The sequence below is a fragment of the Acinetobacter sp. DSM 11652 genome, assembly GCF_900109815.1.
Classification (GTDB): Bacteria; Pseudomonadota; Gammaproteobacteria; order Pseudomonadales; family Moraxellaceae; genus Acinetobacter.
Map to the genome: position 1 here is coordinate 288,358 of NZ_FOBK01000001.1, position 115,343 is coordinate 403,700.

General features: G+C 38.3%; 108 protein-coding genes, 3 tRNA genes and 2 pseudogenes (2 of these 113 only partly in view). 60 read left to right on the forward strand and 53 right to left on the reverse strand.

Annotated features, from left to right (window positions below; genetic code table 11):
• From clpB to BMW42_RS01415, 5 genes are all read left to right on the forward strand, one after another.
• On the forward strand, positions 1–2,141 hold the 3' portion of the coding sequence (clpB, locus tag BMW42_RS01395; RefSeq protein WP_092766121.1) for an ATP-dependent chaperone ClpB. 436 nt of this gene lie to the left of the window's left edge; 2,141 of the gene's 2,577 nt are visible here — the last part of the coding sequence; its start codon lies beyond the left edge, outside the window; the stop codon is at positions 2,139–2,141.
• Positions 2,142–2,345: 204 nt separating this feature from the next.
• Positions 2,346–3,188: a hypothetical protein gene (locus BMW42_RS01400; RefSeq protein ID WP_092766122.1), complete on the forward strand. Its 843-nt coding sequence runs from the start codon at positions 2,346–2,348 to the stop codon at positions 3,186–3,188.
• Positions 3,188–4,711: a GH3 family domain-containing protein gene (locus tag BMW42_RS01405; protein WP_092766123.1), complete on the forward strand. Its 1,524-nt coding sequence runs from the start codon at positions 3,188–3,190 to the stop codon at positions 4,709–4,711. The genes BMW42_RS01400 and BMW42_RS01405 overlap by 1 nt, the downstream gene beginning before the upstream one ends.
• Positions 4,712–4,721: 10 nt before the next feature.
• Complete coding sequence (locus BMW42_RS01410; RefSeq protein WP_092766124.1) at positions 4,722–5,864, forward strand: hypothetical protein; 1,143 nt, start codon at positions 4,722–4,724, stop codon at positions 5,862–5,864.
• A 153-nt stretch (positions 5,865–6,017) separates the two neighbouring features.
• The gene (locus tag BMW42_RS01415; RefSeq protein WP_092766125.1) at positions 6,018–6,398 is read left to right on the forward strand and encodes a hypothetical protein; all 381 of its coding nucleotides are present in this window, start codon (positions 6,018–6,020) and stop codon (positions 6,396–6,398) included.
• Between the two features lie 50 nt (positions 6,399–6,448).
• Here BMW42_RS01415 and rlmKL read toward each other — a convergent pair whose 3' ends face one another.
• A complete protein-coding gene (rlmKL, locus tag BMW42_RS01420) occupies positions 6,449–8,653 on the reverse strand; it encodes a bifunctional 23S rRNA (guanine(2069)-N(7))-methyltransferase RlmK/23S rRNA (guanine(2445)-N(2))-methyltransferase RlmL (protein ID WP_092766126.1) in 2,205 nt (734 codons plus the stop codon).
• Between the two features lie 171 nt (positions 8,654–8,824).
• Between rlmKL and BMW42_RS01425 the strand changes: the two genes are divergently transcribed.
• The 6 genes from BMW42_RS01425 (at position 8,825) to BMW42_RS01450 (ending at position 15,120) form a co-directional block, all read left to right on the forward strand.
• Positions 8,825–9,442: a LysE family translocator gene (locus BMW42_RS01425; RefSeq protein WP_092766127.1), complete on the forward strand. Its 618-nt coding sequence runs from the start codon at positions 8,825–8,827 to the stop codon at positions 9,440–9,442.
• A 307-nt stretch (positions 9,443–9,749) separates the two neighbouring features.
• Positions 9,750–10,766, forward strand: a complete 1,017-nt coding sequence (locus BMW42_RS01430; protein WP_092766128.1) for an aspartate carbamoyltransferase catalytic subunit — start codon at positions 9,750–9,752, stop codon at positions 10,764–10,766.
• 10 nt (positions 10,767–10,776) lie between these two features.
• Positions 10,777–12,012 carry a dihydroorotase gene (locus BMW42_RS01435; protein WP_092766129.1) on the forward strand — a complete coding sequence of 412 codons (1,236 nt, stop codon included), beginning with the start codon at positions 10,777–10,779 and terminating at the stop codon, positions 12,010–12,012.
• A 192-nt stretch (positions 12,013–12,204) separates the two neighbouring features.
• A complete protein-coding gene (locus BMW42_RS01440; RefSeq protein ID WP_143047386.1) occupies positions 12,205–13,104 on the forward strand; it encodes a lysozyme inhibitor LprI family protein in 900 nt (299 codons plus the stop codon).
• A 128-nt stretch (positions 13,105–13,232) separates the two neighbouring features.
• Positions 13,233–14,258 (forward strand): DUF1311 domain-containing protein, encoded by a 1,026-nt coding sequence (locus BMW42_RS01445; protein WP_092766131.1) that lies wholly within the window; start codon positions 13,233–13,235, stop codon positions 14,256–14,258.
• Positions 14,259–14,343: 85 nt separating this feature from the next.
• Entirely contained in the window at positions 14,344–15,120 is a 777-nt protein-coding gene (locus BMW42_RS01450; protein ID WP_092766132.1) for a Rossmann-like and DUF2520 domain-containing protein, read from the forward strand.
• A 29-nt stretch (positions 15,121–15,149) separates the two neighbouring features.
• On the opposite strand, the gene trmB is transcribed toward BMW42_RS01450, so the two are convergent.
• Entirely contained in the window at positions 15,150–15,866 is a 717-nt protein-coding gene (gene trmB / locus BMW42_RS01455) for a tRNA (guanosine(46)-N7)-methyltransferase TrmB (protein WP_035265903.1), read from the reverse strand.
• 210 nt (positions 15,867–16,076) lie between these two features.
• On the opposite strand from trmB, the gene BMW42_RS01460 reads away from it, so the two are divergent.
• Positions 16,077–18,539 (forward strand): ExeM/NucH family extracellular endonuclease, encoded by a 2,463-nt coding sequence (locus BMW42_RS01460; RefSeq protein ID WP_092766133.1) that lies wholly within the window; start codon positions 16,077–16,079, stop codon positions 18,537–18,539.
• Positions 18,540–18,579: 40 nt separating this feature from the next.
• Here BMW42_RS01460 and BMW42_RS01465 read toward each other — a convergent pair whose 3' ends face one another.
• Entirely contained in the window at positions 18,580–20,025 is a 1,446-nt protein-coding gene (locus tag BMW42_RS01465; protein ID WP_092766134.1) for a SulP family inorganic anion transporter, read from the reverse strand.
• Positions 20,026–20,234: 209 nt separating this feature from the next.
• On the opposite strand from BMW42_RS01465, the gene BMW42_RS01470 reads away from it, so the two are divergent.
• Both BMW42_RS01470 and BMW42_RS01475 read left to right on the forward strand, forming a co-directional pair.
• A complete protein-coding gene (locus BMW42_RS01470) occupies positions 20,235–20,846 on the forward strand; it encodes a glutathione binding-like protein (RefSeq protein WP_092766135.1) in 612 nt (203 codons plus the stop codon).
• Between the two features lie 264 nt (positions 20,847–21,110).
• Positions 21,111–21,770 (forward strand): glutathione S-transferase family protein, encoded by a 660-nt coding sequence (locus BMW42_RS01475; RefSeq protein ID WP_092766136.1) that lies wholly within the window; start codon positions 21,111–21,113, stop codon positions 21,768–21,770.
• Between the two features lie 31 nt (positions 21,771–21,801).
• On the opposite strand, the gene BMW42_RS01480 is transcribed toward BMW42_RS01475, so the two are convergent.
• The 5 genes from BMW42_RS01480 to BMW42_RS01500 form a co-directional block, all read right to left on the reverse strand.
• Positions 21,802–22,587 carry a thiazole synthase gene (locus tag BMW42_RS01480; protein WP_092766137.1) on the reverse strand — a complete coding sequence of 262 codons (786 nt, stop codon included), beginning with the start codon at positions 22,585–22,587 and terminating at the stop codon, positions 21,802–21,804.
• Between the two features lie 12 nt (positions 22,588–22,599).
• A complete protein-coding gene (gene thiS / locus BMW42_RS01485; RefSeq protein WP_092766138.1) occupies positions 22,600–22,797 on the reverse strand; it encodes a sulfur carrier protein ThiS in 198 nt (65 codons plus the stop codon).
• A gap of 15 nt (positions 22,798–22,812) precedes the next feature.
• Positions 22,813–23,178 carry a DUF423 domain-containing protein gene (locus tag BMW42_RS01490; RefSeq protein WP_035265913.1) on the reverse strand — a complete coding sequence of 122 codons (366 nt, stop codon included), beginning with the start codon at positions 23,176–23,178 and terminating at the stop codon, positions 22,813–22,815.
• 117 nt (positions 23,179–23,295) lie between these two features.
• Positions 23,296–24,165, reverse strand: coding sequence for an RNA polymerase sigma factor RpoH (gene rpoH, locus BMW42_RS01495; protein WP_035265916.1), 870 nt, complete (start codon positions 24,163–24,165; stop codon positions 23,296–23,298).
• A gap of 141 nt (positions 24,166–24,306) precedes the next feature.
• A complete protein-coding gene (locus BMW42_RS01500; protein WP_035265917.1) occupies positions 24,307–24,528 on the reverse strand; it encodes a sulfurtransferase TusA family protein in 222 nt (73 codons plus the stop codon).
• Between the two features lie 387 nt (positions 24,529–24,915).
• On the opposite strand from BMW42_RS01500, the gene BMW42_RS01505 reads away from it, so the two are divergent.
• Complete coding sequence (locus tag BMW42_RS01505; protein ID WP_004824348.1) at positions 24,916–25,128, forward strand: cold-shock protein; 213 nt, start codon at positions 24,916–24,918, stop codon at positions 25,126–25,128.
• A gap of 106 nt (positions 25,129–25,234) precedes the next feature.
• The gene (rhlB, locus tag BMW42_RS01510) at positions 25,235–26,386 is read left to right on the forward strand and encodes an ATP-dependent RNA helicase RhlB (protein ID WP_092766139.1); all 1,152 of its coding nucleotides are present in this window, start codon (positions 25,235–25,237) and stop codon (positions 26,384–26,386) included.
• A 49-nt stretch (positions 26,387–26,435) separates the two neighbouring features.
• On the opposite strand, the gene BMW42_RS01515 is transcribed toward rhlB, so the two are convergent.
• Positions 26,436–26,819, reverse strand: coding sequence for a hypothetical protein (locus BMW42_RS01515; RefSeq protein ID WP_092766140.1), 384 nt, complete (start codon positions 26,817–26,819; stop codon positions 26,436–26,438).
• A gap of 230 nt (positions 26,820–27,049) precedes the next feature.
• Here BMW42_RS01515 and BMW42_RS01520 point away from each other — a divergent pair, with 230 nt between their 5' ends.
• From BMW42_RS01520 to BMW42_RS01585, 14 genes are all read left to right on the forward strand, one after another.
• On the forward strand, positions 27,050–27,625 hold the full coding sequence (locus BMW42_RS01520; RefSeq protein ID WP_035268783.1) for a nitroreductase family protein: 576 nt from the start codon (positions 27,050–27,052) through the stop codon (positions 27,623–27,625).
• A gap of 53 nt (positions 27,626–27,678) precedes the next feature.
• On the forward strand, positions 27,679–28,752 hold the full coding sequence (locus BMW42_RS01525) for an NAD(P)H-dependent glycerol-3-phosphate dehydrogenase (RefSeq protein ID WP_092766141.1): 1,074 nt from the start codon (positions 27,679–27,681) through the stop codon (positions 28,750–28,752).
• Positions 28,753–28,825: 73 nt separating this feature from the next.
• Positions 28,826–29,281 (forward strand): SixA phosphatase family protein, encoded by a 456-nt coding sequence (locus tag BMW42_RS01530; protein WP_092766142.1) that lies wholly within the window; start codon positions 28,826–28,828, stop codon positions 29,279–29,281.
• A 42-nt stretch (positions 29,282–29,323) separates the two neighbouring features.
• Positions 29,324–30,466: a type II secretion system protein GspL gene (gene gspL / locus BMW42_RS01535; RefSeq protein WP_092766143.1), complete on the forward strand. Its 1,143-nt coding sequence runs from the start codon at positions 29,324–29,326 to the stop codon at positions 30,464–30,466.
• A complete protein-coding gene (gene gspM, locus BMW42_RS01540; RefSeq protein ID WP_092766144.1) occupies positions 30,466–30,945 on the forward strand; it encodes a type II secretion system protein GspM in 480 nt (159 codons plus the stop codon). Before gspL ends, gspM begins: the two co-directional genes overlap by 1 nt.
• 88 nt (positions 30,946–31,033) lie before the next feature.
• Complete coding sequence (locus tag BMW42_RS01545; RefSeq protein WP_092766145.1) at positions 31,034–32,038, forward strand: quinone-dependent dihydroorotate dehydrogenase; 1,005 nt, start codon at positions 31,034–31,036, stop codon at positions 32,036–32,038.
• A 3-nt stretch (positions 32,039–32,041) separates the two neighbouring features.
• Positions 32,042–32,626: a CvpA family protein gene (locus tag BMW42_RS01550; RefSeq protein WP_092766146.1), complete on the forward strand. Its 585-nt coding sequence runs from the start codon at positions 32,042–32,044 to the stop codon at positions 32,624–32,626.
• Positions 32,627–32,650: 24 nt separating this feature from the next.
• Positions 32,651–34,189: an amidophosphoribosyltransferase gene (purF, locus tag BMW42_RS01555; RefSeq protein ID WP_092766147.1), complete on the forward strand. Its 1,539-nt coding sequence runs from the start codon at positions 32,651–32,653 to the stop codon at positions 34,187–34,189.
• An 84-nt stretch (positions 34,190–34,273) separates the two neighbouring features.
• Complete coding sequence (locus BMW42_RS01560; RefSeq protein ID WP_092766148.1) at positions 34,274–36,163, forward strand: M48 family metalloprotease; 1,890 nt, start codon at positions 34,274–34,276, stop codon at positions 36,161–36,163.
• 157 nt (positions 36,164–36,320) lie between these two features.
• Positions 36,321–36,998, forward strand: a complete 678-nt coding sequence (locus BMW42_RS01565) for a hypothetical protein (RefSeq protein ID WP_092766149.1) — start codon at positions 36,321–36,323, stop codon at positions 36,996–36,998.
• Between the two features lie 29 nt (positions 36,999–37,027).
• On the forward strand, positions 37,028–37,987 hold the full coding sequence (locus BMW42_RS01570) for a 2-hydroxyacid dehydrogenase (RefSeq protein ID WP_092766150.1): 960 nt from the start codon (positions 37,028–37,030) through the stop codon (positions 37,985–37,987).
• A gap of 96 nt (positions 37,988–38,083) precedes the next feature.
• Positions 38,084–39,523 (forward strand): M48 family metalloprotease, encoded by a 1,440-nt coding sequence (locus BMW42_RS01575; RefSeq protein ID WP_228143067.1) that lies wholly within the window; start codon positions 38,084–38,086, stop codon positions 39,521–39,523.
• A gap of 9 nt (positions 39,524–39,532) precedes the next feature.
• A complete protein-coding gene (locus tag BMW42_RS01580; protein WP_092766152.1) occupies positions 39,533–39,904 on the forward strand; it encodes a GFA family protein in 372 nt (123 codons plus the stop codon).
• 63 nt (positions 39,905–39,967) lie between these two features.
• Positions 39,968–40,330 (forward strand): hypothetical protein, encoded by a 363-nt coding sequence (locus BMW42_RS01585; RefSeq protein ID WP_228143068.1) that lies wholly within the window; start codon positions 39,968–39,970, stop codon positions 40,328–40,330.
• Between the two features lie 113 nt (positions 40,331–40,443).
• Here the strand turns inward: BMW42_RS01585 and BMW42_RS01590 are convergent, their stop codons facing one another.
• Together BMW42_RS01590 and rpsU are read right to left on the reverse strand one after the other, a co-directional pair.
• On the reverse strand, positions 40,444–40,890 hold the full coding sequence (locus BMW42_RS01590; RefSeq protein ID WP_035268744.1) for a GatB/YqeY domain-containing protein: 447 nt from the start codon (positions 40,888–40,890) through the stop codon (positions 40,444–40,446).
• 33 nt (positions 40,891–40,923) lie between these two features.
• Entirely contained in the window at positions 40,924–41,139 is a 216-nt protein-coding gene (rpsU, locus tag BMW42_RS01595; RefSeq protein WP_001136722.1) for a 30S ribosomal protein S21, read from the reverse strand.
• 144 nt (positions 41,140–41,283) lie between these two features.
• Here rpsU and tsaD point away from each other — a divergent pair, with 144 nt between their 5' ends.
• Positions 41,284–42,300 (forward strand): tRNA (adenosine(37)-N6)-threonylcarbamoyltransferase complex transferase subunit TsaD, encoded by a 1,017-nt coding sequence (gene tsaD, locus BMW42_RS01600; protein ID WP_035268741.1) that lies wholly within the window; start codon positions 41,284–41,286, stop codon positions 42,298–42,300.
• Between the two features lie 48 nt (positions 42,301–42,348).
• On the opposite strand, the gene BMW42_RS01605 is transcribed toward tsaD, so the two are convergent.
• The 3 genes and pseudogenes from BMW42_RS01605 to BMW42_RS01615 form a co-directional block, all read right to left on the reverse strand.
• Positions 42,349–43,296: an aldo/keto reductase gene (locus BMW42_RS01605; RefSeq protein WP_092766153.1), complete on the reverse strand. Its 948-nt coding sequence runs from the start codon at positions 43,294–43,296 to the stop codon at positions 42,349–42,351.
• A gap of 151 nt (positions 43,297–43,447) precedes the next feature.
• Positions 43,448–43,975: an Ail/Lom family outer membrane beta-barrel protein gene (locus tag BMW42_RS01610; protein ID WP_092766154.1), complete on the reverse strand. Its 528-nt coding sequence runs from the start codon at positions 43,973–43,975 to the stop codon at positions 43,448–43,450.
• A gap of 152 nt (positions 43,976–44,127) precedes the next feature.
• Positions 44,128–44,681, reverse strand: a pseudogene (locus tag BMW42_RS01615) (DUF4385 domain-containing protein).
• A gap of 328 nt (positions 44,682–45,009) precedes the next feature.
• Here BMW42_RS01615 and BMW42_RS01620 point away from each other — a divergent pair.
• Positions 45,010–45,888 (forward strand): LysO family transporter, encoded by an 879-nt coding sequence (locus tag BMW42_RS01620; protein WP_092766155.1) that lies wholly within the window; start codon positions 45,010–45,012, stop codon positions 45,886–45,888.
• On the opposite strand, the gene BMW42_RS01625 is transcribed toward BMW42_RS01620, so the two are convergent.
• A complete protein-coding gene (locus BMW42_RS01625) occupies positions 45,817–46,581 on the reverse strand; it encodes a hypothetical protein (RefSeq protein ID WP_092766156.1) in 765 nt (254 codons plus the stop codon). The two genes, BMW42_RS01620 and BMW42_RS01625, sit on opposite strands and share 72 nt — an antisense overlap.
• A gap of 388 nt (positions 46,582–46,969) precedes the next feature.
• Positions 46,970–47,842 (reverse strand): ATP-binding protein, encoded by an 873-nt coding sequence (locus tag BMW42_RS01630; protein ID WP_092766157.1) that lies wholly within the window; start codon positions 47,840–47,842, stop codon positions 46,970–46,972.
• 205 nt (positions 47,843–48,047) lie between these two features.
• Here BMW42_RS01630 and BMW42_RS01635 point away from each other — a divergent pair, with 205 nt between their 5' ends.
• The 5 genes from BMW42_RS01635 to BMW42_RS01655 all read left to right on the forward strand — a co-directional run bounded on the left by BMW42_RS01635 (position 48,048) and on the right by BMW42_RS01655 (position 50,813).
• Complete coding sequence (locus BMW42_RS01635; RefSeq protein WP_092766158.1) at positions 48,048–49,592, forward strand: DUF3336 domain-containing protein; 1,545 nt, start codon at positions 48,048–48,050, stop codon at positions 49,590–49,592.
• On the forward strand, positions 49,537–50,385 hold the full coding sequence (locus tag BMW42_RS01640) for a protein kinase domain-containing protein (protein ID WP_171260662.1): 849 nt from the start codon (positions 49,537–49,539) through the stop codon (positions 50,383–50,385). Before BMW42_RS01635 ends, BMW42_RS01640 begins: the two co-directional genes overlap by 56 nt.
• A gap of 108 nt (positions 50,386–50,493) precedes the next feature.
• Positions 50,494–50,578, forward strand: a tRNA-Leu gene (locus BMW42_RS01645).
• 38 nt (positions 50,579–50,616) lie between these two features.
• Positions 50,617–50,690: transfer RNA gene (locus BMW42_RS01650), tRNA-Trp, on the forward strand.
• Positions 50,691–50,728: 38 nt separating this feature from the next.
• Positions 50,729–50,813 (forward strand) — tRNA-Leu (locus BMW42_RS01655).
• Between the two features lie 155 nt (positions 50,814–50,968).
• On the opposite strand, the gene BMW42_RS01660 is transcribed toward BMW42_RS01655, so the two are convergent.
• The gene (locus tag BMW42_RS01660) at positions 50,969–51,172 is read right to left on the reverse strand and encodes a hypothetical protein (protein ID WP_035267651.1); all 204 of its coding nucleotides are present in this window, start codon (positions 51,170–51,172) and stop codon (positions 50,969–50,971) included.
• Between the two features lie 252 nt (positions 51,173–51,424).
• Positions 51,425–52,156 (reverse strand): hydroxyacylglutathione hydrolase, encoded by a 732-nt coding sequence (gene gloB, locus BMW42_RS01665; protein WP_035267649.1) that lies wholly within the window; start codon positions 52,154–52,156, stop codon positions 51,425–51,427.
• A 225-nt stretch (positions 52,157–52,381) separates the two neighbouring features.
• Here gloB and BMW42_RS01670 point away from each other — a divergent pair, with 225 nt between their 5' ends.
• Positions 52,382–52,768, forward strand: coding sequence for a DUF4951 domain-containing protein (locus BMW42_RS01670; RefSeq protein ID WP_143047387.1), 387 nt, complete (start codon positions 52,382–52,384; stop codon positions 52,766–52,768).
• A gap of 40 nt (positions 52,769–52,808) precedes the next feature.
• On the opposite strand, the gene BMW42_RS01675 is transcribed toward BMW42_RS01670, so the two are convergent.
• The 4 genes from BMW42_RS01675 to BMW42_RS01690 all read right to left on the reverse strand — a co-directional run bounded on the left by BMW42_RS01675 (position 52,809) and on the right by BMW42_RS01690 (position 56,913).
• A complete protein-coding gene (locus BMW42_RS01675; RefSeq protein ID WP_035267644.1) occupies positions 52,809–53,504 on the reverse strand; it encodes a methionine ABC transporter permease in 696 nt (231 codons plus the stop codon).
• A complete protein-coding gene (locus BMW42_RS01680) occupies positions 53,501–54,526 on the reverse strand; it encodes a methionine ABC transporter ATP-binding protein (RefSeq protein ID WP_092766161.1) in 1,026 nt (341 codons plus the stop codon). The genes BMW42_RS01675 and BMW42_RS01680 overlap by 4 nt, the downstream gene beginning before the upstream one ends.
• A 71-nt stretch (positions 54,527–54,597) precedes the next feature.
• A complete protein-coding gene (locus BMW42_RS01685) occupies positions 54,598–55,467 on the reverse strand; it encodes a MetQ/NlpA family ABC transporter substrate-binding protein (protein WP_035267639.1) in 870 nt (289 codons plus the stop codon).
• A gap of 363 nt (positions 55,468–55,830) precedes the next feature.
• Entirely contained in the window at positions 55,831–56,913 is a 1,083-nt protein-coding gene (locus BMW42_RS01690) for an AraC family transcriptional regulator (protein ID WP_213032598.1), read from the reverse strand.
• Positions 56,914–57,153: 240 nt separating this feature from the next.
• Here BMW42_RS01690 and BMW42_RS01695 point away from each other — a divergent pair, with 240 nt between their 5' ends.
• The gene (locus BMW42_RS01695; RefSeq protein WP_092766265.1) at positions 57,154–58,548 is read left to right on the forward strand and encodes a cytochrome P450; all 1,395 of its coding nucleotides are present in this window, start codon (positions 57,154–57,156) and stop codon (positions 58,546–58,548) included.
• A 169-nt stretch (positions 58,549–58,717) separates the two neighbouring features.
• Positions 58,718–59,152, forward strand: coding sequence for a PH domain-containing protein (locus tag BMW42_RS01700; RefSeq protein ID WP_092766163.1), 435 nt, complete (start codon positions 58,718–58,720; stop codon positions 59,150–59,152).
• A 53-nt stretch (positions 59,153–59,205) separates the two neighbouring features.
• On the opposite strand, the gene purD is transcribed toward BMW42_RS01700, so the two are convergent.
• The 7 genes from purD to BMW42_RS01735 all read right to left on the reverse strand — a co-directional run bounded on the left by purD (position 59,206) and on the right by BMW42_RS01735 (position 66,219).
• Positions 59,206–60,489, reverse strand: a complete 1,284-nt coding sequence (purD, locus tag BMW42_RS01705) for a phosphoribosylamine--glycine ligase (RefSeq protein WP_092766266.1) — start codon at positions 60,487–60,489, stop codon at positions 59,206–59,208.
• Positions 60,490–60,625: 136 nt separating this feature from the next.
• Positions 60,626–62,200, reverse strand: a complete 1,575-nt coding sequence (gene purH, locus BMW42_RS01710; protein ID WP_092766164.1) for a bifunctional phosphoribosylaminoimidazolecarboxamide formyltransferase/IMP cyclohydrolase — start codon at positions 62,198–62,200, stop codon at positions 60,626–60,628.
• An 88-nt stretch (positions 62,201–62,288) separates the two neighbouring features.
• On the reverse strand, positions 62,289–62,558 hold the full coding sequence (gene fis / locus BMW42_RS01715; protein ID WP_001086304.1) for a DNA-binding transcriptional regulator Fis: 270 nt from the start codon (positions 62,556–62,558) through the stop codon (positions 62,289–62,291).
• Positions 62,559–62,931: 373 nt separating this feature from the next.
• Positions 62,932–63,774, reverse strand: a complete 843-nt coding sequence (locus tag BMW42_RS01720; protein WP_092766165.1) for a DUF3426 domain-containing protein — start codon at positions 63,772–63,774, stop codon at positions 62,932–62,934.
• A 19-nt stretch (positions 63,775–63,793) separates the two neighbouring features.
• Positions 63,794–64,693, reverse strand: a complete 900-nt coding sequence (gene prmA / locus BMW42_RS01725) for a 50S ribosomal protein L11 methyltransferase (protein ID WP_092766267.1) — start codon at positions 64,691–64,693, stop codon at positions 63,794–63,796.
• 135 nt (positions 64,694–64,828) lie between these two features.
• Complete coding sequence (locus BMW42_RS01730) at positions 64,829–65,728, reverse strand: bile acid:sodium symporter family protein (protein ID WP_092766166.1); 900 nt, start codon at positions 65,726–65,728, stop codon at positions 64,829–64,831.
• 134 nt (positions 65,729–65,862) lie between these two features.
• Positions 65,863–66,219, reverse strand: a complete 357-nt coding sequence (locus BMW42_RS01735) for a hypothetical protein (protein WP_035267631.1) — start codon at positions 66,217–66,219, stop codon at positions 65,863–65,865.
• A 258-nt stretch (positions 66,220–66,477) separates the two neighbouring features.
• On the opposite strand from BMW42_RS01735, the gene mnmG reads away from it, so the two are divergent.
• Positions 66,478–68,358, forward strand: a complete 1,881-nt coding sequence (mnmG, locus tag BMW42_RS01740) for a tRNA uridine-5-carboxymethylaminomethyl(34) synthesis enzyme MnmG (protein WP_092766167.1) — start codon at positions 66,478–66,480, stop codon at positions 68,356–68,358.
• Between the two features lie 392 nt (positions 68,359–68,750).
• On the opposite strand, the gene BMW42_RS01745 is transcribed toward mnmG, so the two are convergent.
• The gene (locus BMW42_RS01745) at positions 68,751–69,749 is read right to left on the reverse strand and encodes a helix-turn-helix transcriptional regulator (protein ID WP_092766168.1); all 999 of its coding nucleotides are present in this window, start codon (positions 69,747–69,749) and stop codon (positions 68,751–68,753) included.
• A 226-nt stretch (positions 69,750–69,975) separates the two neighbouring features.
• On the opposite strand from BMW42_RS01745, the gene BMW42_RS01750 reads away from it, so the two are divergent.
• The 5 genes from BMW42_RS01750 (at position 69,976) to BMW42_RS01770 (ending at position 74,208) form a co-directional block, all read left to right on the forward strand.
• Complete coding sequence (locus BMW42_RS01750; RefSeq protein ID WP_092766169.1) at positions 69,976–71,526, forward strand: circularly permuted type 2 ATP-grasp protein; 1,551 nt, start codon at positions 69,976–69,978, stop codon at positions 71,524–71,526.
• Between the two features lie 21 nt (positions 71,527–71,547).
• Positions 71,548–72,150 carry an alpha-E domain-containing protein gene (locus BMW42_RS01755; RefSeq protein ID WP_092766170.1) on the forward strand — a complete coding sequence of 201 codons (603 nt, stop codon included), beginning with the start codon at positions 71,548–71,550 and terminating at the stop codon, positions 72,148–72,150.
• The gene (locus BMW42_RS01760; protein WP_092766171.1) at positions 72,147–72,926 is read left to right on the forward strand and encodes a transglutaminase family protein; all 780 of its coding nucleotides are present in this window, start codon (positions 72,147–72,149) and stop codon (positions 72,924–72,926) included. Before BMW42_RS01755 ends, BMW42_RS01760 begins: the two co-directional genes overlap by 4 nt.
• Before the next feature lie 25 nt (positions 72,927–72,951).
• Entirely contained in the window at positions 72,952–73,686 is a 735-nt protein-coding gene (locus tag BMW42_RS01765; RefSeq protein ID WP_035267625.1) for a peptidase, read from the forward strand.
• 78 nt (positions 73,687–73,764) lie between these two features.
• Positions 73,765–74,208, forward strand: coding sequence for a BLUF domain-containing protein (locus tag BMW42_RS01770; protein WP_092766172.1), 444 nt, complete (start codon positions 73,765–73,767; stop codon positions 74,206–74,208).
• 24 nt (positions 74,209–74,232) lie between these two features.
• Here the strand turns inward: BMW42_RS01770 and alr are convergent, their stop codons facing one another.
• From alr to rpsF, 5 genes are all read right to left on the reverse strand, one after another.
• Entirely contained in the window at positions 74,233–75,303 is a 1,071-nt protein-coding gene (gene alr / locus BMW42_RS01775) for an alanine racemase (protein ID WP_092766173.1), read from the reverse strand.
• A gap of 110 nt (positions 75,304–75,413) precedes the next feature.
• The gene (gene dnaB / locus BMW42_RS01780; RefSeq protein ID WP_092766174.1) at positions 75,414–76,859 is read right to left on the reverse strand and encodes a replicative DNA helicase; all 1,446 of its coding nucleotides are present in this window, start codon (positions 76,857–76,859) and stop codon (positions 75,414–75,416) included.
• Positions 76,860–77,062: 203 nt separating this feature from the next.
• The gene (rplI, locus tag BMW42_RS01785) at positions 77,063–77,509 is read right to left on the reverse strand and encodes a 50S ribosomal protein L9 (RefSeq protein ID WP_035267617.1); all 447 of its coding nucleotides are present in this window, start codon (positions 77,507–77,509) and stop codon (positions 77,063–77,065) included.
• 9 nt (positions 77,510–77,518) lie between these two features.
• A complete protein-coding gene (gene rpsR, locus BMW42_RS01790) occupies positions 77,519–77,746 on the reverse strand; it encodes a 30S ribosomal protein S18 (RefSeq protein WP_004719336.1) in 228 nt (75 codons plus the stop codon).
• Between the two features lie 11 nt (positions 77,747–77,757).
• Complete coding sequence (gene rpsF / locus BMW42_RS01795) at positions 77,758–78,144, reverse strand: 30S ribosomal protein S6 (RefSeq protein ID WP_035267614.1); 387 nt, start codon at positions 78,142–78,144, stop codon at positions 77,758–77,760.
• Between the two features lie 253 nt (positions 78,145–78,397).
• Between rpsF and BMW42_RS01800 the strand changes: the two genes are divergently transcribed.
• Positions 78,398–80,416, forward strand: coding sequence for a prolyl oligopeptidase family serine peptidase (locus BMW42_RS01800; protein ID WP_092766175.1), 2,019 nt, complete (start codon positions 78,398–78,400; stop codon positions 80,414–80,416).
• A gap of 138 nt (positions 80,417–80,554) precedes the next feature.
• Here the strand turns inward: BMW42_RS01800 and cyoE are convergent, their stop codons facing one another.
• The 7 genes from cyoE to ppsA form a co-directional block, all read right to left on the reverse strand.
• Positions 80,555–81,433, reverse strand: a complete 879-nt coding sequence (gene cyoE, locus BMW42_RS01805) for a heme o synthase (RefSeq protein ID WP_092766176.1) — start codon at positions 81,431–81,433, stop codon at positions 80,555–80,557.
• 10 nt (positions 81,434–81,443) lie between these two features.
• Complete coding sequence (gene cyoD, locus BMW42_RS01810) at positions 81,444–81,776, reverse strand: cytochrome o ubiquinol oxidase subunit IV (RefSeq protein WP_171076771.1); 333 nt, start codon at positions 81,774–81,776, stop codon at positions 81,444–81,446.
• Positions 81,773–82,390 (reverse strand): cytochrome o ubiquinol oxidase subunit III, encoded by a 618-nt coding sequence (gene cyoC, locus BMW42_RS01815; RefSeq protein WP_035267060.1) that lies wholly within the window; start codon positions 82,388–82,390, stop codon positions 81,773–81,775. Before cyoC ends, cyoD begins: the two co-directional genes overlap by 4 nt.
• 4 nt (positions 82,391–82,394) lie before the next feature.
• Entirely contained in the window at positions 82,395–84,383 is a 1,989-nt protein-coding gene (gene cyoB / locus BMW42_RS01820) for a cytochrome o ubiquinol oxidase subunit I (RefSeq protein WP_035267062.1), read from the reverse strand.
• Between the two features lie 3 nt (positions 84,384–84,386).
• Positions 84,387–85,451 (reverse strand): ubiquinol oxidase subunit II, encoded by a 1,065-nt coding sequence (gene cyoA / locus BMW42_RS01825; protein ID WP_092766177.1) that lies wholly within the window; start codon positions 85,449–85,451, stop codon positions 84,387–84,389.
• A 289-nt stretch (positions 85,452–85,740) separates the two neighbouring features.
• Positions 85,741–86,502, reverse strand: a complete 762-nt coding sequence (locus tag BMW42_RS01830; protein ID WP_092766178.1) for an RDD family protein — start codon at positions 86,500–86,502, stop codon at positions 85,741–85,743.
• Positions 86,503–86,582: 80 nt separating this feature from the next.
• Complete coding sequence (gene ppsA, locus BMW42_RS01835; RefSeq protein WP_035267067.1) at positions 86,583–88,961, reverse strand: phosphoenolpyruvate synthase; 2,379 nt, start codon at positions 88,959–88,961, stop codon at positions 86,583–86,585.
• 155 nt (positions 88,962–89,116) lie between these two features.
• On the opposite strand from ppsA, the gene BMW42_RS01840 reads away from it, so the two are divergent.
• The gene (locus BMW42_RS01840; RefSeq protein WP_035267069.1) at positions 89,117–89,953 is read left to right on the forward strand and encodes a posphoenolpyruvate synthetase regulatory kinase/phosphorylase PpsR; all 837 of its coding nucleotides are present in this window, start codon (positions 89,117–89,119) and stop codon (positions 89,951–89,953) included.
• 167 nt (positions 89,954–90,120) lie between these two features.
• Here the strand turns inward: BMW42_RS01840 and BMW42_RS01845 are convergent, their stop codons facing one another.
• The 5 genes from BMW42_RS01845 to BMW42_RS01865 form a co-directional block, all read right to left on the reverse strand.
• Positions 90,121–90,678, reverse strand: a complete 558-nt coding sequence (locus tag BMW42_RS01845) for a flavoprotein (RefSeq protein ID WP_092766179.1) — start codon at positions 90,676–90,678, stop codon at positions 90,121–90,123.
• A gap of 20 nt (positions 90,679–90,698) precedes the next feature.
• Positions 90,699–91,628: a reductase gene (locus BMW42_RS01850; RefSeq protein ID WP_092766180.1), complete on the reverse strand. Its 930-nt coding sequence runs from the start codon at positions 91,626–91,628 to the stop codon at positions 90,699–90,701.
• A gap of 289 nt (positions 91,629–91,917) precedes the next feature.
• On the reverse strand, positions 91,918–92,922 hold the full coding sequence (locus BMW42_RS01855; protein WP_092766181.1) for an LLM class flavin-dependent oxidoreductase: 1,005 nt from the start codon (positions 92,920–92,922) through the stop codon (positions 91,918–91,920).
• Between the two features lie 131 nt (positions 92,923–93,053).
• A complete protein-coding gene (locus BMW42_RS01860; protein WP_092766182.1) occupies positions 93,054–93,560 on the reverse strand; it encodes a hypothetical protein in 507 nt (168 codons plus the stop codon).
• Between the two features lie 201 nt (positions 93,561–93,761).
• Positions 93,762–94,190 (reverse strand): glycine zipper 2TM domain-containing protein, encoded by a 429-nt coding sequence (locus tag BMW42_RS01865; RefSeq protein ID WP_092766183.1) that lies wholly within the window; start codon positions 94,188–94,190, stop codon positions 93,762–93,764.
• 401 nt (positions 94,191–94,591) lie between these two features.
• Here BMW42_RS01865 and prfA point away from each other — a divergent pair, with 401 nt between their 5' ends.
• Positions 94,592–95,680, forward strand: a complete 1,089-nt coding sequence (prfA, locus tag BMW42_RS01870; RefSeq protein ID WP_035267080.1) for a peptide chain release factor 1 — start codon at positions 94,592–94,594, stop codon at positions 95,678–95,680.
• A complete protein-coding gene (gene prmC, locus BMW42_RS01875; RefSeq protein WP_092766184.1) occupies positions 95,680–96,498 on the forward strand; it encodes a peptide chain release factor N(5)-glutamine methyltransferase in 819 nt (272 codons plus the stop codon). Before prfA ends, prmC begins: the two co-directional genes overlap by 1 nt.
• A 37-nt stretch (positions 96,499–96,535) precedes the next feature.
• Here prmC and BMW42_RS01880 read toward each other — a convergent pair.
• The 3 genes and pseudogenes from BMW42_RS01880 to BMW42_RS01890 all read right to left on the reverse strand — a co-directional run.
• Positions 96,536–97,237: pseudogene (locus BMW42_RS01880) on the reverse strand (ABC transporter permease); the annotation flags it as partial.
• Between the two features lie 116 nt (positions 97,238–97,353).
• On the reverse strand, positions 97,354–98,304 hold the full coding sequence (locus tag BMW42_RS01885; protein WP_228143072.1) for an aliphatic sulfonate ABC transporter substrate-binding protein: 951 nt from the start codon (positions 98,302–98,304) through the stop codon (positions 97,354–97,356).
• 314 nt (positions 98,305–98,618) lie between these two features.
• Positions 98,619–98,972 carry a hypothetical protein gene (locus BMW42_RS01890; protein WP_092766187.1) on the reverse strand — a complete coding sequence of 118 codons (354 nt, stop codon included), beginning with the start codon at positions 98,970–98,972 and terminating at the stop codon, positions 98,619–98,621.
• Positions 98,973–99,252: 280 nt separating this feature from the next.
• On the opposite strand from BMW42_RS01890, the gene BMW42_RS01895 reads away from it, so the two are divergent.
• Positions 99,253–100,017 (forward strand): 3-hydroxyacyl-CoA dehydrogenase, encoded by a 765-nt coding sequence (locus BMW42_RS01895; protein WP_092766188.1) that lies wholly within the window; start codon positions 99,253–99,255, stop codon positions 100,015–100,017.
• Positions 100,018–100,075: 58 nt separating this feature from the next.
• Here the strand turns inward: BMW42_RS01895 and BMW42_RS01900 are convergent, their stop codons facing one another.
• Entirely contained in the window at positions 100,076–101,002 is a 927-nt protein-coding gene (locus BMW42_RS01900; protein WP_171260663.1) for an N-acetylmuramoyl-L-alanine amidase, read from the reverse strand.
• A gap of 239 nt (positions 101,003–101,241) precedes the next feature.
• On the opposite strand from BMW42_RS01900, the gene BMW42_RS01905 reads away from it, so the two are divergent.
• The 5 genes from BMW42_RS01905 to BMW42_RS01925 all read left to right on the forward strand — a co-directional run bounded on the left by BMW42_RS01905 (position 101,242) and on the right by BMW42_RS01925 (position 104,966).
• Positions 101,242–102,021, forward strand: a complete 780-nt coding sequence (locus BMW42_RS01905; RefSeq protein ID WP_092766190.1) for a HesA/MoeB/ThiF family protein — start codon at positions 101,242–101,244, stop codon at positions 102,019–102,021.
• A 39-nt stretch (positions 102,022–102,060) separates the two neighbouring features.
• Positions 102,061–103,359 (forward strand): ABC1 kinase family protein, encoded by a 1,299-nt coding sequence (locus BMW42_RS01910; protein WP_092766191.1) that lies wholly within the window; start codon positions 102,061–102,063, stop codon positions 103,357–103,359.
• 119 nt (positions 103,360–103,478) lie between these two features.
• Positions 103,479–103,859, forward strand: coding sequence for a dihydroneopterin aldolase (gene folB / locus BMW42_RS01915; RefSeq protein ID WP_092766192.1), 381 nt, complete (start codon positions 103,479–103,481; stop codon positions 103,857–103,859).
• Positions 103,816–104,271, forward strand: a complete 456-nt coding sequence (locus tag BMW42_RS01920) for a 2-amino-4-hydroxy-6-hydroxymethyldihydropteridine diphosphokinase (RefSeq protein ID WP_373683270.1) — start codon at positions 103,816–103,818, stop codon at positions 104,269–104,271. The genes folB and BMW42_RS01920 overlap by 44 nt, the downstream gene beginning before the upstream one ends.
• A gap of 146 nt (positions 104,272–104,417) precedes the next feature.
• On the forward strand, positions 104,418–104,966 hold the full coding sequence (locus BMW42_RS01925) for a DUF2799 domain-containing protein (RefSeq protein WP_092766193.1): 549 nt from the start codon (positions 104,418–104,420) through the stop codon (positions 104,964–104,966).
• A 28-nt stretch (positions 104,967–104,994) separates the two neighbouring features.
• On the opposite strand, the gene coq7 is transcribed toward BMW42_RS01925, so the two are convergent.
• Positions 104,995–105,630, reverse strand: coding sequence for a 2-polyprenyl-3-methyl-6-methoxy-1,4-benzoquinone monooxygenase (gene coq7, locus BMW42_RS01930; protein ID WP_035267094.1), 636 nt, complete (start codon positions 105,628–105,630; stop codon positions 104,995–104,997).
• 4 nt (positions 105,631–105,634) lie between these two features.
• On the reverse strand, positions 105,635–106,954 hold the full coding sequence (locus tag BMW42_RS01935) for an MFS transporter (protein ID WP_092766194.1): 1,320 nt from the start codon (positions 106,952–106,954) through the stop codon (positions 105,635–105,637).
• A gap of 176 nt (positions 106,955–107,130) precedes the next feature.
• Between BMW42_RS01935 and BMW42_RS01940 the strand changes: the two genes are divergently transcribed.
• The 4 genes from BMW42_RS01940 to BMW42_RS01955 all read left to right on the forward strand — a co-directional run.
• A complete protein-coding gene (locus BMW42_RS01940; RefSeq protein WP_092766195.1) occupies positions 107,131–109,887 on the forward strand; it encodes an autotransporter assembly complex protein TamA in 2,757 nt (918 codons plus the stop codon).
• Between the two features lie 43 nt (positions 109,888–109,930).
• Positions 109,931–114,454 carry a translocation/assembly module TamB domain-containing protein gene (locus tag BMW42_RS01945; protein ID WP_092766196.1) on the forward strand — a complete coding sequence of 1,508 codons (4,524 nt, stop codon included), beginning with the start codon at positions 109,931–109,933 and terminating at the stop codon, positions 114,452–114,454.
• A gap of 118 nt (positions 114,455–114,572) precedes the next feature.
• On the forward strand, positions 114,573–115,007 hold the full coding sequence (locus tag BMW42_RS01950) for an I78 family peptidase inhibitor (protein ID WP_092766197.1): 435 nt from the start codon (positions 114,573–114,575) through the stop codon (positions 115,005–115,007).
• Between the two features lie 73 nt (positions 115,008–115,080).
• Positions 115,081–115,343: the 5' portion of a hypothetical protein gene (locus tag BMW42_RS01955; RefSeq protein ID WP_035267099.1), read on the forward strand. It continues 115 nt past the right edge of the window; the window shows 263 of its 378 coding nt (coding positions 1–263); it begins with the start codon at positions 115,081–115,083; its stop codon lies off the right edge, out of view.

A 115,343-nucleotide genomic window follows, 5' to 3' on the forward strand; every position in this document is an offset into this window, starting at 1 on the left:
TCATGAGTAACAATCATGAAGATCAACGTGATTCATTAAACAAATACACCATTGATCTCACTGAGCGAGCACTTTCTGGCAAGCTTGATCCAGTGATTGGGCGAGATGATGAAATTCGTCGAACAGTCCAAGTTTTATCACGCCGTACAAAAAATAATCCTGTTTTGATTGGTGAACCGGGTGTTGGTAAAACTGCCATTGTTGAGGGTTTAGCACAGCGTATCGTCAATGGAGAAGTGCCTGAAAGTTTAAAAAATAAACGTGTCTTATCACTTGATCTTGGATCGCTTTTAGCTGGTGCAAAATATCGTGGTGAATTTGAAGAGCGCTTAAAAGCAGTATTAAAAGATCTTGCTAAACATGATGGTGAAATTATTCTGTTTATCGATGAGTTGCACACTCTAGTCGGTGCAGGTAAAGGCGACGGTGCAATGGATGCAGGTAACATGTTGAAGCCTGCTTTAGCACGTGGAGAATTACGTTGTGTAGGTGCTACAACATTAGATGAATATCGACAATTCATTGAAAAAGATGCAGCACTTGAACGTCGTTTCCAAAAAGTATTGGTTGATGAGCCTAGTGTTGAAGACACGATTGCGATTTTACGTGGATTAAAAGAGCGCTATGAAGTACATCATGGTGTTAAAATCTTAGATTCTGCCATCATTGCTGCAGCTAAAATGTCACATCGATACATTACAGATCGTCAACTACCAGATAAAGCGATTGATCTAATTGATGAGGCAGCATCTCGAATTAAGATGGAGCTTGATTCAAAACCTGAGTCTCTAGATAAATTAGAGCGTCGTCTTATTCAATTAAAATTACAGCTTGAGGCTGTAAAAAAAGATGAAGATCCAGGAAGTAAAGCTGAAGTTTCACACTTAGAAAAACAAATTGCTGAAGTGGAGAAGGAATACAGCGATCTTGAAGAAGTGTGGATTTCTGAAAAGCGTTTAGTGCAAGGCGATCAACAAACTCAGGCTGAGCTTGATCAAGCACGTATTGCGATGCAAAAGGCACAACGTGAAAATGATCTAGCTGAAATGGCACGACTTCAATATGGAGTAATTCCTGATTTGGAGAAACGACTCAGTGAAGAAGCATCTGAAGAGAAAGTTGAACCTAAATTATTGCGTAATAAAGTGACGGACAATGAAATTGCCGAAGTTGTAAGTGCAGCAACAGGAATTCCTGTAGCAAAAATGCTACAGGGTGAGCGTGAAAAATTACTCAGTATGGAAACATTTTTACATAACCGCGTCGTAGGCCAAGATGAAGCGGTAGTTGCAGTTTCTAATGCTGTACGACGCTCACGTGCTGGACTTTCAGATCCAAATCGCCCAAGTGGTTCATTCTTATTTTTAGGTCCAACAGGTGTCGGTAAAACTGAGTTAACTAAAGCTTTAGCAAACTTCTTATTTGACAGTGACGATGCCATGATCCGTATCGATATGTCTGAATTTATGGAGAAACATTCTGTTAGTCGTTTGGTGGGAGCACCTCCTGGTTATGTTGGTTATGAAGAGGGTGGTGTGCTAACTGAAGCAGTACGCCGTAAGCCTTATAGCGTGGTGTTATTTGATGAAGTAGAGAAGGCTCATCCAGATGTATTTAACATTCTGCTTCAGGTACTTGACGATGGTCGCTTGACTGATTCGCAAGGGCGTGTGGTGGATTTTAAAAATACAGTGATCGTCATGACTTCAAACTTAGGTTCAAATGAAGTGCGCGAATTAGGTGACATGGCGACGGAACAAGATGTACGCAGTGTTGTGATGGCTGCTGTTTCTGAGCATTTTAGACCAGAGTTTATTAACCGAATTGATGAACTTGTAATCTTCCATGCACTGAAAAAATCGCAGATTCGAGGTATCGCGGATATTCAGTTAGATCGCTTACGTGCTCGTTTGGCTGATCGTGATTTAAGTTTGACTGTAGATGACACTGCTTTCGATGAATTAATTGAGGCAGGATATGACCCAATCTATGGGGCTCGACCACTCAAACGTGCTATTCAACAAAAGGTTGAAAATACATTGGCTCAAAAAATCTTGGCGGGAGAATTTTTGCCAGGAGATACAATTGTTATACAAAGCACTGATGGAAATTTGAGTTTTAGTAAACTTAAATTAAATTAGAATTTAATAAACAAACTTAGAAAACCTGAATTCGTTCAGGTTTTTTTTCATTTAAGTGATTTAAAAATAATAAATTTATTTTTTAATAAAATTGCTACTCAAATCTATTAAGTATAAGATTGCACTCAATATTTTTGTGAATAAATGTTTAATTTGTTTATTGATTCACAAAAGGAATTCATTGTTTAGCTTAATGGGATCAATATGCTAGAATTAAAACGACTCCGAAAATTAAAAAAAGAACCTTATAGTGAGTTTGTTAAGGTAAAAGATTTAAAACCCCGTGATATTGAAAAGATGTTCAATATTTACAGTAACTATTATTCAAATACAGTCTTTGAAATTTTTGAAAGAGACCTTCTGGAAAAGACTGGTGTGTTTATCATTCGAGAACCCAAAAAAGATTTTTTAGTGGGCTTCTCAACTGTAATGGAGCGAAATTTTACCGTGAATGGTAAAACTGCCCATGCTTTTTTTAGTGGTGATACCATTATTGAGGAGGCGTATTGGGGTAGTCGAGCATTACAACGTGCGATGTTTCGTTATGTAATGACCTTCAAATTACGTCATACGGGTGTACCGATCTATTGGATGCTGATCTCAAAGGGCTTTAAGACCTACTTACTTCTTGCAAATAATTATTATCACTATTATCCAAATCCAGAAAATAAAGATGAATATTTAAAAGATTATGTTGAAGCGTATTGTCGTGAGTATTTTGCAGAATACTATGATGATGAATCAAAGCTGATTGATTTTGGAGAAAACTATCAGTGTCTGAAACCTGATGTGGCCCCAATAACAGAAGAAATGCGCCAGAAAAATCGTAAAATTGAGTTTTTTGAGGAATGCAATCCATCTTGGGTTCAAGGTACTGAATTACCGTGTATTGGTGAGCTGCGTTGGGTTGATATTTTGCAAACAGCGGTAAGGTTTGTGAAAAAATCATCGCTCAAAAAAAATAAGTCGAATCTGAATAAAGATAAATTATCTAAATCGGCTCTAACCAAAGATCAAGATCAAGATCAAGATTCTAAGGTGGCCTAATGTCTGTGATATTTGCAGCTCATCAAGTTTTAAATTTGGCCTGTAAAAAATCATTTAAAGACTTTTATCAATACGCTGATCAATTGGAAAAAGTTCAGCGTGATAAATTAAAAGTTATATGTGATGATCCAAAGATGGAATATGAGTCGTTTGCTCAACATTTTCCAGTAACACGTTATGCTGATTGGAAGCAGAAAGTTGAAGCATCACGTAATCAAGGCGTAAATTTACTTAATAAAAGTAAAATTATCCGATTCCAGCCCACAAGTGGTTCAAGTGAAGCACTCAAATTTATTCCATATACCCAACAATTTTTAGGTGAAATAGATCAGGCGATTGGTTTATGGCTCACGAGTTTATATCGTCGTTATCCTGAACTAAAATGTACAACACACTATTGGTCTGTATCTTGGTTGCCTGAAAGCCAGCGTCAACTGACGACCACTCATAATTTAAATGATGATAGTGCCTTACTTTCTTTTTCAAAACGAATTTTAACTCAAATTACGCAGGCCGTGCCTGCTGACATTGCTTTGGCAGAAACTGCTGAAGATGCGATGTTCGCTACGGCTGTATATTTAGTCAGAGATGAAAATCTCGGCATGATTTCAGTGTGGAGCCCAACTTTTGCACTGCAACTGATCGAAATTATCCAAGAAAATAAGAGTGAAATCGTTGAGGTTTTATCGACTGGTCAGTGGAGTCGTCAAAGTTTAGATTTTTTAAAAATCAAAAAATCAGTAAAACGTAGCCAGATTCTAGAACGATTAGATTTGGAAGATCCGACTTGTTGGAAAAAATTGTGGCCAAAGCTATTTTTAATTTCATCTTGGGATACCGCAAGCGCACAGCACTGGGCACAAATTTTAAAAACCGAAATTAAGGGTGTAAGTTTTGAAGGTAAAGGGCTTTGGGCCACTGAAGGCGTAGTGACTATACCTTTAGATGATCATTATCCCTTGATGTATCAAGCTCATTTTTATGAGTTTCAAGATTTAGATACTCAGCAAATTTACCCTGCTTGGCAGCTTAAACCAGGTCAAATCGTGAGTCCGATTATTACGACAGGTTCTGGCCTAAAACGCTACATTATTGATGATGAATTATTGGTTGATTCTTTTTATCAGGGCATTCCGTGCTTTAAATTTCTTGGTCGAAAGATGACAGTTGATTTGGTCGGAGAAAAGATTGATCAATCTGTTGCTTTGAGTGTGATCGATACATTTAAACAAAACGGTTTTTTACCCATTAGTTTACTCGGAATAGAACAGACTGAATCGAAACCTTATTATGTTTTGCTTTCTGAGGGTAGTGTGAGTGGGCAGCCGTCCGATCAACAGTTAGATCAATTGCTAAAACAAAATTTTCACTATGAGTTGGCACGTAATTTAGGGCAATTAGATGAAGCACGCGTGATGCATGTGGAAGATGCATGGCATGAATATAAGACAATCGCAATGCGCAATGGCATGATTGAGGGGAATATCAAGCCAGAACCGTTGAAGAAAATGAAATTTATTTAAGAATTTAAAAATGACAGAGCAAAATTTACTATATCGATCAAAAACCTCGCCTGAATTTTATCTACGTTATGCTGCGGAGCAAGATGATCCTCAATTGATTGAGCTGATTTCTGAAAGTATGCCGAGTAACGGTATGGTGATTTCATTTGAGCGGAAACCGAGTTATTTTCGTGCTACACATGCACAATATAATAAGCCTGAAATTTTGGTTGTCGTACATCAAGATCAGCCTGATCAAATTATTGCCATGATGAACATCGGTTGGAAATCGTATTGGATCAATGGAGTCACTGAACAATTACGCTATGTATCAGATTTACGAATCAAACTTACAGCTCGGGGTAAAAAAGCGTTTAATGTATTTATGGAATACATTTTTGAATGTTTCCCTCGTGAAATTATCTTTCAAAGTGTGATTTTAGAAGATAATAAAGTAGCTCGTAATATGATGCATCGTGAAAGAGAAGGATATGCTTTACCTTATATCTTTGATTCGATGACCACTTTTACCATTTCTAAGGTGCCTAAGTTTAAGCAGTCTGCTGAACTTCGCCTTGAAACAATGACCATAGATAAGATTGATGCGGTCAATGGTTTTATACAAGAAATGGCTTCCCATTATAATTTTTTACCTGATTATAACTTTAGACAGTTATTGGAAGCTAATCATCCTTTTTGGTATGGGCTGAGATTAGAAGACTTTCATTTAGTGCTCAATTCAGATCATAAAATCGTAGGTTTATTTGGTTTGTGGGATCAAAAAGATTTCAAACAAACTAAAGTGGCGAGTTATTCTACAATGTTAAAACTGTTAAAACCTGTCTATAACACTTATGCTCGAATTACTGGACAGTTAACGCTTCCCGAAGAAGGGCAATCCTTTGATTATCTCATGACGCATAGTTTCCTCTGTGATCCAAGTGCGTTAGACGTACTAAAGTTTATGCTGACCAAAGTAAATACATTGGTGAAAGCTCAGGGTAAAACATCATTTTGTGTGACTGTGGTTGAGAATGACCCACGTAAGCAAGTTCTAGAGCAGTGTTCATCACATAAAATGAAAGCAGTTCACACGCTTCATAGTTATGAAAGTAAACCCTATGACGTGATTGATCGTTCTAAATACTCTTACTTTGAAGTGAGTCGTATTTAAGAATATGGTGCGTTCATCGGAATGCGAGTGAACGCACTTGATTAGCTGTAATTAATAAATATATAAATAAAATTACAATAATAATTCTCGAGATAAAAAATGGAATTCATAAGTGTTACTTTTCGACGGTCAATTTTAATTTCTTGCATGCTGATGTGTGGTTTTCAATGGGCAACTGCACAGCAATTAGATGAATCTGAACTTATCGAACAGCAAGTGATTGATCAGAATTTGAATGAAAATTTAGTGCAAGAATTAAAAAAAGAAGTATCACAGAGCGTTGAGGTACAAATACAAAATCAACAATATTTGGCTCAGACTCAAGCAGAAGAATTTAATCAGAAGCAATTGGTTTCAAATGCGGTTTCTGATTTTGAATTGAGCAAAAAGGCAGATCCTGATCAAATTAGCAAAACCATTAAACCACTGACGTATTATCCTTATGATACGCTACCACGTACTGTCTATGTTTCAACAGATCCAACCCTTATTGTGACAAAGGAATATTCATCTTCAAAAAATTTAAGAAAATAAAAAAGGGCAAACGAATTGCCCTGTTTTTTATTAGTCAAGCTCTCAAATCATTAGGTTTGAAGATGTGTAATTTTCCATGAACGGTGAATTTTAGTATTACGTTTAAAGTCTAGACCAATTGTTTCATGGGTGAGTTCTTCAATGTCATAAAATGCTTTGATTTCGTCGTCTAATTCAAAACCACGATAGTTATTTGAGAAATACAGTGTACCACCAGTGGTTAAACGATTCATTGCACGCTTAATCAGGGATAAGTGATCACGTTGAACGTCAAACGTACCATGGAATTTTTTAGAGTTCGAGAACGTTGGCGGATCGATAAAGATTAAGTCATATTGTTCATGACCTTCTTTTAACCATTCAAAACAATCACTGGCAAAGAACTGGTGTTGTTGGTCAGCATGATCAACCGTTAAACCATTTAAGACAAAGTTTTCTTTAGACCAGTTCAAATAAGTATTTGAAAGGTCGACACTGGTCGTGCTCGCAGCACCACCTAACGCAGCATGTAAACTCGCAGTTGAGGTATAACTGTATAGATTAAGGAAATGTTTACCTTTTGCTTCAGCAGCGATGCGTAAGCGAATTTGGCGATGGTCGAGGAAAAGACCAGTATCTAAATAATCTGTGAGGTTAACCAAAATTTTCGCTTTGCCTTCTTGAACGATAAAGCGTTTAGAGGCAGTACTTTGTTTAGTGTATTGGTTTTTACCTTCCTGACGAGCACGAGTCTTGATAAAAATGGCATCGCGACCTAAACCTGTGACAGCACGGATTGCTTGTAAAGCAAGATTAAAACGTTTTTTCGCTTTTTCAGGATCGATTGATTTTGGTGGGGCATATTCTTGAACATGCAATCGGTCACCATATAGATCTACGGCGACATTGAAGTCTGGTAGATCAGCATCATAAATTCGCAAACAATAGATATTTTCTTTTACTGCCCATTTTTTCAAATTCTGCATATTCTTTTGCAGGCGATTTGTAAAATCTTCAGCACCTTCAATTTTATCGAATTGAAGTGGTTGCCAATTGGCTAAGAAAGGTTGTGTCACAACAGGTGGCTTAATCTTACCTGAGCGAATATAAATAGGTAGCTTACCATTCATTAAGCGAAGTGTTTGAGTTTCGCTAAATGCTAACACGTCTGCTTGTTCAATTTGAGCTGCAATAACTGCGGCAGTTTGGTTGGCAAAGTTCTTTTGAAGTAAGCCAGATAGACCAAGATAGAACGAACGGCTAGAGCCTTTATCACCAAGACGCTCACCATAAGGTGGGTTAGTGACAACGACCACAGATTTACCTTCTGCCTTAAAATCTGGCCAATCAGAAAGGGTGCGCTCTTCAATTTGAATTTGATCGAGCAATGCCTCAAATCCTGCAGCGCGGATATTATTTTTGGTTGCTTTTACTGCTTCCCAATCTGCGTCAAAGGCATAGAATTTTGGAAGCGGTTTTTCTAAGGCAACTTTGTGACGTTCCGCAGCTTCACCTTTAATTTGCATCCAAAGATCATGATCATGACCATTCCAGCCATTAAAGCCGAAACGACGAACTAAACCAGGCGCGCGGTCAGTTAACATCATTAAAGCTTCAATAATGAATGTTCCTGAACCACACATTGGATCAAGAACAATATCTGGATTCTTTTCAATTAATTTTGCATGTTGAAGAATGGCTGCTGCCAAGTTTTCTTTGATCGGTGCATCAGTCATATAGTGGCGATAGCCACGTTTATGCAATGAATCGCCAGACAAATCTAAACAGAAAGTATGTTCTTTTTTACCAGCCAAAGCATAAATGGTTATTTCTGGTTGTTTGATATCGATGCTTGGACGCTTACCGACAGCCTCCATGAAGGAATCTACGATACCGTCTTTTACACGTAATGTGGCGAATTGGCTATTGACCTTGATCTCACGTTCAACATGTAAACGCACAGCAAATGTACTTTGAGGTGCAAAAATAAGCGACCAGTCAAAACTATTTGCACCTTCGTAGAGTTCTTCAGCTACATCGCGTGCATCGTGAGTAAATTCAACTTCAAACGTATGGATAGGCGTCAAAACACGTGATGCAAGACGAGACCACATACAAATCCGGTAGGCATCAGCCAATTGACCTTTGAAAACCAATCGCCCAGGGAAACGTTCAACGTTTTGTACTCCTAAACCTTCAATTTCTTCTTGAAGTAAGGTTTCAAGCCCATCTGCACAGGTAACCCAATATGTAGAAAGACGAGGTTTAGAATTCATGAACATTCCCAAAGACTAATAAAGCAATCGTATATTTTAACTTATTTTTGATTTTAAAACTGCTTTAATGCGTTGATCCAACCATTTTAAAAATAATTTAAATTTAAAAGATTGATTGAAACTGGTTGATATAGCACCATAAAACTAAAAAACACTAAAAGATAAAAAAATATGCTGGCTTTAATTTTCTCTATGTTTACCTTTTCATTAGCGATGTCTATCTCTCCTGGACCTGTTAATTTAACTATTCTCAGTAGCAGTATGAACTTTGGTGTTCGAAAAACTTTTGCTTTTATTTCAGGTGCTACCATTGGATTTACTGCTTTACTTGCAGCAGTTTGCTTTGGTCTATATCAGATTATTTTATTGTATCCGGTTCTTTTGGATGCTATTGCGCTGTTAGGAACGGCTCTATTGGTTTGGATTGGCTGGAATATTTTAAGTGCTAAAGGCGAGAAAATTCAAACGGATCAACAAGATCTAGAGAAAATTCCAAATTTTACGCAAGGTGCTTTAATGCAGTGGCTGAATCCAAAAGCTTGGATTGCCGCTGTTTCAGGTACAGCTCTATTTTCAGCTTCAGAGAATAGTGTTTATTTAGCGCTTTTTGTTTTGATTTATTTTATGGTCTGCTATGTCTCTTTATGGCTTTGGGGATATGCAGGGGAAAAATTGGCTCAGTTTCTTAATGTAGGAAATCGAGCAAGAATTTTGAATAGGGTGATGGGAAGTCTTTTAATCGTGATTGTTATACAGATGTGTCTCACTCATTTTTTAACATATCCATAAAACTATGAGTGGATCATTTATTAAAAATTTCTATTTTTATAATCTAACTCACTATTTCAGGGAAATTTGATTGAACAGATGTATCAAAATAAAGATAAACAAGATTTTATGTAGGAGTTAGGAGCCTAATTTTGTGGTAATTAGAAGATTTCAATGGGATGCTTTTGGTTAAATTAAGTTTTTGAAAAATTTTATTAAACCTCATAAGTCGTGATTAAGTTAGATATTGATCAGCTGCAGTGTGGGTCACTGCCAAATCATTTTAGAATCTGTATAATACGTTGACTTAACGTATAAGGAATCTCTCATGCACTTCGCTGCATTGCATACACCGAGCCAGATTCAACTCAACCAAGATGGGAATCTCAAACACTTCCTCACCATCGAAGGCCTTTCAAAAGAAACTCTTACAAAAATATTGGACACTGCACAGTCCTTTTTTAATGACCAAAATCAGCTCATTACCAATAATATGCTTGAAGGCAAAACGGTAATGAACCTGTTTTTCGAAAATTCGACACGTACACGAACGACATTTGAAGCAGCGGCAAAACGTCTTTCTGCCAACGTGCTCAATATTGATATTGCTCGCTCAAGTACTTCTAAAGGCGAAACACTGAGAGATACACTGTGGAATTTAGAAGCAATGGCGGCTGATATCTTTGTGGTTCGACATTCTTCATCGGGTGCTGCACATTTTATTGCGAAGGATGTTTGTCCAACTGTTGCGATTATCAACGCGGGTGATGGACGTCATGCGCATCCAACACAAGCAATGTTGGATATGCTTACGATTCGCCGTGAAACCAATAAAAAATTTGAAGATATTTCCATTGCGATCATTGGGGATATTAAACATTCACGAGTTGCACGTTCTGATGTGGCTGCATTGCAAACATTAGGTTGTAAAGATATTCGTGTGATTGCGCCGAATACGTTACTTCCTTATGGCTTCGATGAATATGGTGAAGGTGTTCGCCTATTTAACAATATGGAAGCTGGGATTAAGGATTGTGATGTCATCATTACTTTACGTATTCAAAATGAACGTATCGATTCACCTGCATTATCTTCACAAGCTGAATTTTACAAAATGTATGGTTTGAACAAAGAGCGTTTGGCTTTGGCCAAACCTGATTGTATCGTGATGCATCCAGGGCCGATGAATCGTGGTGTTGAGATTGATTCAAGTATTGCAGATGGTCCTCAATCAGTGATTTTGAATCAGGTGACCAATGGTATTGCGGTGCGTATGGCAGTTCTCGCGCTGGCGATGCAGGGTCAGTTACAAGAACAAGGTTTAATTGAAGCAGTTGCGGTATAAGGAATCAGTCATGTCTATTGTTAAAGTCGAAAATGTACGCGTCCTAGATCCAATTGCTCAAACTGATCAAATAGAAACTATTTTTATTCAAGATGGAAAACGCATCGAAGCGACTTCAGATGTGCATGAAAGCATCGATGGGAAAGGCAAATGGTTGATGCCAACGATGGTTGATTTGTGTGCACGTTTACGAGAGCCAGGTCAACAACAACATGGAACGTTGAAATCTGAAGGTAAAGCAGCACGTGAAAATGGCATTTTACATGTATTTACCCCACCAGATTCAAAACCTATCGTTCAGGACAATGGCGCTTTAATTCATGGTCTTGTTGAAAAGGCCATGTTAGATGGCGGGATTTACCTTGAGGTGATAGGTGCACAAACACAAGGGCTTCAAGGAAATCAACCAGCCAACATGGCGGGTTTAAAAAAGGGTGGTTGTACTGCTGTATCAAATGCAAATGCACCTTTTGCGAATGACGATGTGGTGCTTCGTACGCTTGAATATGCTGCAGGTTTGAATTTAACTGTCGTATTCTATGCTGAAGAGCCTCAAATTGCGAAAGATGGCTGTGTGCATGAAGGCTTTATTGCTTCACGCCAAGGTTTACCAATGATTCCTGCTTTGGCAGAAACGGTCGCGATCGCAAAATATCTATTAATGATAGAGGCGACAAAAGTCCGCGCACACTTCGGATTACTGTCTTGTGGTGCTTCGGTTGAGTTAATACGTATCGCGAAGGAAAAAGGATTGCCAGTCACGTGTGATGTTGCAATGCATCAGTTACATCTTACGGAATCTTTAATTGATGGATTCAATTCCTTGGCACATGTACGTCCACCTTTGCGTTCAGAATCTGATAAAGAGTTACTTCGTCAGGGGGTAAAATCCGGAGTGATTGACGCGATTTGTACGCATCATGAACCACTCAGTAGTTCTGCAAAAATGGCACCTTTTGCAGAGACTTTGCCAGGTTTTACTGCGTTTGACTCGTATGTTCCTTTTGGAATCAAATTGATTGAAGAAGGTTTATTTAGTCCATTAGAGTGGGTTGAAAAAGTAACGAGTGCGCCAGCTGCTGTCGCACAAATGACTGAGACATGGAAAGCACAGGCTGGATGGGTGCTGGTTGATCCAGATTTGGAATGGACACTTGATAAATCTTCTATTATTTCTCAAGGTAAAAATACACCGTTGATTAATCAAAAAGTCAAAGGTAAGGTAATTCGTACTTTCATAAAATAATGTGAATTCAATCATTTAAAGGTCGATTAATATCGGCCTTTTTTATTTTGGATGATTGAATAATTCATGATTCAATATATTTTATGAAGATCTTTATTTTTTTAATAAAATTTAACTGAGAGCTTTAATAAGAATCAAAACAAAACCAATGAGGTTTGGTATCAAGAGCTTGAGTTTGATTGGGGGAGTAGCATGAAACTTCGGATGAAAACATTGACCACATTGTGCATGGTTGGTGCATTGTCAGGATGCCAACAAGTGTATTCAATCATGTATGCTTTTAATCGTTGTGATCAACCTGAAGTGCAATTAAAACTCGAACAAGTCATCCATAAAGACATCGCGAATATCTCAGCGACTCAACTCAAAAGTATTATAGAAAATGATCAAGTTATTATAGATGGTCAACTCTTACAGCGTAGTTTGAAACCAGTTCAATTTAAAATTGAAAACATTGATAAAATAAAGAAAATGAGATCCTCTGATCAGACGATGTGTACAGCAAGAGTCACTGCTGAACTACCATCAAATTATCTGACGGATGCTGATGTATCGCGCGCATTAAATCGAGAGTCAAATGTTTTAGAATCAGCTGCACTTTCTCAATTAAACTTTGAGAACAATCAGATTTCTACTGAGTTAAATTATAGTGTACGAATTTCAGAGCATGAAGTAACTGTACAATTGGTGAATGCACTACATTTCACCAGTTTTATGCAAAAAGTTCTAATAGATGCCCACTTAAAACCATCACGTTTGACGGCTTTAGTGTTAGATCGTCAAAAGAAACAAGCACTTTTAAATCAGCAAAATAAAACATCAGATGATTATCAATCCATTCTTATTGCTGAAGCACAACTTAAATCAGATCAAGCCAATGAAGATCTAAATTCTGTATGGAGTAGAGCTTCACTTCAAGCACGCCAAAAAATACAATACGAGCAAGAACTGTGGGCAAAAAAGCGTAATTTAGAATGTAAATTAAATAGTGAAGGCGCCGATAATCCTGAAGTTTTTCGATTGAATTGCGAAACAAATATGGCGATTAGTCGAACATCTGAATTACAGCAAAAAATTTTCACTCTAAGTTAGGCATTGATTAAACGGGGTTGTTGAGCGTTAGCTTTTACGCATCAAATTTTAAAAAAATAAAAATGTGATGGAGTTGTTGTTTTTTATTTGATTAAATATGTCAAAATTATAAATATGCGGTATAAAAAATGACGTATAAGATTAAATTGGCTTTGATTATCTCTACCATCTTCGTTGCAGGTTGTGATCTGAATAAGAAAAGCAAAGACACCTCACAGAATGTAGAAATTGCTGATTGGAGTTGTACTTCTCCTACGAATGTCAAAGAAATTGAACGCTTTGCGCAACAGGAATATAACAACATTTTAGATCGTCGTTTAAAAGCAACACATCAGTATGAGTCAGATTTAAAATTACTTTCCCAAATCAACTCATCGCTTAGATTTGAACTCAAGTCGATTACAACAACGAATGATCCTTCAAATGCAACAAACAAACTGACGTGTTCAAGCCAGTTAGTTATCCACCTGACGAAGGGGCTTCAACGTCGTGCTGAAAATGCATACCTTGAAAAACCTTGCGAATATGAATGTGAACATGACGAAGGTAGTTATACGCTCCAACATTGGATTAATGATGTTCATGGCAATATCAGTTATGGGCAAGATAAGCTCATAGGCACTTTAAATTATGAGATTACCAAGACAGATAAAGAAGGTTTAATGCTAAGTGTGCAACCTGATAATGCATTGTTAGATATTGCTGCAAGTATGACGAGATATGCTGTTCAATTTGAAGCATTTCGTAAAGCAAATCAGAATGAATCAAAAGCTTACGAAGAATATGAGGCAGTACAACAAAAACAAAAGGCCTTGGCACTCAAAGCCATGCAATTGAGAAAATCTGATTTAGATAAAGAGCAAGCACGAGCTGTCGAGCGACTTAATTTAACTTGGGATAATTTGAGCGGCGAACAAAAAGAACAGCTAAAGAGCGATCAAACTGAATGGTTCGAACGTCGTGACGTGGATTGTAAAGTGGTCTCTCAAAAGTCAATTGAAAGTATCCCAGAAAAAGAACGCGAAACTTATCAGCAACATTATCAATATTGGGACAATGAAATGAATCAAATGAATGTTGAGATGCAATATTCTAAATGTTTCATTCAAAAGACCAATGAGAGAATTGTGTACCTAAACAATGTGTTTAATTAATTCATTACAATATAGCAAAAGGGCGAATTGATTCGTCCTTTTTTTATCGGCATGCTTAGGTATACAGAATATATGTGGAAGCGATATGCGTATTAGTGTGATTGGAGCAGGGCGCGTAGCTCATCATTTGGCTCAGGTATTGAGTCAGCATCATGAGATTGTCCAAGTGTTTAGTCGAGAGCAATCTAAAGCCAATTTGTTGGCGGCTTTAGTAAGAGCTAGACCATGCAATGCAATTGAAGATCTCGAAGACACTGTTGATATTGCATTATTGGTGGTGAGTGATAAGGCAATTGAAGAAGTTGCTGAAAAAGTTGCAAAACAGCTTCCTCAGGCTTTAATTGTACATACGTCTGGCAGTACCCATATCTCTAAAATCACGCAATATCATGAGCGTGCAGGTGTGTTCTATCCACTACAAACCTTTAGCTTTGAAAGTCAAATTGATTGGTTGAGTACGCCAATATTTGTTGAAGCGATGAGCGACCAGGATTTAGCATCCTTGACTCAAATGGCAAAAGAGTTGAGTCAAAAGGTTTATCAATATGACTCAACACAGCGCTTGAGTTTGCATTTAGCAGCTGTCTTCGCGTGTAACTTTACCAACTACTGCTATGACGTCGCTAAGCAGCTCGTAGATGCACAAAAAGTCGATTTTAATTTATTGTACCCATTGATTTTGGAAACTGCGAAAAAAGCGACTTTAAATCCCCCAAAACAGGTGCAAACTGGTCCAGCGATGCGTGGTGATCAAAACATTATCCATATGCATCAAGAGATGCTGGCGCAGGCTGGACGTACGGATTTAAGCCAAGTGTATAGTGTGGTGAGTGATCAAATTTATAAAAGACAATCAGAATAAAAAAACAGGACTTAAGTCCTGTTTTTTTATTATTGAATCTTTTTAAATAAGAAGTCGTTAATTTTATGGCCTTCTTCAATTCCACGACGTTCAAACTTAGTTTGAGGACGCCAGTCAGGACGAGGATAACTGTTACCTTTACCCGCCATATTTTCTAAACGAGGGCGGTTATCTAATACATCTAACATCCATTCTGCATAGGGTTCCCAATCGGTCGCAGCATGGAATGTTCCACCCATTTCAAGTTTTTCTTCAACTAAAGGCATACGATCGTGTGAGACGAAGCGACGTTTATGGTGACGTTTTTTCTGCCAAGGATCGGGGAAATAAAGTTGAATTGCATTGATACTGTTATCTGGCATTTCACGCAAAACTTGAATTGCATCCGCATCAAGTAAACGTAAGTTTGTCAAACCAGCCATACCCGCTTCATATACACATTGTGCAATGCCGGGAACATGTACTTCAATGCCGACATAATTGCGTTCAGGATTGGCTTTTGCCATAAGTACAAGAGAGCGCCCCATACCGAAACCGATTTCAACCGTCAATGGACGTTCAGGATGCTCAAATTGCTGACGTAAATCACCAACAGGATATTCCAAAATTAAGTGACCATATTGTTCAAGCGCAGTTCGTTGAGAAGTATTCAACGGAGATGAACGGCGCATAAATGTGACAATTTCGCGATGCTCGTTCAAGTTGTCTAATTCTACAACTTGCGGGTCTAATTGATCGTTCGACATAACTTTGGCAAATGAGAAAAAATTCGAATGCGGTATTTTAAGACCTGAGACTCCTAAGTCAAACCTTTTTCTACCTGAAAGCGCTACGTAGCTATCAATGATTTGTCGATCTATTCATGAACTTTTTCAAAATGTCATGAATTGTTCATCAACTTGTCATGCCTGTACACTAGGCTTGGAAAATAATATGAACAATGAATAAGACTTAAAATGAATAAAATAACGCTAAACAAATGGGTGTTCAATAAACTCACATTATCTTTATGTTTGATCGGATTTAGTTCAACGTCGTATGCTGAACTCATGATCAGCCAGTATGTGGATGGTAATAACAACAAGAAAGGTATTGAACTATACAATCCAGATGGAGGTGTTGTTGATTTATCCGCGTATCAATTAAAAATATTTCCGAATGGTCAAACCACTGCGAATTTGACGGTCAAGCTGCAAGGAACTTTAACAGCTCAGCAGCACTTTTTAATTGGACATTCAAATTTAAAAACTGAATTGGGTGAAGCTGTTCAGCAAACTGCTAACCTTTCATTTAATGGCGATGATGCAATTGTTCTCTATAAAAACAATGTGGCTGTCGACCGTTTTGGTGCGATTGGAACACAGCAAAACTGGGCAACCGGTTTAAGCTTTGAACGTACAAAGAAAACACATGATGTCGTTTCGATAGATCCATCTGCACCCTTTGAAATTCAAAAAGAGTGGGCTAAATGGTCGGATCGCAATGCTTTTAACCAGTATTTAGCGATTAGTACAAATGAACCAATAGAGCCATCTCCGACGACTCTAAGTTGTAACTCTGCGAATACACCTATCGCTGAACTCTCACAAGCAGCTAAGAATCAAAACTATACTGTGAAGGGGGTGATTACTGCGGATTATCGTTATGCGAATGGATTCTCAGGTTTCTATATCCAAACCCCTGATGCCAAAGCAAAACCCGATCTAACTAACGCGATTTTTGTATATGCTCCTGCTTCAAGTCCTATAAAAGGAGGAAAAGTCGGAGAAGAAGTCGTTCTTAAAGGTCGATTAACTGAATATCAAAATCAGTTACAGATTGATAATTTATCCGAAAATATTTTAACTTGTAATCAAGCGGCAAGTGCTTGGATAACGCCATTATCAATCGAGTTACCATTTGAGAGTTTAACTAACGCTTCAGGGCATGCGCCAAAGCGTTATCAAGGTATGTTGGTTAAAATACCTCAAACATTAACGGTAAGTGAAAATTACAATTATGGTCGCTACGGACAACTGTCATTAAGTCTAGGACGTTTGTTTATGCCGACCAATATTTATCCAGCTAAATCAGCAGAAGCAACGGCATTGGCGCAAAAAAATCTTTTGTCCAAAATTGAACTTGATGATGGATATAATGCACAAAATTTAACGCCTACACTGCCAAGTCAGTTTAGTGCTTTAAATACCCTACGTGCAGGTGATCAGTTAAATGCTGTTGAGGGTATTCTAGAATATCGATTTAATTCTTGGCGTATTCAACCTGTACAAGGTCGTACTCAAATCCAAATTAAAGCGAACAACCCGCGGCCACCGATGATTCAGAAAAATTCAAACCAAACCCGTGTCGTGGCTTTCAATGTTTTGAACTATGACAATGGCTTAAATGGTTTTCCAACTGAGCGAGGTGCTAGCAGCAAAGCTGAGTTTGAGAAGCAACATGCCAAAATAGTCAGTGCAATGAAAGAAATCGATGCTGATGTATTTGGTTTAATGGAAATTGCGAATAATGGTTATGGTGAAAATAGTGCCATTGCATATTTAACACGAGCACTTGGATCGGAGTGGAAATATATCACTCCGCCAAATTCAAATCGATTAGGTGATGATGCGATTGCTGTTGCGATTATTTACAACAGTAAGCGTGTAAAACCTGTTAACGCTGCTGCAGTGTTTGATGACCAGTCACAAAGAAATCGAGTGACCCTTGCTCAAAGTTTTCAACCAGTGAGTGGCGGTAAAATCTTTACGGTTATTCCGAATCATTTGAAGTCTAAAGGAAGTTGTCCTTCAAATGATCAATCTGCTGATGCGGATCAAGGTGATGGTCAGGGGTGTTGGAATGCGACACGAGTTAAAGCGGTACAACAACTTATGCAGTGGATTGCAAAGAATCCAACGCAAATTATAGGTCATACGAATACGCTCTTGATTGGTGATTTAAATAGTTATGCAAAAGAAGATCCAATTTTGGCTTTAGAGCGTGCTAATTATACGAATGTACTGGCGGACAAAGTTGTAGGGCTCGGCGAACAGGCGTATACCTATGTATTTGGTGTCGACAGTAACAAAGCTGGATTTGGTGGAGCAGGTAATTTGGATCATGCTTTAGCTGATGCTTCGCTCTTTCCTGCGGTTAAGCGTGCATTTGTATGGCACATTAACGCTGATGAGCCAACGAACCTAGACTATAACGAAGAATTTAAGACTACAGAGCAGAAGTCGCTCTTTTATGTAAATCATGCATTTAGATCTTCTGATCATGATCCAGTGATTGTCGACTTAGAGCTTAACAGCTCAACAAATGCTGAGCAGCCACAGCGTGACACTAAGTCAGGTGGTGGTTCGTTGAACTGGCTATCCATTTTAGGATTAAGCCTGTTAGCCTTGGTTGGTTGGAGACGCAGAAATCATTCCTAAAACTTAGCAGTAAAAAAAAGAGCCATTTGGCTCTTTTTTTTTAAGTATTTGAGATACGTTCTATCAATGTTATGCTCGCTTGGTTTAAACCAATCACACGTACCTGAGTCCCTTCCGCTTCAAATTTAGCCACGACATTCGCTAACATATTGACAGAAGTGATGTCCCAAATATGAGCATAGCTGAGATCTATTTCTACTTGCTTGATATCTTCTTTGAAATCAAAAAATGCATAAAAAATTTCTGCGCTACTGAAAAATATTTGACCTTTCACCGTATAGTAGCGTACGTGATTTTCTAATTCAGATTGAACTTTTACTTCACTCTCGAGTTTATTAATGAGAAATAAGGCTGACAGAACTACACCAATCAATACGCCTAGAGCAAGGTTATGTGTTGCAAGAACAATCACCACGACAGTAAGCATGACAATATTACTTTGCACGGGATGTTTGCGGAAATTTTTTACTGAATCCCAATTAAATGTCGTGAACGCGACCATGATCATAATGGCGACTAAAGCAGCCATAGGAATATAAGCCAACCAATCTTTAAAGAAGACCACGAGACATAGCAAAAAAACACCAGCCACTAATGTCGATAATCTTGTTCTTGCACCTGAGCTGACATTGATGATGGATTGCCCGATCATTGCACATCCAGCCATCCCCCCCATAAAGCCACTTACCATGTTCGCGATCCCTTGACCGCGACATTCTTGATGACGATCTCCTTCAGACTCAGTCATTTCATCAATCACAGTCGTAGTCATCATGGTCTCAAGCAAACCAACTGTGGCGAGCGTGAGAGAGTACGGTAAGATAATAAGTAAAGTGTCGAGATTGAATGGAATTTCAGGAACTAAAAATACAGGCAAGGTATCTGGGAATGCACCTAAATCACTAACTGTTCTCATGTCAGCGCCAAGTAGAAGTGCCAATACACTGAGTACAATAATACACACTAATGGCGATGGTATGATTTTTCCGATTTTGGGTAAATAGGGAAATGCGTAAATGACCAATAAACCAATCGCTAAAAATATATAGCCTAAGCTATTCATTTGAGCAATTTCTGGAAATTGAGCGATAAAAATGAGAATCGCTAAAGCATTTAAGAAACCATAGACCACTGACTGGGAAACAAAACGCATGAGTTTTGCGACTTTGAGATATCCAGCGATAATTTGAATTACACCTGTCAGAATCGTAGCTGCCAATAAATATTGTAATCCGTGTTCTTTAACAAGAGTGATCATCAGCAGCGCCATCGCACCTGTAGCAGCCGAAATCATAGCAGTCCTACCACCAAAGAAGGCGATCGTAACAGCTATACAGAATGAGGCATACAGACCTACCTGAGGATCAACGCCAGCTATCGCCGAAAATGCGATTGACTCTGGAATCAAAGCTAAGCCTACGACTAAGCCTGCAAGTACGTCAGTTCGAATGTTAGAAAACCACTGATCTTTCTTTAAATAAATCACAATTTGCCTTTCACAAAGATGTAGCAGCGCTATGGTAAAACATCACACAAATAAAAGCTGAAAAAAGCTTGAAAATTAATTCAATCTGCACAATATTCATAAGGAGATAATCGATGTTTACGCTTGCTTGCAATTTAAAAAACAGTTCTTATTGAAAAAAAGCGTGAAGCAATTTAAAAATGATAGTAGTTAGATAACAAGGAAAAAGTATGAAGTTGTATTATTCGCCAGGTGCATGTTCACTCGCAGCGCATATTATTTTAAATGAAATTAATGTTGATTTTGATTTGGTTCGTGTTGATCTTAAAACTCATACCACTGAAAAAGGCGAAGATTACTTCGCAATTAATCCTAAAGGCTATGTGCCGGCGCTAGAAATTAATCCTGGCTTAATTTTAACGGAAAATGTCGCAATTTTACCATTTTTGGCACAGCATGATCCTGCTCAAGATTTAATCCCACCTTCTGGATTAGGTCGAGCAAAAGTATTAGAGTGGCTTGGTTATCTAAATTCTGAATTACACGATGCTTATGCAGTGTTTTTCGGTGCACCGCTCACGGACGATGCTAAACAAAAAGCGTATGCCGAAGTTGATCGTTTACTGACATTCATTGATAAAACCATTGGTGAATCTAATAATGATTATTTGGTAGATGATAATTTTGGACCTGCAGATGCGTACTTATTTGTACTCACCAATTGGTCTAATCATATTGAACATGACTTGAGTCCTTATAAAAATATTATTCATATACGCAATAAAGTTGCAGAGCGTCAGTCTGTACAGATTGCGATGCGAGATGAAGGATTGATTCCTTAACAGGTAAGGTTTCGTTCCGTTTGTTTCGAGAAAGAGCCGAAAGGCTCTTTTTTTACTCTAAAATTTTCAAAGAAATTTCACAAAGATTATTTAGAAATAGAGAGCATTAAAAAGACAAATTTTTCATCATAATTCGTTTCAGATTCAGTGGTAATCCATTAAATAAGATATCGTTATTCATGATATTTTTTGAACTAAACATTATTTAAGTTGCTGATTTAAATCTGATATTTATATTTTGTATTTAAATCGTTGGACTAAAAAATGAGTTTGAAATTATATTCTTACAACGAATCAGGTAACAGTTATAAAGTACGTCTGTTAGCAGCATTATTGAAAGTGGATCTTGAAATTGTAGAACTAGATTATTTCAGTGATGAACAGCATAGTGAGAAATTTTTAAAAATTAATCCAAAAGGCGAAGTGCCAGCATTAGTAGATGGCGATATTGTTTTAACTGATTCTGCCGCAATTTTGGTGTATTTAGCAGGTAAATATTCAGATAAAAACACATGGTGGTCTGAGGATTTAGTAGAACAAGCTAAAATTGTAGATTGGCTTGCCTTTGCTGCCAGTTGGGTGCAATTCGGAGTTTTCACGGCACGCGCGATATTGTCTTTCAAAGGTCCATACAATGGTTTGGGATTAGAAAGTACTGAGCAAACACTTAAAGAGGCGAAAATACGTGGTCACAAATCTTTGGCTATTTTAGATGGTGTGCTCAAAGACCGTGAATGGTTAGCGAATAATAGACCAACTATTGCGGATATCGCAGTGTTTGTCTATGTCGCGTTAGCACCTATGGGTGATATTTCTCTAGAGCCTTATCCAAATGTACGCGCTTGGATTGAAAGAATAAAAAATTTACCTAACTTTATCAAAATTGATGGATTGGATGATCCTTTGTATCGTCGAGTGAGTTAAGAAAAAACCCACTTTAAAAAGTGGGTTTTTTTTATTTAAAAAAGTATCCAGTTTCTGGAGAGCTTGCATTTGCCATACGTTTGCGTGGCATACGACCAGCAAGATAAGCCTCGCGTCCAGCTTCAACGGCTTTTTTCATAGCAGAAGCCATTAGAATCGGATTCTGTGCAGCAGCAATTGCAGTGTTCATGAGTACGCCATCACAACCTAATTCCATCGCAATAGCAGCATCACTAGCTGTACCAACCCCAGCATCCACCAATACAGGGACTTTGGCATTTTCTTTGATGATAGAAATGGTATGTGGATTAAGAATACCTAAACCAGAACCAATTAAACTCCCCAAAGGCATAATAGCGACACAGCCCATACTCTCAAGTTCTTGCGCGACGATAGGATCATCAGAGGTATAAACCATGATTTCAAAACCATCATCGATCAATGTTCTTGCAGCTTTTAAGGTTTCAGTAATATTAGGATAAAGCGTTTTTTCATCACCTAATACTTCAAGCTTGACTAAATTGTGACCATCTAAAAGTTCACGTGCGAGCATACAAGTGCGAATGGCACTATTGGCATCAAAGCAACCAGCTGTATTGGGAAGAATGGTGTATTTTTCCGGTGGAATCACTGAGAGTAGGTTAGGTTGATCTGGATTTTGACCAATGTTTACGCGACGGATTGCAACAGTAACGATCTCAGCACCACTGGCTTGGATTGCTAAGTCAGTTTCCTGCATATCCTTATATTTTCCAGTGCCCACTAATAGTCGTGAACTAAATGAACGTGATCCTATGATCAACGGACTATCTTCCATATTTACTCCGAGTTAACCACCGCCAACAGCATGAATTATTTCTATACGGTCAGCATCTGAAATAGGGGTATCTGCTAGTTTACTTTTTGAAATGATCATTTCATTTTTTTCAACAGCAAATCGTTTACCTTCTAGCGATAATTCTTGAACCAGTTCTAATAAGTTTTGGCATTTCGTTTGAATCGACTCGCCATTTAAAAAAATATTCATCAGATGACCTTCAAATTAATGTTGAATTTTGAATGCTTGCCATGCTAAAAGTAGCCAGCCAATAATCATCAATGCTCCACCAAGAGGTGTAATTGCCCCTAACCCGCGCGGGAGCCCTAAAGCCATGAGATATAGAGATCCACAAAATAAAATGATACCGAACTGGATGAAGATAAAGCTGAATTGAGTTGAAAAGTTTGGAATTATTTTTGGTATGAGTGCGAGTATTAATAATCCAATTGCATGATAAAAGAAATAATCAGTTGCAGTCTGCCACCATGTCAGTTGGGCTTCGGTTGCACGAGCTTTAAGGCCATGAGCGCCGAAAGCACCTAGCATTACGGCAAGCGCTAAATTAATGGCTGATATTGAGATCCACATCAGGTTATTCCCAATCGAAAATTGCGTCATACGATAGCATACATGACGTACGATTTTTTTAAACTTGCATAGCGTAAATACAAAAAAAGAGCTTATAGCTCTTTTTTTGTAATCGTATTAATTTGATGACATGGCGATCTTGATCTTGTCCATGGCATTTTTTTCAAGCTGGCGAATACGTTCAGCGGAAACATTATATTCGGCTGCTAGTTCATGCAACGTAGACTTATCATCATCTAACCAGCGGCGCTGTAAAATATTGCGTGAACGATCATCCAGCTGATCCATTGCTTCATGTAAAGCAGAGGTGCTCTGAGATTCATAATCTTCTTCCTCTGCTAAACGAGCAGGGTCATAACGATTATCCTCTAAGTAAAGCGCAGGAGCGACATGAACTGAGCTTTCATCATCTTCATCGGATTGAGCTTCGAAGGCTGCGTCATAAGCTGTTAAACGACCTTCCATTTCAAGAACTTGTTCAGCTGTTACATTTAAATCAGCCGCAATAGATTGCGCTTCCTCGAGCGTTAATTTCTTGCTCGATTTTTTTAAGCTTCTTAAGTTGAAGAACAGTTTACGTTGAGCTTTAGTTGTCGCAATTTTAACAATACGCCAGTTACGAATCACATATTCGTGGATTTCAGCTTTAATCCAATGTACTGCAAAAGAAACTAAGCGTACTCCCATATTGGGATCGAAGCGTTTTACGGCTTTCATCAGGCCTAAATTACCTTCTTGGATTAAATCGCCTTGAGGTAAGCCGTAACCTGCGTAACTGCGGGCAATATGCACAACAAAACGAAGGTGGGACATCACCAGCATTTTAGCTGCGTCTAGATCTTGGTCATAAAAATAACGTTCAGCTAACTCTTTTTCTTGTTCAGCTGTCAAAATAGGGATCTGGTTTACAGTACTAATGTAAGCACCTAAATTGACCCCGGGCGCAGACAATGACAGGGGCATCAATTGATTGCTGCTGTCAGTCATGAGTACTCCTTATAGGAAAATAGTTTAAAAAACCAATTACATTCATCTTAATCCTTATAGCATACAGAATTAAGCGAATTTGGGTAGTGAAATGTAAATTTAAATACAATATTTATCCATGATTAATTTAGATGAAAACACCTAAGATTCAATCACGTAATGAAATTCAGAATCCGAAACTTGTTTAAATGCGCATGTCAATTTATGTAGCTGACAATAACGTTGAATATCGATTTGACTGTTCGGATCTGAAGCTTTTAATAAAAATTGCTGAGGTGCACTATTTTGTTTCATCGATTTCTTAAGTAGCAGTAAAGGTAAAGGGCAAGGTTTACCCATCGCATCGATTAACACTTGAGACATAGTAAAACACGAGATTGAATAATAAAGTTGGTCATTATTCTAGCAAAAGTGTGACTTAAGAATAAAATTAAATGATTTAGATGAACTGTTCAAATAAAGTGCAATTTTTGCACTAAATTTGTGTGATTAATATACAAGTTTTAGTTAGATAATTAGCTAAAATTTTTCTATTAATTGTGTTGTACCCATGTTAAGCTCAATGCGTACTTAAGGATTGCGTAGAGAAATTTGTTCTCTAAGCCTTATTTATAATGGATATAACCGGGATTTTGTTAATAGTTTTACAGAATGATTACAAGCTTTGAAATAAAAAATGTTTTAAAATTTGTTTGCTCTGCTGTTTGCAACACCGGGTGGTCCCTTTTCTTACCAACTGAGGATTAACTTATGACAGCTCGCGAACAAGGCGTTGTTAAGTGGTTTAACGATACTAAAGGTTTTGGCTTTATTCAACGCGCAGGCGGTGATGACGTATTCGTTCATTTCCGTGCTATTCAAGGTGAAGGCCACCGTTCACTTCGTGACGGTCAACGCGTAGAATTCAGCGTTGTACAAGGTCAAAAAGGTTTTCAAGCTGAAGAAGTTCAGCCTTTAGACTAATCCTACTTTTCACTGAAAATTAGGTTACGCTCCAATTTTGATAAATTGGGGCGTTTTTTGTTTATACTATAGACCATTATCAAATATTGATTGTAGAGCCCCTTATATGTCATCAGGTTTCGAAACCCTTAATTTACATCCGCAACTTAAGCAAGCGATTGATGCTTTAGGGTTTAATGAAATGACCCCCATTCAACAGAAAGTATTGAAATATACGTTGGCAGGGCATGATGCAATTGGACGTGCACAAACAGGCACAGGAAAAACCGCAGCATTCTTAATTAGTGTTATTAATGATTTATTGAACAATCCGATACAAACACAGCGTTATCGTGGTGAACCCCGTGCTCTAATTATGGCACCAACGCGTGAGCTTGCGATTCAAATTGAAAACGATGCACGTGATCTGACTAAGTTTACCGACTTAAATGTTGTGACTTTGGTGGGTGGTGTAGACTTCGATAAGCAAAAAAAACAACTGGATGAAAATTTCGTAGATATTCTTGTCGCGACACCAGGTCGTTTGATTGATTTTACTGAACAAAAAGAAATTTGGTTGGATCAAATTGAATTTTTAGTCATTGATGAGGCAGATCGTTTACTGGATATGGGATTTATTCCTTCTGTTAAACGCATTGTGCGATTCTCTCCACGCAAAGAACAACGTCAAACTTTAATGTTCTCTGCTACGTTTAGTTATGATGTACTCAATCTTGCTCAACAATGGTTATTTGAACCTGTTACTGTCGAAATTGAGCCTGAGAAAAAAACCAATGCTGACGTAGAGCAACGTGTTTATGTGGTTGGGAAATCAGATAAATACAAATTGCTGCAAGAAATATTGCGTGATGAGCCCATTGAAAAGGTTATGATATTTGCAAACCGCCGTGATCAGGTCCGTAAGCTGTATGATCATCTTAAGCGTGATGGTTACAAGGTAGTGATGTTATCTGGTGAAATCGCACAAGATAAACGTTTAAAGATGTTGGATCAATTTAAAAATGGCAAACACAACATTATGATCGCAACAGATGTGGCTGGTCGAGGTATTCATGTGGATGGTGTGTCACACGTGATTAATTTTACTCTGCCTGAGCAGTCTGATGATTATGTACACCGTATAGGTCGTACAGGTCGAGCAGGAACAAGAGGGGTGAGTATCAGTTTCTTGTCAGAAGATGATGCTTTTTATTTACCTGAGATCGAAAAAGCGATTGGTCAAAAGATTCCATTGACACGTTTAGATGGTTATTGCTAATTGCTCAATAAAAAAAAGTCCCATCAAAGGGACTTTTTTATAGGAAATTTTAGCGGGTTGAATTACAGCTGAAGGTGATTGTTGTTTCGTAGTCAGTGTCTTTTTCGATTGTATTTTTAGTACCGATCACAGAGCCAAGAACTGATGAAGCTGCAGTAATGAGTTTACCAGTCTGTTCATCCACAACACCTTTTAGTGCGCCGTTATATTCAGTTTTTTCGTCAATTAAGACAGGCGCAGAATTCTTACCACAAGTTTTGTTCGCGGCAGAAATTGCATTATTTTTTGCAAGAACTTGGGTTTTGCCTAATCCTGACACTTCATATTGATTGTTTGGTTTTTGAATAGCAAGTGTTTCAGTAGGTGTTGATGCACAAGCACTCAGGAGAATTGTTGTAGTCGCTACAGAAGCCAATGTCATTAATTTTTTCATTTTATTTTTCCTCTAGCGTTGCAATATTAAGTTTGGAGCTCAGTCATGTATGCTAGGGCTTAAATTCCAAAGAATTAAGCATGTTTTGTATCGATTTTGAAGTAAAATGCCTGATTTATGTTTGATTGTAATTATGCTGGATGCCTCGTGTATAAGTATAACTGTAGAGTAGTTTTCAATGTTTATGCTAAGCTTAAGTACATAGTGTTAGTTTAAAGATTAGTCTTCAAATGTCAGATCAATTTTCTCAAGTAGTGCATGACAATATTCATCAGCGTCAATCCGTTGGTCATTTGGTAGAACCTCATCCTAACGCAGAACAATTAGAATTAGCTTTTAAAGCCGCTTTAACCGCACCCGATCATCATCGTCTGAAACCGACGCAATTTATTGTTGTGAAAGGAGAGCAACGTGAAGCATTTGGTGTTTTACTCAGTGAAGCAGTAGCAGACCTTGGTGAAACTGATTCAATTCAAATTGAACGCGTACGTCATCATCCTATGCGTGCACCTATGCTGATTATCGCTGTAACACGATTTCATGATCATGCGAAAGTTCCATATTTTGAGCAAACTTTAAGTTCAGGCGCTGCAATACAAAATCTTTTGCTCAGTTTACAAGCTCAGGGTTTCAATACCATGTGGCGCAGTGGTGCTGTTGTGGAGTCAGATCTATTTAAAAGAAAGCTTGGGCTACAAACGCATGATTTAATTTCAGGTATCATTTATGTAGGGACTGCTTTTAAGGCGATTGCACCACGCGCTGAGATTGAAACAGATGCATTCGTCAGTTTTTGGCAGCCGTAATTGCAACATTGCAAATTTAACGATTAGAAAAAGAATGTTTAGGATTTAAAAGAATGTCGGAATTAAAGTTTTCAGATTTGGTCGAGCCAGTTGCAATTGATCATAAAACAGCATTGCGCGTTACGATTCTTGGTGGTGGTAGTTTTGGTACAGCCATGGCGAATACGGCAGTACGAAATGGTTGTGATACCATGATTTGGATCCGTGATGAGGAAATTGCGAATGAAATCAATCGAACACATGTAAATTCAAGATATTTGCCAGATTATAACCTTGAGCCAGCATTAAAAGCAGAATCCAATCTTGAAAAAGCTGTTCGAGATCGAGACATTATTTTGGTTGCTATTCCGAGCCATTCATTCCGAGATGTACTCAAACAGATTAAGCCCTTTATCACCGCTCAGGCAGTTGTATCACTCACAAAAGGGATTGAAGCTAAAACCTTTAGTTTCATGAGTGATATTATTCGTGAAGAGCTTCCAGAAGTGCCTTATGGCGTCCTTTCGGGCCCAAATCTAGCGAAAGAAATTATGTCAGGAATGCCTGCTGGAACAGTGATTGCCAGCCATTCTGAATTGGTGAGATATGCAGTGCAACAAGCATTACACAGTGCACTATTTCGTGTATTCGGAAGCGATGATGTACATGGCGTGGAGCTTGGAGGTGCACTTAAAAATATCTATGCTGTCGCAATGGGGATGGCTGCAGCTTATAACGTTGGCGAAAATACCAAAAGTATGATTTTGACACGTGCGTTGGCGGAAATGAGTCGCTTCGCTGTACAGCTAGGTGCAAATCCACTGACATTCTTAGGTTTGTCTGGTGTTGGCGATTTATTCGCAACGTGTAATAGTCCCTTAAGTCGAAATTATCAAGTTGGATTTGCTTTAGGTTCAGGTAAAACCTTAGAGCAGGCAACGACGGAACTGGGTCAAACAGCTGAAGGGATTAATACCATTGTGCAAGTGAATGCAAGAGCCAAAGAGCTTGATGTCTATATGCCAATCACCACGGCACTCTATGAAGTGATTTATGAAGGTGCACCACCATTACATATTGCATTATCTTTGATGAAGAATGGTCATCGAAGTGATGTTGAATTCGTATTGCCGCATCATAAAGTTTAAGATTAATGAATGGTTTATCATCATTGTCATAATGTTTAGATATGATGGATGACACATGGTTTAGGGAAAACAAATGCAACTCACTTTAGTTCGTCATGGTGAAGCCGCTCCACCAATTAATGGTAATGACTCGAAACGACCACTGACCGAGCGGGGTCATATTCAAGCTGAACAAACTGCACACTTTTTAAAAGACATGGTTGCACCTGATATATTTGTAGTGAGTACTTTGCTCAGGGCGCAGGAAACTTTAAAACATATACAGCTATTCTTTCCAAATGTTGAAGTTTTAGTATGTGATAAAATTAAACCTGACGATGATGCTAAAGTTGCAGTTGAGTGGTTATCTCAACTACCTTTTGAGAATATTGTGGTTGTATGTCATATGAATGTTGTGGCATATATTGAAGAAATTATTACGTCTGAATTTTTTAATCCTTTTGCACTTGCTGAAGCGCGGATTTATGATCAGACAGTCATTGCTGCGGGACTTTCCACAAAATTAAAACATTTTGTACCGTCAGCTTAATAACCATAAGTGTTTAATGAATAAAACGGCAGAATAAAATTAATGTTGTATTTATGGATGCCAGTGTCGAATGGGGTTTGGCTCTGGTCAAATGGTGAAAATTGGAATTCATCAACAACGCTAGAAGAGTTAATTCAAGATACTCAACCGTATCATGGACAAGAAGCTGTTGTATTCTTTTCAAGCCATGATGTGCAAATTATTCAACAGAATATGCCCAAAGCTCAATTCAAGCAAATTGGAAGCGAAGGCGCTAAATATTTACTTGAAGAATATACCATTCACTCCATTGATCAGATGAAAGTGCTTACTCAATTTGAGGCACCTGATCAATTGTCAGTAATGGGGATCAGTCAATACCAAGTCCAGACAATGCAACATGCTCTGAACTTGATTCCTGTGAAAGTGGTTGCGCTATTACCTGATTTTTTGATCTTACCAGTGCCAGAACATGGACAAACTATTTTAGCTAATATTCATGGGCATTTATTGGCGAGAACAGGATCAAATCAAGGTTTTGCGATTGATGATTTAGCATTGTTTTTAGATTTACTGCCAAAGCCTATACATATTTTGCATGATCGGTTAAATGATGATCAGATGATGAGTTTGATTCATGCAACGGAACAAAATGAGCGGGAAAGCTTTAATTATGTATTTAAAGCTGAAAAAAAATTAAAGAATCATCTATTCAATGTTTTGCCTAAAGCAAAAAACACAGAGGGTGGAATCTCAGGCTATTGGAAAGCATGTGCAGCACTGCTTGTGGGCTTGCTTGTAGTGCAATTCAGTTATGATTTAGTGCGTTGGGTAAAGTTAAAAAAAGTATCTGATCAAACGGCTTTGGTTGCGGTAGAGCAATATCAATCTTGGTTTGGACCCAATAGTCGTCTCAATGAGCAAAATTTGCGAAGCCAATTTGAAAGTAATTTGCGGATGAGTAAACCTGCAAATACTGAGGTCTTACAGTTAATCAGCCGTGTAGGTCCGATTTTAATGCAACATCAAATTATCGCAAATCGTGTTTCTTATGAAACATCTGGTTTAAGTATGGATTTGGTGGCGGACTCATCCGAAAAATTACAAAATCTAATTCAGCAAATGAATCAGCAAGGCTTCAAAGCTGAACTTGGGAATGTGCAAACTCAGGATAAAATGGTCGTTGGTTTGGTGAAAGTACAATAATGAAAACTTTAGAAAAATTTCAAAATCAATTTGATCAATTATTTGAAAAGATTGATGACCATTTATCGTCATTGAGTGTGCGTGAGCGTGTACTTGTCATCGCTGCAACGATTATCGTTGTCGTCGCATCAATTGGATCTGCTTTGTGGAAAATGCACGAAGCAGCAGATAATCAGCAAAAAAGATTGAATGAACTGAAAGACACATTGGTGTGGATGCAATCCAATGTGGTGACAATGAAATCTTCAACAGATTTGAGCCTAACACCTTCGGATAAAATTCAGCGTGTGGCACAACAAGCAGGATTATCTGTGGTCACACAACCAAGCGATAATAAATTAATGATCAGTGCTGAGCATGAAAACTACGCGATCCTCGCAAATTTTCTTACCCAATTGGTTCAAATGGGTTTAAGTGTTGAAAAATTGGAACTTATTAAGTCTGGAGCTGCGATTAAATTAACAGCATCAGTACAGTAAGTGGTGAAAATAAACCTATGACAGGCATAGCGTTTTGGGCATACTCAGCCTATAATGTGGCAACTTAAAAAACCGCAGTTTTTGAGATATGTTATATTCGCTTGCTCGTCCATTTCTATTTTCATTGGCGCCTGAGCGTGCACATGATTTGACATTATCAATGCTTAAATCGACATATAAGTTTGGCATAATGCGTCAAAAAATAGACCCAAAGCCAGTGACTTGTATGGGTATTCAATTTCCAAACCCAGTTGGTTTGGCTGCTGGTTTAGATAAAAATGGTGCATATATTGATGCACTTGCGAGTTTAGGTTTTGGTTTTATCGAAATTGGAACCATTACCCCTCGACCTCAGTCTGGTAATCCTCAACCGCGTTTATTCCGCCTTCCAGAGGCTCAAGCGATTATTAATCGTATGGGTTTTAATAATGATGGTGTAGATCAGCTGATTGAGAATGTTAAAGCAGCAAATTATAAAGGTGTATTAGGCATCAATATCGGTAAGAACGCCGATACAGCAGTTGAAGATGCTGTAACTGATTATCTAATTTGTTTAGAAAAAGTTTATAATTATGCATCTTATATTACTGTTAATATTTCATCTCCGAATACCAAGAACTTACGTAGTTTACAAAGTGGACATGCATTAACAGAACTTCTTGAAACTTTAAAAAATCGTCAACTTGAACTTGCTGAACAATATCAACACTATGTTCCACTGGTATTAAAGGTTGCTCCAGATTTAACTGAGTCAGATATTGAATTTATTGCATCTCAATTAATTCAATTTAAAATTGATGGTCTGATTGTGACCAATACGACTTTGTCACGTGAGGGTGTAGAGAATTTAGCGCATGGTGATGAAGCAGGTGGTTTATCTGGTGCGCCTGTATTTGAAAAAAGCACACAATGTCTATCTGCATTTTCAAAATTACTTCAAGGTCAAATCCCATTGATTGGTGTTGGTGGTATCCTTAGTGGTGATCAAGCCGCGACTAAACAGCAATCGGGTGCGCAATTGGTTCAAATTTATAGTGGTCTAATTTATACAGGGCCAAAACTGATTAAAGATTGCGTACAAGCTATGACCTAATCTATGAATACCATCGATATCTTTATACTGATTATTCTGCTCATTGGAGGGCTTAACGGTTTGCGTCAAGGATTCGTTAAAGCCTTTGCGAACTTGGTAGGATGGATTTTTGCACTCATTATGGGTGCAAAATTTGCGGGTCAAATTGCGCCTACAATGTCCGCACTCAGTCAAGATCCTGTGGTTCAAAAAATAGCGGCATTTGCTTTTATTGTTCTGATTATTGTTGTTTTGACTTGGATCGTCACTGCAATATTAAATCGGTTGCTGAAAAGCTTAAAGCTTGGTCCATTAAATCGATTGGCAGGTGGTGCATTTGGCACCTTGAAAGGTCTCTTAATCGTCCTCATTACTATGCAAGGGATTGGTTCATTTGTAGAGAGCTCTCCACATTGGAAACAATCTAAGTTTATTCAAACTTTATTGCCTTACGCGCCTTTAGCGACTGAGTACACCAAAGAGACAGCGTCAAAAGCTTTAAGTCATATGAAATCAGAAGAGTCGAATCAATCATCAGATTCTTCTCGTCAATCATCTTCTGAACAAGATGATTCGTCATCTCATTCAACGAATAATCCTTTTTATTAATCCTAGCTTGTCTGCGAGGTTGCTATGTGTGGAGTTGTTGGTATAGCTGGTAAATCACCTGTTAACCAAATGTTGTTTGATGCATTAACGATGTTACAACATCGTGGACAAGATGCTGCAGGGATTGTGACATGCCATAATGGTCGTCTCTTTTTGAGAAAAGACAATGGCATGGTGCGTGATGTATTTCATACACGTCATATGCGTGCATTGTTAGGTAATTACGGAATTGGTCATGTCCGATATCCAACAGCTGGCTCATCGAGTAGCGCTGAAGCACAACCATTTTACGTAAACTCTCCTTATGGTATTACTTTAGCGCACAATGGTAATTTAACCAATGCTGACGAGATTCATGATGATCTGTTTAAAACAGATTTACGTCACATGAATACTGATTCAGATTCAGAAGTGTTATTAAACGTTTTTGCACATGAATTACAAAAACGCGGCAAACTTACACCGACTGCGGATGATATTTTCCATGTAGTCACTCGTGTGCATGAGCGTTGTAAAGGTGGTTATGCTGTTGTTGCGATGATCACAGGTCATGGTTTAGTTGGCTTCCGTGATCCAAATGGTATTCGACCTTTAATTTTGGGATCGCGTGATACCGATGATGGTGTTGAATATATTCTTGCTTCCGAATCAGTTGCTTTAACAGCGCTTGGTTTTAAAGTTGAACGTGATGTGATGCCAGGTGAAGCAATTTTTATTGATGATGCGGGTAATCTATTCACGAAGCAATGTGCGGCTAACCCACACCATAGCCCATGTATTTTTGAGTATGTTTATTTTGCTCGTCCAGATGCCATCATTGATGGAATTTCGGTATACAAAGCACGTTTGAAAATGGGTGAGAAGTTGGCGCAGAAAATCCTGCGTGAATGGAGCGAGGAGCATGACATTGATGTTGTCATTCCTATTCCAGATACTTCGCGTACATCTGCTTTAGAACTTGCAAATACACTCGGTGTGAAGTTCCGTGAAGGTTTCATGAAAAACCGTTATATCGGTCGTACCTTCATTATGCCGGGTCAGCAGTTGCGTAAAAAGTCTGTACGTCAAAAGCTAAATCCAGTTGAATTGGAGTTTAAAGATAAGAACGTTTTGCTTGTAGATGACTCGATTGTGCGTGGTACAACGTGTAATGAGATTATTCAAATGGCACGTGATGCTGGTGCTAAAAAAGTTTTCTTTGCATCTGCTGCACCAATGGTGAAATACCCGAATGTCTACGGTATTGATATGCCAGTTAAAAACGAATTAATTGCTTCAAATCGTGATGTTGAAGAAATTCGTGAAATGATTGGTGCTGATCGTTTGATTTTCCAAGATTTGGAAGATTTAAAGCAAGCTGTTCGTACGAAAAAAGTACCTGAGTTAACTGACTTTGACTGCTCAGTATTTGACGGTATTTACGTTGCGGGTAACATTGATGAGTCGTATCTCGATGGTTTAGAGCGCAAGCGTAATGACTCTGCCAAGAAAACCAAAGATGGTTATATCGATCTAAATATTGATGCAGCCTCAGTTGATCTGAGTGGTATTAAAGAAAATTAATTTATAGTTTTCTATTTGAAAAAGCGGGTATTTCCCGCTTTTTTAATTTATGATCACAACACAATGTAATGAGGAAATTTTACATTGAAAGATGTGAGTGGTTACTTAATTAAAAACAAAAATATGCTGTGGTCATTAAGCGTATGTTTAATTGTTATTGTGCTCGCAATTATCATTTTAAACACGACGCTCGGATTGTTGGTTCATTATATTGATCCTTCTGAGTCCATTTGGTGGCATTTTCTCAGTCCATATATGATGGTGCTATTGATTAGCATTATTGGTGGTTCTGTCGTTTATGAGTTTTATGTCTTCCGCTCTGGTGGTCATACGCTCGCAAAACAATTGAAAGCACGACAACTCACTTTTATTGAAAGTACTCCAGAAGAAAGTACAGCGCTTAGACTTGCTGAAAAATTAGCACATCGTTTCTCAATTGATACACCTACACTCTATGTCTTACCCGATGAAATAGGGGTTAATGCACTGACTGCGGGTTTTCATCCCAAAGATACTGTGATTATTCTGACTTGGGGGGCGCTACAAAATCTTGATGAGTTAGAGCTTTATGGATTGTTGGGTCATGAATTCCATAAAATTTTATCGGGTGAAACTCGAGAAAATACTCGTCTTAAAATTTTATACAGTGGGTTAATTACCTTTAGTCAATGGGGCAGTAAAATCGCGAAGCAGGGATTTCGACGTAATCGGGATCAATTGAGAGATAGTTTGGAAACAACTTTTGTGGCGATCGGTGGAGTCATATGGTTAATTGGTAGTTTAGGCGTCTTTATTACGCGTCTGATGAAATATATTACTTTGGGTAGTCGAACATTATATAACGATGCAATGACAAGACAATTATTGAGTAGTAATGCAAATATTCAAACCTTATTAAGAATCTATGTTCATCACGCAGGATCACAAATTCATAGTGAATATTCTGAAGCTATTTCTCATATGTGCTTTGCTAACTCACTTAGTCCTCAAAGTTGGTTGAATATCCAACCTTGTATTCAAGATCGTATATATGAATTAAATCCGAATTTACTTGAAGATATTCAATTAGAAAATTTACAAAAATTACGAAATCAACCACTATTTAGTTTAATGCGTTCTTTAGAGGAGTCTATTGCTGAAGAATATAATCCATGGATGTCACCACAGCCACTTCCATTATTAAGATTATCACCGATCAGCTTTGCAATTAAGGATGCCATCAAACCCTTAAATAGTGAAGTTAGACAGCAGATGAAACGTCCAGAACTCATTCAAAGGGCTTTGCAAACTTCGACTGGGGCACGCGAAGTGATGGTTGCGATTTTAATGATTCGGCAATACCGTGAATTTATTCCTTCTGATGCGCCTGTAAGTCGTGCAATTGTCGACTCACTGTTAAATATAGATGGACGAGTGCATATTCAAATTTTTCATGAGGCATGTAGGCAATTGGGAAATATGCCTGCTACAAGTGCACGTCAGTTCATTACTAAATTGGCTAAAATTATTCAAGAAGATGGTGAAATTGGGCTTTTGGATGCTTTACTGATTGAAAAGGTGAAGTCTCAACTGGATTTATTGCCAATACATCGTCCAACCTCAATTGAGGATGCTAAGCCGCAAATTGTTAGGCTAATAGATGCGTTATTACATGTTCAGCAGTTAAATACTGCTAATCAGCTTGAAGTTAGAACCCAAATCTTAGAACGAATTTTAACTCGTGATGAAATTGAGTTTTATGAAGAAATTTCAGATGAACCTATCGACTTAGGTGAAATTCTCAATGATGTTGCTGGATTATTGTTGAGAGATCGATTGAGTATTTTGGGCGTTGCTGAATTATGTTTATGGAATGATCGAATCATTACACAAGATGAGTTGGATGTACTTGAATTATTATATTGGCGACTTGGATTTGAAAGTGATGAAATTGTGGATCAAATGCATAAGAAAAACAGCGTCATTATTGTTTAGCTATCAATGCATTCTGAATTTAAAAGGTGCAAGGATATTAATGCGTCAGAAATGAAATTAAGTTATGATTGTTTGCGGATTAAAAGTTCAGTAAAAGATTAAAAAAGTGGGTAGAATACCCAGCCCTCATGTCAGTCTATCTGTAATGAATGTGAATATGTTAGAGCACCAAAGAAGCCTCTTAGCTGTGATGGGAATCGATATATGGATTCCACAAAATACGGCACAAACACGTCATTACAAACCTTCCTTATATCGCGATCAGGTTGAAGAAAATCATCCAATAGATGTATGTTTTCCTGAATTTGCGCAAGCTCAATCAGAACAGTTCTTCACAAAACCAGCTTCACAAGCTGAACAGCTAAATATAGAGGATTCTTCGCTTCAATTAAAAAGTAATCCAGACGGTGTGCAGCTTCCTCGAGAATCTGTGAAAAATGACAAACAGTCTCAAGATGAGGTTGCTGAGCGTCAACCGCTTGTAATCGATGCTTTTGAAATTCAAGCCATGATCACTAAAACACATACTATTCTGCTAGATGCTACAGCGCTCACCACAGATCAAGAAAACTTATGGGTGAATATCCAGCGTAGTGTGAGTTCACAGTTTTACGATTTAAAATGGCCATTTAATTTCGCACAATTCCAAGATGGAAGAGGTGCTGAGGTATTTATACAGGGTTTTATTGATGCATTATCTGTTGATAAAAAGATATTGAGCTTAGGGTGTTTGCCGCATATATCGACGACGCAGCATATGCAGATTGCAAGTTTACAAGACATGATTAAGCAGCCATTGTTAAAACGTCGCTTGTGGAACTTAATTAAAAATTAAATCGATACTGGATCTAAAGAGGGAGTTTTATGAAAAAAAAGGTTGTGGTATTTAGTCAGATAGATCCGAAAATATTAAATCAATTAGAATCGAAATATCAGGTCGTTCAAATTAATCCAAAACAGGGTGACATTAATGAGCAACTTTTAAGAGAAGTTGCGGATGCAGATGGGATGATAGGCGCTGGGCGTCGTTTAAATCAAGACAACTTACAGACCGCAAAAAAACTTAAAATTATTTCTTCGGTCAGTGTGGGCTATGATAATTACGACGTTGAATATTTAAAACAACAGGGTATTTGGTTGACCAATACGCCTCATGTGTTGACAGAGACGACTGCTGATTTGGCTTTTACCTTATTGATGAGTGCGGCTCGTAAAGTGACACATTTAGATTCTTGGACAAAGCATGGACATTGGACGCGTACCGCTGGTGTTGCACAATTTGGTCAAGATTTTTATGGGAAAACGCTCGGTATCATTGGCTTAGGTCATATCGGTGCTGCGATAGCTCGACGTGGTTTTTATGGATTTAATATGAATATTCAATACCATAATCGAAAACCATGTATAGAGCGAGCTGAGCCTTTAAAGGCGAAATATTGTGATCTTGATACTTTACTTTCAACGTCTGATTTTATCGTCATTGCAGTCGATTTAAATGAGCAATCGAAAGCGCTGATCGGTCAAGCTCAATTTGAGAAAATGCAAAAACATGCTGTGTTTGTGAATATTGCCAGAGGATCAGTTGTGGATGAGTCGGCCTTGATTGAGGCGCTTGAAAATCACAAAATTTTTGCTGCTGGTTTAGATGTTTATCAGAAAGAGCCGCTCCAAGAATCACCATTGTTTCAATTGGAAAATGTAGTGACATTGCCGCACGTAGGTTCGGCGACAGCAGAAACCAGAATGAAAATGGCAAATCTTGCTTATGATAATCTGGTAAAAGCCTTAGATGGGGATGAGCCTCAATATATTGTGAATAAGTAAAGTCTGTTGAGCATGATAATAAACGTAACAGTTCATCATTAATCTTCACATTATTCAATGTTATAGTCGATGAAGTACACGTTTAGGAATACAGGTTTGAAGAAGATCATTTTGGCTTTATTGATAGTGAGTTCGAGTTTTTCAGCGGCGGCTGATGAACTCTACAATGCCAATAAAATTCAATTTGAAGTGCCTGATATTAATAGTGGTGTTGGATTTATCGATCAACAAAAAGAAAAAATGATCGGTGAAAAAGTCTATCGTCAAGTACAGCAACAACTTCCAGTGTTAAACAATGTTTGGTTGGAAGATCAATTTATGGCTGTATTCCGAAAAATTATTGCGCAAACACAGTTGGGTCAACCAATTGCTTTGGTGATTGTAAACGATCCGCAAATTAATGCCTTTGCTGTACCTGGCGGTTTATTTGCATTGAATAGCGGATTAATTACGTCGGCAAAGAACATGGATGAAGTTGCGGGTGTGGTTGCTCATGAGGTGGCACACGTCTCGCAAAGACACTATAGCCGTTCTCAAGAGGCTTTTAAAGGGCAGGGATTGCTTGCACTCGCTGGTATCATAGTGGGTGCTGCAATTGCATCACAAGCTGATGGTAATGCAGGTGCTGCCCTGATGATGGGAACTCAAGCTGCATTGGTGGATCGACAGTTAAGTTATAGTCGTAATCAAGAGCGTGAAGCAGACCGTATTGGAATGCAATTGATGTATCGTGCTGGATATAACCCGTACAGTATGTCTGAGTTTTTTGAAACCATGAATCGTGCGACTCCAAAAATTAGTTATCTTCCTGATTTTTGGTTAACACATCCTTTGACTACTCAGCGTATGAGCGAGGCTCGATTACGTGCAGATCAACTTCCTAAAGTTCCATATAGCAACACACTCTCTGAGTTTGATCAGATCAAGTGGTATACCGCAGTTGTGACCAATCAAACCAACGAGGAACAGTTAAAGGGAGTGGTGAGAGCAAATGCATTGGCTGGAAGAATTGCACTGTCTGCTTTTTATTTAAAGCGTGGTGATTTTGATCTAGCACAAAAAGAAATTGAGCTTGCTAAGAAAGTCCAGCCAAATCATCAGCTTATCGCGCTTATTCAAGCAGATATCTACTTGGCGACCAATCAATTTGATTCTGCGCAGGAAACGATATTGGTGCGCCAACGAATAACACCTGAAAATCGTGCTTTAAGTTATAAATTAGCTGAAATTTATATTCGACAGGGAAATTTTGTTGCTGCTGAAAGGTTGGCGAATAAATTTATCCAAATCAATAATCGTGATACGCAAGCATGGTTCATTCGACAACAAGCGGCAAATTTAGATATTAAAAATCCTTTACGTACTGTAAATGTATTGCGATATCGGGCTGAAGTTGAATATTGGAAGGGAGCGGAAGAGAATGCGATTCGCTCACTCATTCATGCTCAGCGTTTAGCCAAGGAAAATAACTCTATGAGTGCAGTCATCAATCAAAGACTGCGGATGATGCAGGATGAACGTCAACAAAAATTATAAGAGGTTTAAATGATAAAAGGTCAATGCTTATGTGGAAAGGTGCAATATATTTATCATGGTGATCTTGAGAAAAGTATCTTGTGCTATTGCAAGCACTGTCAGTTGGCTCAAGGCGGTTTTACTGCATGGAATAGCCCGATCCCGCTTGAAAACTTCGAGTTAATTTCTGGTGAAGATGTGCTTAAGTCTTATTTTCATACCGAGTTAAAGGCAAGAGTATTTTGCGGTGAATGTGGAAGTCCTTTATATTCACATCGGCTTGATTTACCAGGCGTTATACGTTTAAGGCTCGGTTCTGTGGTTGAAGGGAAAATACCGCCACCTTATGAAGACTTTTTCCAGGAATACAAACCTAACTTTATTGAAACTATTCATTCTTAATGGTTAGATTGTTTTAGAATGATGAATGAATAAATATTTTAAATTATGTGATTGAATCTAATAATGAAATTGCCACTATTTTTTATGATGTTGTTTGGGGTGGGTGTGTTCACTCATGCGGAAACACTTCCTGTTAAATTTACACAAGAGATTGAAGTTGTATCGCAAATATATAATGCCGATATGAGGCATTTTCTAAAAACACTAGCGCCAAATACAACACAGTTTAGTGTTGATCAGACTCAAAGATATTGTGTCATTGTTGGAACTTATGTCGAAGGCTTTTATCAGGTGGTGGATAAATATCGAAAGGATTTACCATTTTCCTACTCTAGAATGAGTAAGCAGGATGTTGTTGTGAAAGTGAAGCAATCGAAAGAAATGCAGATTTTACAAAGATATAATATTCAATGTGAGCTTAAATAATCAGAAAGTGAAAAACTAAAAAGTATTGTTGTAATAATATCGGGGATACGTGATTTAGACTGGACTATTTAATGACATTATTAAATAGACCAAATCAAACATAATACGAAAACTTAAGAAAGTTGAGCTTTAATTTTACTCGAAACTTGTGCAGGATCGGCACGTCCGGCTATGATCGGACGTAGAGAATTCATCACCTTACCCATATCTTTCATGCTAGTAGCTTGTTGCGCAGCAATCGTTTGCGCAATAATTGAATCAAGTTCTTCCTCAGTCATAGCTGCTGGTAGAAATTGAGATAAAACCTCAACCTCGGCTTGTTCCTTACTAGCTAAGTCTTGTCGATTAGCGCTTTCAAAAGCTTTAATCGATTCTTTACGTTGCTTGATTTGTTTTTCAATGACCGCGAGAACTCGACTATCATCTAGTTCTACGCGTTCATCGACTTCGATTTGCTTAATTGCTGCTTGGAGACTACGAATCACCGTTAACTTATCCATTTCTTTAGCACGCATTGTTGCTTTCAAAACGTCAGTAATTTGGTTTTTTAAAGTAGTCATTTATATATCCGAGCAGTCAATCACAAATTAATCTTAGTAAAGGCGAGTAGTACGTACTGATTCACGCGCCAATTTCTTTTGGTAGCGTTTAACAGCAGCAGCTTTTTTGCGCTTACGTTCTTGAGTTGGTTTCTCGTAGAATTCACGTTTACGAACGTCAGCTAAAACACCCGCTTTTTCGCATGAACGTTTGAAACGACGGATAGCTACGTCTACTGGTTCGCCTTCTTTCAATTTAACTTGTGGCATGAAGAATCCTCTAGTTTATGGATAAGACTAAGCACCGAATTGCGCTAAGTCACAAGTGAAGGTCAGTATTTTACTCATTTACATCTCATATCACAAGTCTATAATAGCTTTAGCAATATTTTGAAATGGGTTAAAGGCAATTTAATGATCGTTTTAGGCTTAGAAACGTCGTGTGATGAAACTGGTCTCGCACTCTATGACAGCGAAGTCGGCTTAAGAGGACAGGTGTTATATAGTCAGATTAAATTGCATGCTGAATATGGTGGAGTGGTACCCGAATTGGCGTCACGCGATCATGTTCGTAAATTAATTCCTTTAATCAATCAATTACTTGAAGAAAGCCAAATCAAAAAATCTGAGATTGATGCAGTGGCTTATACACGTGGTCCAGGCCTAATGGGTGCACTCATGACCGGAGCATTGTTTGGTCGTACGCTTGCATTTGCGTTAAATAAACCAGCCATTGGTGTGCATCATATGGAAGGACATATGTTGGCGCCTCTTTTATCAGCCACTCCACCGGAATTTCCGTTTGTCGCCTTGTTAGTCTCGGGTGGGCATACACAATTAATGGCGGCATATGATATTGGACATTATGAAATCTTAGGTGAGTCAATCGATGACGCAGCGGGTGAAGCATTTGATAAAGTTGCTAAAATGATGGGGCTGCCTTATCCAGGTGGTCCAAATATCTCTAAACTTGCTGAACATGGTGATGCCACTGCTTTTGAATTTCCACGTCCTATGTTGCATCAAGGTTTGGAGTTTTCATTTAGTGGCTTAAAAACAGCGGTTTCTGTCCAAATGAAAAAATTAGGTGATGAAAACCGAGACGCTGATATTGCTGCGAGTTTTCAAGAGGCTATTGTTGATACATTGGTCAAAAAATCAGTTAAAGCATTAAAGCAAACTGGTCTTAAGCGTTTGGTCATTGCTGGTGGTGTGAGTGCCAATAAGCGTCTTCGTGAACGTCTTGAAGCAGATTTAGCTAAAATAAAAGCTCAAGTATATTATGCTGAACCAGCTTTATGTACGGATAATGGCGCCATGATTGCTTTTGCTGGATATCAACGCTTAAAAGCAGGACAGCATGATGGCTTAGCCGTGACAACGACGCCACGTTGGCCGATGACGGAACTCAAAAAACCGACTGAAGCATAGATGTTTGGTCACGAGAAAAAAGAGGCTTATAGCCTCTTTTTTTTATATTTACACTATTGAAAGAATTTGCATGTCTTCTGGTGAGAGTTGAAGATTCACTGCATTTGAAAATTGGGTAATTTGTTCAAGGTTTGTTGCACTGGCGATTGGTGCTGAAATATGCTTTTTCGCAAGTAACCAAGCCAAAGCTACCTCAGCAGGTGCCGCATTGTGGCGCGATGCCACTTCTCTGAGCTTATCTAAAAGGTTTAAGCCTCGCTCATCAAAATATTTTACAAGCGTATCTGCACGTTGACGCCCTTGAATATTGTCTAATGACGAATATTTCCCAGATAGAAATCCACTAGCCAGACTATAAAAACTTACTACACCAATTTGATGGCGTTCACAAATGGGTTGCAGTGTTTGTTCGAATACATCGCGATCGTAAAGATTATATTCAGGTTGAAGAACCTGATAATGTTGCACACCAATCTTTTGTGCAGCTTGAATAGAAGCGTCTAATTGATCAGCTGAAAAATTAGAAGTGCCATAGGCGCGAATTTTTCCTTGATCTTTTAGCTTTGAAAATACTGATAATGTTTCCTCATGAGGTGTGTTTTCATCAGGCCAGTGTGCAAAATAAAGATCAAGATAATCTGTTTTTAAACGACTAAGTGAGTCTTCAACTGCTTGCATAATCCATCGTTCAGATAAACCTTGATGGCCGGGAATCCCCATATCTAAACCGACTTTAGTAAATAGCACGATGTCTTCACGTTTACTTGGATTTTGTTTTAACCAATTACCAATGATTGTTTCTGACTCGCCACCATGATTGCCTGGTGCCCAAATGGAATAGAAGTCTGCTGTATCAATGGTGTTAAATCCACGCTCATACAGTGCATCTAAAATTTTGAAACTTTGTTTTTCATCAACCGTCCAACCGAATACATTTCCTCCGAAGACGATGGGTGCGATGAATAAATCAGTTTGTCCAAGTTTTCTTTTTTGCATGAAACATCCTAAGTAGAATAATAAGACTTACTCTAGCTATATAGGATTTGTCTATTTATCGCTATCCAAATAATGTATAAACATTATCCAATGATTTTGACAAAAAAGAGGCAAAAAGCCTCTTATTAATTCTCTATGTATTCAAGCAGAATCAGAAACGATAACCTGCGCTGATGTTGAACCCATCAAATTTAGCCCCATCAACTTTAGTACCTTCATAACCGATATTGATCGCATATTGCGGAGCAGGATTAATATTAATACCAACACCATATGCAAACGCTGTTTCACTTAGATCCATGTTTTCGTATATGTTCAAGGCGCGATATGAGCTTTCAACTTTTGAATGCGCGATCCCGACAACACCATAAACACTGAAATTCTCATTAAGACGATATGCAGGGCCTGCTAGCAAAGAAAAATGCTTTACATCTGTATCTTGGCGTTCACCTGGTTCAATCCAAGTTTCATCACCAGTTTGATACGACATTGTTGCCATAACGCTTAAAGGAGTCTCGAGTTCATAGCGATATTGAGCGTGAACACCACGAATATCAAACGCATTTTCAATTTCAGACTGAGCATAACCCAATGAAACGGTGTGTTGTTGGGCAAAAGTTGTCGTTGTTAAAGTGGTCATCGAGAGGATTAAACCCAATTTTAAAAATTTAGTTATCATGGCGCATGCTCATTATTTGTGATTTATTTATCATTAAATGCTAAAAATGGCGATCATTTTTTGGCAAACTTTATTGTACTGTCTATTTTATTATTGTAAATAAAAACTAAACAAATAATTTTATTTGTATTATAAATGGTGTGAGAATGTATTTATTGACTCGCAATTGAGTTTTTAAATCGTTCTTTTAATGCAATATAGTGGGAATGCTGTTTAGCTTCATCCCATTTCACTTTAAAAATTCGTGCTGCTGCAGCCTTAATAGCGTCTTCTTGTTGGCGTGGTAGTTCTTCACGCCCGTGAGCACCACTTAAACCTTTTTGTCATTAGGTACAGGACCTTTATATTTTTTTCCACCTTTATGGTTGGCATAACGTCTCGCTCGGGTATAACCCATTTGTAAAAATTTACGAGCCATATCTGCACCGACAAAATCATCGACTGCTAAATATTTCAGAAAGAGTTGATAAATCTTATTAGAACTCTCTCTAGCTTTATCTTCATCTGCAAATTTCCAAAAAGGTAGAATTTCAGATTTGTAGGGTTCGACGAGTAATACACCCTGTTCACCACGACCAATTCGATAGAGTTCCGGTCTCTCTCTGAAATTAATTTTTTTAAAGTCCAAAGAGTAATCAAAACTTTGAGAGTTAACACGAGAGCTTCTACGTGGGATGTTATCGAGGTCTTTATGATTGTAAGCCATCACATTCTCTTTTGTAGTTTTAAAAATATATTAGGTGATCTCAAATGAAAAACGATTATAGAATTGTGAGTGATATTTTAAAAATGTGATTAGTTGTTTTAAAGAGATGTGCTAAACACGTGAAAGATTGAAATTGAACTGTATTAGAAATCAAAACAACGAATTAGACTATGGACGATAGCGGGGCGAAATTAAGTTTTAAACTTAAAATCTAGCAGACACAAATGATTAGACATGACGATGCTCTATAAGAAACATTTTGTCATATAAGTTTTATATCTATGAATTAATCTAAGCGATACGTATAAAAATAATTTTGGAAGTCTGATTGGATCTTATCATCATCATTTTTGGCTATCTATATGGTCGTAAATTTCATCCCAACAAGTACATTGAACAAGTATTTTTTTTAGCCCTGATTTTATTTATATTTTTTTGCACTGTTTACGCAGCGCCAAACCTACTCGCATTAGAAAATCCTAAAGCTGTTTTGAGCAAGCTAGTTATTCTCGCACTCGGGGTATGCGCATTTACTTACTGGTTTAGTTCACTATTTTATAAGAAGAAACAGCAGGAAAACAGCAAACGTAAAACAATCCAAATTAAGGATATCATTAAAATATTGACAGTATATCTTTTGCTTATTTTGGTGTTTGTGGGAGGGATCTTCACTTATCGAATGGATTTAATAAATGAGCAAATAGCTTTAAGTATTCAAAACGTTCTGATCTACATTATTCTATTTTTGATCGGAGTTTTTATATCAGCCTCTAACATCAAAACATTGCAATGGCATGATTTTAAACTCCCAATCATAATGGTATTGGCAAATACAATATTTGCCTGCTTTATGCTGATAATTTGGAAGGAAAGTGCTTTATTGCTTTCTGGATTCGGTTGGGCAAGTCTGTCTGCTGCGATGATTTCACAAAAACTAAATCCCTTATTGGCAGTTCAAGCTTTAATTGTGGATATGATTCGAGGGATGTTTTCCATCATTTTTCTACAGCTTTTTGGAAGACATCAACCACAAGCAGCAATTAGCACCACAGGTGTACTGTCCTGTGATGCATTCTTACTGATGATTAAGCAACATTGTGGTGAGCAATATGTGCTAGATGCGTTTAAAGCGGGACTATTGTTGTCGCTGTTTTGTCCATTGAATATATTTATTGCGATTCATTTTACCCAAAGTGTGACACGTTAAACGGTAAAACACCTCAAAGACAGTGATTTTGGCAATCACTAACATACCATCACCATTAATATATCCGGCATTGTGATTCAAAAAAAATGCAGCATCCTCATTCATGTTATCGTGTTCATGCTTACAACCGCGTGTTCCTCCAAGGCCATCGTTATAAATAAAAACATGGCCAGATTTTGAGAGTTGATAATTGAATTGCTGAGAGAATAGGGTGCAAAGGTCTTGCATTTCTGTATTGTTATCGAGGTTTAAGCGAGTAGGCCATGTATTTTTTTTGAAAGCATATCGTGTAATTGCACGATAACTTGAGGGATGTAAACACACAGCAAAAAAATACGATGGTGCTGGGTGGCGGAGCATTTGAGAAATAATGAAATAAATGTATTGGAATTTTAACAGATTTGATTTTCGATAGGCGCTAAGAAGACCTGCTTGACCACGAAAAACATTTATTGTCTTGTCAAACTTTTTGACTTCATAACGTTGCATACATAAAAATCCAACAGGTTTTTCTTCATCAAAATAGATCAAAACCCGTTTGCTTGCAGCATCATCGGGGGCATAGGCTTGAGCAATGTCATTCAAATCACAACCCTCTGGTGTCATGAAGATCGCTTGATGAAGCGTTTTTAATATATTTTGAACTTCTGGGAATTGTGTATGTTGGTTACTATATTTTTTAATTTGAAGCATGGATGCAGCCTTTTTCTATAATTATTTGCGTCCCTCATACTATTTTTGAATTGTTAAGTTTGGGTTACATTAATTTTTTCGAAAAACAAAAAATGGTTGTTATGTTATATTGTTTTAAATTTACATTATTTTTTTAATTTTTATTTATATAATAAATTTTATTTAAATTTACAACTTAAAGTAATATTCGCGATTTTTTGATTTAAAATTTTTTGATATCGATAGAGAGCAATAAGTTAAATTGTTAATTTTATCTTTATAATTATTCATGAATAATTTATTAACTTTTATCGTAATAAAAGCTAATAACTTAGATTAAAGAGTAAAAGTCGAGAAACTAAGACGTTTTTCCATCTTAGTTTCTTATTGCAGAAGCTGATGTAAATGCTTAATCACGCTTTAATTGAGTAGAGCCGATCCAATGTTTTGAAAATTGGAATGCGGAACGACCTGAGCGTTGACCTCTGGCTTGGCACCAACGTAGCGCCTCAACACGTACTTCAGGCGTCATTTCAATATCAGATTTTTTTAAATAGTGCTCTACAATCTCTAAATAAAGATTTTGATCCATAGGGTAGAACGAAAGCCAAAGACCAAAACGATCAGACAATGAGATTTTTTCTTCGATCGCTTCTTGCGGATGTAATTCAGTATATTGAGGCACGTCCACTTTAGTGATCGGGGTGTTTTCATGCATAAATTCTGGGAGTAGGTGGCGGCGGTTACTGGTCGCATAAATAATAAAGTTGCCAGAACCTGACTCTAGTGAACCATCTAACACACTTTTTAAACTACGATAATTTTCGTCTTCAGCATTAAAGGCTAAGTCATCACAATACACGATAAATTTTTCAGGACGACCTTCAATAATTTTTTGTATTTCTGGTAGGTCTGACAGATTATCACGCTCAATTTCAATGATGCGTAAACCACGGTCAGCATATTTAGACAGTAAAGATCTCACAATAGATGATTTTCCGGTTCCACGAGATCCTGTCAATAAAATATCGTTTGCAGGTAAGCCTTGTAAAAATTGTTCAGTGTTTTGCAGTATTTTTTCTTTTTGTTTTTCGATACCTTTTAAATCATCAAGATGAATTATTTTAGGTTTTTGAATGGGGATCAGCCGTTTATTTTGCCATTTGTATCCTAGTGCTGAGAAATCAATTTTCTGACTCGGTTCAGATAATGTGTGATTAAGCTGATCAATAAGTTGAGAAATTTTTGTTAACAGTTGATCTGGTAGTTCTAGAGTCGCCATAGTTGTTTGTGAAATACAATTCAATAAAATCAAGTTTAATCTACATGATGACGACAGCGATGTGAACTGATCTAAGGTATAAATCTATGCTGACTGGTCGATACAAGAAATAAATTTTATTAAGTTGATTATTTTGTGCTTTTTTTGCATAGTTTAAAAACTGAACAAAACTAATTGAACTAATAAAAATCAAAGGACTAGCTCAATGATTTTAGGCAATCGTAGTCAAATTAATCCGCATCAAGCATATCGAATTAAAAAAATGCAACATGAGCTTGAACGTACGGAGAGCTATGAAGAGTGGAAAGACATTGCCTTAAAGCTGGATGAGGAGACGGGCGCTCAGGAATGGAAGTTTGATAATACTTCACCCTATTTTGATGCTGAAATTATATCGCATCGTTTAAATCTCTTACGCCGTTACAAGCTGAATCATCGTGTGTTTGATCTTATCTATATTTTGCGAGAAGGCTTGAGTCATGATGTCGCCAATATTGGTCATCCTATGCTGTTCACACAAACATATATTGGCACTAAAAAACTTATTGAGGACTATATCGAAGAGGTTTCACAGAGTTTAATTTATATCGCTTCGGATGAATGTTCAGGTTTGACACATCAAGAAAAATTTGATTTTTTTAAAAATTGTCAACTGACCTATGGTCAACCAGCAATGATGTTTTCGGGTGGGGCCTCATTAGGTTTGTTTCATACAGGCGTGTGTAAGGCGCTGATGGAACAAGATTTGATGCCGAAAGTTTTATCAGGTTCGAGTGCTGGTGCGTTAATGACGGCGATGTTAGGCGTTTCTGATCAAAAAGATATTGATCAGCTGCTGACAGGAGAGAGCTTTTATAGCGAGGCATTCCATTTCAGAAGTTTCAAAGAGTTGCTTAGAGGAAATGGTGGTATTGCTGATGTGCGATATCTTAAGAAATTTTTAGTGGAAAATTTAGGGGACTTAACATTTCAAGAAGCGTATGAAAAGTCTGGACTTGATATCAATATCAGTGTTGCACCTTATGATGTCGCTCAGGAAGATGCTCGTATCATGAATAAATATACTGCACCAGATTTACTGGTGTGGAGTGCAGTATTGGCATCATGTGCGGTTCCTATCTTATTTCCTCCAGTACGACTGACCAGTAAGCGTTATGATGGGGTGCATACACCATACTTGGCAAGTATTCGTTGGGTGGATGGCAGTGTGAGAAGTGATTTTCCACAAGAGAAAATGGCTCGTCTCTACAATATTAATTACACCATTGCCAGTCAGGTGAATCCACATATTGTGCCATTCATGCAAAGTGATGCGGAGCGTTTTAGAACAGATCTACTCAGCTGGCCGCAACGTTTAGTGCGTAAACATGGTAAAACGATTGCGATGGATGTCATGAATTTCACTCGTGACCGAATGGGCAGTGTGCCGACGATTAGACGACTATTGGATCACGGTTATGGTATTGTTGATCAGCGTTATTATGGTGATTTAAATATTGTAGGTAATTATAGTCTGCGACATTATCATTATATGTTACAAAATCCGCGACCTCATTTGTTTAAAGTCCTTCAAAGAGAAGGGGAACGGGCAACTTGGTCAAAACTGTCCAGTATTGAAACACATGCGCGTATAGGAAAAACCATTGAACACTGTTTGGATATGCTGACGCAACTGAAACAGCAAAATGAATCTCTTGAAAAACAATCTACAGTGGCAAACCATTCAGCCTCTGCTCAGGCAACCAGTTAATTCTGAACAAAGTCAGCAGTATGGTCGTCTAATTTATTGTATCGAAATAGATGACCAAACGTATTGGGTTAAGCGACAACAGCAGGGTATCAGTTCACAGCATGAGCAGTGGTTCGACAATGAGATAAAACACTACCAATCACTCAGTACTCGCTCTTCAAAGATCTTAGTGCCGTTTGAGATCGTGTATGACGAAAACAGTAGATTCAATACACCTACATCAAAATATGATTCTTCATCATTGATTCTGATTGAAAATGCGGCGCCGCTATTTGAAGTAGAAAATTCTGTCTATACTCAAATGCAGACCTTCCCACACAATGAGTTTTCAAATGTGGTCAATTTATTATTACATAGTCTAGATGCATTACTATCGATTCATGAGCAAGGATGGGTTCATGCAGATCTTAAAAGAGAACATTTTAGAATATTGAATGGTCAACCCAAATTAATTGATTTTGAACAGATGTTTCACTTTGAGTGCCATCCTCAAGTTTCTACACATGGAACACCAAGGTATATGGCGCCTGAGTTGTTTCATGGTGAGTCAAAATCACAAGCATCAGATATATATGCACTCGGTATTATTTGGTTAGAATGGTTAAATCAGTACTCAATCCGTAAAAAAAGCTATATAGATTGGGCAAAATGGCATTGTGAGCAATTAAAAGTTGAAATTATTAGGCCTTTTTCTGACTTAACACCAGTACTCCAGCAGATGTTGATGAAGAATAAATCACAAAGATTGGACAATATTTATCAATTAAAACAGATATTAAGCGAATTTGTCTAAAGAAAAACCAGTAAAATGGATAATTGTTTTATATTTAGTCAAACAATAAGGTTTTTCAAAAAAAGGGCTTGTCATGAGATAATGATCTCTATAATATACACAGCCATCGGGGACGTGGCGAAATTGGTAGACGCACTGGATTTAGGTTCCAGCACCGCAAGGTGTGAGAGTTCGAGTCTCTCCGTCCCCACCAAGTAATTTACTAGGTGGAATGACCGAAGTAAGTGAAATAGAGGATTGGTGTAATGGTAGCATGACGGTCTCCAAAACCGTTCGTCAAGGTTCGAATCCTTGATCCTCTGCCAAGTTTTATGAAGCTCAGTAATATAATTGAGTATTCAAAGGGGACGTGGCGAAATTGGTAGACGCACTGGATTTAGGTTCCAGCGCCGCAAGGTGTGAGAGTTCGAGTCTCTCCGTCCCCACCATATTAAGGCAAGGTTTGATACCTTGCTTTTTTATTGCCTATATTTTTATATCAATACAGGCTGAAATATCTAAACATAAAAAAATCGCCTACAAAGAGGCGATATTAATATTTAAATGATCTATTCAGTATTCATTCCTTTGAATTAAGCTGAAATTAAGCCTTCAAGTGATCCTCGAATTCTTCACCTAATTGCATTGCCAACGTATTTCCAGATAAGTCACATGTCACTAAACCATATTCTTTTTTAAAACTGAAAGTGAAGCCTTGGTTATCCTTTAAATTTCGAACGGAATAACCTAATTTTTCTAACCAAATTCTGAATGCAATTAAATTTTTTGCTTTGACCACTTTCTTCATGAGACAACTCCTTTGACTAATGAAATATTAATAAGGTTAATGATGTTGTTTTTAAAGGGTTTGAACCTAAATTAATGTAAATATATTTTAATTCTATAGAAATGTATATATTTCATGCAATTAAAAGACAGAATTTGATCATGTTGTTAAAGCTTTAAGATAAAGAAGAGAATGTATTGTCTGAAGGGTTTAAAAACTGAGCGAATATCGCTCAGTAATAAACATCTGTAATTTGAACAGATAATGCTAAATTTAGAAATTATCTTTCATTTCCCGAATACGTTTAAATTCTTCAGCACTGTTGACGCGCAAGAAAGGATTGGTCTCAAGTTCAATTTCAATGGTGGAAGGTAAGGTTATTTGATTTTGATCTCGAAGTTTCTGAACTTGTTCAAATCGTTCTTGTAGTGCCTTATTCTCAGGTTCTACTTGTAAAGCGAATTGTGCATTTGAGAGCGTGTATTCATGGGTACAGTAGACTTGAGTTCTTGGAGGGAGCGCTGACAGTCGGTTAAGTGATTGATACATTTGTTCAGCCGTTCCTTCAAAAAGGCGTCCACATCCCATTGCAAATAAGGTATCTCCACAGAATAAACTGTCGATTTCATCTGCAAATATTGCGATATGACCTAAGGTATGGCCAGGAACAGCGATGACGTCAAGTTTTAAGTCATTAAAATAAAATTCATCATTATGATTGAGTGGACAACTGATAAATGGAATTTTAGATAATTCTTCGCGTGGACCATAAACTTCAATATTTTTTTCCGCGATTAACTCTGGCACACCACCAATATGGTCTTTATGCCAGTGGGTAAGCCATATTTGCTTAAGTGTTAAACCATGCGAGTCACAATAGTTGACCACCAAATTGGCTTCTGTAGGGTCTACCACTGCAATTTCTTGGGTTTCAGTATCTTCAATAATCCATATATAGTTTTGTAGCGCATTGTTAACATCAATTACGCGAACTTGATAACGCATCCTAAACGATCCTAAAACATGTGACTTATTTGATCTCATCCTAGATCAAGCTTATCAAATTGTAAAATTCACCCAAATTTTAAACAGCGATGTATTGTAAATATTGATGTCGAATTTGATGAGGTGCATTGTTGTTAGCTTAAGATTATCTGATCTGATGAACAAATTTCGAGTAAAAAGTAAATGAAGATAAAAGTGAGATTGAGTGCTTGCATCAGCGCAGTGATGAGTTCGATTGTTCTTGTTGGTTGTATGCAGAACTCTCAAGTTGGTCAACTGCAAAAGTCTCAATTATACGAGCGTCCAAGCAGCTGTAAGGTCAATGAGACAATTGAACGTAAAGCGGTTCCTCAAACACCTAACCAAATGAGCCTTCCGAGTTTTGGGCAAGGGGTTATCGGTTGGGCAACAGGGCCAGAGGGTGCTCAAGCACGCTTGGAAAGTGTATCTAAGCAAGACATCCATCAGTTTAAAGCTCAAGGTGTTAGTTTGGAAATGATACGCGAATGGCAAGCGTTTTATAAGCATGAAGCAAAGCGTAATCCATGCAATCCAACTGCGCCGTTACGTGCGCAATTAATGGAAAAAATCGCTTCACTTTGGATGGATTGATATTAAAAAAGATCCCATTTGAGATCTTTTTTTAAATTTACTATCGCATTTTGGCGAGTTTTTCACCTGTCATTTGCACCAATTGAACTAATACTAAAAGCACAATAACGGTGAGTATAACGACACTGGTATCAAAGCGTTGATAACCATAGGAGATCGCAAGATCACCAATGCCACCTGCACCGACCGCGCCAGCCATGGCTGTTGCACCAATTAAGCTGATTGCAGCTGTAGTTAAATTGAGAATGAGGGAACTGCGTGCCTCAGGTAGAATAAACTTGAAAATAATTTGTAGGGGTGTTGCGCCCATAGCTTGCGCTGATTCCACGATGCCTTCGTTGACTTCAAGTAGTGAGGTTTCGACCAAACGACCAATATAAGGTCCTACATAAATGGTTAAAGGAACAATAGCTGCCCATGTCCCAATAGAAGTACCCACAATCATTTTTGTCAGTGGAATAACCGCGATCAGGAGGATAATAAACGGGAGGGAGCGTAATGCATTCACAATAGGGTTTAATCCATAATAAATCACACGATTGGCTAAAATCCCGTTTGGTCGTGTAACAAGTAGGGTTATCCCTTGAATTAAACCCCAAATCGTACCGAATAGCATTGCAAAGAAAACCATATGGAAGGTTTCTTGTAGGGCTGTCACAAATTGATCAATTGAAAGCGAGCTTTTCCAAAAAGGTTCAGTAATTTCTGTTAGCCATTGAACAATCATATCTCTCATGCACGTACTCCTGATTGTTCAACCTTAACGCCATGTTGTTGGAAAAAGCTGATGGTTTCTTGAATAATGTCTGGATCACCCAGTAATTGCACAAACATTTGTCCAATCACAGCGCCATTAATTTCGGTCATGTTGGCAAATAAAATATTGAGACTAATATCAAATCGTTTGATGGCAGCTTGTACAACAGTTTCTTGTGCTGAAGTTCCTAAGAACTGCAAGCTATAAATACTGTGGTGATTTTGATTTTCTAAATTATTTAAAATATTGATAGGTAACTGCTGCTGTAAAACAGTTTGAATAAATGTTTTGGTCGTCGGGTGTTGAGGTTGACTAAAGATATCGAGAGTACTACCGTGTTCAATCACTTTGCCTTGTTCCATAACTGCAACAAAGTCGCAAATCGACTCAATAACATCCATTTCATGCGTAACCATAACAATGGTGATTCCTTGCTCTTGATTAATTTTTTTCAAAAGGGCAAGTACAGACTTTGTCGTTTGAGGATCAAGCGCTGATGTTGCTTCGTCACAGAGTAGAATTTTTGGATGATTGGCAAGTGCCCGAGCGATACCTACACGCTGTTTTTGACCACCAGAAAGCTCATCTGGAAAAGCATCGCGTTTATGTTTTAAATCGATAAACTCAAGTAGCTCATCTAAGCGTTTTAGACGCTCAGCTTTACTCCAGCCAAGGAGTTTCATTGGCATTTCAATATTGGCTGCAACGGTTTTGGTTTGTAGTAAATTGAAATGCTGGAAAATCATACCAATATTGGCGCGTTCTTGACGTAATTTTGAAGCGCTCAAAGCAGTGAAATCTTGACCGTGGATGATCATTTGACCTTGATTGGGTCTTTCTAGTAAATTGATCAAACGGATCAGTGTACTTTTACCTGCACCACTATAGCCTATAATTCCGAAGATACTTCCATCTGGAATCGTCAGATTAATAATGTCTAAGGCGTGAATAGTTTGGCCTTTAAGCTGATAATGTTTACTAATATTTTTAAATTCAATCATAACGTCAAGAACTATTAAAAATGAAAAACAGGCAAATTAAATTTGCCTGTTAAAAATACAGAAGTCTAGAATTATTGAGCTTCTGTGAGATATGTTGTTGGTTTATCAACATTAACCTTAGTGCCACCAAAGTTTTCTTTCACATATTGCTTAACTGCATCTGTATGATATAGCTGACCTACCTTTTGCAATACAGGATCATTCTGACGCCCTTCAGCTACAGCCAATACATTCACATTCATTTTTGTACTTTGATCGATTGGCTCGTAGTAGATCGCATCTTTTAATACGTTCAAACCACCTTCCATTGCTAAGGTGTTGCCTAATACAATGGCATCCACTTCATCTTTCACACGTACCGCAGTTGCCATTTGAATCGGTTTGATGGTGATTTGTTTAGGATTCTCAGTTACATCAGAAGTAGTGCCTTTGACATTGTCAAATTGAGGTTTTAACTTTACTAAACCAGCAGATTGCAATAATAAAAGGGCACGTGATTCATTAGCACCATCGTTTGGAATTGCAATGGTCGAACCTGTTTTGAAATCATTTAAATTTTTAACTTTGCTTGAGTAAATCCCCATTGGCTCAAGATAAGTCGTAGATAATGGCGCAATTTTTTGAGTATTGGCATCATTGTATGCAACCATATATGCATATGATTGGAAGGCATTGATATCAATCTCTTTATTGGCTACCGCAGTGTTCATTGAAACATAATCAGTAAAGTTTTTAACATCTAACTTTAAACCTGCAGCTTCAGTTTCTGGCAATTTTGCAATGAACTTCCAGATATCTGCATCTGAACCTGTAGAAGCGATTGTAATGGTTTGAACTGAATCTTTATTCGTGTTGTTTGCAGCGGTTTCTGGAGCATCTTGTTTTGAGCATCCAGCGATACCCACTGATAGGCCCAAAACTAAACCAAGAATTTTCTTCATGATATTTCCTGAGTATGTTGAAACGATCTTCAACTTACATATGCAGTGAGGTGAATAGTGAAATGAACTGTCCTTGTTTCAAGAGCACTTCAAGCTATTCATCTGTTAGAGATAATTCGGTATTTAGCTATCAATTATTTAAGCATTGATAACAAAAAAGTTGGTTGATGATAACAATTTTTTTTTATTCAATATAGTGATGTTAATGAACTAGCTTAGCATAAAGCGTCATATACAATTTATGAGAATGTATAAATAAACTTTAAATATCATACTTATAATTTGAGTGTTTAAAATTAGAAAGACCCGTTATCAGCCGAACACCTTATAATGATTTAATATATCAATATGAAAAATATGCATTTAATTTAATTTAGAAATTTGCTTGGTAAGATCATTATTGTATTTCTGCCGATATTGGCTAGGGGTCATACCAAACCAACGCTTGAATGCACGTCTGAAATTTGAGGCATCGTGATAATTAAGAAGCATACCAATTGTTTCAATCGTGAGTTGCGTATGCTCAAGAAAATAAGCACTTTGCTGTGCAAGCACCTGATCTTTGACCTCTTTAAAGGTTAAACCTTCTTTTTCTAAATGACGAGCTAAGGTTCGTTTGCTCATGAATAATGAAGCGGCAATCTCAGATTCATTTTTGGGATCTGATAAATGCTCAATCAGTATTTTTTTTACACGAAACTGATAAGTATTTTGGGGTGTAAGAAGATCCTTAAGTACATTTTCACATTGTTTTTTTGCAATGAGATAGTTCTCCTGACTTGCTGAAGCATTCGGGATTTTACACACAGATAAAGGTATCTGAATGCCATCAAAAGATTGTGAAAATGTGAAATCACATTGAAAAATTTTTGTATAAGCAGCATGGTAAGCAGGTTTAGGATAGCTAAAAAGCAACTTCGCCTCAGTTAATGGCTTACCTAAAATAAATTCAGCACACTCTTTAAATACCACCATGCAAGACTCGATCATGCTTTGATATACAAGGGTGGAGCAATCGATATTAAATTGAATTTTACAATTCATCTGCTGATCACGCATTTCGAGAATGACTTCTGCAAATCCAATTCGAGTAGGTAGATAATGTTGAATCGCTTCAAGTGCAGCATAAAGGTTTGGGCAACTGTGCATCAAAAAGCCCATTGCGCCATGAGTCGTTGGTTTAAGGCGATGTCCAAGTTCTAAACCGAAGTCGGGAACATCTGCCATGTTCAATGCATTGTCAAATATACGAATAAAATCAGATGCTGAAATCCGGGAATCTTCCTGTTGAATAAATTCAGCAGTCAGACATGTGCCATTCAATAAAGTTGGGAATACACGCAGCCCACCTCCCAATTGTTGCGCAATAATTCTGACATATGCGCAGGGAATCAATGCCCGAATTGCATTATCGTCCTGATTGCTATGTTCTATTCCTTTAGACATCATACTCAAGTCCAGATAGCGTGATATTGATCTTTCTTAAATCTAGCCTCATTAGAGCTGCTAATTTGAATTAAAATAATGTCAAAAAATGACTTATTAATGTCAAAAAATGACCTGATTCTGTATTTTTTAAATTCTATGCTCAAACACAGATCATCAGCTTAATGGAATAAAGGCTGAATATAAATTTAAAGATGAGATCACATAGGACACATTGTCATGAATAATTTAGTCAAAAAAATGAATGCTGTTCGAGTAGATTTGGTGAATTTTAGCGCTCGCTATATTCCCTTAGAAAATCACATCAAAGCTGCCCATGTATACCATAAATTAAAAAGTAGCCTATTTAAGAATCCTGATTTTGATCAAATTGAAGAAATTCAACTTCCAGATCCAAATGTTTGCCCCTTACAAGAGCTTGATGTCAGTAGCCCTTTTTTATACAAGCAAGGTGTATGGAAGGATACTTTTAAGCGATTACGGAAAGATGCGCCGATACATTATCAATCAAACAGTTTATTTGGTCCTTTTTGGTCGATGACACAGTACGAAGATGTCATGTACGTTGATAAAAATCATCAGCTCTTCTCTTCAGAACCGATCATTATGTTGGGTGAGCAACCGCAAGGTTTAGAGCTTGAAATGTTTATTGCGATGGATCCACCGAAGCATGATATTCAGCGTAAAGCTGTGCAGGGGGTTTTTGTACCTAAAAACTTAAAAGACATGGAAAGCTTGATTCGGACACGTACCCAAGACGTACTTGATCACTTGCCTTTAAATGAAGCTTTCGACTTTGTAGATCGAGTTTCAATTGAGCTGACCTCAAGAATGTTGGCAACATTGCTAGATTTCCCTTACGAAGAACGCCGTAAATTGGTCTATTGGTCTGAAATTGCATCTTCATCCCCAGGTACGACAGGCGGCACGATGACCATTGAAAATACTTTTGATGGTCTAAAAGAGATGGTGAGAGATTTGTCACAACTTTGGCATGATAAGGCTGCACGTATAGAAGCAGGTGAGGCTTCAAGCTTTGACTTGATGAGTATGCTTATTCGGAGTGATGAAACAAAGGATCTGATTCAGCGGCCATTAGAGTTTCTGGGGAATTTGGCATTATTAATCGTAGGCGGGAATGATACGACTCGTAACTCGATGTCGGGCGGGGTTTATGCAATGCATTTGTTCCCTCAGGAATTAGACAAGCTGAAGAATAATCCTGATCTGTTGCCTAATATGGTTAGTGAGATTATTCGTTGGCAGACACCATTGGCGTATATGCGCCGTGTAGCGACTCAAGATCTAATTTATAAAGGTCAGTATATCCGCAAAGGTGACAAAGTTGTTATGTGGTATGCGTCTGCTAACCGTGATGAAACTGTGTTTGAAAATGCGGATGAATTTCGTATTGATCGTGAAAATGTGAAAAAACATCTATCATTTGGTTATGGAATTCATCGCTGTATGGGTAGTCGTTTGGCTGAGATGCAATTGACTATTCTTTGGGAGGAGATTCTCAAACGTTATGACAGAATTGAAGTGCTTGAAACACCTGAGATTGTTCAGTCTAATTTTGTTCGTGGATATTCTAAGATGATGGTAAAGCTGCATCCTAAAGTAAATCAGGAATAAGGAAAAGCTCTTTCTAAGGGTTTAAGGACTACTTTAGATTATGATTTAACTATTTATTAATTATTGTGTATTTGTTGAAATGAATTGGAATGTTAGATATTGTTGCAAGCAATATAAATATTTTCAATAAATCCTAATATTAAGCACAATTTATAATTATGAGGTAGTGATGGGTAGTTACATTGAGTCTAATCTAGCTAGAGACGAAAAAATATTAGAAAGGGCACATGTGTCTTGGATGTCTCAAATTGGCTATATTATTATAGGGGTATTATTGTTACCTATGGCTGGAATTGGTCTAATTTTTATTTTAGTAGCTATTATTAACGTATGGACCACAGAGCTAGCTATAACGAATAGAAGGATTATTGCTAAAACTGGGTTAATTCGCCGTAATACAATTGAACTTAAAATCAATCGTGTAGAGAGTCTTGGTGTAGATCAAGGTATCCTAGGTCGCATATTTAATTTTGGTTCAATTATTGTTAGAGGAACTGGTGGTTCTAATGCCCCAATTCCATATATTGCTAAACCATTAGATTTTAGAAAATCAGTCAATCATTATCTTGATGAATTAGATGATAAAACATCAATTGAACTTTAAGAAATTAATTAAAAACCCCGCACAAAGCGGGGTTTTTTAATACTTAAACTGTATTAAGCATTTTCACGAGCAATCGCGCGGTAACCAATATCTTTACGGTATTGAACGCCGTCAAACGTTACTTTTTGGCAAAGCTCTAAAGCTTTTGCTTGTGCTTCACCAATGGTATTACCAAGTGCAGTCACGCAAAGGACACGACCACCAGCAGTTACGATGTCACCATTCTCATTGGCTTTCGTACCTGCATGGAACACTTTCGCATCTGCCATTTCCGTATCTAAACCAGAAATCACATCGCCATTGCTAGAGGTTTCAGGGTAGCCCTTGGATGCAAGTACGATACCGACAGTTTTACGCTCATCCCATTCAGCTTCTGCAGGAAGTTTACCTTCAATACCTGCTTCAACTAAATCAACTAAAGATGATTTTAAACGCATCATGATCGGTTGAGTTTCAGGGTCACCAAAACGACAGTTAAACTCGATCACTTTTGGTTGACCTTGTTCATCAATCATCAAGCCAGCGTATAAGAAACCTGTATAAATGTGACCGTCTTTTTTCATACCTTCAACGGTAGGACGCATCACTTCATTCATGGTTTTTTCAAAAACTTCAGCCGTTACAACAGGAGCAGGAGAGTAAGCACCCATACCACCAGTGTTAGGACCTTGGTCACCTTCAAAGATACGTTTGTGATCTTGTGAAGTTGCCATAGGTAAAATGTTGTCGCCATCAATCATACAAATGAAAGATGCTTCTTCACCTGCCAAGAACTCTTCGATGACAACGCGTGAACCTGCATCACCAAATTTGTTGCCTGCAAGCATGTCATCAATTGCATCGAATGCTTCTTGATTGGTCATCGCAACGATCACGCCTTTACCAGCAGCAAGACCATCAGCTTTGATCACGATCGGCGCACCATTTTTCTCAACAAATGCCTTAGCAGCATCGACTTCTGTGAACACGTCATAGAAAGCCGTTGGGATGTTGTGACGTTTCAGGAAGTGCTTCGCAAATGCTTTAGAGCCTTCTAATTGCGCTGCAAATTGGGTAGGACCCCAAATTTTCACACCTGCAGCGCGACAAGCATCGACTACACCATTTACAAGCGGTGCTTCAGGACCGACAACAATCAGGTCCACGGCATTATTTTTTGCAAAGTCGATAATGGCAGGGTTATCTAAAATGTTAAGTGCTACATTTTCACATTTTGGTTCAGTTGCTGTGCCCGCATTACCCGGTGCAACAAAAACTTTAGCTACTTTTTCATCTTGAGCGATTTTCCATGCTAACGCATGTTCACGACCGCCATTACCCAAAACTAAAATATTCATCGGTTCATACTCCATGAATCGAAAATGACATAAAGTCCTCAACTAAATGAATAGAAGAGGACTTTAGGCAAGATTAAAAATCTCTTATCAGTGTTATAGGTGACTTATGAGAAGTCATCATGACACGAACCATTAATTAATGACGGAAATGACGCATGCCAGTGAACACCATTGCAATACCTGCTTCGTCAGCAGCAGCAATCGTTTCTTCATCTCGCATTGAACCACCCGGTTGGATGATACATTTGATACCTGCTTTAGCAGCGTTATCAATGCCATCACGGAATGGGAAGAATGCGTCAGATGCCATTACTGCACCTTCAACGACTAAGCCTGCATGTTCGGCTTTGATCGCAGCAATACGAGCAGAGTTTACGCGGCTCATTTGACCTGCGCCCACACCAATCGTTTGACGGTTTTTAGCATAAACAATCGCGTTTGATTTAACGTATTTCGCAACTTTCCAAGCAAAGATCATGTCATCAATTTCTTGTTCAGTTGGGGCACGTTTCGTCACAACTTTAAGATCATCTTTAGTAATCATACCTAAGTCTTGATCTTGAACGAGTAAACCACCGTTTACACGTTTGTAGTCCATTTGTGGAGCACGTTCGTCAATAGCTGGTAATTCACCACATACAAGTACACGTACGTTTTTCTTCGCGCCCGTTACTTCAAGTACGCCTTCAGCAACGCTTGGTGCAATAATCACTTCAACAAATTGACGATCAACAATAGCTTGTGCAGTTGCAACGTCTAATTCACGGTTAAACGCAATGATGCCACCGAATGCAGATTCTGGATCAGTTGCATATGCAAGGTCATATGCAGCTTTAATACCGTCTAAAGAGACTGCAACGCCACATGGGTTAGCGTGTTTCACGATTACACATGCAGGTTTCGCAAATGATTTAACACATTCAAGTGCTGCATCAGTATCTGCAATGTTGTTATAAGATAATTCTTTACCTTGCAACTGTTTAGCAGTAGAAACAGAGGCTTCAGTTGCAGCAGGGTCAACATAGAATGCAGCAGATTGATGTGGGTTTTCACCGTAACGTAAATCTTGAGCTTTATTTAATTGCGTATTGAATGTACGTGCAAATTGATCAGCTTGACCTTCTTCTTTACCAACGCGAGCGCCTAAGTAAGATGCGATCATACCGTCGTACTGAGCAGTATGTTCAAATGCTTTAACTGCTAAGTCAAAACGAGTTGCATAAGAAAGTGAGCCTTCAGCTTTAAGCTCAGCAACTACAGTCGCATAGTCAGATGCATTTACAACGATACCTACAGACGCATGGTTTTTCGCAGCAGCACGAACCATCGTTGGACCACCGATGTCGATATTTTCAATCGCATCAGCAAGTGAGCAGTTAGGTTTTGCAACAGTTGCAGCAAATGGATAAAGGTTTACCACAACTAAATCGATCGCATCGATGTTGTGTTCAGCCATCACAGCTTCATCTAGACCACGACGAGCCAAGATACCACCGTGGATTTTCGGATGAAGTGTTTTTACACGTCCGTCCATCATCTCTGGGAAACCAGTGTGCTCTGAAACTTCGACTACAGCAATATTGTTGTCACGTAACAACTTATAAGTACCGCCAGTAGATAAAATTTCTACCCCTAGAGCAACAAGGTCTTGGGCAAATTCAACAATGCCTGTTTTATCAGAAACAGAGATTAATGCGCGTTTAATAGTCATGATTTAGTCACAGTTATCAAGAATTAAAACAAAAAAGCTAAATAGCAGGTAAAAAAAATGCCCGCGGAAGCCGCAAGCATTTTATCATTTATTCACTCATTAAACCGTGAGCTTTCAACTTTTTACGTAAAGTACCACGGTTAAGGCCTAGAATCTCAGCAGCGCGAGTCTGGTTGCCACGTGTATATTCTAACACTACAGATAAAAGAGGTTTCTCCATTTCTGCTAAAACCATGTCATAAACTTGAGATGGTTGCTCGCCTTGCAATTGTGCAAAATAATGGCGAACTGCGCGATCTACGTGAATACGAAGAGCGACATCAGATTGTGCAGTAAAAATAGGAGATTTGCTATTCATGCGAGTTAATCCGAGAATCAATAATCACTTAGGGTAAAAGTGATTTTGTGGTCAAAATAAAAAAACGAGCTCCGTTTTAGGTCCTAAAACGGTCGACTCTAAAACAAGAACAATTAGCTTGCCACAACTAGAGCAATTGAGTGAAAAATAAGCGTAACAATAGTTTAATATTTGTTACGGTTCCACATAAAACAAAAAACATCCCTGATGCGCTGAATAAAAAATCAAGCACATGAACAGAACTGTATTTATTTTGAGAAATTGCGAGGAGTTTGCGGTACAAAGCTTTCGTGGCGCGTATCATACCATTGTCTATGAAAAAGTGAGCAAGAAAACTACATTTTTTTTAATTTTTTTATCATTTTTTTTGATCTTATGGTCGTATAACTTCCAATTTATAATTGTCAAACTCAGATTGGGAAAAATTTATACTAAATTTGAAACCAAATGGACTGTCTTGAGGAATTCGTGTAATTCCATGCAAACTTTCTACTAAATATTCATTGGGTGCTTTAATAGAGGATGAAATCAATTTACCTTGTTGAAAAATGCTTATTTTCAACAGAGGCAGTTTTAGCCCTTTGCTATATTGGTTCACCAAGTGACCTGAAAAAACAGTGGAGATCGCTGATGTTGACTCAATATTGAGGTCTTGTACTTTTATATGGGTATAGCGTTCATCAAGCGTGTCACAATTAAATAAGTTACATGCTGATATAAATGCCTGATTTAGCGCAGATGAGCTTGGGTTAAACCATAAAAATTGAAAAACCAGTAATAACGCTAAAATTGTATTTACGATCGCCCATGTCGCAATATAAAGCCTAGTTCTTGGTTTCGATTGGCTATTGGCATGGATTGATGATGAAAGATTTAAAGAAGGGTAGTTGGTAATCGGATCATGATTGAACGTATTTAAGTTATTTAAATACGTACGCAAGGTTATGTTTGAATTTGCAACTTTACGATCGAAAATATCCAATAGGTGTTGTTCTTGTTTAGGTTCAATCACATCTTCAGATGGTGCTGTACTGTCTTGGGCTTCTGTGATTAAAGGTTCAATCACTTTCGGTTGAGGATTGAATAGATGTAGAAGCGCATTAAACTCAGCAGAACATTTAGGACAACAAACCATACCCTCGGCAACAGTTAACTGGGTGACTGATACCTTGTAAATTGTGGAGCAATTTGGGCAGCGGGTTTGTTTATCACTCATATCTTAAATTAAGCTCTACTTATTTATGGCGTTTCCCAGAAAGACGGTACCAATTTTCATCACGCTTTTCTTTGTCTAATATATCAAAAAAATCAGCATAAACACGAGAAACATCATCAACTTGCTCTTCAATAATACCGGCTAGTGCGAATTCACCTTCAGGTTGAATGAGTGTTGAAAACTCCTCAGCAAGCGCCATCAGTGGGCCAGCAAGAATATTTGCGACAAATACATCTGCCTTTTGCTCACCAAGTGCTTGATTAAATTCTTCAGGTAAGCCGACATATAAATTTTCGAGCACGCCATTTAATTCAGCATTTTGTTGTGTAGCGAGTACAGCTTGAGGATCAATATCTGTTGCATATACTTTTTTTGCACCAAGCAGTAGGGCAGCAACACCTAGAATGCCAGAACCACAGCCGTAATCGATGACGATTTTGTCTTTTACATCGGTTTTACCTAACCATTGTAGGCAGAGGAATGTTGAAGCATGATTACCTGTACCAAAAGCTAGGCCTGGATCTAATTTAATATTGACCGCATCCGCTTCAGGTGCTTCCATCCACTCAGGCACGATCCAATATTTTTCACCAATTTGAATTGGCTCATATGCATCCATCCAAGTGCGTTCCCACTCTTGATCTTCGATAAACTCATAACGTAAAGGCGCTTCAGGCATCTGGTCTTTAATGAAAGTTTCTAGTGCGACGACATCGATTTCTTCATCATCTTCTTGAGCGTAAATACCCGTTACGATAACTTTGTTCCAAAGCGGAGTCTCACCTGGAAGTGGTTCTAATAACGCTTGATCTTCTGCATCATCTAGCGTCACACTTACTGCACCAAGAGATAATAATAATGTTTCAGTAAAATCAACTTGTGCTTGATCGACAGTAATATGGATTTGTAACCACTTCACAGTAAAAAAACCTAAATATGCAATACGAGAGTTAGCATTGTACTGTATTCGCTTTAAGAATGCAGATAAAACCTGAAGCATAAATAAAGGCACGATTACAGTGCCTTTAAGATGAGTGGGTTAACTCAATTAATATCAGTTAATTTGTGAGTGGTTTCGAGTTAACTCAGCCGGATGGTCCAATGGTGCAAAACGATTCAGCAACATGCCGAAAATAGCAGCGAAGATATACATAAAGATTGAATAAACAGCTGCTGGCATCGCAATTTCGCTGCTATTCATTATCGTGATTGCAATCGCCATGGCCAAAGTACTGTTATGGATACCAATTTCAAAAGCACACGCTCTTGCTTGAAAACTCGGTACACCAAAGAAGCGTGGTAGAAAATAACCAACGCTAAGACTTGCGATACAAAATAACGCTGTTGCCAAACCAATTTGAGCAAGATAATTCATAATGTTGGCACGTTCAGAAAGTACTGCACCGACAATAATTAACACTAAGAATACAACGGCAAAAATACGCACTGGTTTTTCTAGTTTAGTTGCAACATTTGGAAATTTGTAGCGCACAAACATACCGAGGGCAACTGGAATAAGAATAATGGCGAACACTTGTAAAATTTTACTAAATTGCAGACCAATTTGAGTTGAATCCTGAATGAAATGTGTGATTGCAAAATTCACGATCAGCGGCAAGGTCACTGCAGCAATAATGGCATTAATCGCAGTCAAGGTGATGTTGAGAGCAACATCACCTTTATATAAATAGCTAAACAGATTGGCTGTCGCACCCCCTGGTGAGGCAGCAAGCAACACTAAGCCGACAGCCAAGTAAGGCGTAAGATTGAGTATTTTACATATAATAAATGCAACGCCAACCAAAATGACGAGTTGGGAAAATAATGCGATGAGCACTGCTTTAGGGTGTTTGCGAACGCGTAGAAAATCTTGAACAGTGAGTTCAAGTCCTAAACCCGCCATCACAATTGCAAGTGCTAAAGGTAAAAAAATCGTGAGGATCCCTGTGTCCATAAATTCATCCTGAATTTTGTTGTGTTATATGTAAATAGATCGTTATTTTTAATTTGGTTTTATCGTTATCAATAAATAAAAGCAACCAATTTTTCAATTGGTTGCATAAATGGTCGAATTTAAAAAAAATTGGGTTAAGACGCTTTTGGCATCGGTGGCGCATATCCGAGTGCACATTTGCCTTTATATTCTTGACCTTCGATATTTACTGAAACACTCGCTGCATCAGACTTACAAGCTGAATTAAGCTGCTCTTCATTTCCTTTCAAATCTTTACTTTGGGTTGGGAAAAATTGAGTTTGGCAAGTACCATTCCAAATGATTCCTTTATATGGGAAACTGACAGCATCACCTTCGCTTTTACCCTTACATACGCTTTGGAATTGTTTGGCATTATAGGCATTATCAACTTTGTCATTCGCAATACTCATACTACTTACGCTTAGACCCAAACAACATAACATTGACATCGTAAATAACTGGACTTTCATGTTCGTATACTCTTGTTAAAAAATATGACATGAATATGTTGAAAAAATAGTCAAATCAATGGAAGGGCAATGCTGTAAATAAATTTTCTAAATTGTTAAAAAATCACTTAAATCTGCAAAATTTATAAATTTTTATATCAATATGGTTTATATTATTGGACTTCAAAAAAATTAGAATTAAATTGTTCTCGATTGTCTCAAGGCAAACAAAATTTGCTATAATTTTCTGTCATTATTTTTATCTCCTCATATACCACTATGCATTATCCTAAAGTTTACGATGTCATTGTTATCGGTGGCGGACACGCTGGTACAGAAGCAGCGCTTGCTGCGGCACGTATGGGTCGACAGACTTTACTCTTAACTCATAATATTGAGACTTTAGGGCAGATGAGCTGTAACCCAGCGATTGGTGGTATTGGTAAATCACACCTTGTTCGCGAAATTGATGCCTTAGGTGGTGCGATGGCACTCGCAGCAGACAAGGGTGGTATTCAGTTCCGTATTCTGAACTCACGTAAAGGTGCTGCAGTTCGTGCAACGCGTGCGCAGGCTGACCGTGTACGTTATAAAGCGGCTATTCGCGAAACATTAGAAAACCAAGCCAATCTTGATATTTTCCAACAAGCAGCAGATGACCTCATTGTTGACGGCGATACCGTTAAAGGTGTGGTAACACAAATGGGGATTCGCTTTGATGCGAAAACAGTCGTGTTAACCGCTGGGACATTCTTGGGTGGCGTGATTCATGTTGGTCTTGAGAAATCAAGCGGCGGTCGTGCAGGTGATCCACCTTCAATTTCTTTAGCGCACCGTTTACGTGAGCTTCAACTGCCAGTGGGTCGTTTAAAAACAGGTACACCACCACGTATTGATGCACGTTCTGTGGATTTCTCTGTGATGACACCACAGCCGGGTGATTTCCCATCACCAACGATGTCATTTATGGGTGATGCATCTATGCACCCAGAGCAAGTTAACTGCTATATCACGCACACCAACGAAAAAACCCATGATATTATTCGTGGCGGCCTAGACCGTTCACCGATGTATACTGGTGTGATTGAAGGTGTAGGACCACGTTACTGTCCGTCAATCGAAGATAAAATTCATAAATTTGCCGATAAAGATTCTCATCAAGTATTCCTTGAGCCTGAAGGTTTAGATACTCATGAGCTTTATCCAAATGGTATCTCTACATCGCTTCCATTTGATGTTCAGTTTGAGTTAGTACGCTCAATCCGTGGTATGGAAAATGCGCACATTCTTCGTCCGGGTTATGCGATTGAATACGACTACTTCAACCCTCAAGCGTTGAAATTCACTTTAGAGACTAAAGCGATTAATAACTTGTACTTTGCGGGTCAAATTAACGGTACGACAGGTTATGAAGAAGCTGGTGCACAAGGATTACTTGCAGGCCTGAACGCTGCACGCCGTGCGTGGGATCAAGAGCAATGGACACCGAAGCGTGATGAAGCGTACATGGGTGTATTGGTTGATGACTTAATCACTTTAGGTACGAAAGAACCGTACCGTATGTTTACCTCACGTGCGGAATACCGTTTGATGCTTCGTGAAGATAACGCAGACCAACGTTTGACGCCAATCGGTCGTGAAATGGGTCTTGTGGATGACGAGCGTTGGGCAGCATATTGTGAAAAAATGGAAGCGGTTGAGCGTGAAACAGGTCGTTTGCAACATCTTTGGGCTGCACCAAACAATCCAATGGGTAAAAAATTCGTTGAAATGACAGGTGCGGATCTTTCTAAAGAATGTTCAGCAATTGATTTATTGAAACGTCCAAACATTACTTTTGCTCAAATTGCGGAACTTACTGGTTCTGATGTTTCTGCTCAAGTGGGTGACCAAATTGAGATTGCGGTGAAATACGAAGGTTATATCAACCGTCAGCATCAAGATGTTGCACAAATGAAGCGTCTTGAAGAAACCAAGATTCCAGCTGATTTTGATTATGACGTAGTATCTGGTTTATCTCGTGAAATTACCTTGAAACTCAAAGAGGTTCGTCCTGAAACTCTTGCTCAAGCAAGTCGTATTCCGGGCGTAACACCTGCTGCTGTTCAATTGGTGATGATTACGATTCGTAAGAATGCACAAACTAAAAAATCTGCTTAAGCCTGTTGCAGTCCAAAAAACCCGCTTGATGCGGGTTTTTTTGATCCTCATATAACGATTTATTCATAAATAAGATGAATAATTTATTATTTATGTTTAACAAGAATAGAGATTAATAAAGAAATTATGATTATTTCTCAATCCAAGTTGATGTCGTTATATTGATTCTACGTTCACAACAAAGAGGAAAGGCCATGACGATGAAGCGTATTCGTTATAATGGTTATGAAATTGCATGCTGCACGATGTAAATCATAATCCAACGACATTGAAAAATGTACGTGGGCTAAAGGGGAGTTTAGTTCACGTATTTAAACTCAACACAATTAGAAATCAGCGCAATACTGAAAATATGATAATAAAAAATCTTCAGAGCCAATTTGGCTCTTTTTTTAATTTTCAATTTCATGAACGGCGTTAAATACATCGAGCGGTTCTATACGAATGATTTTTTTGCCGAAGCTTCTGAGCCACCAAACCAATTGTGAAGTAAAGGGCACATTAGCCACCACTTTAAAGAGATCATCGGATACTTGTGTAATGGATTGATCTTTACTGAGTTGGCTTTCGGAAAAGTAAAGTGCATCAGCTTTATTCATAAAGAGTTCGAGTTGAACGAGCTCAGTGGGTTTATTGAAATCAACTCTAAAGCCGAGCGCACCAGATTCAATGTAAGCATCAATATCAAAGTCAACAGGGTGTAAGGCGCGTTGTTCTAGAACTTTTGCAGATTTAAAGCGATGTAAAGCAAAGGTTTGAACTTCTGATTTGTCATGTCGAGTACAAATCAAATAAATGATTGAACCCTTTTGAACCAATGCGAGCGGGTTTAAGGTATAACCACGTTCTTCACTTTCAGGTCCACGCGCACGATATATGCATTCGATCTGTTTATCTTGTAATAGACCTTCGTAAATAGCTTGCTGCGCATGTTTATCTACAACAGGAGGGATCAAGGGCTGGCTTGCTGGGACAATACGAACTCGGTTAATCCACTGACGTACATTGTTTTGTGTAGATAAGCTGCGTTTTGCAAGCTCGAACCAAGGGTTCATTTCCTCAATTAAGCTTGGAGGAAGCAAATGCTTCAAATGCTCTTCAACCATCATGAAGGTGACGGCTTGTGAGCTGGTCATATGCGGCAAGCTTTGAATTGGGGCATCTGATCGCCAACGCCAACCTTGTGGTACAGTTTTATTACTCTCAATAGGAAATCTTTGAGAAATTTGATTTAAATCACGTTGAATGGTTCTTAAACTGATTTCAATACCTTCTCTTTGCAGGGTCTCTTGCAACTCTCGTGTACCCATCCATTTGCCAGTGGTTAAACGTGAAAGAATTTGCCACTGTCGATATAAGCTATTCGATGTTTCTTTTTCTTGAGAGGACATAATCAACTAATGAATAAAGAGAAAATATTTTTCAAACACACAATAAAAAATCTTTAAGAGATAAGCAAGCATGGAAAGTGAAGCTGTTGAGTATATTTCGATACATCTTTAAGCCATTTTTCGTTGTGAATGCTTCAAAAATGGGGCATTAATAGATGAATAGGTAAATTTTTGGCATTGAAATTGCTTAATTTTGTTTACAATTGATAACAATTAAGAGGTATGTATGCTAAAAGAGGAAAAAGATACCACTTCAATTCTCGCAAATTTTAAGGCTGATCATACCGTCGAAGCTTTTGAAAAATCTATGCAGATCGAAGTTAAACAAAACAGCACTGCGTACTTGTTCGATCAACTTAAATCTGAATTTTATAATGAACTTTTAGATGACAAAACTATTGGATTAGAGGCATCTAGCAAAATCGAAAATTGGTTATGTGAAAGAAGCTTGGATGAGCTGAAATCATTAAATCATCAAGCGAAGGAACATTTCCTCTATCAGGGCATTACATTTACAGTCTATGGTGGTGCTGAGGGTACAGATCGTATTATTCCTTATGACTTAATTCCACGTGTAATTGCCAAACAACAATGGCACAAAATAGAGCAAGGCTGTGCACAAAGGGTGCAAGCATTGAACTTTTTTTTAGATGATATTTACCATAATCAGGCGATTTTAAAAGATGGTTTAGTGCCTGAGCTGCAAGTGCTCACTCATGAGGCATACCAACCATTGATGTATAAACATTCATTGAAAGGTAAAGTTTATAGTCAAATTAGCGGAATCGATATTATTCGTGATCAGCAAGGTGACTTCTTCGTACTAGAAGACAATTTAAGAACACCATCAGGCGTGTCTTATATGTTGGAAAGTCGAAAAATTAGTGAAAAAATGATGCCCGAACTTTGTAAGTCATCAAATTTACAAGGTGTAGAGCAATATCCTCAACTTTTAAGACAAATACTCGAGGAAAATGCTGAAGTAGATAAACCATTTATCGTGGTGCTTACACCCGGCCGATATAACAGTGCATATTATGAGCATTGTTTCCTCGCACGTGAGATGGATGTTCCTCTAGTTACAGGTCAGGATTTATTCGTTGAAAATGCTAAGGTCTATGCCAAAACCGTTTGGGGTAAAAAACAAGTCGATGTAATTTACCGACGCCTAGATGATGGATTTCTTGATCCATTGTGTTTTATGCCAGACAGTACATTAGGTGTACCTGGCCTAATGTCTGCTTACTTACAACACAATGTCGTGATTGCGAATGCGCCTGGCACGGGGGTAGCAGATGACAAATCAATCTATCCTTATGTCGATAAAATGATTAATTACTATCTAAACCAGAAGCCAATTTTAAATAACGTACCGACTTACCAATGTCGTGAACGTGAAGAACTCGATTATGTACTTTGTAATTTAGAAAAGTTAGTGGTTAAAGAGGCGCAAGGTTCAGGCGGTTATGGCATGTTAATTGGTCCTAAAGCGACCGAACAAGAAATTGAACAATTTAGATTAAAGTTAATTGCACAGCCGCATGCTTACATTGCACAACCAACTTTAGCGCTTTCAGTCGCTCCCACTTTAACTGAATTCGGCATCGCTGAACGCCATATTGATTTAAGACCGTTTATTTTAAGTTCACCGTATCGTACAGAAATCGTGCCGGGAGGTTTAACCCGAGTTGCGATGCAAGAAGGGTCATTAGTTGTAAATTCGTCACAGGGTGGTGGCATTAAAGATACGTGGGTTATAGATCCGCTACATTCATAAATATACAACCAGGAGCTTGTCATGATTATATTAAACAGCAATGCGCAAAATATTTACTGGGTTGGCCGTTATTTATCTCGTATTCAACATTTATGTGGTCAGTTTCCATTTCAAGATGATGTTCAAGCATTGCAGTATGCCCATGCTTTTTGCTTACCTGCTTTTAATGCGTGTTCGCTCAATGAGCTGATTCTGAGTAATGATCAGCCAGCTTCTTTTTTTCAACAATTTGAATATGTGAAAAATAATATTCAAGATTTACGTGGTGTATTGTCAGTTCAGGCTTATTCAGAATTAAAACAGATGGTGGATACAGCGACACAAAATGCAGGATTAATTTGTACTGTTGTTGATGAGTGTAGCGATATTCTAGAAGCTGAAAATGAAGACATTTTTCTGTTTTTTAGTCTAGGACAATATTTCGAAAATCTTGATCGTGAAATAAGATTGAATCAGGATGTTAATTCTACAATCAATTCTTTAAGTGTTGTGATTGAACTGTTGAAGTCTAAAGGATGGGACAGCTTAGATGAGGCTTGGCAACATCTTTTAGCGCATCCAAATGCTAATAGCTTTTACCAATTGAATGATCAGGTGCAATGTTTATTTGAGGTGGATGCATGAAATTGATGATTAATCATCAAACCCATTATCAATATACGGAAACGGCAAAAAATAGTATCCAATATATACGAATGTGTCCTCAATGTAATGCTCACCAAAAAGTAGATGCTTGGTCAGTGAGTATTCCTGGTCATACGGTCGAAGCAAAAGATGCCTTTAATAATATTTGGATCACTTCGACTCAACGCTATGCATATCAAAATTTAAGTATTATGGCGCAGGGCATTATTGAAATCGATACAGTTTCAGAACAAGCTATTGAGTCAGAAGTGCCAGTCGGTATTTTTCTACAAATTACCCCAGCGACTCAATGTGATGCTGAAATGAAAGCTTTTGCAGCTCAGCATGTGAGTAAAAAGACTCGTGATGAATTAAAACATTTAAGTTATGCATTGCTTGAGCATATGCCATATATTTCAGATTCTACTCAAGTGAATACTACGGCAATAGATGCATTCCATCATCAACAAGGGGTATGTCAGGATCATACTCATGTATTTGTAGGTATGTGTAGAGAGCTAAATATTCCTGCGCGTTATGTTTCTGGATATCTTTACGTTCCAGAAATGAGTCATTTGGCGAGCCATGCTTGGGCTGAAGCTTATATAGATGGAGTTTGGTATACATTTGATGTTAGCAATCAGCTCTATACGCCAAGTTCACACATTTATATTGCATTAGGGCGTGATTATTGGGACGTTGCACCTATCAGAGGTGTGCGAGAGGCTGGTGGCGTGGAGAGTATGACGACCATCGTTCAGGTATTACCGTGTTAGAACAAAATTTAGAAGAGAGATTTCAATGACCTATTGTTGTGCTATGCGTTTACGTGATGGCTTAATTTGTATCAGTGACACGCGAACAAATGCAGGTGTAGATCATATCTCTGTCTTTCGTAAACTCTATCTTTTCGGTGTTGAGGGTGAGCGTTTTATCAGTATACAAACTGCGGGTAATTTGGCGACGACACAAGCAGTTATAGGACATTTACAGAATCAGCTAGATTTAAAACACGAACCTAATTTGTATAGTGTGAATAGCATGTTCGAGATGGCTGAATTGGTTGGTCATACTTTAAAGCGTGTCATTATGGATGTGACTACTGATCAACTAGAGCAAAGTAATTATCACTGTACGATTTTACTTTCTGGTCAAATTCAAGGGGAGGATATTCAGTTATATAATATTTATCCTCAGGGTAATTTTATCAATGCGACGTCAGATACGCCCTTTTTTCAGATTGGGGAAAGTAAATACGGTAAACCAATTTTAGATCGTGCATTAAATTACAATACTGAATTAGATGAAGCATTAAGATGCGGTTTAATTTCATTTGATTCAACCCTTAGATCTAATGTTTCTGTGGGCTTACCACTAGATGCATGTATTTATAAAAAAGATAGTTTTGCAATTCCATTGTCTAAACGTATTCATGATGATGATCCATATTTCTCATCAATTAGTAAACTTTGGTCAGATACTTTGCGTCAAGGATTGAACGGTTTGCCACGGCCAACAGAAGACTATTGGCAATAATTTTGCTTTATGATTGAGTTTAGATTAAATTGAGTTGCATTGAATATTAAATCATTACTATAAAAATTAGGGGAAGCAATGCAACAGTTCAGTTATGCGAGTGTGTCGACTGCAGATGCAAGTCGCTTATTGATTGATGTTCGTGAAATCTTGAATGAAGCCCGTCATTTCAATTTTGAGCATAAAATTTCTGGAGCGCTATATTATGCAGATGGGCACTATTTTCAATGTCTAGAGGGTGATGAAACCACACTAGATATATTGTTGCAAAAGCTTCACAAGGATAAACGCCATCATCAAATTCGCCTATTCCAGCGAAAAAATATTGAAAAAAAACAATTTCAAGAATGGTCTATGAAGTTTGTAGGACGACAAAGTCCAGTGAAGCAGGCTTTAATAGATATGGGATTTAGTCAATTTACGCCTACACAGTTTACACAAGATCAAGCTGATTATTTAATTCGATTTTTGACACGCGCTCAGGATACGGATTTTAATGAACTACAACGTAATGCTGTTTAGCATTACGTTGATTTAATTTGCTCATTACATTTTGAGACGCTTCGGACGTTGGCTTAATCGACATAACAACTCATAACCAATCGTACCATTCGCTTCAGCAACATCATCCACTAAACGATGTTTACCCCATAATTCTACTGGATCACCAATTTTTGCGTTGAGATCAGTGACATCTATGGCAATCATATCCATGGCAACTCTGCCAATCACTGGGGTTAATTGACCATCTAGTGAAACCGAATTCTCACGAATAAAAGCTCTTGGATACCCATCACCATATCCGATCGAGACAATTGCTAATTGCATAGGTCGCTGTGCAACAAAGGTTGAGCCATAACCTACAGCTTCACCTGATTGAATGGAGTTAAGTGCAATAATCTCAGCACTAAATGTCATGACAGGTTTTAAATCTAGAGCGTGGACGTCACGATCTGCAAATGGCGTTGCGCCGTACAGCATAATACCAGGACGAACATAGTCAAAATGCAATTCAGGGTATTTATAAATTGCCGCTGAATTACAACATGAAGCTAAAATTGGTGCACAATCTTGTTTTACTTCAAGAAATTGAGATATTTGTTGTTCATTTAAAGGGTGATCAACATCTGCATTAGCAAAATGCATTGCAAGTACACAGGTAAAACCTTCATTTTTTAATTGATGAATAATCGATTTGATTACATCAATTTTGAAGCCTAAGCGGTTCATTCCGCTATTTAGTTTAACCCATACTTTTAGATTTCGGGCGATATAAGCATCTTTAACTTGCAACAACCACTGCAGTTGATGATGATGATGAACGATTACTTCAATATGTTGCTCAATCGCAATTTGCATTTCATCTTCAGAAAAAACACCTTCAATTAAGGTGATAGGTTGTTTAAAACCTAATTCACGTATTTCAAGTGCTTCTTCTAAACATGCAACGCCAAAAGCATCAGACTGGCTCAGTGCGGCTAAGCAGTCTGAGACTCCATGACCATAAGCATTTGCCTTTACCATACTTACAACTTTAGAGTTTGGTGCAAGTTGTTTCACGCGATTTAAATTGTATTGCAATGCGTGTGTGTCAATACAAACCGTTGCTTGGCGCACTCTAATTTACTCCTAGAGGCATGTGGAAAGGTTAAATCTTTTAAACTGAAAAAAGATAATTGTGTTCGATCAATTCGTGCATTCTTAACTAAGAATTGATCAAAGCAAAATTACTCTTCTTCTTGGTTCTGCGCGTAATATTCAGGTGACAAGTTACTAAAACGCGTATATTGACCTTCAAAAGCGAGTCGAACGGTACCAATTGGACCATTACGTTGTTTACCGATAATGATTTCAGCAGTTCCTGCTTCTTTAGATTCTTTGTTATATACCTCATCACGGTAAATGAACATGATCAAATCGGCATCCTGCTCAATTGCTCCAGATTCACGTAAGTCTGACATCACAGGACGTTTATTTGGACGGTTTTCGAGTGAGCGGTTAAGCTGCGAAAGTGCAATCACAGGGCAATGCATCTCTTTCGCCAATGCTTTCAAGCTTCGAGAAATTTCACCAATTTCACCCACACGGTTATCACCCATACCTGGTACTTTCATTAACTGCAGGTAATCGACCATGATGCAACCCAGTTTACCACCGTGTTGTTTCGCGATACGTCTTGCACGTGCGCGCATTTCAGTCGGTGGGAGGGCAGATGAATCATCAATATAAAGATGTTTTTCTTGCAATTGAAGAATCGTTCCCGTGACCTTGTTCCATTCTTCGCCATCTAATTTGCCAGATCGCAAATGTCCTTGATGCACTTTACCAAACGAGGAAATTAAACGCATGGCAATAGAGTCAGCAGGCATCTCCATGGAGAATACGAGAGCAGGAAGGTTGCAATTGAATAGCACACTTTCGACTAAATTCATTGCAAAAGTTGTTTTACCCATTGATGGACGGGCAGCAACGACGATCATATCTCCAGCTTGCATACCTGATGTTTTATTATCAAGCTCCACAAATCCTGTGGTCAGACCTGTAATATTCCCATCAAGTTGTGATAATTCGTTGAGTTTATCGAATACATCTGCGACAACGGTATTAATTGCTTTTGGACCTTGAGCTTTAGCATTGTTATTGTGTTGTTCAGCCAAAGAAAAGATACTGGTCTCAGCTAAATCTAAAATTTCACTGACTTCTCGACCTTTCGTGTCATACGCATTTTGTAGAATTTCATTACCAACTTTGATCATATTTCTCAAAGTTGCAAATTCACGTATTTTATTGGCATAAGTTTCAAGGTTATAAAAGCTTGATGGAGAATCCGCCATCAATTGCATTAAATATTCTTCACCGCCAATCACATCAAGCAGGTTCTGTTTGATTAACCAATCATTGACCAATACGGCATCATAAGGTGAACTTTCTTTAGAAAGTTTTTCAATTGCTCTAAAAATATATTTATGTCGAGTCGCGTAAAAATCATTCTCGGTTAATATATCGCTGACCTGTTCGAATGACTCAGCTACTGTCATGAGTGCGGCAAGAACAGCCTGTTCAATAGCAAGATTGTGCGGAGGCGTACGAAACTCTTTGAGTGCTGAAGATTCACTCTTTAGCAAATCTAACTCAGTGTTATTCGTATTTTTTTTGGCAGTCGCCTGAGACATATAAAACCTTGATTTACAATAATTACGAAAATGAATAGGGGAGACTTATCTTAATGCAAAATGCACAAGCAAGACAGTGCAACAAATAATATCGATAACAAATAAAAAATTAAGTCTAAATTTCAGCTTGCTAAATCAAATTTTATAATTATTAGGGATAAAAAAAGAGCATGCTGATGCATGCTCTTTTTCTTTGCATAAAATTACTCAGATACGATAGTAACGAGAACTTCAGCAACAACATCGTGGTGCAATTGGATTGCGATGTTGAATTCGCCAGTGTGACGAAGTGCACCGTTCGGTAAACGAACTTCAGCACGGTCAACTTCAAGACCAGCATTTGTCAACGCGTCAGCGATGTCACGAGTACCGATAGAACCAAATAGTTTACCTTCGTCACCAGCTTTCGCAGTGATTACGATATTTACTTCGTTCAATTGGTCAGCACGTGCTTGAGCAGCAGCTAATACTTCAGCTTCTTGCTTCTCAAGTTCAGCACGACGAGCTTCAAATGCAGCAGTGTTAGCTTCAGTAGCAGCAACTGCTTTACCTTGAGGGATTAAGTAGTTGCGGCCGTAACCAGCTTTAACTGAAACTTTATCACCTAATTTACCAAGGTTCTTAATGCGTTGTAATAAGATAATATCCACAGCTCAACCTCACTTATGATTGTCAGTGTAAGGAATCAACGCTAAGTAGCGAGCTTGTTTGATAGCAAGAGCTAATTGACGTTGGTAACGAGCTTTAGTACCTGTAATACGGCTAGGAACAATCTTGCCGTTTTCAGTGATGTACTGTTTTAAAGTATCGATATCTTTATAGTCGATATATGTAACGTTCTCAGCTGTAAAGCGGCAGAACTTACGACGACGGTAGAAACGTGCCATTGATGTTCTCCTTATGCTTCAGCAGAGTCTTGAGCTTGTTGTGCTTCTTCACGTTGAGCTTTACGCGCACGTTTTTCTTCAGCACTCTTAGCCAATAAAGACTCTTCAGTGATTGCGTTTTCACGACGAATAATAACGTTACGAAGAATAGCATCGTTGTAACGGAATAATTCTTCCAATTCATTAAGCGTAGTTTGGTTACATTCAACGTTCATTAAAATGTAGTGCGCTTTGTGAATTTTGTTAATTGGGTAAGCCAATTGGCGACGGCCCCAATCTTCAAGACGGTGAATTTGACCTTCAGCATCTTTAATGTGAGAGATATAGCGTTCTACCATACCTACCACTTGATCGCTTTGGTCTGGATGTACCAGAATTACGATTTCGTAGTGACGCATTGTCAGCTCCTTACGGTTTTATGCAGCCTCTAACGCATTTGTTAGAAGCAAGGAGTCACAGCTGAATGTAAACAAACAGTGTGTCGCAAAATTTGCGAAGGTTGGATTCTATGTGTTTTGAACCTAAATTTCAAGTCAATGAGTTGAAATACGAAAATTTTCTGCATTACATATATTCAATGACAGTCTGCTAGATCATTACAATGATTCTAAATACAGTGATGTCTAAATAATTTGCTTAAATAAGAACATAATGACTGATCAATTTTTATATCTTGAAGAGATAAACAGCAAAAAATCATTGGATTGGGTACAGAAAGAAAACACATTAACATCAGAAAAATTAACTCAAAATCAATTTTTTAAAGAGACATATGTTGGTTTGGAGAAAGTTTTATTCGAAGCACAAGCACTTCCATACATTTCTAAAATAGGTGCTTATGTTTATAACTTTTGGCAAGACCACATTAATGTACTAGGAGTTTGGCGTAGAGCATTATTGGAAAACTATCAGAAAGAGGATATTCAATGGGAAACGTTGATTGATTTCGATCAGTTAAGTGCCGATGAGGGCGTGAAGTGGTTTTTTGGTGGCGTTGAAAGGCTAGAGATTGATGATCAGTATTGTCTCGTGTACCTATCAGAAAATGGAGCTGATTCAGTTCAAATTCGAGAATTTAATCTTGCTGAAAGAAACTTTGTCGATGGTGGATTTTTTATTGAATCTGCTAAAACACAAGTTCGCTGGATTAGCCAAAATGAAATATATGTGATGACAGACTTCGGAGACGGCAGTTTAACTTTATCTGGTTATCCAAAAATCGTTAAGAGATGGAAAAGAGATACACCGTTAAATGAAGCAAAGACTGTATTTGAAGTTTTTGATCAGGATTTGTCGGCATTTGCATTTCTAGATCATTGTAAGGGTTATGAAAGACATGTCTTTACTCGAATCATAAACTTTTACGAGAGTGAGTATTTTGTCGGTGAAGAGCAATTTAAATTAAATGTGCCCAAAGATGCGCGTGTTTCTTTCTACCGTAACTTAATGTTGATTGAGTTGAAATCCCATTGGGATATTTCGGCTGGTTATCTAGCGGGTAGTTTAATGTGCATAGATTTTGATGCATTTAAAAATGGAGATCGTGAGTTTGATGTGATTTTCAAGTCTTCTACTTGTAAAACTCTAAGTAATTATACGTTCACTCAGGATTTCCTGATTTTAGACATCATGAAAGATGTGTCCAATTATCTGGAAGTGTATGATATTCAATCAGGGATAAAATTAGTCGACGCAATCTATCCAGATGAGGCATATTCGCAAATAACCATAGATTCAGTCGAAAATTTTAATAACGATGTATTGATATCGATTCAGAGTTTTATAAATCCACCAACACAATATTTGGTCGAACTTGAATCAATGAAAAAACAAAAATTGAAGTCTAAGGCTCATTCAATTGATCAATCACACTATCGAGTTGCGCAACATTTTGCATTGTCAAAAGATGGTACCAAAGTTCCATATTTTCAAATTTCTTTAGAACAATCTCAGTTGAATCACTTACCAGTTTTGATTGAGGGATATGGAGGTTTTGAAGTTTCACTTACACCTAGGTTTTTGGAAAAAGAAATTGAATCGTTAATATCTAAAGGTGTTGTATATGTTATAGCCAATATTAGAGGGGGAAATGAGTATGGCCCTGATTGGCATCAACAAGCATTAAAACATAATCGACATAAGTCATATGAGGATTTTTCTGCAGTTGCACAACACCTTATAGATCGAGGCGTGACTATAAAAGAAAAGCTAGCTGCTATTGGTGGTAGTAATGGTGGATTATTAATGGGGAATATGCTGATGCAATACCCAGATTTATTCAGTGCAATTGTTTGTGAGGTTCCTCTACTCGATATGTTGAGATTTACTCAAATAGGGGCAGGTTATTCGTGGATTGCCGAATACGGAGATCCTTTAGATAGCCAAGATGCAAAATATTTAAAAACCATCTCGCCTTATCATTTGTTGGGCGAATATTTTGAAAGTACAGCTAAATTACCCGCTGTGCTATTTTACACCACAACTACCGATGATCGAGTTACGCCTGCGCATGCCAGAAAAATGGCGGCTAAAATGAAATCTATGAATATTCCAAATGTATATTTTTATGAACAAGTTGATGGTGGGCATAGCATTTTTGCAAATAAGAAACTGAGCGCATTTCATTCAGCTTTAGTCAGTTCATTTTTATTTGAAGTTGGTTTTAGGTGATGAATTAATATTTTCGATTTTAAGTAATTTATGGGTATTCAGTGGAAACTAAATAATAAAGAATCCTTTTTTTGTGTTTATTCTTATTTTAAATGAATCTGTATCAAAATAAAAAAAAGATAGAGGCTTCTCTATCTTTTAAAAAATGACAAGATTGTTTATTGGTGCAGTAGCAGTAAAACTAAAGCAAATACTGATAATCGTAATTAGGAGAACAGAGAATAAGAAATATTTCTTTGCCCATAATTGATCATTTTCAGCTTTAAATCCAATGATATTTAAATATAGCCAATAAACAGTCAATACATTGAGAATTATACAATAAAGCCAATTTGCATAGCCAAATACAAATAAAGCGTTCATTGAAATTGCAAATAGCACAATGTAAAACAGCGATTCGATCTTGGTGCGAACAATCGAGCGCGCAACAGGAAGAATCGGAATACCCGCATTTTTGTAATCATCAAAACGATAAATTGCAATTCCCCATGAGTGAGGCATTTGCCAAAATGCATAACCCAAGAAAATGAGTAGCGCACCTAAATCGAATTGATTCGCGACCGCTGTATATCCAATGACAGGGGGGGCTGCACCAGAAATACTACCGACCACAGTTTGGTGGATCGTTGTTCGTTTTGTCCATAAGCTGTAAAAACCAACATATACGACAAAACCAATAACTGCGAATAAAAAAGCGTACGCATTTACCCAAAACCATAAAATACCAAAACCGAGTATGCCTAACAGCAAAGCAAAAGCTAATGCAATTTGAACAGAAATGGTTTTCTTAACTAACGCACGATTTTGAGTGCGCTGCATTTTTTGGTCGATGTCTTGATCAATAACGTTATTAACCACACATCCAGATGCAACTACGAGGGTAGTGCCAATGAGGGTAAGAAGCAGGAGAAGGAAATCTACTGAACCTTGGGTAGCTACAAAGTAGCCACCCAAAGTGGTAACAAAGTTACCAAAGAGAATTCCTGGCTTAGTCAGGAATAAGTACTTTTTAAACATGACAATCAGTTTAGATCATCATGTTTGAATGTAAGTAGTTCATGATCCATACAGAACCAACTAAAAGAACAGCAATAGTTAGAATTGTATAGATAAATGCAATCACGTTCCAACGTTGCTCTGAAGATGAGTTCATGTGCAAGAAGTAAACTAATTGTACAAGTACCTGAGCAACAGCTGTAATACCGATAACAGCAATAATTGCACCACGGCTGAAGCTATCAGTATTCATTGCCATGTAGAATGGAACTACAGTCAATAAAACAGAAAGTACAAAACCGATTGTGTATTGCTTTACGTTACCGTGTGATGCACCAGCAGCATTATGATCATGACTCATTATAATACTCCCATTAAGTACACTACGCTGAATACGCAGATCCATACGATGTCAAGGAAGTGCCAGAACAAGCTTAGGCAAGCAAGACGACGAGTATTGATTGTAGTCAAACCATATTTTTTGATTTGAATCATCAACACGATCATCCATACCAAACCAGAAGTTACGTGAATACCGTGCGTACCAACTAAAGTAAAGAACGCAGATAAGAACGCACTCACGCTTGGTCCATGACCAGCATGAACTAAATGATTAAATTCATAAAGTTCCATGCCGATGAAGATTGCACCGAATACAAATGTAACTGCTAACCAAGCTAGAACTTGACCAACATTTTTCTTGTAAGAAGCAAGTACCGCAAAACCAAATGTCACTGATGAAATCAAAAGTGCGAAAGTTTCAGTTAAAACGAAACCTAAAGAATCTGCAAAAAGATCCTTTGCACTTGGAGTGCCAGGTGGAATATGACTGCTTAATACAGCGAACGCGATGAAGAGTGTACCGAATAAAATCAAGTCACTCATCAAGTAAGTCCAAAAACCAAAGACCGTGATGTCTGTATCATCGTGATGATGTTCATCATGCTCGTGGTTTTCGTGATGAAGTACTTCAGCCATATCCTTAGTCCTTCTTCAAGTGTTTTTCGAGTAACGCATAACGTTCGTTTTCAATACGTTCTACTTCAGCAGCTGGAACATAGTAATCCACTTTCTTCGTGAATGAGCTCCAGATAAAGCCAATGATTGCAGAAACGAAAGAAACAATCGCTAACCACCAAATGTGCCAGATAAGTGCAAAGCCCATAACAGTGATGATCAGTGCAATAAGTACACCCGCAGCACGGTTAGTTGGCATATGAACATCTTCATATTTAGCAGGACGTGCGTAAGCTACACCATTTTCTTTGTCAGTCCAGAAGCGGTCGATACCGTTCGCTTGAGGCAGTACTGCAAAGTTATAGAATGGAGCTGGAGATGAAGTCGCCCATTCAAGCGTACGTGCATCCCATGGATCGCCTGTAACGTCACGAGTTTGTTCGCGTTGTAAGAAACCAACAATGATTTGCATGATGAAACAAGCAATACCAATTGCGATTAATACAGCACCGAATAATGCGATACCAACATATGGATCCCAGTCTGGGTTGTCATACGAGTTTAGACGACGAGTCATACCCATGAAACCTAGGATATACAATGGCATGAACGCGAAGTAGAAACCGAAGAACCAGAACCAGAAGCATGCTTTGCCCCAGAATTCACTTAACTGCCAACCGAACATTTTCGGCCAGTAGAAAGTAATACCAGCAAACATACCAAATACAACACCACCAATAATTACGTTATGGAAGTGAGCGATTAAGAATAGTGAGTTGTGTACAAGGAAGTCCGCAGGTGGAACCGCCATAAGTACACCAGTCAAACCACCGATACCGAAAGTCACTAAGAAGCCAACTGTCCAGTACATTGGTGATGTGAAGGTAATACGACCCTTATACATTGTGAATAACCAAGAGAAGATTTTCACACCTGTAGGAATCGCAATAATCATGGTCATGATACCGAAGAACGCGTTAACGTTGGCACCTGAACCCATTGTAAAGAAGTGGTGTAACCATACTACGAATGCAAGAACTGTAATCGCGATCGTTGCATATACCATTGATTTGTAACCAAACAATGTCTTACGAGAGAATACAGAAGTAATCTCAGAGAATAGACCGAATGCAGGTAGGATCAAGATATAAACTTCTGGGTGACCCCATGTCCAAATCAAGTTTACATACAACATTGGGCTACCACCCATGTCATTTGTAAAGAAGTGGAAACCGAAATAACGGTCAAGCGTTAACATTGCAATTGTTGCAGTCAACACTGGGAATGATGCGATGATCAATACTGCAGTACATAAAGATGTCCACGTAAAGATCGGCATATCCATAAGACCCATGCCAGGAGCACGCATTTTAATGATGGTAACGAAGAAGTTAACACCAGTAAGAAGTGTTCCAAGACCAGAGATCTGAAGTGCCCAGATATAGTAGTCAACACCAACACCAGGAGAGTATTCGATACCTGAAAGAGGGGGGTAAGCCATCCAACCAGTTGCAGCAAACTCACCAAGCGCAAGAGAAACCATCATCAAACCAGCAGCACCAGCGAATAACCAGAAGCTTAAAGAGTTTAATAATGGGAATGCTACGTCACGCGCACCAATTTGTAGTGGAACAGAAATGTTCATCATACCCACTACAAGACCCATCGCTACGAAGAAAATCATGATTACACCGTGTGCGGTGAAAATCTGGTCGTAGTGTTCAGGGTGCAGATAGCCTTCGCCGCCGCCTTTTGCAAGGAACAATTGAAGACGCATCATAATCGCATCCGCGAAACCACGTAATAACATGATCACAGAAACGATAAGGTACATAATACCAATTTTTTTATGGTCTACAGATGTGAACCATTCGTTCCACAAGTAGCCCCATTTTTTGAAATAAGTGATACCGGCAAATACTGCAATACCACCTAAAATCATCATTAACACTGTTACCTGTACGATTGGATCGTACGGGATAGCATCTACACTTAACTTACCTAAGAAGCTCATGTCTTATTCCCCTACAACTGAAGAAGCAGGTTCAGCATTTACATCAGCAGCTACAGCATGACCTTCAGCTTTAGCTGAGTGATCCGCACCGTGGTAGTTTGCCATGTATTTGTTGATAATTGATTCAAACAAGCCTTTTTCAACAGAAGAGTAGTAAGTCACAGGATGAGGATGTGCCTTATATGGACCTTCTTTTTGAGCAATTTCAGCTTGTTGCTTCTCTAGATCGGTTTTAGCGTTACGAACCATCGCAGCGATTTGTTTCTCTGAACGGTTACCATCACGCAAGGTTGCAAATTCAGCTTGGTCTAAAACTGTTTTTTGAACAGCTTCAGGGTTAATTGAAGTACCGTTACCAGCTTTTACTGCAGACACCCATTCAGCAAACTTAGCTTCTGAAACAGAATGAGCTTGGAAGCGCATTTGTGTGAAACCATAGCCTGAATAGTTCGAAGAGAAACCACGGTATACACCTTCATTATCCGCAAGGACGTGAAGTTGAGTTTGCATACCCGCCATTGCATAAATCTGACCCGCTAACTGAGGAATGAAGAAAGAGTTCATTGTGAAGTTAGAGGTGATATTGAAATTAATCGGAGTTTTTTCTGGGAAACGAACTTCGTTAACTGTTGCAATTTCTTGTTCAGGGTAAACAAAAACCCATTTAAACTGTTCAGCAATAACTTGAATAGTTAAATGTGATTTCTCTGATTCTAGCGGACGATAAGGGTCATACTTGTGTGAGCCCCACCATGTTAAATACGCTAAAATACCAATAATAATACACGGGATACCCCACACTACGATTTCAATAATAGTAGAGTGTGCCCATGTAGGTTTATAGTCTGCATCTTTATTTGACGCACGATATTTCCAACTAAACCATAAAGCCATCAATGCTGATGGAATTACTACCAATAGCATGAGGTAGATCGCAGTCATCATAAGATCAGACTGACCTTGTGCTACTGGACCTTTTGAGTTTAGAAGTACCATATCACCGCCACACCCTGTTAAGAGCACGGCAAGCGTTGATAAAGACAATACAGCTAAAATTGTTTGTCTCATTTTACAACCTCGGTGAAGAGTCCCATTCCCTAATAAAATTATGGGATAGCGATTATAGTGTCACATGATTGAAAAACAGAAAATTACATTTACTGAATTTCAGTCATATGACACCGCTACGTTGTAGGGCATTATGCCCTATAACGACCAACTAAGCTATATGTAAAGTGCCTTTAAATATAAGGATTAAACCCAATTTGTTTGGTCGGAATTGGTTGAAGAATTGATTACTTTTGATGTGAAAACAGAGGCAAAACAAAGGGGAGCATTTGCTCCCCTAAGATAAAAATTATCGTTTTATGACTTTAGTCTTTGCTAATTTATCGTGCAAAGTTTGTCTTTTTTGACTTAGACCGAAGGCATGATCAATGATGGTAATGAATGGCATAAAGAGTAAATTCAATACAATAAAAATCACACTACGCAATGTGAATGCGCGCATTAAGTTCACTTGCTGTCCATTTTCAGCATCAACAATTTGAATTTTTGCTACTTTTTTACCTAAACTTTGACCACTTTTCGCAATTAAAAATGCTTGAGCAGCTAGCATTAATACAATGTAAACCAACATTGCTTGCCAAGCTTCCATTGGAATCAGTGTAAATAACTGTTCCTGTAATTTGATTGCTTGATCTGATGAGCTAGCATTCTGCATTTTTTGCTGAAGTTCAGTCAATTGAGCAACTTGTTCTTCCTGCATAAAGAATGAAGGAATCACCATGGCAGGCAACCACAGCGCCAGATCAACGAGTTTAGCTAAAAATCGTGATCCAATTGAGGCAAGTTCTTGCTGTGCAGTATTCTTTTGAACATTGACACTCGAAATTGAAGGATTTGAATAGCTTTGTTGTGCTGGTGGAGTGGGTTGATAGCCTTCAGGTTGGTAATATAATTTTCCTTGAGTGAGTTCACCTAAAGCTTTCCATTCAGTCATACCTTGATGCCAGACCAAGTCTGTGAGTAAAACTTGTTGGCTCGAGAGCATTTGATTTAACTGCTCTACCGTATACGGTCCAGCTTGTTGATTATTTCTCGCCAAGTAAATTTGCATAAACCTAATTTCTCAAAAATTACTAAAAATAATGGGGTAAAAAAAAGACCCATGAATGGGTCTTTTTTTAACATAGTTTATTAAGCTTGTTTAGTCTTTTCTTCAGATAAGAAGAACCATGTATCTAAAACTGAGTCTGGGTTGAGTGAAACAGATTCGATACCTTGTTCCATTAACCAACGAGCAAGATCTGGGTGGTCTGATGGTCCTTGACCACAAATACCCACATATTTACCTGCCTTACGACATGCATGAATCGCCATTGAAAGAAGAGCTTTTACTGCTGGATCACGTTCATCAAATAAATGAGAAACGATACCTGAGTCACGGTCAAGCCCAAGCGTTAACTGAGTTAAGTCATTTGAACCGATTGAGAAGCCATCAAAATGCTCTAAGAATTGTTCAGCAAGTAGAGCATTGGTTGGTAATTCACACATCATGATCACTTTAAGACCATTTTCACCACGTTTTAAGCCATTTGCAGCAAGAAGTTCAATAACACGTTTTGCTTCAGCAACTGTGCGGACGAATGGGATCATGATTTGAATGTTAGTTAGACCCATTTCATCACGAACTTTCTTCAATGCACGGCATTCTAATTCGAAGCAGTCACGGAAGTTGTCAGAAACATAACGGCTTGCACCACGGAAGCCCAACATCGGGTTTTCTTCTTCAGGTTCGTATAACTTACCACCGATTAAGTTCGCATATTCATTTGATTTGAAGTCTGACATACGTACGATGACAGGTTTATCAGCAAATGCAGCAGCAAGTGTAGAAATACCTTCAACGAGTTTTTCAACGTAGAATTCAATCGGTGAAGAGTAACCTGCAGTACGGGTCATCACAGCTGCACGTGTTTCGCGAGGTAAGCTGTCAATATTGAGTAATGCTTTAGGGTGAACACCAATCATACGGTTGATGATGAACTCTAGACGTGCAAGACCAATACCTTCGTTTGGAATTTGAGCGAAGTCAAATGCACGATCAGGGTTACCAACGTTCATCATGATTTTGAACGGAAGTGTTGGCATAGATTCAATCGAGTTACGTTGAACTTCGAAATCTAAAGCGCCTTCGTAAATGAAACCTGTATCGCCTTCAGCACATGAAACAGTTACTTCTTGACCATCAACAAGTACTTCTGTTGCGTTACCACATCCAACAATCGCTGGAACACCGAGTTCACGTGCAATAATCGCGGCATGACAAGTACGACCACCACGGTTTGTAACGATCGCAGCAGCACGTTTCATAACTGGTTCCCAATCAGGATCGGTCATGTCAGAAACAAGAACGTCGCCATCTTGGACTTTGTCCATCTCTTTGATTGAATTAACAATACGTACTTTACCAGAACCGATACGTTGACCGATTGAGCGACCTTCACAAAGAACTGTACCTTTTTGTTTTAATAGGTAGCGTTCCATTGTGCCGACATTCTCACGGCTTTTCACAGTTTCAGGACGTGCTTGAACAATGTAAATTTGACCGTCATCACCGTCTTTCGCCCATTCGATATCCATTGGCGCACCATAGTGTTGCTCAATGATTAACGCCTGCTTAGCAAGTTCTTGTAATTCTTGATCATTTAAAGCAAATTGTTGGCGCTCAGTTTTTTCAACATCCACAACAACAACTGATTTACCTGCAGAGCCTTCTTCACCGTAGATCATTTTTTGGTGTTTAGAGCCGAGGTTACGACGCAATACTGCGTGTTTACCTGCATTTAAAAGTGGCTTAGATAAATAGAATTCATCAGGGTTTACAGCACCCTGTACGACCATTTCGCCTAAACCGTAAGATGCAGTAATGAATACAACGTCACGGAAACCAGATTCAGTGTCCAGTGTAAACATTACACCAGCAGCACCAGTTTCTGAGCGAACCATACGTTGCACACCAGCAGAAAGAGCAACGATGTCATGATCGAAGTTTTGGTGTACACGGTAAGCAATTGCGCGGTCGTTATAAAGTGAAGCAAAAACTTCCTTAATCGCGATTAAGACGTTGTCAATACCGCGGATGTTTAGGAAAGTCTCTTGTTGTCCTGCAAAAGATGCGTCTGGTAAATCTTCTGCAGTCGCAGATGAACGAACGGCAACCGCGATCTCAGGGTTGCCGTTAGAAAGAGTTGCGAATGCATCACGAACTTCTTTTTCAAGTGCTGGAGTAAGCGGAGTATCAACGATCCATTGACGGATTTTAGCACCAGTTTCAGCAAGTGCATTTACGTCGTCAACATTGAGTTGTTTGAGCTCGGCTGAAATTTTGGCATTTAGACCACTTTGCTCAAGGAATTCACGGTAAGCTGCAGCAGTTGTTGCAAAACCACCTGGAACTGATACACCAGCATTTGCTAAATGGCTGATCATTTCGCCTAGAGATGAGTTTTTACCGCCCACGATTTCTACGTCGTGTTTACCTAATTTTTCCAGACCGATTACGCGTGCTTCCAAAGTTGTTACTCCACTTTTGCAGTATTAATCACTATCTTGGCATGATATTTTTCTGTGAAAACTTAGCAAACTTTCATTACTAAGCGACAGTCATGTAAGATCGGTTTACTATAAAGATTATATAGTACTTAGACAAATATTTGAGGATTAATTTAATGGCAGAAAGTAAAGATATTAAACGAAGTGTTTTTTTTATTTCCGATGGTACTGCCATTACGGCTGAAACACTCGGGCATTCTTTATTGGCTCAATTTCCTCATGTCGATTTTGATATTCATATCATTCCGTATATCACTACAGAAGAAGCCGCAATGAACGTCGTTGCAGAGATTAACGCGCGCGCAGAGTCTGATGGCCAACAACCTCTTGTCTTTGATACTCTTGTGGATCCCTATGTTCGGGATATCATCAATACGGCAAATGCGGTTAATTTAGATGTGTTTGAAGGGTTAATTAGTAAGCTATCTGAGGTGCTTGGAACAGCCCCTACAACTTTAGTCGGACAAACGCATGCTGTGACTGATTCTGAGTCTTATAAGGCACGTATTGATGCTGTGCATTTCGCGCTGGATAATGATGATGGCGCACGTACAAGACACTATGATAAAGCGGACTTAATTTTGATAGGAGTGTCGCGTTCTGGTAAAACACCGACCTCAATTTATTTGTCATTACAATTTGGTATTCGAGTTGCGAACTATCCGTTAACTGAAGAAGATTTGGATGACAACCGTTTGCCAGCAGTTTTACGTCCACATAAGCATAAATTGTTTGGATTAATGATTGATGCTGATCGTTTGGTGGCAATTCGATCTGAACGCAAAGCCAACAGTCGTTATGCAAGTTTTAGCCAATGTCAGATGGAATTGCGTGCAATCGAAGGTATTTATATTTCTGAAGGGATTAAATATCTAAATGTTTCAGAAATGTCGATTGAAGAAATCTCAACACGAGTATTGCAAATGACTGGCTTAAAACGTCGGATTGGTTAAATCTGTAAATCTAATTTAAAAAAAAGAAGCACTAGCTGTGCTTCTTTTTTATTAAGAGATTAATCGTCATAAATACTCATAAAATTCAAAAATTATATAATTCAAGTGTCTATAATTTCATCATAAAATGTCATTTAGAATCGCATTTATCTACAAAATGATGATCACTATTCGTACGTTGTAATAATAATATCTACTAAGTGTTCGATTCCTTCCATACTTTGAACGGCATTTTCAGTAATTTTCACGACTGGCCATGTGATCAATTTACAGTTTTCTCGCTGTAAGGCGTTGTAATAATGATCGGATTTAAAAAATATTTTTTGCGACGAAGCTGGATTTGGCATCAATTGTCTTTTTAACCAAGTATCTGAAATCTGAGAATCTAAATAGCGTATTGCCAATGTCGTCTTAATTCGCTGATTAAATAATCGTTTATTTTTAGCGATGAGGGGATGAGCAATAATTTTTTGAATCCCTTTTTCAGTGTGTGGCAAAACGAAATGAGGTGTCATTTGAAATACTTTGACGAATAGTGCATTTTGACAAACCACATCTAAATGTGAAACTGACATTTGATTGGCACCAATAATCGCGACCTTTAATCCTGAAAAATCGGTTTGTTTTATGTCCTCAGCTGAGATAATTTTTCCTTTAAAGTTGGAAAAATACTCAGCTTCATTATGAAAGAACGAATCCGTGTGGGCTTTATTCCTTTTTTTCATTTCTGTACCTAATTATTGTTTTAGTGGGTTGCTTTTGGTTCTGCAGTTAATTCATATATCCAAGAAGGGATTTTAGGTAAAGATTTTTCTGGAATCTTATCAGTCATTTTTACCATGGTGTCGACAGGGATATGAAACCATTTATTACGTCGGTTCATGGCACTTCGTGCATGGAAGTTAATAATTTGATACCAAGGATTACGACGACCTTCTGCAGTACGTCCACCTATTCGAGCAAATTTGTGCATCGCTGTATAAAGCTTTTCTTCTGGCAGACCGAGTTTAATCACATTATCACGCATTTTATTAATGAGTGGTAAGTAGGCAAGAATACCGAGTAATAAACGTGGATCTACAACTCGCGCTGCCATTTTAGAAAGCTCAATAAAGGTTTTATTGTAGCCTTGATCTTCCATGACACTAAATCCAACACCTAAATGACGAGCTTCATCACCATTAATCAGTTCAAAAGCTTGATGACAAACTGGGTCTTCTACAGTATCCAATAGGAATGTACAAAGTGCGCCATCAAGAGCGACTTCCAGCATCGGAATGACAGCACCTAGAATATAGAAGGGCATTTCATCAGCATAAGTGTCGAGCCATTCGATGATCAGTCTTAAATTTTTATTGGGTTTAGGAATATCGCCTTCAAGCATACCCCATCTTTTCATCAGTGCCATTTCGGCATTGGCATGACGCTGTTCCTCAGCGTGGAAAATGGCATACATTTCGCGAAGCGTATCTGTCGGTGCTTTTTTTGACATCGCAGAAAATGCACGAGCACCTACATGTTCGATCCACATTAGATCAGCCATAAAATCTTTAAGCTTGGGCCACTGTTCTGCGGTGACTAATTCTTTGCCAGGAGCATCCCAGTCAATATCCGAGAGTGTCCATTGAGTATGTTTTACTTTATCCAACATTTTTTCTAAGTCGATAGAGGCCATGTTATACATCCGTATTTATTTTTTAATCATGAAATTTTATCGCTTAAAAATGTGATGTGTTTTGCAGAAGTGCTTATTTTAGTTTGATATAAAATGCCAAATTTTAAGTATTTGATTGTGAATAATTAATATTGTTGGTTACAAGAATTTTTTCATTGGAATAGTCTTTTAGGGACATTTGATGTCATTCATTGCCAATAGTTGTTTGACAAACTCAAGAAATGAAAGAGTAATTAATTATAGGTTTGAAATCAAAACCATTACTCAATCATTTCAGGATTTTTTTGATCTAAGCATTTTGCTTAATTTGCATTAAATACTCAAAGTTTTGAATGCGTTTGTCTGTATCGTAGATATCACAGGTAAAAATAAACTCATCTACATCATAAGGCACCAGTAGTTGTTCAAGACCTTGTTTCACTGTTTCTGGTGATCCGATTTGAGCCATTGCGTAAAAATTGTCAACTGACATCTTTTCTGGAGCAGAACAAATTCCATCCATTGATTTAACTGGAGGTTTGAGTTTTAAGCTTTGCCCACGCATTAAGCCTAATACACGTTGATAAGCGCTAGTAGCCAAGTATTCAGCTTCTTCATCAGTGTCAGCTACAACAGTTGGAACGCCCATTGATACATAAGGACGATCCAAATATTCAGAAGGTTCGAAGTTTTCTCTGTAAAGTTGAATCGCTTGACCCAGCATGCGAGGGGCAAAGTGAGAGGCAAAAGAATAAGGTAAGCCAAGTTTTGCTGACAATTGTGCGCTAAATAAGCTAGAACCTAACAGCCATACGGGAACATGTGTTCCTTGACCTGGTGTCGCTTTGATTCTTTGATGTGGCGATGGATCTCCCAAATAGCTCAAAATCTCGAGCACGTCTTGTGGAAATTGATCTTCAGTCTCTTGACGACCTCGGCGTAAGGCACGCATGGTCAATTGATCTGTACCTGGTGCGCGTCCTAGTCCGAGCTCAACTCGATCAGGATAAAGCGTTGCTAGTGTTCCAAATTGTTCTGCTACAACAAGTGGTGCATGATTAGGCAGCATGATTCCGCCAGAACCTACTTTTAAAGAGGAGGTGTTAGCAAGGATATAGCCTAATAACACAGCTGTAGCTGAGCTAGCGATACCATCCATATTATGGTGTTCTGCAAGCCACAGTCGTTTAAAACCCAATTGTTCGATTTTTTGTGCTAACTCCAAAGCATGCTGTAGTGAAAAAGCAATCGTTTTATCATCACGTACAGGAGCGAGTTCCAATACTGAAAACTCGATATCTTTTAAGCTTCGCATAACTTTCTACTCTTTTGAACACTCATAAAGATGTTAATACGAACTCGAGTACTTGTATATTGAAAAAAAACGATATAAGTGTAAATAAAAAAGCGCTCTAGGTTGAGCGCTTGAATTTTAAGAGTTTGGAATTAGCGTTTACCGTTTTTATACCAGCCTAAATGACGACCATTGTCACTTCTGTAATTACGGTCATTATAACGATAGTTTGAATTGCGATAACCGCTTTCACGGCGATCATAACGATCTCTATAGTCATCTTCGCGACGATCTTCAGCCACTTTTTTACCTAAAACTGAACCACCAGCTGAACCTAATGCAGCCCCAGCATAACCAGCATTTGTTCCGCCCATATTATTACCAACGGTGTAACCACCAGCACCACCTAATGCTGCACCAATTGCAGCAGCATTACGATCTTTTTTATTCGCTGATGCAGCTGCGCCACCAGCACCACCAATCGCTGATCCGATCATTGCTCCAGTCGAGCCACCCATTTGTTGACCAATCGCAGCACCAACGACTCCACCTAAAGCAGATGTGAGGGCAACTCTAGACGAACTATCAGCATAAGCAGTTGTTGTACTCAAGGCCGCAGTTGCGATCGCAGCAGCAAATAACTTTGAATTGAATTTCATGGGGAACTCCTTGTCGAAGTCTTATATTGGATGGTTTTAATTTAATCCAAATTTCTGCAATCATTTTGGAGAGCAAGTTGCTGGTTTGTATTTTTCTCTCCCTAATTTATCCATAATTAATTTGTTAATAAAAAAATGCGCCCTAAGGCGCATCGAGGTGAATACAGAGTATTCAAAGGGGAAACTAACAATCAGATTATATTAACGACGGCTATGTTTTTTCTTTTTCCATTTACGATCTTGACGTGAATCATATGCTTTGTCTTTCGCAATTTTGTTACCAAGAGCAGCACCACCAGCAGCACCTAAAGCAGAGCCGATATAACCGCCATTGGTTCCACCCATACTATTACCTACGGTATAACCCGCACCGCCACCTAATGCACCACCAATAGCAGATTCAGTACGGTTACGTTTATTACTAGCAACAGCAGCACCACCAGCACCACCAAGTGCTGCACCTAAAGTTGCACCTGTTGTACCACCCATGTTTTTACCAATTGCTGTACCTGCTACACTACCTAAAGCACTCGCAGCAGCGACACGCGCTGTACTGTCTGCATGTGCAGATACCGTGAACATTGATGCAGTGGCTAAGGTGGCTGACATTAATAGGGTATTCAATTTCATGTGTGACTCCATGTCCTTGTTCGTGGACGAGTAATAATTCGTTGAGCACAATGTAACAAGAATTGAAGCGCTAAATATGTAGAAGTTAACCTAGAGTTTTACGTTTTGGTTGCACAATGTTGTTTTTATATTACAGCTGATCATTCAATATGCATTATTGGGCTGATTAAGAAGAAACTATGGAGAGTTGATTCAGTAAACATTTTTTAAACTTGGCAGTTATGGAGCTAATTTTTGATTATCCATTAATTGGGTGTGACAAGGATCGAAAAATGGTTTTGCAAAGTCATTCTATATAAATATGTTAATTGAATGTCAGAGTCGTTAAACTACTCGCAATTTTAGAAATATTAATTTAAGGCAGTCCTTAAGTTAATCCAGTATTAGAGATTTTATTTAACATGAAAGAATCGTTACGTTTACGATTAGACCAACTTTGTGATCGTCATGAAGAATTAGAAGCGCTATTGGCTGATGTTGAAGTCATTTCCGACAATAAGCGTTTCCGTAATTTGTCACGTGAACACAATGATTTGACTGAAATCACCACTGTTTGGAAAAAATATACCCAAGCGGAAGAAGATATTGTAACGGCTGAAGCAATGTTGTCAGATCCTGACTTTAAGGAAATGGCACAAGAAGAAATTAAAGAAAATAAAGCATTAATTGAATCTTTAGAGGCAGAATTGAATATTCTGATGATTCCGAAAGATCCAAATGATGCGAACTCTGCATATCTGGAAGTACGTGCAGGGACAGGTGGCGATGAAGCTGCGATTTTCTCTGGTGATTTATTCCGTATGTACAGTAAATATGCTGAATCACAGGGTTGGCGTGTCGAAATCCTTTCTGAAAATGAAGGTGAACATGGCGGTTACAAAGAAATTATTTGTTTAATTAATGGTGAAGGTGTTTACGGACGCTTAAAATTTGAAAGCGGTGCTCATCGAGTTCAGCGCGTTCCTGCAACTGAATCACAGGGGCGAGTTCATACTTCAGCTTGTACCGTTGCAATTCTTCCTGAAATTGATGTTGATACGACTGTAGATATTAACCCTTCAGACTTGCGTATTGATACTTATCGTGCATCTGGGGCGGGTGGTCAGCACGTCAATAAAACGGATTCTGCTGTACGAATCACGCATATTCCGACAGGTACTGTTGTTGAATGTCAGGAAGAGCGTTCACAACATAAGAACAAAGCAAAGGCAATGGCATTATTGGCATCTCGTCTTGAGAATGCTAAACGTGCAGCAGCTGATGCTGCGACATCTGAAATGCGCCGTGATTTGGTGGGTTCAGGTGATCGTTCAGAACGTATTCGTACCTATAATTATCCTCAGGGTCGTATGACTGATCATCGTATTAACTTAACTTTATATAAGTTGGATGCTGTGATGGAGGGAGATTTGACTGAGCTTTTAGATAGCTTACATCGTGAATATCAAGCGGATCAATTGGCAATGCTTGCACAGCAGAATGGTGGTTAATGAACATTCAACAAGCGCTTGCACTGCGTGGTGAGCCTGAAAGTTATGAGCGTCAAGAAAATGCTTGGTTGCTCGAACATATCACTAAAATCGATTCATTCGATTTGGTGATGAAGAAGGATAAAGAGCTCACTGCAGAACAAGAGCAGGCGTATCGAGAGGCGATTGCTCGGATTGAAGCAGGTGAGCCTTTAGCTTATGTCACAGGTTCGCAACCTTTTTGGACATTGGACTTAAAAGTGACGTCCGATACTTTGGTGCCTAGACCGGACACCGAAGTTTTGGTGGAGACAGTTTTAAAGTTAGAGTTGCCTGAGGATGCGCGCGTTGTAGATTTAGGAACTGGGACAGGCGCCATTGCATTGTCACTCGCTTCCGAACGTCCTAATTGGTCTTTAACAGCAACCGATATTTATGAGCCTACATTGGAAGTCGCTAAATTTAATGCTGAGCAACATGACTTAGATCAGGTTCAATTTGTACTAGGCAGTTGGTTAAAACCGTTTGGGCGTCAATTTTTTGATGTCATTGTATCTAATCCGCCTTATATTGATCCAGCAGATGAACATATGCACAATTTGGCGACCGAGCCTCAACGTGCATTAATCTCTGATAAAAAAGGTTTAGCTGATCTTGAGCAAATTATTTTACAAGCCAAGAAGCATCTGACTGTTGAAGGTTGGGTGGTACTTGAACATGGATATGATCAAGCAGACGCTGTTCAGCATCTATTTCGTCAAGCAGGTTATAAGAAAGTGAGAACCGTTAAAGATTATGGTGGTAACGATCGCGTGACTTTAGCACAATGGCCTCATTAGAAATAAAAAAGCGACTTTAGGTCGCTTTTTTATTGATTCATCTTTTGATGACATCACGCCATAACAATAATTTTGATTCAAATACTTTCATTATGGTATCCGTGATTTTTCCCAATATTGCCAATAAAATAATAGCAATGATCACAATATCTGGACGCGATGTTTCACGTCCATCGCTTAATAAATATCCAATACCTTGCGTTGCTGCAATGAGTTCAGCGGCAATCATGAACATCCAAGCTAAACTCAAACTATTGCGCAAGCCTGTAAGGATAGATGGAGAAGCTGCGGGTAAAACGATTTGGTAGATTTGTTGCCAGCGATTCAGTCTATACACTTGAGCCAACTCAATCAATTTTCGGTCGACACCATGAATACCAGCCACAGTATTGGTATAGGTTGGAAAAAAAGCACCAATCGCAATGAGGGTGATTTTTGAGGATTCATCAATACCAAGCCATAACAAAAGGAGGGGAATCCACGCAAGACTAGGAATTGACTTAATTGCAGAAAAGGTCGGTTCAATAAACTCTTCTACATGGCGATTGAGCCCAACCAAAACTGCAAAAAATAGTGCTAAACCACTACCAATAGCAAACCCTAAAAACACTCGCCATGTACTTGCCCAAATATGTTGACCTAAATCATTCTGAGCAAATTCTTGCAGGGAAACAAATAAGCTACTTGGTGCAGGTAGCAGATAAGGTTCAACTACACCACCTCGAACCAAAATTTCACACAGCAGTACCAGTAATACAGGGAGGAAAATACCTTTCAACCATTTATTTCCTTTTGTCGACAGTTGTGATTGGACATTGATATTCCGATGCTCAATCGCTTTTTCACTGATCGCCATTATTTTGTCACCACTTTTTGAGCGAATGAGGCATTAAATAACTGTTGAACAACTTGATTTACATTTGTTCCTTTACGAACTAAGTCTTCTTCAGTCAAGATTTTGCCGGATTTTTGTAGTGCATTAATGTGTTGGGCTGTAGGAATGTTTTGATTAAAGTCAGTACGCTGAAGCTGAAGTTTTGCAACCTCTAAAGGTAGTTTAGCTTCAGTGGCGAGTAACTGCGCCAGTTTATCTGGATTGGCTTTTGCCCATTTACGTGCTTGCTCATACGCTTTAATTACGGCTTCAATTGCTTCTGGGCTAGATTGAGTAAATGGCTCTTTGACGCTTAACACGCTATAACTATTAAAGCCTACATTACGATAAAGCAGTTTTGCACCCGACTGAACTTGAGCTGATGCCATCAAAGGGTCTAAGCCAGCCCAAGCATCCACTTGTTTACGTTCTAACGCCGTTTTGCCATCTGGATGTTGCAAATGAACAAGCTGTACATCTTTTTTATTCAATCCAACGGTATCTAAAGCTTGTAGCGTAAATAAACATGGGTCAGTTCCTTTTGTTGCGGCAATTTTTTTACCTTTTAGATCTTTTAAGGATTTAATCGGGGAGTCTTTTGGCACGACTAAAGCTGTCCATTCAGGTTGGCTTTGGATATAAACTGTTTTAACAGGGCTACCATTGGCACGACTTAATACAGCGGCAAGACCAGCAGTTGAAGCAAAATCAACACTGCCGCTATTAAGATATTCTAAGGAGCGATTACTGCCTTGACTAAATACCCATTTGATTTTGGTATTGGGTAAAGCCTTTTCTAATAGCTTTTGATTTTTAACCACTAAGCTCGTAGGAGCATAATAGGCATAATCCAGTTTAATTTCCTTAGGAAGTGCGGCATTGGCTCCACTATGAACAACACTAATTGCTAAACCCAATAGACCTAATTTCAATGGAGATATTGATTTTTTCACTAAAGTACCTGATTTAATTCGCTAAATTTTCGATATAAATAGCCTTTCAGGTAATTTGTGACAAAAAAGAAAATGAGATATTAAAACAATAAATTTTGATAAAGTTAAAATTTTGAGTTAACACATTGAAATCAAATTAATATTTTATAAATATTGTGGTTTTTTGAAAATATAGTGATTTATCAGAACTTTATATAAATTAATGCAATGAGATGAAGGTCACATAATTTAATATAATAAGACTAAGAGAGAAAATGAGACCAAACCATATCAGCTTGATCTCAATACTCACATTATACGAAATACTCAGTTGAAATATCGCTCACTTCAAGAAGGTCTAATGAGTCTGACTCCAAAGCCAAGCATAGCGCTACTACCTTTAAAGTGTCCGAAATTTTTGAAGCATCTTTTAACGCAATACCTGATTTCAGTTCATTTAGACGCTCAGTTGAAATATCTAATGCAAGTGCAGTTTCACTTGCATCTTGAGTGTCTAGGAATTGATTGATTGCATTTTTTAAATCTATTTCAGATGCATTCAGAATGCTCATTTGAAGCTGCTCTGAAATTTGATCTGAATCTTGATTAAGTGCATGAGGGAAAGTTTGAGCAAAATTTTGCTCTAAGACATCGATCATTTTAAACATGATTGAACCTTTAGGAGATATGGCAAAATGCCGAAATGAATAAGATTAAAATAGTCTAAATATTAGCCGAATTCAAAAGAATAACGATGACTGTATGGTTTTTAAATCATGTCATTAAGGCAAAAAAATTGTCATGGGTGATTTATTTTTATATAAAATAAATATTAAATTATATCTATTTTGAATTATTTAGACCAATTGGTCACTGAATAAATTGAATCCGTATTAGAGGAAGATTACCCTAAAGCCAACCTAAAACTAAAAATGGATAATGGGATTTATGAATATTCAAGGAAAAGTGATTGTTGTTACAGGTGGCGCTTCTGGGTTAGGTGCGGCGACAGCAGCTTATCTTCAACAGCAGGGTGCTCGAGTCGTAATTGTTGATATGAATGCAACTTTGGGCGAACAGACTGGTCAAGAAATTGGTGCAGAATTTATTCAACTAGATGTAACTGATGAAAAAGCAGTTGAATCATTCTTTGCACACATACAAGAAAAATATGGACAATTAAATGGTTTAATCAACTGTGCTGGTATTGCACCATCAGCTAAAGTGCTTGGTCGTGATGGCCTGCATGCCTTAGATATGTTCCAAACAGTACTGAATATCAACGTCAGTGGAACCTTTAATATGTTGCGATATGCTGCGCAATTAATGTCACAGTATGCGCTTTCGGGGGAAGAGGAAGAACGCGGTGTCATTGTGAACACGGCTTCAGTTGCTGCTTTTGATGGTCAAATTGGTCAGGCTGCATATTCTGCATCTAAGGGCGCTGTTGTTGGTATGACTTTGCCATTGGCGCGTGAGTTAGCACGCGAAAAGATCCGTGTTATGACTATTGCACCTGGGATCATGGAAACTCCGATGCTTAAAGGTCTTCCGCAAAATGTGCAGGATGCATTGGGACAGATGGTTCCATTCCCACCACGTTTAGCTAAACCTGAAGAATTTGCGAAACTGGTTGGACATATCTTTGAAAATTCGTATTTAAATGGTGAAGTGATTCGATTGGATGGCGCAATTCGTATGGCGCCAAAATAATATATGAAAATCAGTTTAGTCTTCACTTAAATAGACGACTAAACTGATCTCAGATGTTTTATGGTGAAATCGCCGGACGAGCTACATTTCGATACTTCTCAAGTAATGCATCAAGGCGGGCTACAGTTTCAATATCCGCGAAACCATCATATTTCTCAGGATAAAAATGCATTTGGAATGCGGATACAACATTTTGAGTGACTTGATCGTATTGACCAGTGACAGGAATGTTATATCCGTATAATGCCAATTTGCTTTGTAACGAAGCAATATCATTCTTCCAAGGATGATAAGTACGATAATAATTTACAGTGTCGTTATCGTACCAAGCACCGATGTTATAATCTTCATATAAACGTTTCCAAGGAAATAGCGGACCTGGATCAAATTTACGACCTGGAGAAATATCACTGTGCCCCAAAATTCGGTCGGGTCTGATCTCGTATTTTTTAGTAATTTTTAAAATAATATCTGCAAGGACTTTGATTTGTTGTTTTGATGAAAATGGATACCATCGACGTTGCATCAAAGGGAGTTGTTCATCATCTGCAGGGAAACCGAGATTTTCAATTTCAATGCCGATACTTGAGGCATTCAAACTACTGTTGGTCTGCCAAGAACTCGCGCCAGCATGCCAAGCTCTTTTATCATCAGGCACAAGACGGTACACAGTAAATTTACCATTGGTTGGTAATTCGGGTACAAAATAGTGACTACTGGCAGGGAAATTAGGATCTTTAAACAAAGCCAATGTTTCGTCTTTAGATACTGCTGTGTAGTGCAGAATCAAGAACATTTGCCGATTGTCTTGATTGGGTGAAGCATTCTCTTCGTCCAGATCATAAAGCGTGCTTTCTATATATTCTGGTTGGGTATCCGAACCTTGATTGACGTATGTAATGTTGGTGATCTTTTCATCTTTACATGCCGTCAGGAATAAACTCGAAACTAATAATGTAGCGAGTGCAAAAATTTTTTTATTCATAAGTATGACTGTCATTTATTTGAGTTAGATGTTTTTAAAATCAATTGCTAGTGAAGCAATTATTGAGATTATGTTTATTAATAATGAAAAATTAAATAAGAAAATTAAACAAACCTATTCGAATTGTAACAATAAGGTACAGATCTTCTAGGGTAAAAATTATCTTCAGAATTGTATGAATAGACTGCTTATTTATTCGGTATCATAGGCTTATACAAGCATGTAATCAGGGTGTTTAGGTGAGTGATAGCATTGAACTGAGTGATGTTGAGCTACAGTTGTACGCAAGACAAATATTACTAGAGGATTGGGATATTGATGCACAAGAAAGATTAAAGCTGTCCAATGTGCTTATTATTGGTTGTGGTGGAATAGGGTGTTTGACTGCAGAGTTATTGGCGAGAGCAGGCGTCGGTAAATTGTCACTCATCGATGCTGATACTGTAGAAATTAGTAATTTACAGCGACAAACTGCTTTTGATCATTATGATGTGGGTTTTTACAAAGCTGAAGTTTTAGCCAAGAAAATTTCTCAAATTAATCCTTATATTAAGATTGAATACATCACTTCAAAAATTGATTTTAATAATGCTGCCGCACTGATTACACAGCAAGATCTTGTGTTAGATGGTTGTGATAATTTTGAAACCCGTTATTTGGTCAATCAAATCTGTAAGGATGCGAATGTTCCACTCATCAGTGCTTCTGCGATTGGTTTGCAGGGTCAGTTATTTATGGTGGATGGTGAATCAGCGTGTTATGAATGTCTTTTTCCCAAAGAAGATCATGCAGATGAGAGTTTAAGGTGTGCAGATTCAGGAGTTTTAGCAACAACTCCTAACGTGATGGCAAGTATGCAAGCACATCATGCGCTATTATATCTGGGGCTAAATTTAACACCATTAAAACAGAAGATTCTTCTATGGAATGGAATGAACATGCAACAGCGAATTTTGAATTTTGACAAGGATAAAGAATGTCAAATCTGTCACAGCAGTCAATCCGCAAAGACAATTTAATTTGCTACACTCAACATATCGAAATTTAATATCGACATTATGAAAAATAATATTTGGTTAGATGGTTTACGCTCAGTGGTCCGTGTAGGTGAAACTGCGGTCATTGCTGCGCGAGCAGGGATTAAATACGCGACAGAAAAACCGAGTAATGCGAAATTAATGCGCGAAACTTTCGAGTCACTTGGTTCAACGTATATTAAGTTGGGACAGTTTATTGCCAGTACGCCTTCATTATTTCCACGTGAATATGTTGAGGAATTTCAAGGGTGTTTAGATCAGACACCTAAACTCCCATTTAGCTATATTGAAAGTGTTTTGAATGCTGAGTTTGACGGTCGCGATTTAGGTGAAATTTTCGCATCTATTGATGAAACGCCATTAGCTTCTGCTTCGATCGCACAAGTGCATGCTGCTAAATTGGTGAGCGGCGAAGATGTCGTGATCAAAGTCCAAAAACCTGGTGTTGAAACTATCCTTTATACGGATTTAAATGTCCTACATTGGGCGACCAAGATTCTAGAGAAGGCAGTTCCTAAAGTAAAATTTGCTTCACTTGCGGATATTGTTGAAGAAATCAAAACACGTATGGTTCGTGAAGTTGATTTTATTGAAGAAGCAAAAAATATTGATGATTTTGTTAATTATCTGCACATTACTCAAAATACTAAAGCGACTGCACCAAAGGTATATCATCAATATTCAACACGTCGTGTCCTGACAATGCAGCGTCTTTATGGCGTGCCGTTGACGGATTTCGATGTGGTTCGTCAAGTTTCTAAAGACCCATCACAGGTTCTGATTACTGCCATGAACACATGGTTTGGTAGTTTGATGATGTGTGAAAGTTTCCATGCAGATTTACATGCAGGCAACCTCATGCTTTTGGATGATGGTCGCATTGGATTCATTGATTTTGGTATTGTGGGACAATTAAAGCCTGAAGTATGGACGGCATGTATTGCTTTCATGGATGCATTGCAAAATACCAATTATCCATTGATGGCAGAAAATATGCTGAAAATGGGCATGACTAATACGCAAATTGATACAACAGTTTTGGCAAACGATTTAGAACGATTATTCAGTGGCGTGCTCTCCGCTGATCCTCAGCAAATTCTGTCATCTAATCCAGCCGACTTAAATGACATCATGATGGATATGGTGGCTGTAGGTGAGCGTCATGGCATCCGTTTCCCACGGGATTTCGCATTGCTGTTTAAACAAATGCTTTATTTTGATCGTTTTATGAGAATTCTTGCGCCGTACACTGATATTTATGCAGATCAGCGCTTACAAATGGTACAAACAATCGATCCTAATCTTTTGTTGAAACATTAAATCTTAAACAAGTGTTAAAATATCACAGCAAATCCTCAATAGAAGAGGATTTGCTTTTATCGCCTCCCGTCAAGCGTGCTATCACTGTTTGATAGTTTACGAAAAGGTCATGATTGAAGATGGATTTCATATTAATTGAAGGATTGAAAGTTGAAACAGTCATCGGATGTTTTGACTGGGAACGGCAAATCATTCAACCATTATTGCTTGATCTTCATATTGCGACTGATTTAGAGCAGGCATCAAATTCAGATCTTCTCGCTGATACTTTAAATTATGCTGAAATTTGTGAAATCGCGACTCAGACGATTCAAAAAGCTCAACCTGAATTAATTGAATTTGCTGCAAAAATTGTCCTCAAAGCTTTGTTTGAACAATATCCAGCAATTGAGTCTATCCAAATTACTGTGCGTAAGCCTGCTATTATTCCACAAGCTAATTCAGTAGGAATTCGTCTTGAAAGACACCGTAATGATTTATGCGCTAGCATTGGCGAGTAATAGCCAACCGCACAATCATCTGGTGAATGCATTAAAACAAATTGCGTCATTGGGATGTATTACGCGTTCTCCTATCTATGTCATACCTTGTCGAGATGGTGTTGGACAAGATTATTGGAATGCTGCATGTTTATTAGAATCAAAGCAGCAAGTCAATGAAATTACCAATCTTTTAAAAGCGCTGGAAAAAGCTTCTGGTCGAGTCCGTCCGTCACATGATATTTCTTTGGATGTAGATCTCATTGCATGGGGAAATACGCTCCAAAATATGCAATTTAATCCAAAAAAAATGCCATTAGCCTTAGATGTTAAAATTCCAATGTTTGATATTTGGGAAAATCCATTATTTGAGCATGAAGCGCATCATTTTCCTCAAGTGTCACTAGATGGTTCATTTTCTAAAATAGGATGAGTTTCGCCGAATAGTCCATCGGTAGCATTGATCAAATATGTCTTTGATACGGAAATAGGCTGTGATGTAACAATAATCAGCTTCTTTTAAATGGACTAATTTTTATAATACGCCACTTCAAAATAAATAAGCTCCATATCAAGAAGATGTATAAAATTATTGTGTTAAGCGCAATTTTGGCGTTCCTCTCAGGTTGTGCAACGCTTTCCCCTCAAGAGTGTCGAACTGCTCAATGGTCGGAAATAGGTGAAAAAGATGGAAGCAGTGGTTATTCGAATCGCATTGTTAAACATCAAAAAGCCTGTTCAAAAGTGAATATTGAACCTGATCACAAGTTATATGAAAAAGGTTACCAACTTGGGCTTCGTTCATATTGTCAACCCGAAGTTATTTTCGATGGAGCTTTGGATGGAAGAGGTGGGTATAGGGTTTGTCCATCAGAGTTACATGCCCAATTAGCACCCTTTTATAATGTGGCCGATCAGTACTATCGTTCCAAGAAAGACAAAGATAATAAAGATACAGAAATTGAAACATATCGAGACTATTTGCTGGATGACAAAATCACCAAAGAAAAGCGGGAAGAGTATCTTAAGAAAATAAAGTCCTTAAAGCAGGATAAATTGCGGTTAGATTTGAATTTCAATCATGCTGAGCGTGAATTAAATAAGTTTAGACGATTCCATCATCTATAAAAAATGCGGCCCATGAGCCGCGTTTTTTTTAAATATAATAACTTGTTTTGGTCATGAGTTTGGATATACCCGTCATTGCGATTTTGACCGCAGCTGGTAATTCCACACCACCTGCATTTAGTGCAGTATCTCGATGCTGAAGTTCATCATGATTCATCTGTGTCAAAATTTGACGAGAGCGGGCATCATGTGGTGGGAGTTGATCGAGATGGTGTTGCAGATGCAGACTCACTTGACGTTCAGTTTCTGCAACGAAGCCTAAACTGTATTTGTCACCAGCAATACCTGCAATCGCACCCATACCAAAAGAAAGACCATACCATACAGGATTAAGTAGACTTGTATGACTATCTAACTCTTTTAAACGATCTTCACACCATGCTAAATGATCTTGTTCTTCAATCGCGGCATGCTCCATTTCACGACGAACATTAGGCAACTTAGCTGTCAATGCTTGACCGTGATAAAGCGCTTGAGCACAGACTTCACCACTGTGATTAACACGCATGAGTCCAGCAACATGCCTGGCTTCACTCACTGCGAGATGAGTCTCTGCTTGACTTGCTGGATTTTCACGTTGTGAGGTGGTGGTGCCTGGAACCAAACTACGCAGTGCTTGATCAAATGAATGGATAAATTTATCTAGACCTGTGTAGTGACGCATAACCTTAATCCTCTAAATCAATTTGAGCATTTTTTAACATTGGTTTTAAGCGTGTTAATAACCAAATCGTGTACAGAGCACTCAATATCGCTGTAATACTGAATAGAATCTTAATATCAATACTTAAGATACTTAAAATAATAATGGAGAATATAGCAGAAGACACCATGAATACTGCATTCATAATGTTATTAGCAGCCACTACGCGAGCACGATGTGAACACGGTGAATAGGCTTGCATCATGGCATACAGCGGAACAATATAAAAACCACCACTGATCCCCAATAAAGTAACTGCAATCATCACATGATAATAAATCATACCAGAATTAAACATGTCTGATATGCCAATAAAATCGCCAGTCCTTTCAGGAACAAAGGCTAAACTTCCTGCTAAATAGAAGGCGAAAACGGTTAAGCCTACTGCACCAATAGGCACCATTTTAATATTGACCTCTGAGCCACCAATTTTTCGGCATAGCAATGAACCTACACCAATACCCACAGAAAAAAAGGTAAGGAGGAGGCTGACCACATTTTCATTGGCGTGCAGATTTTGCTGAGTCATTTGAGGAATTTGAGTTAAATAAGTCGCGCCGTAAAACCAATACCAAGAATTACCCAATAAAATGGTAAAGATGAGGGGTAAACTTTTTGCATAACGTATGGTTTGAAAACTGGTTCGAAAGAAATTCCAATCGACATTGATATGATTTTCACGGACTTTTTGTTTGAGAATGAAGCGACTACAAATATAACCAAGTATCGCGATGGTCACGACCGTCAGGCTGATCCAAACTAAGTTGCCTTCAGAGTTTGAAATCACTACACCACCCAAGATCATCCCCATCAATATTGCAATGGAAGTACCTGATTGAAATAAAGCATTACCCGACATCAATTCATTTGGTTTTAATATTTCAGGGAGAATGGCGTATTTAATCGGTCCGAAGAAGGTACTGTGTGTACCCATGAGGAACAATGCAAATAACAATAGCCATAAATTGCCGAGTAAAAATCCAGCAGTACCAATCAGCATAATCAAGATTTCAAGCAATTTGATATTACGAATCAAGAAAGAGCGTTCGTATTTGTCTGCAATTTGTCCTGCAGTCGCTGAAAAAATGAAGTAAGGTAGAATAAAGAGAAGTGCAGCTAGATTATTCAGTGTGCTTACGCTTGCGGTCTGTTGTTGAATCCAACCATAGGTAATGACAAGCAATAAGGATTGTTTAAAGACATTATCGTTTAAGGCTCCAAAAAATTGAGTCAAAAACATAGGTAAAAAACGGTGCGAACTCAGTAGATGCTCTTGTTTTTGCATGACAATTCAGCTTTTTTAAAAATTATTAAGAAATGTGATGATTTAGTAACAATATCGGAAAATCATGTATCATATTTTCATCCTAAAAATTTTGAAAATACTAGAAATTTGATTCAGTTAGCTTGAGTGAAAAATCCGTATTTTCTATTTAAAATATAAAGTATTCAGAGCGCAGTATGCCATCGAAAACACAATTTAAAAAATCATTACTTTCCCAATGTGTGCAGCACACATGGATATTAAATGATATCAATAAATGGTTCTATGCAAGTGTTTTTTTAGGTGCTCTTTCTTCACCTGTGTTATTTGCAGCTGACACAGTGGTATCAAGTCAGGAGCTTGAGCCTGCGACATCTGTACAAGCCATCGAAAATAATAAACAAAAAATAGAAAATGTTGCGCAGCAACAGGGATTGTCAAAAGAGAAAATTGAAAGTATTGATCAAAAAATAGATCAGTTGAGTGGGCAAGATGATTTTAATAGTTATGAAATGCTTCAGCAGCAAGAGCAATTGAGTCCACAAGAGCAATTCAAACCGATAGAATTTGATGATTTGGAGTTGCTGCCTGAGGAAAGTGTGGACCCTCGACTTGCCAATGAAATTTTATCAGTCGCTGAACAAGCCAAGCAGGAAGCGCAAAATTTCAGATCGGGATTGACGACTCCAGCAGTTCAAGTACAAGATCTACCTGCGAATGACATTTCAGAGGCTGAGTTAACAAAAGCTCCAGTCAACATTGATCAGTTGATGCAAAATATTCAGTCTGATCGTCAGATTGAGGTGTCTGAAAATGTGGAAGGACGTTCATTATCCGTTCAAACCCAAGAACCTGAAAATAAAGAACCAGAAAAAGTAAATGTGTTTAAACGCATTTTCTACAAAATACGTCCTCCACGTCTTAATCAGCCCGCTGTTGTGCCACGTATTACCGCAGATGTTACAGGCGCACCTAAACCACTCGCGGACAATATCAAAGCAAAGTTATCATCATTCACTGTTGAGTCATTTTCAGATTTCAATGCTGCCGTCCCGCAACTCCGTAATATGACTGTCCAAGCTGCACAAGCCGTAGGTTATTACGATGCTGAATTTAAGTTTGAAAAAGTCAGTGATAACCGAGTGCGTGTCAATGTCACACCTCATAATCCAGTAGTGGTGCGAGAACAAAATATTGAATTTACTGGGCCTGGGGAGAATCTTGCTCAATTGCAAGTGATTCGAGTGCTTCCTGATTTGGAGGTGGGTGATATTTTCGATCATGGTAAATACGAAGCGACAAAAGCTCGAATCATTGAAGCGGCGAATAACAACGGTTTCTTTGATTATTATTGGCGAATGCACGATGTCATGTTGGCCCGCCCTCAAAATCAAGCAGATATAAATTTGAAGATGGAAACAGGTGAACGTTATAAGCTGGATGATGTGCAGTTTAGAATGAGTGATCCATCAAAAAAAATACCGATTCGTGAAGATATTTTAAGAACCTTAGCTCCTTGGCAAGAAGGTGCAGACTTTACCGCATGGCGTGTAAATGTATTAGCCAACAACTTAACCAATTCACGTTATTTTAACTATAGCCTTGTTGACGCTGTTAAACCTGATCCAATTATTAAGCCGCTTGAACTCGCACCTGATTTGCAGGCTTTGGTGGATGAGCAAAAAATCGATCGAAGTTTATTAACAGGTCAAGAAAAGGCTGAACAACAGGCAAGTTCATCAGAAGAAGTCACGCAGAATGTGGCAGATGAAACTCAATTTGCGGGTGGAAATGAACGTCGTACTTTGCAAGAGCGTAATGATGCTGATAATCAAGCGCAAGCCAAGCAGGAAGAAACTGAGCGTTTACAAGCCTTAGCACGTGAAGAAAAAAAAATCCCTGTCATCGTGACATTGAATGCGGATAAATTAAATAGTGTTGAAGCGGGTATTGGTTATGGTACTGATACAGGTGTGCGCTTACGAAGTCAGTACCGCCGTTCTATTGTGAATGATCGTGGTCATTCGTTTGATGCAAACTTAGAGTTGTCACAAGTCAGACAATCAATTGATGGTCGTTATAATATTCCATATAAACACCCATTAAATGATTATGTCAGTCTAGTTGGTGGTTACGAGCGTGAAGATCGTGATGAAATTGGGAATGGATTAAATCTCATCGTGGAATCCGCTGTTGCCGGAGCTGACAGAATTATTAAAGGTGCGCGTCGTGATTGGCAGCATATTTTTGGTGTGCGTTATCGTCTAGATCGTATGACGATTGAAGGTGATATTCCTGAGACACTTGACCCAGATACCAATTGGGATGAAATCCCAGAGTTTGTCGTTGCAACGGGTAATGATGAGCAGCAATCTTTATTACTTGGTTATGAAGCCACTAAAGTCACCAGTGATAATCGATTAAATCCGACAAAAGGATTTAAACAAAACTACAAAATCCAATTGGGGAGTGAAAGCCTGCTATCCGATGCTGATATGGCGATTGTAAATGCGAATTGGAAATTTTTATATTCATTAGGCAGTAACAATGATCATCAATTCATTGGTGGGGCAAACCTCGGTTATATCATCACTGAAGATTTTCAAAAAGTGCCCTATAACTTGAGATTCTTTGAAGGGGGTGACCAAAGTCTACGAGGCTTTGACTATAAGAGTTTGTCCCCTGTGGAATTTGGATATAAAGTCGGAGGTCAAGCGCGTGCGATTGGGACTTTAGAGTACAATTACCAATTTAAAGAAGGCTGGCGCGCCGCGTTATTTAGTGATTTTGGTAATGCTTATGATGAAAAATTTACCAATGATACTGAATATAGCATAGGAGCAGGAATCCGCTGGAACTCTCCAATTGGTCCAATTCGTCTAGATGTGGCATCGGGGATATCTGATCCTGGTAAACCTATTCGTCTACATTTCTTTATCGGGCCGCAACTTTAATATTTAAGATAATAAAAGTACTCAATCATTTTTTGGAATAAGTATGGCTGAAGACATCGAGCAGCAACCTGAGCAACAACCTGATCAAAACGTGACGCCACAGCGAAGTTTATTACGCCGTGTATTGCTGATCATTTTATTTATTCTGATCTTTTTTGTGGCTTCGCTTGCCGTAATGTTTTCAACAGACAAAGGCAGTAAATTCTTACTTGACCGTGCTTTGTCCACTCAACAGATTATTCAGTATGAATATGAAGGTGGAAATTTACTTCAAGGCATCATTCTAAAAAATGTATTGGTGACGCTGAAATCAGTTGATGTGAAAATTGATAGAGCTGATGTCACTTTGGGTTGGCGTGCCATATTAGATAAAGAAATTCATTTGAATCGTGCCGATGTCCGAAATTTGCGTGTCATTAACAAGTCACCGCCAAGTGATGAGCCATTTAAGTTTAGTGAAATCAAACTCCCTTTTGTTTTACGTGTTGATCATGCCGATATCGATCAATTGGTGATTCAGACATCAAGTTCTAAAGTGCAATTTAATGACATTATCCTAAATGAAGCACTATGGTCAGGTACTGAGCTTAAGTTTGAAGACTCGCAGTTTGATATGGGCTATTTGTCTGTAAAAAATGCAACAGGTCAGATGGATTTTAAAGGTAAATATCCGTTAGATGCGCAAGCAGTTGTAAGACTCCCATCTTTAAAGTCGATCAACGTTGAGGATATTTATCTCCATGCAAAAGGCTCTTTAGATACCATTCAAGCGGGCATTGCCACGCGTACCCCTGATTTATTAACGGGTTGGGCAGTGGTGCATCCAGTTCGAAAAAATGTACCGATGCAAGGTGCTTTGAACTTTAAAGATTATCACTGGCCTTTAATGTTAGAGCAGGAGTTTTTATCTAAACAAGGAGTTGCTAAGTTTTCTGGAGATATCCAACGTTTGAATTTGGATATTAACACCGATATTTCTGGTAAAAATATTCCTCAAGGACAATATACTGCGCTTGCGCATACAGATCTCGTCAATCAATTGAATATTTCAAACCTGAATGGTCAATTGATGAACGGGGCGCTGAATCTTGTGGGTGTCGTCGGGTGGAAGGATAAAGTCACTTGGGATGTGCAAGGTCGCTTAGATAAAATCAATCCAAAAGATAAAGTGATTCCACAAGTGGTGCAAGATTTTCTGCCAGAACGTTTGGATGCCAAAATCGCTTCAGCAGGTTCGTTAGAGAAGGGATTAGATCTCACAGCACTTATTGATTTTGACCAATATGAAACTTGGAATTTAAAGCTTAATCAAGCTGAACAAAAAAATAATAAACCGAATCCAATGTTGCTAGATGTCGCTTGGAAAAATATTGATCGTGCTGTTCCGTACATTGGTTGGTTAAGTAGTGAGTCTGGGGATGTAAATCTTGCTTTAGTTGAAGGTCAACAAAATATTCATGTGGCAACCGTAGTTGGTGCAAATGAAAAAGGAACTTTACCAGCTGGAAAATACAATGCCCAATTAGACCTTAAAGGGAATGATCTTCATGTTCCTTCATTTATCTATCAAGCAGATGGAAAAGGATCTTTACAAGCAAATGCCAAGGTTGAATTACCATCTGATCAAAGACAGTTGAAATGGAATGCGGTGCTTAATGCAAAAAACTTTAATCCGCAAACCATCACTGCTGCTGCTCCTGTAAATTTATTAAATGGACAAATTCAAGCGAGTGGCTTTGCTCGCCCTAACCAGCAAATTATTCAGTTAAATCAGATCAATCTTTCAGGTCAGCTTGCCAATCAAAATCCACCGGAAACAATTAAGCTGACTGGGTCAAGTACAGCAGCTATTCTTCTACATGATGAAAAGTCGGGTGGTGGTTTTAAAGGCTTCGCAGTAAATTATGATGGTGCATTACATGCAAGCCAACTGCCACAAGGGGATGGTCAGCTTAAAATACGTGTAGCAGGCACACCTCAGCGCATCAATATTTCCGAATTTAAACATCAGGGTGCTGCAGGTCAGATCAATGCCAACGGTTTAGTCAATTTTGCCAATGGAATCGGATGGGACATTAATGCTTCTTTAATACGCTTTAAGCCTCATTATTTTGTTTCAAGTGTTAAAGGTGAAATTTCAGGTAATGTCAAAACGGATGGTGTTTGGTCAGATCGTTTGAAAAAAATTAATATTGATCGACTCAATCTCGCTGGCATGATCAATAAAAAACCGCTGAGAGCAAAAGGTAATCTTGCTGTTATTCTTAATTCGAATCAGACAGGTTTCCTACCACAACAGTTTGAAGCCAATAATTTGTATTTGGTGTATGCGCAGAATCAGATTCAAGCCGAAGGGAATGCTCAGAATCTTCGCGTTAAGATTGACGCACCTGCATTATTTGAGCTTTATCCTGGTTTACGTGGTCGTGCGCAAGGTTTTGTTAATGTGCAGTCTCAACCGAGATTGTCCGCAACTGCGAATGTAAAGGTGAATAACTTTGGTTTCAATGATCTTGTCAGTATCAAATCACTCAACATCCAAGGGGAATTACCAACTTCAGATACAGTGCCTACTGCATTAACTGCAAGAATGGACAGTTTAAGAAGTGGCAATCGTGAGATTCAAAACGCTGAAGTCTCAATTGCTGGTACGCGAAAAGCACATTTATTGAAAGTCCAAGCCGCGAACAAGCTGTCTAAATTTTATGTGCAACTGGCAGGTGGATTTAATCCTGCGAATGATTGGTTAGGTCAAATTCAAAAAGGTGACTTTGACTCTGCACGGGTGCATTTGAAACAGGCCCAATCTGCCCCTGTGATTTATAATACTGCGAAAACAGAATTATTTGTGGGTGCTCATTGCTGGACCAGTAATCAAAGCCAACTTTGCTTTGATCAGCCCTTACGTGTAAGTAAGACCAAAGGTAGCGCCTCATTTGTGAGTCGGAATTTAGATCTTGGTGACTTTGCCGCATTTATGCCTGAAGGTTTCGCAATTACGGGTAAATTGGATGGTTATGCTAAAGCGTCTTGGGGGCAAGGCATTCAACCAAAAATCGATGCCAAACTTGTTACACGTAATGGTGTTGTGGGTCTAGCAGCTGCCGATCCTGATGATATCAGCACTACAATGAACTACGATGAAGTAAGTCTTATTGCGCGAAGTATTCGAGAAGGATTATTACTTCGTGCTGATTTGAAAGCTCCGAATATTGGGACTGGATATGCAAATGTTGTGGTGAATCCATTTGTTGATTCGAAACCAATGCGTGGTGAAGTTGCTCTGAGTCAAGTACAACTGAAAATTTTAAAACCATTCATTTCGGATGTGCGTAAAATCGATGGTAATTTATCCCTTGCGGGTAAAATCAGTGGGACATTGACTCAACCGTTATTTAACGGCGAAATGCGACTTAAAAATGGTTCAATCAGCATGATTTCGTTACCTGTTAATCTCACGAATATTCAGCTGTATTCATCTATTCGTCAAAACCAAGCGACGATCGATGGCGCTTTCAATAGTGGTCGAGGTGTGGGTAAATTAACGGGTGATATCGATTGGAAAAATGATCCTAGAATTCGTTTAAAACTCAAAGGTGATAATTTATTTATTCGCCAAGCACCATTAATCACAGCTGTTGTGAACACTGAGATGGATTTAGATGCACGTCCAGTCAGCAAGCAGTTAACTTTGAATGGTAAAGTTGAAGTCCCGCGGGCGCTGATTTCAATGCCAGAATCCAGTGCATCAGTAGTGCCTTTATCTGCTGATGTTCGAGTGGTACGTGAAGGTGATAATCAACTCGCGGTACTTAAGGCTGCAAAGCCATGGGATATCCGCGCTGACTTAGAATTAAATTTAGGAAACCAAGTGATTTTCCAAGGCTTTAATAGTCGTATTCCATTGCTTGGGCGAATTTACTTAACGCAACGCGGATTAGAAACTGCCATGCGTGCCAATGGTGCTATTGGTGTAAGTAAACGCGTTACCATTGAAGCTTATGGGCAGTCTTTAGAATTAAGTCGTGCAATTGCACGTTTCAATGGCGCATTGTCCAACCCAACCCTTGAGGTTGAAGCAAGTAAACTTATTTCAGGCAGTACAGTTGGGGTGCGTGTTACTGGAACCGCAAGTAGTCCAAATATCCAAGTATTTAATGATGCGGGATTATCTGAACAAGAAGCAATGAATGCCTTGATTACAGGTCGAATCAATGAAGGTTCAAGTAGCTTGAGTCAAGCAGAAGGCTTTAAGTCAGATGTGAACAATACCATTGCTGCAGCGGGGATTAGCTTAGGGCTTGGTGGTACACGTGCTTTGACCAATCAAATTGGACAGACATTTGGGTTAAGTGGTCTTGCTCTTGATGCGCAAGGAACAGGTGATGATACTCAAGTGAGTGTGACAGGTTATCTGACCCCTGATTTATATATTCGATATGGTGTAGGTGTCTTTACGCCAGTCAATAAATTGACCCTACGATATCAGATGAACCAAAGACTCTATCTGGAAGCAAGTCAGTCTTTAGAAAAAGCCATTGATATTTTCTATAACTGGCGATTCTAAAAGGTAAAAGGGCTTCAATCGAAGCCTTTTTTAATTCACTGTATAAACCGAAATTAAATTTAAGCCCTATTGTTAAAATGCTAGACTTAAAATTTATCGGACAAGAAAGAATTAAAAAATGAAAACAATTGCAATATTCATCGCGATGATAGCGGCAACACTCATGGCGGGCTGTCAAACCACTCAAACTGAGCAACTTACTCCAAAAATTGGAATGGCTAATCCTGCAAGCAAATTTTGTGCTCAACAAGGTGGAAAATTAGAAATACGCGATGAGGCAAATGGTCAAGTGGGTTATTGCCAGTTGCCAGATGGTGTTGTGGTAGAAGAATGGGAACTATTTAGACATCATCAAAATATTTGCAAGCCTGAAGAAGCAAAAAAATTAGTCGGCATGCATAATCTTGATGATCAACAGATTTTGAATAAAACCAAAGCCATAATTATTCGCCGTGTCGGACCAAATGATCTGGTTACTATGGATTATCGAAATGATCGTATTACAGTAACCGTGGATGATCAGAATAAAATTATTCGTTCAAGCTGCGGTTAATGAACGAGAAATGTCATTACACGATTTCCTATTCGGTTTAACTCGATTATCATAGCCGCAACAGGAGAGATGTATGAACAAATTCGTGATTCTGGGTGCTGTACTTGGTTCAGCCGTTTTGCTCAGTGCTTGTGAAGAAAAAAAGCCACTAACCCCTGAAGAAGTCTGGCATGGTTACTGTACCAGTATTGGTAATGCTGCACGCTCTATTTTGCTAGATCGTCAAAATGGTATCGAGAAGACTGCAGCGGTCGAACATGCTTCTAAACTGACCGATCCGACGACGAAGAAATTTGTAGATGCTCAAATTGAGAAGGTCTATGCTTATCCTGCGAA

Excerpts from the sequence above, each read along its gene's own strand:
- BMW42_RS01400 (WP_092766122.1), top strand. The coding sequence starts at position 2,346 with ATGCTAGAATTAAAACGACTCCGAAAATTAAAAAAAGAACCTTATAGT.
- BMW42_RS01405 (WP_092766123.1), top strand. The coding sequence starts at position 3,188 with ATGTCTGTGATATTTGCAGCTCATCAAGTTTTAAATTTGGCCTGTAAA.
- BMW42_RS01410 (WP_092766124.1), top strand. The coding sequence starts at position 4,722 with ATGACAGAGCAAAATTTACTATATCGATCAAAAACCTCGCCTGAATTT.
- BMW42_RS01415 (WP_092766125.1), top strand. The coding sequence starts at position 6,018 with ATGTGTGGTTTTCAATGGGCAACTGCACAGCAATTAGATGAATCTGAA.
- rlmKL (WP_092766126.1), bottom strand. The coding sequence starts at position 8,653 with ATGAATTCTAAACCTCGTCTTTCTACATATTGGGTTACCTGTGCAGAT.
- BMW42_RS01425 (WP_092766127.1), top strand. The coding sequence starts at position 8,825 with ATGCTGGCTTTAATTTTCTCTATGTTTACCTTTTCATTAGCGATGTCT.
- BMW42_RS01430 (WP_092766128.1), top strand. The coding sequence starts at position 9,750 with ATGCACTTCGCTGCATTGCATACACCGAGCCAGATTCAACTCAACCAA.
- BMW42_RS01435 (WP_092766129.1), top strand. The coding sequence starts at position 10,777 with ATGTCTATTGTTAAAGTCGAAAATGTACGCGTCCTAGATCCAATTGCT.
- BMW42_RS01440 (WP_143047386.1), top strand. The coding sequence starts at position 12,205 with ATGAAACTTCGGATGAAAACATTGACCACATTGTGCATGGTTGGTGCA.
- BMW42_RS01445 (WP_092766131.1), top strand. The coding sequence starts at position 13,233 with ATGACGTATAAGATTAAATTGGCTTTGATTATCTCTACCATCTTCGTT.
- BMW42_RS01450 (WP_092766132.1), top strand. The coding sequence starts at position 14,344 with ATGCGTATTAGTGTGATTGGAGCAGGGCGCGTAGCTCATCATTTGGCT.
- trmB (WP_035265903.1), bottom strand. The coding sequence starts at position 15,866 with ATGTCGAACGATCAATTAGACCCGCAAGTTGTAGAATTAGACAACTTG.
- BMW42_RS01460 (WP_092766133.1), top strand. The coding sequence starts at position 16,077 with ATGAATAAAATAACGCTAAACAAATGGGTGTTCAATAAACTCACATTA.
- BMW42_RS01470 (WP_092766135.1), top strand. The coding sequence starts at position 20,235 with ATGAAGTTGTATTATTCGCCAGGTGCATGTTCACTCGCAGCGCATATT.
- BMW42_RS01475 (WP_092766136.1), top strand. The coding sequence starts at position 21,111 with ATGAGTTTGAAATTATATTCTTACAACGAATCAGGTAACAGTTATAAA.
- BMW42_RS01480 (WP_092766137.1), bottom strand. The coding sequence starts at position 22,587 with ATGGAAGATAGTCCGTTGATCATAGGATCACGTTCATTTAGTTCACGA.
- thiS (WP_092766138.1), bottom strand. The coding sequence starts at position 22,797 with ATGAATATTTTTTTAAATGGCGAGTCGATTCAAACGAAATGCCAAAAC.
- BMW42_RS01490 (WP_035265913.1), bottom strand. The coding sequence starts at position 23,178 with ATGTGGATCTCAATATCAGCCATTAATTTAGCGCTTGCCGTAATGCTA.
- rpoH (WP_035265916.1), bottom strand. The coding sequence starts at position 24,165 with ATGACTGACAGCAGCAATCAATTGATGCCCCTGTCATTGTCTGCGCCC.
- BMW42_RS01500 (WP_035265917.1), bottom strand. The coding sequence starts at position 24,528 with ATGTCTCAAGTGTTAATCGATGCGATGGGTAAACCTTGCCCTTTACCT.
- BMW42_RS01505 (WP_004824348.1), top strand. The coding sequence starts at position 24,916 with ATGACAGCTCGCGAACAAGGCGTTGTTAAGTGGTTTAACGATACTAAA.
- rhlB (WP_092766139.1), top strand. The coding sequence starts at position 25,235 with ATGTCATCAGGTTTCGAAACCCTTAATTTACATCCGCAACTTAAGCAA.
- BMW42_RS01515 (WP_092766140.1), bottom strand. The coding sequence starts at position 26,819 with ATGAAAAAATTAATGACATTGGCTTCTGTAGCGACTACAACAATTCTC.
- BMW42_RS01520 (WP_035268783.1), top strand. The coding sequence starts at position 27,050 with ATGTCAGATCAATTTTCTCAAGTAGTGCATGACAATATTCATCAGCGT.
- BMW42_RS01525 (WP_092766141.1), top strand. The coding sequence starts at position 27,679 with ATGTCGGAATTAAAGTTTTCAGATTTGGTCGAGCCAGTTGCAATTGAT.
- BMW42_RS01530 (WP_092766142.1), top strand. The coding sequence starts at position 28,826 with ATGCAACTCACTTTAGTTCGTCATGGTGAAGCCGCTCCACCAATTAAT.
- gspL (WP_092766143.1), top strand. The coding sequence starts at position 29,324 with ATGTTGTATTTATGGATGCCAGTGTCGAATGGGGTTTGGCTCTGGTCA.
- gspM (WP_092766144.1), top strand. The coding sequence starts at position 30,466 with ATGAAAACTTTAGAAAAATTTCAAAATCAATTTGATCAATTATTTGAA.
- BMW42_RS01545 (WP_092766145.1), top strand. The coding sequence starts at position 31,034 with ATGTTATATTCGCTTGCTCGTCCATTTCTATTTTCATTGGCGCCTGAG.
- BMW42_RS01550 (WP_092766146.1), top strand. The coding sequence starts at position 32,042 with ATGAATACCATCGATATCTTTATACTGATTATTCTGCTCATTGGAGGG.
- purF (WP_092766147.1), top strand. The coding sequence starts at position 32,651 with ATGTGTGGAGTTGTTGGTATAGCTGGTAAATCACCTGTTAACCAAATG.
- BMW42_RS01565 (WP_092766149.1), top strand. The coding sequence starts at position 36,321 with ATGTTAGAGCACCAAAGAAGCCTCTTAGCTGTGATGGGAATCGATATA.
- BMW42_RS01570 (WP_092766150.1), top strand. The coding sequence starts at position 37,028 with ATGAAAAAAAAGGTTGTGGTATTTAGTCAGATAGATCCGAAAATATTA.
- BMW42_RS01580 (WP_092766152.1), top strand. The coding sequence starts at position 39,533 with ATGATAAAAGGTCAATGCTTATGTGGAAAGGTGCAATATATTTATCAT.
- BMW42_RS01585 (WP_228143068.1), top strand. The coding sequence starts at position 39,968 with ATGAAATTGCCACTATTTTTTATGATGTTGTTTGGGGTGGGTGTGTTC.
- BMW42_RS01590 (WP_035268744.1), bottom strand. The coding sequence starts at position 40,890 with ATGACTACTTTAAAAAACCAAATTACTGACGTTTTGAAAGCAACAATG.
- rpsU (WP_001136722.1), bottom strand. The coding sequence starts at position 41,139 with ATGCCACAAGTTAAATTGAAAGAAGGCGAACCAGTAGACGTAGCTATC.
- tsaD (WP_035268741.1), top strand. The coding sequence starts at position 41,284 with ATGATCGTTTTAGGCTTAGAAACGTCGTGTGATGAAACTGGTCTCGCA.
- BMW42_RS01605 (WP_092766153.1), bottom strand. The coding sequence starts at position 43,296 with ATGCAAAAAAGAAAACTTGGACAAACTGATTTATTCATCGCACCCATC.
- BMW42_RS01610 (WP_092766154.1), bottom strand. The coding sequence starts at position 43,975 with ATGATAACTAAATTTTTAAAATTGGGTTTAATCCTCTCGATGACCACT.
- BMW42_RS01625 (WP_092766156.1), bottom strand. The coding sequence starts at position 46,581 with ATGCTTCAAATTAAAAAATATAGTAACCAACATACACAATTCCCAGAA.
- BMW42_RS01630 (WP_092766157.1), bottom strand. The coding sequence starts at position 47,842 with ATGGCGACTCTAGAACTACCAGATCAACTGTTAACAAAAATTTCTCAA.
- BMW42_RS01635 (WP_092766158.1), top strand. The coding sequence starts at position 48,048 with ATGATTTTAGGCAATCGTAGTCAAATTAATCCGCATCAAGCATATCGA.
- BMW42_RS01660 (WP_035267651.1), bottom strand. The coding sequence starts at position 51,172 with ATGAAGAAAGTGGTCAAAGCAAAAAATTTAATTGCATTCAGAATTTGG.
- gloB (WP_035267649.1), bottom strand. The coding sequence starts at position 52,156 with ATGCGTTATCAAGTTCGCGTAATTGATGTTAACAATGCGCTACAAAAC.
- BMW42_RS01670 (WP_143047387.1), top strand. The coding sequence starts at position 52,382 with ATGAGTTCGATTGTTCTTGTTGGTTGTATGCAGAACTCTCAAGTTGGT.
- BMW42_RS01675 (WP_035267644.1), bottom strand. The coding sequence starts at position 53,504 with ATGAGAGATATGATTGTTCAATGGCTAACAGAAATTACTGAACCTTTT.
- BMW42_RS01680 (WP_092766161.1), bottom strand. The coding sequence starts at position 54,526 with ATGATTGAATTTAAAAATATTAGTAAACATTATCAGCTTAAAGGCCAA.
- BMW42_RS01685 (WP_035267639.1), bottom strand. The coding sequence starts at position 55,467 with ATGAAGAAAATTCTTGGTTTAGTTTTGGGCCTATCAGTGGGTATCGCT.
- BMW42_RS01690 (WP_213032598.1), bottom strand. The coding sequence starts at position 56,913 with ATGTCTAAAGGAATAGAACATAGCAATCAGGACGATAATGCAATTCGG.
- BMW42_RS01695 (WP_092766265.1), top strand. The coding sequence starts at position 57,154 with ATGAATGCTGTTCGAGTAGATTTGGTGAATTTTAGCGCTCGCTATATT.
- BMW42_RS01700 (WP_092766163.1), top strand. The coding sequence starts at position 58,718 with ATGGGTAGTTACATTGAGTCTAATCTAGCTAGAGACGAAAAAATATTA.
- purD (WP_092766266.1), bottom strand. The coding sequence starts at position 60,489 with ATGAATATTTTAGTTTTGGGTAATGGCGGTCGTGAACATGCGTTAGCA.
- purH (WP_092766164.1), bottom strand. The coding sequence starts at position 62,200 with ATGACTATTAAACGCGCATTAATCTCTGTTTCTGATAAAACAGGCATT.
- fis (WP_001086304.1), bottom strand. The coding sequence starts at position 62,558 with ATGAATAGCAAATCTCCTATTTTTACTGCACAATCTGATGTCGCTCTT.
- BMW42_RS01720 (WP_092766165.1), bottom strand. The coding sequence starts at position 63,774 with ATGAGTGATAAACAAACCCGCTGCCCAAATTGCTCCACAATTTACAAG.
- BMW42_RS01730 (WP_092766166.1), bottom strand. The coding sequence starts at position 65,728 with ATGGACACAGGGATCCTCACGATTTTTTTACCTTTAGCACTTGCAATT.
- BMW42_RS01735 (WP_035267631.1), bottom strand. The coding sequence starts at position 66,219 with ATGAAAGTCCAGTTATTTACGATGTCAATGTTATGTTGTTTGGGTCTA.
- mnmG (WP_092766167.1), top strand. The coding sequence starts at position 66,478 with ATGCATTATCCTAAAGTTTACGATGTCATTGTTATCGGTGGCGGACAC.
- BMW42_RS01745 (WP_092766168.1), bottom strand. The coding sequence starts at position 69,749 with ATGTCCTCTCAAGAAAAAGAAACATCGAATAGCTTATATCGACAGTGG.
- BMW42_RS01750 (WP_092766169.1), top strand. The coding sequence starts at position 69,976 with ATGCTAAAAGAGGAAAAAGATACCACTTCAATTCTCGCAAATTTTAAG.
- BMW42_RS01755 (WP_092766170.1), top strand. The coding sequence starts at position 71,548 with ATGATTATATTAAACAGCAATGCGCAAAATATTTACTGGGTTGGCCGT.
- BMW42_RS01760 (WP_092766171.1), top strand. The coding sequence starts at position 72,147 with ATGAAATTGATGATTAATCATCAAACCCATTATCAATATACGGAAACG.
- BMW42_RS01765 (WP_035267625.1), top strand. The coding sequence starts at position 72,952 with ATGACCTATTGTTGTGCTATGCGTTTACGTGATGGCTTAATTTGTATC.
- BMW42_RS01770 (WP_092766172.1), top strand. The coding sequence starts at position 73,765 with ATGCAACAGTTCAGTTATGCGAGTGTGTCGACTGCAGATGCAAGTCGC.
- dnaB (WP_092766174.1), bottom strand. The coding sequence starts at position 76,859 with ATGTCTCAGGCGACTGCCAAAAAAAATACGAATAACACTGAGTTAGAT.
- rpsR (WP_004719336.1), bottom strand. The coding sequence starts at position 77,746 with ATGGCACGTTTCTACCGTCGTCGTAAGTTCTGCCGCTTTACAGCTGAG.
- rpsF (WP_035267614.1), bottom strand. The coding sequence starts at position 78,144 with ATGCGTCACTACGAAATCGTAATTCTGGTACATCCAGACCAAAGCGAT.
- BMW42_RS01800 (WP_092766175.1), top strand. The coding sequence starts at position 78,398 with ATGACTGATCAATTTTTATATCTTGAAGAGATAAACAGCAAAAAATCA.
- cyoE (WP_092766176.1), bottom strand. The coding sequence starts at position 81,433 with ATGTTTAAAAAGTACTTATTCCTGACTAAGCCAGGAATTCTCTTTGGT.
- cyoC (WP_035267060.1), bottom strand. The coding sequence starts at position 82,390 with ATGGCTGAAGTACTTCATCACGAAAACCACGAGCATGATGAACATCAT.
- cyoB (WP_035267062.1), bottom strand. The coding sequence starts at position 84,383 with ATGAGCTTCTTAGGTAAGTTAAGTGTAGATGCTATCCCGTACGATCCA.
- cyoA (WP_092766177.1), bottom strand. The coding sequence starts at position 85,451 with ATGAGACAAACAATTTTAGCTGTATTGTCTTTATCAACGCTTGCCGTG.
- BMW42_RS01830 (WP_092766178.1), bottom strand. The coding sequence starts at position 86,502 with ATGCAAATTTACTTGGCGAGAAATAATCAACAAGCTGGACCGTATACG.
- BMW42_RS01840 (WP_035267069.1), top strand. The coding sequence starts at position 89,117 with ATGGCAGAAAGTAAAGATATTAAACGAAGTGTTTTTTTTATTTCCGAT.
- BMW42_RS01845 (WP_092766179.1), bottom strand. The coding sequence starts at position 90,678 with ATGAAAAAAAGGAATAAAGCCCACACGGATTCGTTCTTTCATAATGAA.
- BMW42_RS01850 (WP_092766180.1), bottom strand. The coding sequence starts at position 91,628 with ATGGCCTCTATCGACTTAGAAAAAATGTTGGATAAAGTAAAACATACT.
- BMW42_RS01855 (WP_092766181.1), bottom strand. The coding sequence starts at position 92,922 with ATGCGAAGCTTAAAAGATATCGAGTTTTCAGTATTGGAACTCGCTCCT.
- BMW42_RS01860 (WP_092766182.1), bottom strand. The coding sequence starts at position 93,560 with ATGAAATTCAATTCAAAGTTATTTGCTGCTGCGATCGCAACTGCGGCC.
- BMW42_RS01865 (WP_092766183.1), bottom strand. The coding sequence starts at position 94,190 with ATGAAATTGAATACCCTATTAATGTCAGCCACCTTAGCCACTGCATCA.
- prfA (WP_035267080.1), top strand. The coding sequence starts at position 94,592 with ATGAAAGAATCGTTACGTTTACGATTAGACCAACTTTGTGATCGTCAT.
- prmC (WP_092766184.1), top strand. The coding sequence starts at position 95,680 with ATGAACATTCAACAAGCGCTTGCACTGCGTGGTGAGCCTGAAAGTTAT.
- BMW42_RS01890 (WP_092766187.1), bottom strand. The coding sequence starts at position 98,972 with ATGTTTAAAATGATCGATGTCTTAGAGCAAAATTTTGCTCAAACTTTC.
- BMW42_RS01895 (WP_092766188.1), top strand. The coding sequence starts at position 99,253 with ATGAATATTCAAGGAAAAGTGATTGTTGTTACAGGTGGCGCTTCTGGG.
- BMW42_RS01900 (WP_171260663.1), bottom strand. The coding sequence starts at position 101,002 with ATGAATAAAAAAATTTTTGCACTCGCTACATTATTAGTTTCGAGTTTA.
- BMW42_RS01910 (WP_092766191.1), top strand. The coding sequence starts at position 102,061 with ATGAAAAATAATATTTGGTTAGATGGTTTACGCTCAGTGGTCCGTGTA.
- folB (WP_092766192.1), top strand. The coding sequence starts at position 103,479 with ATGGATTTCATATTAATTGAAGGATTGAAAGTTGAAACAGTCATCGGA.
- BMW42_RS01925 (WP_092766193.1), top strand. The coding sequence starts at position 104,418 with ATGTATAAAATTATTGTGTTAAGCGCAATTTTGGCGTTCCTCTCAGGT.
- coq7 (WP_035267094.1), bottom strand. The coding sequence starts at position 105,630 with ATGCGTCACTACACAGGTCTAGATAAATTTATCCATTCATTTGATCAA.
- BMW42_RS01935 (WP_092766194.1), bottom strand. The coding sequence starts at position 106,954 with ATGCAAAAACAAGAGCATCTACTGAGTTCGCACCGTTTTTTACCTATG.
- BMW42_RS01940 (WP_092766195.1), top strand. The coding sequence starts at position 107,131 with ATGCCATCGAAAACACAATTTAAAAAATCATTACTTTCCCAATGTGTG.
- BMW42_RS01945 (WP_092766196.1), top strand. The coding sequence starts at position 109,931 with ATGGCTGAAGACATCGAGCAGCAACCTGAGCAACAACCTGATCAAAAC.
- BMW42_RS01950 (WP_092766197.1), top strand. The coding sequence starts at position 114,573 with ATGAAAACAATTGCAATATTCATCGCGATGATAGCGGCAACACTCATG.